This window comes from Pseudomonas sp. 008, from assembly GCF_016861935.1.
Taxonomy (GTDB): Bacteria; Pseudomonadota; Gammaproteobacteria; order Pseudomonadales; family Pseudomonadaceae; genus Aquipseudomonas.
On the sequence record NZ_BOMA01000008.1, the window covers coordinates 1 to 115343 of the forward strand.

A 115343-nucleotide genomic window follows, 5' to 3' on the forward strand; every position below is an offset into this window, starting at 1 on the left:
CTACAGCAGCCTCTGTTGCTGTCAAGCGGTTATTTTCAGAAGTTTTCAAAGTTTCCCGTAAGAAACATCAGCAACTTCAACCACTTGCGCTTCCGATCTCTCGTTAGCGGGAGGCGAATTCTACAGCGTTAGTCGCTGCTGTCAACACCTCTTTTTCTCCGCTTTCGATCGAGAAGATCGAACCGTCAAGAAGGCGACAATACCCCGCCTTACCAACTCCTTCTGGCTTCGATGAACTGAAGCGTAACCGCTGTCGAAAACTTCGTAACTCGTTGCTTACCAAGGAGTTTTCCGTTTCGACTGCGCCGGAAGTGGGGCGAATTATAGACGTCCAGAATCTGCCGTCAACCCCTGATTTCAGCTTTATTCGGATTTGAGCGTAATACGCGCAAATGCCTTCTTCCCAGCCTGGCAAACGTGGGTCGCGCCCAGCGCGCATATAAAGGTGCGATCGACAACTTCACCATCTATACGCACACCACCGGAACCTAAAAGATCACGTGCCACGGCAGAGTTCTTCACCAGGCCCGCCTTATTAAGGACAGCAGCGATCGGCATATCTTCGGTAGCGATCAATTCGATCTCTGGCAAATCATCCGGCAGCTCGCCGTCTTTCATACGGTTGCCCGCCGCACGGTGAGCATTGGCCGCAGCCTCTTCACCATGGAAACGCGCAACGATCTCTTCGGCCAACTTAATCTTGATGTCACGCGGATTCGCACCCGCCTCGACGTCAGCCCGCAAAGCATCGATCTCTTCCATGGAGCGGAAGCTGAGCAGTTCGAAGTAGCGCCACATCAGCACATCAGGAATAGAGACCAGCTTGCCGTACATGACACCCGGCGCCTCCTGGATACCGACATAGTTGCCCAACGACTTGGACATCTTCTTCACGCCATCCAGCCCTTCGAGCAACGGCATGGTCAGAATGCATTGAGCCTCCTGACCATAACCACGCTGCAGTTCACGCCCCATCAGCAGATTGAACTTCTGATCGGTACCGCCCAGCTCGACGTCCGCGCGCAAAGCGACCGAGTCGTAACCCTGAACCAGCGGATAGAGGAATTCGTGAATGGCGATTGGCTGATTGGTCGTGTAGCGCTTGTCAAAGTCATCGCGCTCGAGCATGCGTGCCACGGTGTATTGCGAAGTCAGACGTATGAAGTCAGCCGGCCCCATCTGATCCATCCAGGTGGAGTTGAACGCCACTTCGGTTTTGGCCGGATCAAGAATCTTGAAGACCTGAGTCTTGTAGGTCTCGGCATTCTCGAGAACCTGTTCACGAGTGAGCGGTGGACGTGTCGCGCTCTTGCCACTCGGATCACCGATCATCCCGGTGAAGTCACCAATAAGGAAGATCACCTGATGGCCCAGATCCTGGAACTGGCGCAGCTTATTAATAAGCACGGTGTGACCCAGGTGCAAATCCGGCGCGGTCGGATCGAAGCCTGCCTTAATACGTAGCGGCTGGCCACGTTTGAGCTTTTCGATCAGCTCGGACTCGACCAACAGTTCTTCTGCACCACGCTTGATCAGCGCTAGCTGCTCTTCAACCGACTTCATAACAGACCTGCAAGACTCGAATTCAAAGGGGACCAACCATACAAGATCGGGCGTCAAATACAAAGTTTTGCCCGGCGCACGGACGCCAATCCACGGACAGAGCGTCCGCAGGCTTGCTTCAGAGATGATTTGGTTATATTTTATACAGTTATTTCGTCTTCATCATGTCATTCATCTTTTCCAATTCATTTTTTCAAAGTCAAAATTACTTATGACCAAAGAATCGTCTAAAGCGCCACCGCTTTACCCGAAGACCCACCTGCTCGCAGCAAGCGGTATCGCCGCCCTTCTGAGCCTGGCGCTTCTGGTATTTCCTTCCAGTGATGTTGAAGCCAAAAAGACGACCCTGAGTCTTGAACTGGAAAGCCCTGTAGAACAACTGACACAAGATCAAGACGCCGCCGGCGGCGTCCAAGCCACAAATGAGCCGGCAGCCTCCCCTTTCGCGCAGATCGAAAACAGCGCCGAAAACACTCAGGAAGCCGCCCAGGCCGCCCCCGCGCCAGTCGTCGAAGAAAAGAAGGCGCCAGGCCACAGGGAAGTGATCGTTGCCAAAGGCGACACTCTCTCGACATTGTTTGAGAAAGTCGGCCTTCCGGCCACTTCGGTGCATGAAGTGCTGGCCAGCGACAAGCAGGCCAAGCAGTTCAGCCAGCTCAAACATGGCCAGAAGCTTGAGTTCGAACTAGGCCCGAACGGCCAACTGACCAATTTGCACAGCAAAGTCAGCGACACGGAAAGCATCAGCCTGACCAAGAACGATAAGGGTTATACATTCAACCGCATTACCGCCAAGCCCACTGTTCGCACCGCCTACGTACATGGCGTGATCAACAGTTCGCTGTCGCAATCCGCAGCCCGTGCCGGTTTGTCCCATAGCCTGACCATGGATATGGCCAGCGTGTTTGGCTATGACGTCGACTTCGCCCAGGATATTCGCCAAGGTGACGAGTTCGATGTGATCTATGAACAGAAAGTCGTCAACGGTAAAGCCGTCGGTAACGGTCCCATTCTTTCCGCGCGCTTCACCAACCGTGGCAAGACTTACACCGCTGTGCGCTACACCAACAAACAAGGCAACAGCAGCTACTACACGGCTGACGGCAACAGCATGCGCAAGGCGTTCATCCGTACTCCGGTAGACTTCGCCCGCATCAGCTCGAAATTCTCCATGGGCCGCAAGCACCCGATCCTGAACAAGATCCGCGCCCACAAGGGTGTCGATTACGCAGCACCGCGCGGCACACCGATCAAGGCTGCCGGCGACGGCCAGGTATTGTTGGCCGGTCGCCGCGGCGGTTACGGCAATACCGTGATTATCCAGCACGGCAGTACTTACCGTACGCTGTACGGCCACATGCAGGGCTTCGCCAAAGGCATCAAGACTGGCGGCAGCGTCAAGCAAGGTCAGGTGATCGGCTACATCGGCACCACCGGCCTCTCCACCGGCCCGCACCTGCACTACGAGTTCCAGGTCAATGGTGTGCACGTCGACCCGCTGGGTCAGAAGGTAGCGATGGCCGATCCGATCTCCAAAGCTGAACGCTCACGCTTCCTTGCGCAAAGCCAACCGCTGATGGCGCGCATGGACCAAGAGAAAGCCACCCTGTTGGCTTCGAGCAAACGCTAAGCCATGGCGCTCTATATAGGTGTGATGTCCGGGACCAGCCTTGATGGCCTGGACATTGCGCTGATCGAGCAAGCCCCGGCGATCAAGCTGATCGCCACGCATTACATCCCCATGCCCGAATCCCTGCGCGCCGAGCTGCTTGGCTTGTGCGCCAGCGGTCCGGACGAGATTGCCCGCTCCGCCATTGCCCAGCAAAACTGGGTGAAACTGGCCTCACAGGGCATTCACACCCTCCTCGACCAACAAAACCTCAAGCCCGGCGACATTCGCGCGATTGGCAGCCACGGCCAGACCATTCGCCACGAACCGGCACGCGGGTTCACAGTGCAGATCGGCAACCCTGCGCTGCTCACCGAGCTGACCGGCATTACCGTGGTCAGCGACTTCCGCAGCCGCGACGTAGCCGCTGGCGGACAAGGCGCCCCATTGGTTCCAGCCTTTCACGAAGCCTTGTTTGAACAGCAGCCCGGTAACCGCGCGGTGCTGAACGTCGGCGGGTTCAGCAACCTCAGCCTGATCGAACCCGGCAAGCCTGTCGCGGGTTTTGACTGCGGTCCGGGGAACGTCCTGCTGGATGCCTGGATTCACCGGCAACGCGGCGACAACTTCGATCGCGATGGCCAATGGGCCGCCAGCGGCAAGGTTGAACCGGCTCTGTTGAATGAGCTGCTCAGTGATCCGTTCTTTGTAACTCAAGGCCCGAAGAGCACTGGCCGCGAAGTGTTCAATCTGCCATGGCTGATGCAGCATCTGTCACAGCTGCCAACCTTCGCAGCCGAAAACGTACAGGCCACACTGCTTGAGTTGACCGCCCTGACCATCGTCGAGTCATTGCAAAGCGCTCAATCGGATACCCAGGAGCTGCTGGTCTGCGGCGGCGGAGCACACAACGCCACGTTGATGAAACGGTTGGCCAGCCTGTTGCCGAACGCGAAAGTCAGCAGCACTGCCGCTTATGGTGTAGACCCGGACTGGGTTGAAGCCATGGCCTTTGCCTGGCTGGCTCATTGCTGCCTGGAAGGTATCGCGACCAACCGCCCAAGCGTCACCGGCGCCCGTGGCCTGCGAATTCTCGGCGCCATCTACCCCGCCTGAACCTTAACTCCAGACAGCAAAACGCCGCAGAGTCCTGAGACCCTGCGGCGCTTGTTGATGCGGTGAGTTGCGATCAGATCGAGAACGAAGAGCCGCAGCCACACGTGGTGGTGGCGTTCGGGTTTTTGATCACGAAACGCGAACCTTCCAGACCTTCCTGGTAATCCACCTCGGCACCTGCCAGGTACTGGAAGCTCATCGGATCGACCACCAGGCTGACGCCTTCGCGCTCGACAATGGTGTCGTCATCGGCCACTTCTTCATCGAAGGTGAAGCCGTACTGAAACCCTGAACAACCGCCGCCCGTAACGAATACGCGCAGCTTCAAGCGATCATTCCCCTCTTCATCGACCAGGCTCTTCACCTTGTGCGCAGCACCGTGGGTGAATTGCAAAGCCGTGGGGGTGAAGGATTCGACGCTCATGCTGACTATCTCCCGGCGTTACGCCGCCATAATGCGTGATGACGCGCATTATCCGCTTCTCCCAGAAAATCGGTCAACTATTGTTACGGTATATCAATCAACCCAATTGTCAGACCAGAATGCAAAAAGGCCCGTTCAACGGGCCTTTTTGCTGCGCGGGATAAAGCCTTACGGCAGCATGCCCGCATGGGAAAGGCCCAGGCGCTCATCCAGACCGAAGAGGATATTCAGGTTCTGCACAGCCTGACCCGACGCGCCTTTGACCAGATTGTCGATGACCGACAACACCACCACCAGATCACCATCCTGCGGACGATGCACGGCGATACGGCAAACGTTGGCACCTCGCACGCTGCGGGTTTCCGGATGGCTGCCGGCTGGCATTACGTCGACGAACGGTTCGTTGGCATAACGCTTTTCGAACAGAGCCTGCAGATCCACCGAGCGGTCCACGACAGTCGCGTAGAGCGTCGAATGAATACCGCGAATCATCGGCGTCAGGTGCGGAACGAACGTCAGGCCAACGTCCTTGCCCGCGGCACGACGCAGCCCCTGACGGATTTCCGGTAAGTGACGGTGACCTTTTACGGCGTAGGCCTTCATGCTTTCCGACGTCTCGGAGTACAGCGAACCTACGGAAGCGCCACGACCGGCACCACTGACACCGGATTTGCAGTCCGCAATCAAGCGTGTGGTATCGGCCAGACCGGCTTCGAGCAATGGCAGGAAACCCAATTGCGTCGCGGTCGGGTAGCAACCCGGTACAGCAATCAGGCGTGCCTGCTTGATCTGCTCGCGATTGACTTCCGGCAAGCCGTAGACCGCCTCATCCAGCAGTTCCGGCGCACCGTGCGGCTGGCCGTACCACTTGGCCCATTCATCGGCGTCTTGCAAACGGAAGTCTGCCGACAGGTCGATAACCTTGGTGCCGGCAGCCAGCAATTCACCCGCCAGGGCATGGGCGACACCGTGCGGCGTGGCGAAGAACACTACATCGCAAGCCCCGAGGGTCTTGATGTCCGGAACGCTGAACGCCAGGCCGTCGTAATGGCCTCGCAGGTTCGGGTACATGTCGGCCACGGCCAGGCCGGCCTCGGATCGGGAAGTGATCACCACCACTTCTGCCTGCGGATGCTGTGCCAACAGACGCAGCAGTTCGACACCGGTGTAACCCGTGCCGCCGACGATACCGACCTTGACCATAAACCTGCCCTCAACGAACCCACTGGAAAGCCGTCGATAATAGGGGCCGCGCGGCCCTGCGACAACCGTCAAGGTGACGTGCGGGCGCTCTACCCCCTACTATCTTCACTACCGTGAACCTGGGAATAACCAAAAATGCTTTATCTGTGGCTCAAAGCGCTTCACATCATCAGCATGGTCTGCTGGTTTGCCGGCCTGTTTTACCTGCCGCGCCTGTTCGTCTATCACGCGCAAAGCGAAGACACCGTCAGCAAGGAACGCTTCAGCATCATGGAGCGCAAGCTGTACCGGGGTATCATGGGGCCAGCGATGATCGCCACCCTGGTCTTCGGTATCTGGCTGATCAGCCTCAACCCGAGCGCCTATTTCGGCCAGGGCGCGTGGATGCACGCCAAGCTGACCCTGGTGGTGATCCTGATCGGCTACCACCACATGTGCGGCGCACAGGTAAAACGTTTTGCCCGTGACGAAAACACCCGCAGCCATGTCTTTTATCGCTGGTTCAATGAAGTGCCGGTTCTGATATTGCTGGCTATCGTAATTCTGGTCGTCGTCCGGCCGTTTTAAATCCAACAGGCACACTCACCCGGGGTACTACCAATGTCGCTGCCCGCTCTGCTCGAACAACGCTTGCGACTGCCGGTAGTGGCGGCGCCGATGTTCCTGATCTCCAACCCCGAGCTGGTGCTCGCCTGCTGCCGTAATGGCGTGGTGGGCAGTTTCCCTGCGCTGAATCAGCGTGAAAGCAGCGGTTTCAAGGCCTGGCTGGAAGAAATCAAAGCAGGGTTGGCGACACTGGAAAACCCTGCCCCTTACGCGGTGAACCTGATCGTCCACCACAGCAATCCGCGATTGCAGGCGGACCTGGCGATCTGCATCGAACACAAAGTACCGATCGTGATCACCAGCCTCGGCGCCGTGAAGGAAGTAGTCGATGCCGTGCACAGCTACGGTGGCCTGGTGTTTCACGACGTGACGACCCGTCGCCACGCAGAAAAAGCCGCCGAAGCCGGTGTCGACGGTTTGATTGCCGTTGCCGCGGGGGCCGGTGGTCACGCCGGGACCTGGAGCCCGTTCTCGCTTATCGCCGAGATCCGCCAGTTTTTCGACAAGACCCTGCTGCTGGCTGGCTGCCTGAACCATGGCCACGAGATTCTTGCTGCGCAATTGCTCGGTGCGGATCTGGCCTACTTCGGTACGCGATTTATCGGCACCACCGAAAGTCATGCGCCTGACGCCTACAAGGAGATGCTCCTGACTGCCAGAGCCGCGGACATCGTCCATACTCCAGCGGTGTCTGGGGTTCCGGCAAGCTTCATGCGTCAGAGCCTGGAGGCCGCCGGGTTCGACATGGCGGCGCTGCAAAGCAAGGGCGAGGTGGACTTCGGCTCCAAGCTCAAACCCTTGAACGATGAAGCCAAAGCCTGGAAAACCGTGTGGTCTGCGGGCCAGGGTGTCGGGGAAATCGAGGATCTGCCGAGTGTCGATCAACTGGTCGAACGTCTCGGCACCGAATACCGTAAGGCGCTGGAACTGGCGGCAGCACTGCCCAAGCGCTGGCCGCGCTGACAGGAAAGCTTGGCCAGCCCAACCCGGCCGGCCTTAAACTCCCCCTTGTTACACTTTCCATTACAACTCTCGCGACAAGGATGCCTCGGCCATGAGCGAAAACCGTTTCAAGATCGTCTTCGATGGTGCTTTGCTGCCCGGTGTTGATGCCACCACCGCCAAGCTCAATCTCGCCGAGCTGTTCAAAAGCGACGTCGCAGCTATTGAACGCCTGTTCAGTGGCCGGATGGTTGCGCTCAAACGCGACCTGTCACATGCCGATGCGCAAACTTATCTTCAGGCGCTGACGAAAACCGGCATCGATGCCCGAATCGAAGCCGAACCCTCGATCGAGCTGAACCTGTCCGACGTTCACACCAACCCATCGCCATCGGCAGAGCCTGAGTCCCCCTACGCTCCACCGCGCGCCACCGTCGGCGAAGCGCTGCCGGAGTTCGCCACACTCAAGGCATTCAGTTTCAGTGGCCGCATCGGCCGACTGCGCTTTCTGGCCTGGACAATGGCTCTGACGCTGGTGACGTTGGGCATTGGCTCGGTGTTGGCCATTTTCGGCTTCGGCCTCATCAGCACCAACTCGACTGCCGGCCTGATTGTCGCGGGTCTGCTGGCCGTTATTCTGATCGTGATACTCGCGTTCATCAGCATTCAGTTCAGTGTGCAGCGCCTACACGATATCGGCTGGTCTGGCTGGCTCTGGCTGTTGAACCTTGTGCCGTTCGTGGGGGGCGCTTTCCCGTTCGTGATAATGATCGTGCCGGGTAACAGCACTGCCAATCGATATGGCGCACCGCCGCCGCCCAACAGCAACGCAGTCAGGGTACTGGCTTCATTGTGGCTGGTGTTTATTGCGATCATGTTCGTTGGCGGGCTGACCGGAGGTCTCACGGCAATTCAGGATGAGTATGAAAGCGCCACTGATAGCGCCTATCAAAGTAGCTCTGTGACCACCGATGAAGTCGAAGCTGCGCCCGTCGAAGTCGACTCGGCAGCAGATTCAACCGACGATGCAGCCGAAGCGGCCCAGCCCCCTGTAGACTCTGCAAAAGAATGAACAGCGCTCCCCGCCCGTGACACCTGCGTCGCTGGCGCGGAGCTGTTGCGATGGAGAACTGCATGACCCGTTACGCTCTGATCACTGGCGCTTCCAGCGGCATCGGCCTGGCGATGGCCGAAGCGCTGGCCCGGCGCGGCCGCAGCCTGTTACTGGTGGCCCGACAGCGTGATCAGCTGGAAAGTATTGCGATTGAACTGACTCAACGTTTCGGCGTGGAAGTGTTGTTTCGTGCCTGTGACCTGGGAGAACCGTTGCGCCTGTCCGGATTTCTACTGGAACTGGAGGAAGGTGAGCGGCAAATCGATCTGCTGGTCAACTGCGCCGGCATCGGTACCTGTGGCCCATTCCTGGCCCAGGACTGGATGACCGAGCAGGATCTGATCGAAGTGAACATCCTGGCCCTCACTCGCCTGTGTCACGCCATCGGTAACAGCATGGCCTTGCAGGGCGGCGGGCAGATTCTGAACGTCGCCTCGGTTGCGGCGTTCCATCCCGGCCCCTGGATGAGCACTTATTACGCCAGCAAGGCTTATGTGCTGAATTTTTCCGAAGGCTTGCGCGTCGAACTGAAAAAATGCGCGGTCAAGGTGTCAGTGCTCTGCCCCGGCCCGACACGCACGGCGTTTTTTCGGACCGCGCAACTGAACACCGATAAGCTGGGCGAGAGCAAACTGCTGATGAGCCCAGAGGAAGTCGCGCTCTATACCGTGCGCGCCCTGGAGAAAAATCGCGCCATTATCATCCCCGGTCGCCTGAATCGCTGGTTCGCCTTCCTGCCACGGCTCGGCTCGCGCTGGCTGACCCGGACAATCGCGGGCATGGTCAATAAGGCGTACTGCCCGCGCTGACCAGCCTTCAAGGTAAAAAACTGGGCTCAGGCGGGGCCCATGCGTACACTCAAGCCAGCCAAACAACGGAGAAAACAGCTGTGGATACTCTGTTCACCAAGATCATCAACCGGGAAATCCCGGCGAAGATCATTTACGAGGACGACCAGGTACTGGCCTTCCACGACATCGCGCCACAGGCCCCGGTGCATTTCCTGGTGGTCCCGAAGAAACCGGTGCGCACCCTTAACGACCTCACCGAGGACGATAAGGCTCTGGCCGGGCATATTCTGTTCACCGCGCAGCGTCTGGCTCTGGAACTGGGCTGTGAAGAAGGTTTCCGGGTGGTCATGAACTGCAATGAATTGGGCGGGCAGACCGTTTATCACATTCATATGCACGTGCTGGGTCAGCGCCAGATGCACTGGCCTCCGGGCTGATTGCAAGCAGTACCGGTTTATGTGGCGAGGGCGCTTGCTCCCTCACCACAGATGACCCAGCGCAAACCCTCCCCGGCCGATTGGGTTAAACTGGCCGCCGAGATTCTTCCCGGAGGTCAGCATGACTACCCAACGTCACTACTCGCCAATTGACCGTCTTCTGCTGCAAGCCGATGCCGCGATGCGTACTTTGCTGCCCTTCAGTGGTCAGCCCTACCGTCCGTCGCCTGCCATCGTGCAGCCGGATGCGCAAATGAGCGACGAGGACACCCGGCACGTCGCCGGCTTGATGCGCATCAACCATACCGGCGAAGTCTGTGCCCAGGCGCTGTATCAAGGTCAAGCCCTGACCGCCAAGTTGCCGCAAGTGCGCGCTGCCATGGAACATGCCGCCGAAGAAGAAATCGATCATCTGGTCTGGTGCGAACAGCGCATCCACCAGTTGGGCAGCCACACCAGCATTCTCAATCCGCTGTTCTATGGAATGTCGTTCGGAATTGGCGCGGTGGCCGGGTTGATTAGCGACAAAGTCAGCCTGGGTTTCGTTGCCGCCACCGAGCATCAGGTTTGCAAACATCTGAACGAACACCTTGAACAACTGCCCGCCGAGGACGAAAAATCCCGGGCGATCCTTGAGCAGATGCGCATTGATGAAGAACATCACGCCGAAAGTGCGCTGGATGCTGGAGGGTTCCGCTTTCCTGCACCGGTGAAGTTCGGGATGAGTCTGCTGGCCAAGGTGATGACCAAGAGTACCTATCGGATCTGATAATTGAGTTGTTTGGTCGGGCCTCTTCGCGGACAACAGCAATAAAAAAGGCGACTACCTTGCGGTAGTCGCCTTTTTTTGTACTCGGAAATCTCAGCTCGGCATGTTGCGCGCGTAGAAGATTTCGAGCATTTCGTGTTTCACACGCTCAGTCACCTGGGCACGCTGCTCAGAAGACAGGTTGCTGGTGGCGTCGCCGAACAGGTAGTTATCCAGTTCGAAGTTCTTCAGCAGCATTTTGGTGTGGAACAGGTTTTCCTGATACACGTTCACGTCGGTCATCTGGTACGCGTCGCGGGTGTCTTCGGAGAGATAGTTCTGGATCGAGTTGATCTCGTGGTCGATGAAGTGTTTCTTGCCTTCAACGTCACGGGTGAAGCCGCGCACGCGGTAATCCACAGTCACGATATCCGAATCGAACTGGTGAATCAGAAAATTGAGCGCCTTGAGCGGTGAAATGACGCCACAGGTCGACACGTCGATGTCCACACGGAACGTCGCGATACCGTCCACCGGATGGATTTCCGGGTAGGTGTGCACCGTGATGTGGCTCTTGTCGAGGTGGGCCAGGATGATTTCGGGCAACGGGCCCGGAGACTCTTCAATCTGACTGTCGGTGGGGGTTACCGGCTCTTCAGAGATCAGAATCGTGACGCTGGCGCCCTGGGGTTCATAGTCCTGACTGGCAATGTTCAGGATATTGGCACCAATGATATCGACAACTTCTGTGAGGATCTGCGTCAGGCGCTTGGCGTTGTACTCTTTATTGATGTACTCGACGTAAGCCTGCTGGTCTTGCGGGGTTTCCGCGTAGCAGATGTCATAGATGTTGAAGCTCAAGGTCTTTGTCAGGTTATTGAACCCGTGGAGCTTGAGTTTGCTTTTCACCGTTAAAAACTCTCTATGTATTGCGGGCTGGCCGCGTGATCAAGCATGCCCGTCAGATGCGAACGACGCACCTGCGTAGGACGGTTAACACCTCTTCGCGATGGCGATTTTGGTTGTCTGTTCAGGCAAGCGACCTGTCGGGTGACCGATCACTGCCCTGAAAAAAGTGGCGCATTATGCAGACGTCAGCTATGGATCACCAGAGTCTGCACCGCTTTTATGATAGTTGAATGTCGATTCAACCGAGCTCGATAATCTCGTAGTCGTGGGTAATCGCCACGCCAGCCGCGCCGAGCATGATCGAGGCCGAGCAGTACTTCTCGGCCGACAGCTCGATGGCGCGCTTGACCTGGGCTTCTTTCAGCCCGCGGCCCTTGACCACGAAGTGCATGTGGATCTTGGTAAACACCTTCGGATCTTCGGTCGCACGCTCGGCTTCGAGGAAGGCTTCGCAGCTTTCGACGGCCTGACGCGACTTCTTGAGGATGCTGACCACATCGAAATTGCTGCAACCGCCAACACCCAGCAGGAGCATTTCCATCGGCCGGACACCCAGGTTACGACCGCCGGCATCGGGCGGACCGTCCATGACCACGACATGACCGCTGCCGGATTCACCGAGGAACATGGCTTCGCCTGCCCATTGGATGCGTGCCTTCATCGCCAAGACTCCACTGTATAAAAAAGGGTCGCCAGCTTAGCACAGGGCCCTTGATTGGCAGCGCTTCGCCTTCCTAGGACATAACCGTATGCGTCGTAGGTAAATTCTCGAATCTTGAAGGAATGTGTCTGTTAAGCTGACGCCAATTCACTGGCGCTTAGCCAGCTTTGTAGCGAACAAAAAAACCCAGGCTTCACCAGCCCCCCTACAAAAAACAAACACACCGTGCAGTCTTTTCGGGATACAACCATGGTTGCTATTACCCCCATATCCAAAATCAAGAACCTCGACAAACTGTTAATGCACTGCCAGCGCCGTCGCTATGCCGCCAAGAGCAACATCATTTGTGCCGGCGACCGCTCGGACACGTTGTTCTTCATCATCAAGGGTTCGGTGACCATCCTGATCGAGGATGACGACGGCCGTGAAATGATCATTGCCTACCTCAACTCCGGCGACTTCTTCGGTGAACTGGGTCTGTTCGAGCAAGCCGGGCTGGAACAGGAGCGCAGCGCCTGGGTTCGCGCCAAAGTCGAATGCGAAGTCGCGGAAATCAGCTACGCGAAATTCCGCGAGTTGTCTCAACAGGATCCAGACATTCTTTACGTGCTCAGCGGACAAATCGCACAACGCCTGCGCAATACCACTCGCAAGGTCGGCGACCTGGCGTTCTTCGACGTAACCGGCCGCGTGGCGCGCTGCCTGCTGGAGCTGTGCAAGCAGCCAGACGCCATGACCCACCCGGATGGCATGCAGATCAAGGTGACCCGCCAGGAGATCGGCCGGATTGTCGGTTGTTCCCGTGAGATGGTCGGACGCGTGCTCAAGGATCTGGAAGAACGCAACCTGGTCGACGTCAAAGGCAAGACCATGGTGGTCTTCGGTACGCGCTAGGCTCTGAAAACGGAAGCCTGGAACACTTAAGCCCCGAGCACTTCTGCCAGCATTTGGCGATACAACGCATCGAGCTGTTCCAGTGCATCAGGAGCGGCAAATTTTTCATGCAGGGCAATGTGGCTTTCTGCGCGAACCCGCTGTTCCAGACCGCAGGCTTCGTTGAAACGATTGACCGCCGCGACCATTGACTCTCGCTCGTTATCGATCAGCATCGCCCCGTGCACCAGCCCGACCGGACGCTGACCGCCCTTGCTCTGCCGCCAGCGCTGAGCGGTACCGACCATCTTGCGACCATCGAGGTTGACGTTGAAACGGCCATCGCAGAACGCGCCCTCAATTTCGCCCAGGGACGACACACCGCCCATCTCGTCAAGCAGCTGGCAAATCGGGTCACAGAGTCGCCGATAGGCGGTTTCGATCCGGTTCTGGTCACCCTCGCTACGCGGTGGCGCGTAGACCAGCGCGATGTTGAGGGTCGATGCCGATTGCGGCACCGGCTCGCCGCCAGTTTCGCGCAGCAGTACCGGCCAACCGGCAGCGGCTGATATCTCACTCGCCGCCTCGAAACCCGGCAAGCGATTCAAGCGGCGCGGCATGACCAATGCCCGATCTGTGGGTTGCCAGAACAGCAAGCCGAACTCCGAATCACCGGTGCACACATGGGCCAACAGGTCCTGTTCGGCGAGCAGGCCGGCTTCGATGGTCAGAGAGGTTGGCTGGGACATGGACGACTCCGTAAGACATGAAGTCTTTGGGGGGCTTGATGACCTACTCGCGGGCAAACCCGCTCCCACAGGGGATCGGGTTGCCTGCGAAAATGTGTTCAGTCGAGCGTAGAGCCGCTCACTGGAACACCGCGCTCAGGAAAGAACAGGCGCTGCAGTTCAGTACCCGGGCTTTCGGCGCGCATGAACGCTTCGCCGACCAGGAACGCATACACGTCGCTGATTTCCATCAGCTCGACATCGGCGCGGTTAAGAATGCCACTCTCGGTGACCACCAGACGATTACGCGGAATACGCGGCAACAAGTCGAGGGTGGTTTCCAGGCTGACCTCGAAGGTGTGCAGGTTGCGGTTGTTCACGCCCACCAGCGGCGTGTCGAGGGTTTTCAAGGCCCGCTCCAGCTCGTCGCCATCGTGGACTTCCACCAGCACATCGAGGCCGACACTTTTGGCCACGGCCGCCAGCTCGGCCATTTTCACGTCATCCAGTGCGGAGACGATCAACAGCACGCAATCAGCGCCCAGGGCGCGGGACTCGATGATCTGGTACGGATCGATCATAAAGTCTTTACGGATCACCGGCAGTTTGCACGCCGCCCGGGCTTGTTGCAGATACGCATCCGCACCCTGGAAATAATCGATGTCGGTGAGCACCGACAGGCAAGTAGCCCCGCCCTTCTCGTAACTCCTGGCAATGTCCGCAGGCACGAAGTTCTCGCGAATCACGCCCTTGCTTGGCGAAGCTTTCTTGATTTCAGCAATCACCGCCGGCTGTTTCTTCTTGGCCTGATCGATCAATGCCTTGGCGAAACCACGGGGTGCATCGGCCGCCTTGGCCAGGTTTTCCAGCTCTGCCAGGCTCACACGAGCGCTACGCTCGGCGACTTCCTGGGCTTTGCGGGCCAGAATTTTTTCCAGAACCGTCGGTACACTCATCCCTCATTCTCCACTTTGAATACCGCGGTAAATGCACCCAACTCCTCAAGTTTTTCCCGAGCGAGGCCTGTGTGCAGCGCATCGTGCGCCAGGGCAACGCCTTCTTTCAAACTGCTGGCATGGTCGGCGGCGTACAGCGCGGCGCCGGCATTGAGCACGATCATCTCGGCGGCTTTCTGACCGTTCTCGGTCTTGCGCTTGCCCAAGGCATCGCGAATCAGTTCCAGGGAAGCCGCCGGGCTTTCCACCGACAGACCGTGCAGGCTCTGGCTCTTCATGCCGAGGTCTTCGGGCTCGACCCAATACTCGGTGATCTGGTCATTCTTCAACTCCGCGACAAAGGTCGGTGCCGCCAGGCTGAACTCGTCCAGGCCATCCTTGGAGTGCACCACCAGCACGTGTTTACTGCCCAAGCGCTGCAAGACTTCGGCCAATGGCCGGCACAACGCCTGACTGAACACACCCACCACCTGGTGTTTCACACCGGCCGGATTCGTAAGCGGGCCGAGCATGTTGAACAAGGTGCGCAAGCCCAGCTCGCGGCGCGGACCGGCGGCGTGCTTCATGGCGCTGTGATGAGTCTGGGCAAACATGAAACCGATACCGACGTTGTCGATGCAGCGTGCAACCTGAACCGGGGTCAGGTTCAGGTAGATACCGGCTGCTTCCAGCAAATCGGCGCTGCCGCTTTTGCCCGACACTGCACGGTTACCGTGCTTGGCCACGGTGCAACCAGCCGCTGCGACCACGAATGAGGAAGCAGTCGAGACGTTGAAGATATTGGCCCCGTCGCCGCCGGTGCCGACCACATCGACCACGCCGTCGAGGGTGTTGAGTTCGACCTTGTCCGCCAACTCGCGCATCGCCGTCACGGCGCCGACGATCTCGTCGATGCTTTCGCTCTTCATGCGCATGGCCATCATGAACGCACCAATCTGTGCGTCCGTGCATTGCCCGGTCATGATTTCGCGCATGACATCACGCATTTCATCGGTACTGAGGTCGAGGTGGCCGACGATACGGCTCAGGGCTGTCTTGATATCCATGGAAAGTCCTTAGCGCGTGCCGCCAGTTTGTTTGAGGAAGTTGGCGAACAGCTCGTGCCCCTGTTCGGTGAGGATAGACTCGGGGTGGAATTGCACACCCTCGATGTTCAGCGTCTTGTGACGCAGGCCCATGATCTCATCCACCGAGCCGTCTTCGAGCTGGGTCCAGGCAGTCAGCTCCAGGCAATCGGGCAGGGTTTCGCGCTTGACGATCAGCGAATGGTAGCGGGTGACCGTCAACGGGCGATTCAGACCTTCGAATACGCCCTTGTCCTCGTGAAATACCGGGCTGGTCTTTCCGTGCATGACCTGACGGGCACGGACCACATCGCCGCCAAACGCCTGGCCGATGGATTGGTGACCCAGGCAAACGCCGAGAATCGGCAGCTTGCCGGCGAAGTATTTGATCGCTTCGATGGAAATACCGGCTTCGGTCGGGGTGCAAGGACCGGGAGACACGACGATGCGCTCAGGCTTGAGGGCTTCGATTTCGGCAATGGTGAGTTCATCGTTGCGCACGACTTTGACCTCGGAGCCTAGCTCGCCGAGGTATTGCACAACGTTGTAAGTAAAAGAGTCGTAATTATCGATCATCAGCAACATGGCGTTAAGAACCTCTTGAATTCACTGACTTTTAATACGGCCTTCGAATGATTTACCCGCAGTGCGCTGCGCTTTGACGGGTGCTGGAGTGGCGCCAGCAAAGCGGCATTTCGTACAGGTAAAGAAGGCAAAGCGGTACAGGTCCGGCCAGGCCGGCAGAAAAGATTCAGGCGCGCCAACGCCAACGGGCGTGTGCCTTGATGACTTGATCCAGGAGTTTGCTGACGATCAACACGGGAAAGGTCTCATTCATACGTCTGGGCACAGTAACGTAGCTGGGCAGAGCGTGCAATATGGCCGGAGCGACAGCTCGCGAAACAATCGAAGGGTTAGCGACAGATGGCAAAAGGCTGGAAGTTCTTTGGCGGTGTCGAGAGCGGCCGAAGCACAAGATCAAAAGATTAAAAGGGGAATGACAGGCATAAAAAACGCGGCGCCCTCGCAGGCGCCGCGTTTTCTATGTGGATCAGTTTTCCGGGGTTTGTTCGGCCAGGGCCACGGCGCGGAACATCGCGCGACGCTTGTTCAGGGTCTCTTCCCATTCCAGCGCCGGTACCGAGTCGGCGACGATGCCGCCACCGGCCTGCACATGCAGTTCACCGTTCTTGATCACGGCGGTGCGAATCGCAATCGCGGTGTCCATGTTGCCGTTCCAGGCGAAGTAACCGACCGCGCCGCCATAGACGCCCCGCTTGACCGGTTCCAGCTCGTCGATGATTTCCATCGCGCGAATCTTCGGTGCGCCGGACAAGGTGCCGGCCGGCAGGATCGCCCGCAGTGCGTCCATCGCTGTCAGCCCGGCCTTCAATTGGCCGGTGACGTTAGACACGATGTGCATCACGTTGGAATAACGCTCGATGACCATCTTCTCGGTGAGCTTCACCGAGCCGATTTCCGAGACGCGCCCAGTATCGTTGCGGCCCAGATCGATCAGCATCAAGTGCTCGGCGATTTCCTTGTCGTCCGACAGCAGGTCTTTTTCCAGCGCCAGGTCCGCCTCTTCGTTGGCCCCGCGTGGGCGAGTGCCAGCAATCGGGCGCACGGTGATCAGGTTGTCTTCGACCCGCACCAGCACTTCCGGCGAACTGCCGACGACGTGGAAGTCGCCGAAGTTGAAGAAGTACATATACGGCGTCGGGTTGAAGCAACGCAGCGCCCGGTAAAGATCGATAGGCGCAGCCTTGAAGTCGATCGACATGCGCTGGGACGGCACGACCTGCATGCAGTCACCGGCCAGGATGTATTCCTTGATGGTGTCGACGGCTTTCTCGTAATCGTCCTGGGTGAAACTCGAACGAAACACTGGATCGGTCGATTGCTGCTTGCTGAAATCCAGGCCACGGCGCGGCGTGATTGGCTGACGGAGTTGTTCCAGCAGCGCTTGCAGACGCGCCTGACCTTGTTCGAAGGCATCTTCCTGCGACGGATCGGCCAGGACAATCGCATGCATCTTGCCGGCGAGGTTGTCGAACACCACCACCGCATCGGACACCATCAGCAGAATGTCCGGCACGCCCAGTGGATCCGGATTCGGGCATTTGCCCAGACGCTTCTCCACATAACGCACACAGTCGTAACCGAAGTAACCCACCAGACCGCCGTTGAAACGCGGCAGACCGGCGATGGTCGGCACGTTATAGCGCGCCTTGAAGGCTTCGACGAAGGCCAGTGGGTCTTCAACGTCATGGCTTTCGATCTCGACACCGTCGTGGGTCACGCTGACGTGGTGGTCGTGAACCCGCAATACGGTGCGGCACGGAAGGCCGATGATCGAGTAGCGGCCCCACTTCTCGCCGCCCTGCACCGACTCCAGCAGATAGGAGTTCGGCTCGTCGGCCAGTTTCAGGTAGATCGACAGCGGCGTGTCGAAGTCGGCCAGGGTTTCGCAGGCAAGCGGGATGCGGTTGTAGCCGGCAGCGGCCAAACGCAGGAATTCTTCGCGGATCATGGAGTAGCCTCGTGGCTTGAGGGTCTAACGGTCAGGTATGCAAACGCGCCGGATAGCCGGCCAGGAACAAGTCAGGCGCGCCAACGCCAGCGGGCCAGGGCCTTGATGACTTTCATCCAGAGTTTGCGAGTGACCACCACGATGGCGTTTCCAGCAGGGGGTTGAACAGCGTCGGGCAACGTTATCTCAGCGGCCGGATCCAGGCAACCGGGAATTAGTTTGCGCAGATCATCGATCACCAGCGCCGGCGACTCTTCGGCAATCGGCCGGCCATGGTTATAGCCGTAACTGAGCCCCACGCATTTGACCCCCGCCGCTTTCGCCGCCAGCACATCGCTACGCGAGTCGCCGACGAACAATGATTGCGACGCCGGAATGTTGGCCATTTTCATCACAAAAAACAGCGCAGCCGGATCAGGTTTCTGTTGTGGCAGGGTGTCGCCACCGATGATCCATTTGAAGTAACGGCCGATCTTCATCTGATCCAGCAACGGCGCGACGAAGCGCTCCGGCTTGTTGGTGATCAGCGCCATCGCCACGCCCTGCTTGTGCAGCCATTTCAGGGTGTCGCGCACACCGGGATAGACCACGGTCAGCTCATGCCCCTCACCGTAGGCTTCCATGAAAATCTGCAGTGCACCTTCGGCTTCGCCGTCATCGACCGACGAATGATCGATGCCGCCGGCCAGTGCACGGCGCACCAGCACCGGCGCGCCGTTGCCGACCCACTCACGCACCGGTTCGATGCCGACCGGGTCACGCCCGAGTTTGAGCAGCATGTTATCCACAGCCGCTGCGAGGTCAGGGACCGAATCGACCAGCGTGCCATCCAGATCGAACATCACCAGCCGCGGCAGACGCCCCGGGAACAGCTGCTCAAAACCGCTCATGGGCGAGCCAGCGCCAGTTCGGAGCGCATTTTTTCAATCACTTCCTGGTAGTTCGGCGCATTGAAGATCGCCGAGCCGGCCACGAAAGTGTCGGCACCGGCAGCGGCGATTTCGCGAATGTTGTTCACGTTCACCCCGCCGTCGATTTCCAGGCGAATGTCACGCCCGGAAGCATCGATCAGCGCCCGAGCCTCACGCAGCTTGTCGAGGGTGGCTGGAATGAACTTCTGCCCGCCGAAGCCCGGGTTGACGCTCATCAGCAGGATCATGTCGACCTTGTCCATCACGTACTTGAGCACGTCCAGCGGGGTCGCCGGGTTGAACACCAGGCCCGCCTTGCAGCCGCCTTCGCGGATCAGTTGCAGGGAACGGTCGACGTGCAGCGTGGCTTCCGGGTGGAAGGTGATGTAGGTCGCACCGGCTTCGATGAAGTCACCGACGATGCGGTCCACCGGGCTGACCATCAGGTGCGCGTCGATCGGCGCGGTCACGCCGTACTTGCGCAGCGCGGAGCAGACCATCGGGCCGATGGTCAGATTCGGCACGTAGTGGTTGTCCATGACATCGAAGTGCACGAAGTCGGCGCCGGCGGCCAGGACGTTGTCCACTTCCTCGCCCAGGCGGGCGAAGTCGGCGGAGAGAATCGACGGAGCAATAACGAAGGGCTGCATGACGCACCTTTTCTGAGCAGAATCACGATGGCGCGCATTGTATACCTCATGCTTTGACGCGCGCACCGTGCTGCGATGATTGGGGCAAGTCCTAATAGGCCGCTCGGTAAATCTTCTCGATATCGGTGGCGCTCAACTTGCGCGGATTGTTGCGCATCAGTCGTTCGGTGCCGGCGGCTTCCACGGCCATGGCCGGGATCGCCTCCTCGGGTACCCCGAAACTGCGCAGACCTCGCGGGATCTCCACGGCGGCGCACAGCTCGGTCATCGCCTCCACGGCTTTGTCCGCCGCCTCACTGGCGCTCAGATGAGCGGTCTTCACCCCCATGGCTTCGGCAATATCCTGCATGCGTTCCACGCAGGCCATCTTGTTCCAGGTCATGACATACGGCAGCAGCAAGGCGTTGCTGACACCATGGGCAATGTTGAAACGCCCACCCAGCGGATACGCCAACGCATGCACCGCACCGACCCCGGCATTGCCGAACGCCATGCCGGCCATCAGGCTGGCGGTGGCCATGTCTTCGCGGGCTTGCAGGTGGGCTGGATTGGCGTAGGCCTTGGGCAGCGCCTTGGTAATCAGCTTGATCGCGCCAATGGCCAAGGCATCGGTGATGGGCGAGGCGTTGAGCGACAGGTAGGACTCGATGGCGTGCACCAGCGCATCGACGCCACTGGCGGCGGTGACACTGCGCGGGCAGGTCAGGGTCATTTGCGGGCTGACCAGCGCCACGTCCGGCAACAGGTAATCGCTGATGATGCCCATCTTCAGCTGCGCGACCTTGTCGGAGAGGATGGCCACGTTGGTCACTTCCGAACCGGTGCCGGCGGTGGTCGGGATGGCGATCAGCGGCGGGCCTTTGCGTGGCACCTGATCGATGCCGAACAAATCCTCCAGCGCGCCGTGATAACCGGCATAGGCGGCAACACTCTTGGCGATGTCGATGGCACTGCCGCCGCCGAGGCCGATCAGCCCGTCATGCCCACCCTCACGGTAAACCCGCATGCAATCTTCGACGATAGCGATTTCCGGGTCCGGCAACACCCGGTCGAAAATCTCATAACTGCGCTCGCCCAGCTGCGCCAGCGCCAGCTCCACCGTGCCGGACTTGACCAGCGCGGCATCGGTGACGATCAGCGGGTTGTCGATGTCCAGACGTGTGAGCTCGGCCGCCAGTTGCTCGATGGCACCTGCGCCGGTGATCAGTTTGTGAGCGATTTTGAAAGAGGAAAGACTCATGTGCGCAGCCTCTTATAGATAGGGGAGCTGGGCACAATAGTAGCTGGGGATTGGGGTTTGTCTGCTATTAAGTTGGTGAATGATCGAGGTGCTTCTGTGATCGTTCCCACACTCGCGCGGGAACGATCACAGTTGGCGTCAGGCTTGGGCGGTGCGCAGTTTTTCGCTGCGCCCACGCAGCCATTCCAGGGTCAGCAACAGGATCACCGAGAATGCGATCAGCAGCGTCGCGGCAGCGGCGATCGTCGGGCTGAGGTTTTCGCGGATGCCGCTGAACATCTGCCGAGGCAAGGTCGCTTGTTCGGGACCGGCGAGGAACAGCGTCACCACCACTTCATCGAACGAGGTAGCGAAGGCAAACAGCGCACCGGAAATCACCCCCGGCGCAATCAACGGCAAGGTCACCCGGCGGAACGTCGTCAGCGGCGAAGCGCCCAGGCTGGCCGCGGCCCGCACCAGGTTCTGGTTGAAACCCTGCAAGGTCGCCGATACCGTGATGATCACGAACGGCACGCCCAGCACGGCGTGCACCACGATCAACGAGGTATAGCTGTTGCCGAACCCCAGTGGCGCGAAGGTCAGGTAACTGGCCACACCAATGATCACCACCGGCACCACCATCGGTGAAATCACCAGCGCCATCACCAGCGCCTTGCCCGGGAAGTCGCCACGGGTCAGGCCGATCGCCGCCAGCGTACCGAAGATCATCGCCAGCACGGTCGCTGCCGGAGCCACGATCATGCTGTTCTTCAACGAACGCATCCATTCCGCCGAGGCAAAAAAGTCCTGATACCAGTGCAGCGAGAAGCCTTGCAGCGGGTAGACCAGAAAACTCCCTGAGTTGAACGACAGCGGAATGATCACCAACACCGGCAAGATCAGGAACAACAAAATCAAGCCGCAGAGAATCCGCAAGCTGTAGAACCACACCCGTTCGATGGGCGACATATAAGGACTCAGCATTTCACTCTCCCCTTAGCTCAGGCGCAGGCGACTGGCGCCCACCAGCCAGCTGTAAATCAGATAAAGCACCACGGTCGCCAGCAGCAACAGTCCACCGAGCGCGGTCGCCATGCCCCAGTTGATGCTGGTGTTGGTGTAGAAGGCGACGAAGTAACTGACCATCTGATCGTTCGGGCTGCCCAGCAACGCCGGGGTGATGTAGTAGCCGATGGCGAGGATGAACACCAACAGGCAACCGGCGCCAACACCGGCATAGGTCTGCGGGAAGTACACCCGCCAGAAACTGGCGAACGGGTGGCAGCCCAGGGAAATCGCCGCACGCATGTAAGTCGGCGAGATACCTTTCATCACGCTGTAGATCGGCAGAATCATGAACGGCAGCAGGATGTGCACCATCGAGATGTAGACCCCGGTGCGGTTGAACACCAGCTCCAGCGGCTTATCGATGACGCCCATGGCCATCAGGCCGCTGTTGATCAAGCCGCCCGATTGCAGCAACACGATCCATGCGGCGACCCGCACCAGAATCGAGGTCCAGAACGGCAACAGCACCAGAATCATCAGCAGGTTGCTTTGCCGCGAGGGCAGGTTCGCCAGCAGGTAGGCCAGCGGATAAGCAAGCACCAGGCAAATCATGGTGATGATCAGGCCCATCCAGAACGTACGGGCAAAGATGTCGAGGTAGATCGCCTGATCGGGAGTGGCCCGGGCCAGTTCGCCGAGGTCGTCGATACGGTGATCGACGGCGGCCAGCAGGTAATAAGGCGTCACACCACTGGTGTTGCGGCGCACCACCTGCCAATAGGCCGGATCGCCCCAGCGCTCGTCGAGACCTTCCAGCGCGGCTTTATAAGAAGCGGGCTCCGTGGCGAACGGCAAGGCGCGTGCGGTTTTGGTCAGCAGGCTGCGGTAGCCGGCCAACTCCATGTTCAAGCGCTTGGACAAGTCGCCCAAGGTCTGATTCTTGCGAGCTTCGGCGAGGTCTTCGCTGGCGGCCTTGTACACAGGCTCTGCCGGCAGGCCTCGGCCATCCCAACTGGCAATGGCTGCCACGGTGCGTGGCATCACGCCGACCACTTCCGGGTTACCGACGCTTTTGTAGAGCAGCGCCACGATCGGCACCAGGAACACCAGCAACAGAAACAGCACCAACGGCGCGATCAAGGCTTGTGCTTTCCAGCGGTTGATTCGCTCGGCGTGCTTTAGCCGCTGCTTCAAGGTGGGGTCGGTGCCCGCGTTCACGGGAACGGCGATAGCCATGGCGTACTCCAGAAATCTTTGATCAATCGATAAGGGGGAGCGAAATTGTGGCGAGGGGGCTTGCCCCCGTTCGGCTGCGAAGCAGCCGTGAAACCATTGCATCCGGTGTACCTGATACATCGCGGTTGCAGGTTTTAGGGCCGCTTCGCGACCCAACGGGGGCAAGCCCCCTCACCACAACGGCTCGCCCTCACAAGAGGGCTAGCCCTCTGGTTACTTCGCTGCCCAGGAATTGAAGCGCTGTTCCAGTTGCTCGCCGTTATCAGCCCAGAAGCTGACGTCGATCTGCACCTGGTTGGCGATGTTTTCCGGGGTGGTCGGCATGTCTTTCAGGACATCCTTGGACAGCAATGGCACTGCCTGGGTGTTGGCCGGGCCGTAGGCGATGTTTTCCGAGTAGGTCTTCTGCTGTTGCGGCTGTACCGAGAAGGCGATGAATTTCTTCGCAGCTTCGGCACGGGTCTTGTCCAGACCTTTTGGAATGGCCCATGCGTCGAAGTCGTAGATGCCGCCGTTCCACACCACTTTCAGGTTGCTTTCTTTTTGTACCGCGGCGATCCGGCCGTTGTAGGCCGAGCTCATGACCACGTCACCGGAGGCGAGGTATTGCGGCGGTTGTGCGCCGGCTTCCCACCACTGGATGCTTGGCTTGAGCTCATCGAGTTTCTTGAACGCGCGGTCCTGGCCATCTTTGCCGGCCAGCACTTTGTAAACGTCTTTCGGCGCAACGCCGTCAGCCATCAGTGCGAATTCCAGGGTGTACTTGGCGCCTTTGCGCAGGCCGCGCTTGCCCGGGAATTTCTTGGTGTCCCAGAAATCAGCCCAACTGGTCGGAGCGGTTTTCAACTTGTCGGCGTTGTAGGCCAGCACGGTCGACCACACGAAGAAGCCCACGCCGCACGGCTGGATAGCGCCCTTGACGTAGTCTTCAGACTTGCCGAACAGCTTCGGATCAAGCTGCTCGAACATGTCTTCGTCGCAACCACGGGACAGTTCCGGCGATTCAACTTCCACCAGGTCCCAGGACACGCTCTTGGTGTCGACCATGGCTTTGACCTTGGCCATTTCGCCGTTGTATTCGCCAGCGACGATTTTGCCGTGGCCCGCCGCTTCCCATGGTGCGTAGAAGGCTTTGACCTGCGCCGCCTTGTTCGCCCCGCCAAAGGACACCACGGTCAGGTCCGGGCCAGCCGCCATCGCGTGCGCCGCGCCGATCATGCCGACGACCAGGGCGGTGAATTTCAGGGATCTCAACATTTATTGTTCTCTCCACGTGCAGGGTTGGTGTTGGTGAAGCAGGGGGCGATCAATGCGCCTCTAGAAGTGGGTCGAGCGCGCGAACGTGTTCGACCTGCCAGCCAAGCGGTACCACGTCGCCGACAGCCAGCGCAGGATCGAGCTCGGCAATCGGTTGTTTCACGAAAAAGTCGGTCTTGCCGCAGACTTCCAGGCGAACCCGGACGTGGTCGCCCAGATAGATGAATTCCGCCACCCTTCCCGAGAAGCGGTTGACACAGGACTCGCTCGAGCCATTGAGGCTCACGCGCTCCGGACGAATCGACAGTGTGACGGGCTCGCCGGTCTTGCCGACGTTGACCGCCAGTGCTTCAACCTTTTCACCACGACCGAGCTCGACCACGCAGCGATCACCGGTATGGCTGTGCAAGCGGCCGTTGAGGCGGTTGTTCTCGCCGATGAAGTTGGCGACGAAAGTATTTTTCGGCTCTTCGTAGAGCGTGCGCGGTGGCGCGATCTGCTGGATCTCGCCCTGGTGGAACACGGCGACGCGGTCGGACATGGTCAGGGCTTCGCCCTGGTCGTGGGTCACGTAGACCACGGTCACGCCGAGGCGCTGGTGCAGGTGTTTGATTTCCATCTGCATGTGTTCGCGCAGTTGTTTGTCCAGTGCGCCGAGCGGTTCATCCATCAACACCAATTGCGGTTCGAACACCAGGGCGCGAGCCAGGGCCACACGCTGCTGCTGGCCGCCGGACAGTTGCGCCGGATATCGCTGGGCGAAAGTATCGAGCTGAACCATGCTCAGCACACGCTTGACCCGGTCACTGACGTCGCTCTTGTTCAAGCCGCGCACGGTCAGCGGGAACGCCAGGTTCTCGGACACGGTCATGTGCGGAAACAACGCGTAGTTCTGGAACACCATGCCGATGTCGCGCTTGTGCGGTGGCACGTTGTTGATGGAACGCCCGGCCAGTTGAATCTCCCCGGCGGTCGGCGTTTCGAAGCCGGCGAGCATCATCAGACTGGTGGTCTTGCCGGAACCGGACGGCCCGAGCAAGGTCAGGAATTCGCCTTTGCGAATTTCCAGGTTGAGGTCTTTGACAATCAGGTTCTCGCCGTCGTAGCTCTTTTGCACTCCACGAAAGCTGACCAGAATATCGCTGGCCCCTGCGCTTGAATCAACCTGGCTCATACCCACACCTTTGTTATTGATGACTGCTGTGGACTAAGCCTAGTGGACGCTGGGAGCCGCGCAAATCGGGGCGCAGGAGAGAATCGCCTCAGCCGGATGGAAGGTTGGGGGTAGGGATTGCCCTACAAGGATGGCGGGGATGGATATGTCGATTCTTGATGGCGACAGACGGTGAGCTGCAAGCCACAGGAACCGGTAAAAGCGGCTTTGCGGGCATGTCGTAATTGGACATGCACGCTCGCACAGGTATTTGCAGTGAATCAGCGGGTCGTGTGGATCACAGGAGTTTGTGTTCCATCGCGTACTTCACCAGTTCAGCCAGGGAGGTGATGTTGAGTTTCTGCATCAGCCGCGCCTTGTGGGTACTAATGGTTTTACTGCTCAAGGCCAACTGCTGGGCAATGTCGTTGACGTTGGCGCCCTGGGCCAGGCGTTCGAATACCGAGAATTCACGCTCCGACAGCAACGAGTGCAACGGCCGCGCATCGGTCAGGCCAACCTCGAAAACCATGCGGTCGGCCAGGTCCGGATCGATGTAGCGCCCGCCCGCCGCGACCTTGCGAATCGCCGTCAGCAACAATGCCGGATCGCTGTCCTTGGTCGCGTAACCCGCAGCGCCGACCTTCAACGCCCGAGCGGCCATCTGCGCTTCGTCGTGCATCGACAGCACCAGAATCGCCGGCGGATTGCTCATGGCGCGAATCCGCGGGATCGCTTCCAGGCCGTTGACCCCAGGCATGGAGATGTCCAGCAACACCACTTCGCAGGGAACATGGCGCAAGGTATCGAGCAACTGCTCGCCATTGCTCGCCTCCCCGACCACCAGCAAGTCCTTGGCCAGGCCGATCAATTGCTTGATGCCTTCGCGAACGATGGTGTGGTCTTCGGCTACCAATACACGGATCACGTTCTTCTCCATTCTTCTTATGTCAGAACCAAGATCTATCGCGGGCTTGCCTGCAAAGGCGCCAGCTCAAACAACACAAAACCATCAGGCTTCATCCAGCGGCACTCGCACCGTCAGGGTCGTGCCCTCCCCCGGCTCACTCTCAAGCGACAATTGCCCGCCCATGATCAACACCCGCTCACGCATGCCGACCACGCCGAAGGATGTCGGCCTGCCAGGCGCGGCGACAAATCCTACGCCATCATCGCTGACGGTCAGACAAAGTTCATCGCCCTCAAGGGCCAGCGTCAGTTCAACAGTATGCGCCTGGGCGTGGCGCATGACATTGGTCAGCGCTTCCTGAAGGATCCGGAACAGCCCGATGGCCTTGGCATCGCTGAGCACCGGCAAGTTATCCGGCACTTGTACCAGACACGGAATATGCGTGCGCGCCTCGAACCGTCGGGCCTGCCACTCGATGGCCGAGGCGATCCCGGCATCGAGAATCGGTGGCCGCAGCGCCGTGGCCACATCACGCACCAGTTGAAACAGCTGCGCGATCAAACGTTTCATGCTGTTCAAGCGCTCGTGCAGGCCAGGGTCGAGCTGCGCATAAGCCAGTTCGCACATGGACGTTTCCAGCTTCAACACAGTCAACATCTGCCCCAGCTCGTCGTGAACTTCCCGGGCAATCCGCGCCTTCTCCTCTTCCCGCACGCTCTCCAGGTGCGCAGACAACTCGCGCAACTGCTCACGGGAGCTGGCCAGCTCCAGCTCGATGCGCTTGCTCTCGGTGATGTCCCAGACGATCCCGTCCCAGACATAGGCGCCGTCTTCCAGTCGGCGGGTAATGGCCTTGATCTCGGCCCAGCGCTGTTCGCCCTGACGGGTCAGAATCCGTCCCTGCCACGACCAGTCGCTGTCGGTGTCCAGTGCATGGTCCTGAGTCTGGTGATAACTGGCCTTGTCATCCGGATGCACCAGGCTGCGCAGGCCCTTGTCCCGTTGGGCCAGGGTGGCCGGCGAGTACCCCACCAGGCTCTCGCTGCCTTCACTGATGTAGGCAAAGTCGATCTGCCCGGTCACCGGTGCGCGCTCCAGACGAAAGACCAGTCCGGGGACGTTGGCGGCGATCCCCTGCAGCCGCGCTTCGCTTTCCTGCAAGGCGGCCAGGGCGCGACGACGCTCGGTGACATCATTGAGGTAAACCACCAGGTATTCGCCCTCGCGAAAACGCAAGAAGCTCAACGAGACATCCGTCGGCAGAATACTGCCATCGGCCCGCACGCAATTGGTTTCGAAACTTAGCGGTCCTTCCTCACTGGCCCGGGCGCGCTTCCACAGGCTCAGCCAGCGGTCCATGTGCAAACCGGGCTCGAAATCGATCAATGGTCGATCGATGATCCCGCCCGCCGGATAGCCGAGCATGCTTTCGGCGGCGCGGTTGGCGTAGCGCACATGGCTGTCCCAGTTGACCCAAAGGATGCCGACGGTGCTTTGATCAATGGAGAACTGCGTGAGGCGCAAGGCTTCTTCGCTGGCCTCGCGCAGGGCAATGTCTTCGCGCGCCGCCAGCAAACGTTGCTCCAGACTGTGTTGCTGACGACGCTGCCAGTACACAATGACCATGCTGCTCAGCAATAACACCAGCAACAGCAGACAGAGGTTTTTCCAGAAAACCGGTGAATCGGACAGCCGCGGGTACTTGGGTTGCAGCCATTGATCGTGCAGTCGCTCGAGGTCTTTGGCCGGAATCGCGCGCAGCGCGTTTTCGACGATGCCGGCCAACTCCGGCCAGTCCCGACGCGTGGCCACTCGCAACAGTTGCGGGAAACCGATGTCGCCCACCACGGCCAGCCCGGCAAACTCAGGCTCGGCTGACAGACGCCCGAATTGCGCTTCATCGACCACCGCGTAACCGGCCTGCTGACTCAACAACAGTTGCAGTGCCTGGCGCTCCAGAGGCACGCCCTGCAGGTTCAAATGCGGATAGGTACTACGCAAGAAGTCGGCGGTGACGCTGGGCATGCGCACGGCGACGCGGGTCTGACTGTCGAGTTTTTCCAGCTCCACCACACCGGTGCTCTTCTGGTCGCTGACCACCAGTTGCGGCACCCGCATGTACGGATCGGAAAATTGCCAGAATCGTAAACCGGCGGGGGTTTGGGTCAGCCCCGGCGCAATATCGATATCGCCTTCGCGCGCGGCGGCTTCCAGTTGCGCAAGATCAGGATAATTACGCCAGCTCAGCTCGACCTTGAGCGACTTGGCCAGCCATTTCATCAACTCGATGTTCACCCCGGACAGGCGCTGCAAGCGGCGATCGTATTGGGCATAGGGCGCTTGCAACACCACCCCGACCCGCAACTCTTCATGCTGCGCCAGCCATTGCTGTTGCGCCGAAGACAATGACACGACATGCGCCGGTGGCGCGGGAGCCGCCCAGCCCATCAAGGGAAACCACAAACAGCCGATAACCCACAGGCAGCGAAAATGCATCATCGAAGTCTCACACACTGACAAATACTGACCAACCCATTAGGCTGCCGGAATAACTTCTGGCCTGGAATATCCGATGCCCCCTGTCTACCGCCTGGCACTGCCAGCATTGTGCCTGTCGTTGATCCTGCCGTGCGCCTTTTCCGTCGAGGCGGCCGACCCGGCACCTGCCACTGCGGAAAAACCCACCGAAGAAAAACCGGTCGAACGCCAGCTGCTGCTTGAGCGTAGCCAGGAAGAATCGACGGCACTTGAGCGACAAATTCCTGCGCAGGAACAGCAACAACTGCAAGCCGGTACCGACAGTTTTCTCGCCCTGTGGAAGCCGGCCAATACCGCCGACCCCAAAGGCGCGGTGATTATCATCCCGGGTGCCGGCGAAACCGTTGACTGGCCGCAAGCGATCAGCCCGTTGCGCCGCCAATTGCCGGACGCCGAGTGGAGCAGCCTGAGTATCACCTTGCCGGACCTGCAAAGCGAAGCCATTGCGCCACGTATCGTCGAAGTGGCGCCAGCGCCCAAAGCGCCTGATACCGGCAACAAAGACTCGACCACCGCGGCGCCCATCGAACAGGCCGCCGGCGGCGAAGCGGAGGTGGCCGACAAGGCTATCGCCGAAACCACCGAAGAACACGCCAAAGCCGACGCCGAGCGAATTTTCGCCCGCATCGACGCGGCCATCGCTTATGCCGAACAGCAAAGCGCTCGCAAAGTCGTCGTGCTGGGGCATGGCACCGGCGCTTACTGGGCCGCGCGCTATCTGAGCGAGAAGCAGCCATCGCAAGTCGAGAAGTTCGTGATGGTCGCCGCCCAGACGCCTGTTACGGCGAAGCCTGAGCTTGCCGAGTTGACGCCGACGATCAAGCTGCCGACTGCCGACATCTTCTATATGGACAAACCACTGGATCGCAACGCGGCACTGGAACGCTTGCAGGCCAATAAACGTTTGAAGACATCGGCGTTCAGCCAGGTCTCGCTCAAGGCACTGCCGGGCAATGCCAAGGCTGAGCAAGAGCAGTTGGTTCGCCGGGTGCGGGGATGGTTGAATCCGCAGCCTGCGGCGGACTGATGGATCGCGTCGCCCCATTCGCGGGCGACACAACTCTGCCCTGCTATCGAAAGTCCCGCCGTTCACGAATCAACGTGTAGGCGTTGTGCAATTCACGAGTCTTGTCCGTCGCCTCACGAACCTGCAACGCCGTCGCACCGCTGCCGGCAATCTTGTCCGGATGATGGCGACTGAGCAGGCGTCGATAGGCGCGTTTGATCTGTGCTGGCTCGCTGGTCGCCGACACTCCCAATAGCCGCAAGGCGTCCTGATACGTAATCGCGCTGCTGACCAATGGTCGCTTCGGCTCGTAGTCACTCGCCAGTGCCTGTACCTGTTGCGGCGTCCAGCCCAACCATTTGCCCCACTGGGCAATCAGTTCGCGCTCGCTGCTACCGGCGCGGCCATCGGCCCAGACCATCCGCCAACAGGCACGCAACACGCCTTCCGCGGCATGGGGCTGAGCACTCAAGCGTCGCAGATAGCCACGCAACCGATCACGCCCCGACTTGCCGCGGTTGAACGCCGCTATCGCCCGACGTTGCGCCGACTCGGTCATCTCCAGCGCACGCATTTCCTGTCGCGCCTGCTGAATGTGGCCATCCACTACCCGCCCATCACTCTTGGCCAATCGGCCCAGCAACACGAACAGCAGTTCATCGTTGCGCAGCACCGAGCGGCCACCGAACTTTTCCCATAAATGTGCCCAGCTCTGCAGGTGCAAGCGCCGATCCAGCGCCTGTCCCAATAAAGCACCGAGCATGGCCCCCGGAATGCTGGCTATGGCAAAGCCCGCTCCGGCTCCAATCAGAGTCCCTGGCCACAACATGTCAGCGTCTCGCTTCTATCAAGGTTTCTACTTCAGCCAGGCGCTCGTGAGTGCCGACATCTACCCAATGTCCATTCAGGCGCTCGCCCGTCACTTGTCCATCGGCCATGGCTTTGCGCAACAATGGCGCAAGCTTGAAGGCCCCGGCCGAGCAACCGTCAAACAACTGCGGGTGCAGCACGGCGATGCCGCTGTAGGTCAGGGTTGGGGTATCCGGCTGACCGTCCTGCACATGGCCATCGACCAGAGTGAAGTCCCCGCTCGGGTGATGCACCGGGTTGTCCGCCAGGATCAAATGGGCGAGCCCGACGATGGGCTGGTGCAACACGCTGAAGTCGTAGTCGGTCCAGATGTCGCCGTTGACCACCACAAAAGCCTCATCACCCAACAAAGGCAACGCGCGGAAAATACCGCCACCGGTTTCCAGCGGTTCACCTTCCGGCGAATATTGAATGCTCACGCCATATTTCGAGCCATCGCCCAGATAATCTTCGATCTGCTGACCGAGCCAGGCATGGTTGATCACGATCTCGGTAAACCCGGCAGCCGCCAGCGCGTGCAGGTGATACTCGATCAAAGGCGCTCCGCCGGCACGAACCAGTGGTTTTGGCGTGGTCAGGGTCAGCGGACGCATGCGCTCGCCTTTACCCGCCGCCAGAATCATTGCCTTCATGCCTTCACTCCAGCACGCAGACTGGCCAGCAACACATCCAGCTCAGCCAGTTCAGGACGACGGGCAATGACCGCGTCTATATAAGCAAAGAAACGCGGCACATCGCCGAGATAGCGTGGCTTGCCGTCGCGATGGCAAATTCGGGCGAAGATGCCGATGACTTTCAAGTGACGCTGCACGCCCATCAGGTCGCTGGCGCGCAGAAAGTCTTCAAAGTCCGGCTGAACCGGGATGTCGAGCGCACCGGCTTGCTGCCAGTAATCCTCCAGCCAGCCGCGTACGCGTTCTTCAGGCCAGCTGAGGAAGGCGTCCTTGAACAGGCAGGTCACGTCATAAGTCACCGGCCCGTAGACCGCGTCCTGGAAATCCAGCACGCCGGGATTCGGCTCGCTGATCATCAGGTTGCGCGGCATGTAGTCGCGATGCACCAGGACTTTAGGCTGAGCCAGAGCGCTGTCGATCAGCAGGTCGCTGACCTGCTGCCAGAGCACCTGCTGCGCAGCATCGAACTCGATACCCAGTTCGCGCTTCACGTACCACTCGGGGAACAGTTCGAGCTCGCGACGCAGCAGCGCGACGTCATAACTCGGCAGCGGCGCCACCATCGGCAATTGCTGGAAAGCCAACAACGCTTGCAGGGCATCCTTGAACAAATCGTCGGCATTTTCGCCGTCGATCACGTCCAGATAAGTCTTGTTGCCCAAGTCATTGAGCAAAAGGAAACCGCGCTCCAGGTCCTCGGCATAAATTTTCGGCACGTTTATGCCGGATTTCGCCAGCAGAAAAGCGATATCCACAAAGGGTTTGCAGTTTTCCTGGGGCGGTGGCGCGTCCATCACGACGAAACTTCTGCCTGCGCCTTCCCAGCGGAAATAGCGCCGAAAACTCGCGTCGCTACTGGCCGCGGTCAACGTGGCCGGGGGTACGTTGCCCCAACCTTGTTCTGCAAAGAGGATAGCCAACTGTTCATCGAGCCAAACTTTCAGGTGTTGCAAGCGTACATCTTGGTCAGGCATTGCAAGGGTCTCCGACGGCGCTAGCCGTCAAGCGGGTCATGCTTTATTATCCAGCATCTTTTTCAGACCATCGAGAGGCGTGCGGCCCACACCGCGGGCAGATGGCACGCAGGAAGCCCGGACTAATAAGATGGCATTGAAATCCCCCGCGTTTCGTAAAAAATTTCCGTTGTTGGTTACCGGCAGTCTGCTGGCCCTGCAACCCCTGGCCACGTCGTTCGTGGTCGCCGCGGAACAGTATGACTGCTCAGTCTCTGCTTCGGGTGCCTGGGACTGTGCGCCAAAGGCACCGGCCGCTGCATTGCCGCCGCGCCCCGTGCATGAAGGCAGCGCAGTTTCCGCCACTGGAGAAACCCCGGCAGGCACCGCCTCCAGCGAAGACACCGGCGCCAAGCCTGTGCTGGTTACCGAGTCCAAGGGCCGCGGCCTGAAGTCGCGTAGTGAAGACTACAGCCACCTCGACTGGGTTCCGCGCGAGAAGCTCACCGCAGCGCAATTGGCCGAAACCGGTCCTTACTGCTCTGGTTCCTATATCGAACCGATTCGTCCTGGCATGAATGACAAGACGAATAAAAGTGACGCTCCAACCTTTATCGGCGCCAAGGCCTCCCGCTATAAGCAGGAAGAGCAGGTCGCGACCCTGGCCGGTGACGTGGTCATGCGTCAGGGCAGCATGCAGGTCGAAGCCGACGAAGCGAACCTGTATCAGGCCGAGAGCCGTGGTGAACTGGCCGGCAACGTGCGCATTCGCGACAATGGCGCACTGATCGTGGGCGACCACGCCGACGTGCAGCTCGACACCGGTGAAGCCAAGGTCGACAACGCCGAATACGTGATGCACAAGTCGCGTATCCGCGGTAACGCGCTGTACGCCAAACGTGCCGAGAACGCGATCATCCGTCTCAAGGACGGTACGTACACCACGTGCGAACCGAACAGCAATGCCTGGCAGCTCAAGGGCAACAACATCACCTTGAACCCGGCCACCGGTTTCGGTACCGCGACCAACGTGACGCTGCGGGTCAAGGACATTCCGGTTCTGTACACGCCGTACATCTATTTCCCGATCGATGACCGTCGCCAGTCCGGCTTCCTGCCGCCGACCATCGGCACCGGCAGCGATACCGGCTTCATGCTGGTCACTCCGTACTACTTCAACCTGGCACCGAACTACGATGCCACGTTGTACCCGCGTTACATGGCCAAGCATGGCCTGTTGATGGAAGGCGAATTCCGCTACCTGACCAAGTCCAGCGAAGGCCAGTTCGGCGCCGCGTACCTCAACGACGAAGATACCGATCGCAGCAAGCAGACCGACTACGAAAAAAACCGCTACATGTACAACTGGCAGCACAAGGGTGGCCTCGACTCCCGCGTCTTTACGCAAGTCGACTACACCAAGATCAGCGATCCGTATTACTTCCAGGATCTGCAGACTGACCAGATTGGCGTGAAAAGCGCTGACTACATGAACCAGCAGGGCTCTGTCACCTATCGTGGCGACAGCTACACCGCTCGTTTGAACGCCCAGGCCTATCAGCTGGCGACCGTTTCGAACATCACTCCGTATGACCGTTTGCCGCAGATCACCTTCAATGGTCAGCTGCCATATCATCCGGAAGGTTTGAACTTCGATTACGAGACGGAAATCGTCCGGTTCGACCGCGATTTGAAGAATGGCAACTTCATAAACGAAGATGGCACCGTCGAACCGCGTCTTGATAACAACGTTCAAGGTCTGGCACGTGCCAACGGCGACCGCTTGAATCTCAAACCGGCTGTCAGCCTGCCGTTGAACTGGACCTATGGCTTCCTGAAGCCATCGCTCAAGTATCAATACACCCAGTACCAACTGGATCTGGACGGTACCGGCAAAAGCCAAATCGTAGCCCAGGATCAAGCCGCAGCTGCCGCCGGGACGGAAAACCTCTATGGTCATTTCGGCAGTAACCAGAATCGTGGCGTGCCTATCGCCAGTATCGACAGCGGCCTGTATTTCGATCGTGACACCCAATGGTTCGGCAAGAATTATCGCCAGACCCTCGAACCGCGCCTGTTCTACCTCTATGTACCTGAGGAAGACCAGAAGGATATTCCGGTATTCGACACCAGCGAATACACCTTCAACTACGCCTCGCTGTTCCGTGACAACCGCTTCTCCGGCTCCGACCGTGTCGGCGACGAGAACAAACTGTCCCTGGGCGTGACCAGCCGCTGGATCGAAGACAATGGTTTCGAGCGTCAACGTATCAGCGTCGGCCAAGCCATGTACTTCAAGGACCGCGAAGTCCAGTTGCCAGGTATCGACGCAAAAACCCGCGCCGATGCTCAAGCCAATGTTTCACCGTACGCGCTGGAATACGAATACCGCTGGAACCGTGACTGGCGCACCACCGCCGACTACAACTGGGACCCGGACAGCCGCAGCCCTCGCTCGGGCAGCGCGATGTTCCACTACCAGCCAGAAGACAACCCGAACAAGGTCATCAACGCCGGTTATCGCTATCGCAATGACCAGGTCCGTTATGACCAGAACACCGGTAAATGGACGGTGGGCGGCGGTGACTACGGCACCCCGGGCACACCTGGCTACGTGAAGGACTACTACAAGATCAAACAGCACGACTTCTCGGTGATCTGGCCGATCGTGCCGCAGTGGAACGCCATCAGCCGCTGGCAGTATGACTACAACCGCAACCGTACCCTGGAAGCCTTTGGTGGTTTCGAGTACGACAACTGCTGCTGGAAACTACGCCTGATCAACCGTTACTGGGTCAGCTATGACGAGTTAAGTCAGAACGCCCCGGAAAACGAAAAAGGCGACCACGGCGTCTTCCTACAAATTGTTCTGAAGGGACTCGGCGGCCTCACCGGCGCCAAAGTAGAGAGTTTCCTCGACAAAGGCATCCAAGGTTATCGTGAACGTGAAGACCAAGCTTTCTGATTGTCTGCGCCCGCTGATGCTGGGCGCGCTGTTCCTGGGTACCGCGGCCAACGCCGCGGTACAGTCCATCGATAAAGTGGTGGCCATCGTCGACAATGACGTGGTCATGCAGAGCCAACTGGACCGGCGCGTTCACGAAGTTCAGCAAACCATCGCCAAACGCGGTGCTGCCGTACCGCCTACCGGCGTACTGGATCAGCAAGTGCTCGAGCGTCTGATCGTCGAAAACCTGCAATTGCAGATCGGCGAGCGTTCCGGCATCCGCATTACCGATGAAGAGCTGAACCAGGCTGTCGGCACCATTGCCCAGCGCAATAACATGTCGATCGAACAATTCCGCGCCGCTTTAGCTCGCGACGGCCTGTCTTATGACGATGCCCGCGACCAGATCCGCCGCGAAATGATCATCAGCCGCGTGCGTCAGCGCCGTGTGGCGGAGCGCATCCAGGTGTCCGAGCAGGAAGTGAAGAACTTCCTGGCATCCGATCTGGGCAAAATGCAGCTGTCCGAAGAGTTCCGCCTGGCCAACATTCTGATTCCTACGCCGGAAAGCGCCAACTCCGACGCGATTCAGAATGCCGCCAAACAAGCCGACGCGGTTTACCAGCAACTCAAGCAAGGCGCTGACTTCGGTCAGTTGGCAATCGCCAAATCCGCCAGCGAAACCGCACTGGAAGGCGGCGACATGGGCTGGCGTAAAGCCGCTCAACTGCCACCTCCGTTCGATCGCTTGCTCGGCACCATGGCCGTTGGCGACGTGACCCAGCCAATGCGCACCCCGGGCGGCTTCATTATCCTGAAGATCCTCGACAAGCGTGGCGGCGAATCCCAGGTGCGTGACGAGGTACACGTGCGGCACATCCTGGTCAAACCGAGCCCGATCCGCGACGAAGAAAAAACCAAGGCCCTGGCTCAATCGCTCTACAGCCGTATTCAAGCGGGCGAAGACTTTGGCGAACTGGCGAAAAGCTTCTCGGAGGACCCGGGTTCCGCCCTCAACGGTGGCGACCTGAACTGGATCGACCCGAACGCGCTGGTGCCTGAATTCCGCGAAGTGATGGCCAAGACCCCGCAAGGTCAGCTGTCCAAGCCGTTCAAGACCCAATATGGCTGGCACGTACTGGAAGTCCTTGGCCGCCGCGCCACCGACAGCACCGCCCAGGCCCGTGAGCAGCAAGCGATGACCGTACTGCGTAACCGCAAATACGACGAAGAGCTGCAAACCTGGCTGCGTCAGATCCGTGACGAAGCGTACGTAGAAATCAAACTCCCTGGTGCAGACCAGGCAGCGCAGTGAAACCCAAGCGTTTCGCGCTGACCCCCGGCGAACCAGCCGGCATAGGTCCCGACCTGTGCCTGCTGCTCGCCTCGCAAGCCCAGCCACATCCCCTGATTGCCATTACCAGCCGCGACCTGCTCCTTGAGCGGGCCGCGCAGCTGGGCGTGGTTGTCGATCTGCTGCCGGTAACGCCGGACAGCTGGCCGGATGCTCCTGCTCCCGCCAACAGCCTGTATGTGTGGGATACGCCCCTCAACGCCAAGGTCACCGCCGGGCAACTGGACAAGGCCAATGCGGCTTTCGTTCTGGAAACCCTGACCCGTGCTGGCCAGGGCTGTCTGGATGGGCATTTCGCCGGCATGATCACCGCCCCGGTGCACAAGGGTGTGATCAATGAATCAGGGATCGCCTTTTCCGGGCACACGGAGTTTCTCGCTGACCTGACCCACACCGCGCAAGTGGTGATGATGCTCGCCACCCGCGGCTTGCGTGTAGCGCTGGTCACCACTCACCTGCCCCTTCGCGAAATTGCCGACGCGATTACGCCTGAGCGGCTGGAGCGGGTCACACGGATCCTGCACACCGACCTGAAAGAAAAGTTCGGCATCGCCCAGCCACGCATCCTGGTTTGCGGGCTCAACCCCCACGCCGGTGAAGGCGGTCATCTGGGCCATGAAGAAATCGACATCATCGAACCTACATTAGAGCGCCTGCGCGGCGAGGGCATGGACCTTCGCGGCCCCCTGCCCGCCGACACTCTGTTTACCCCCAAATATCTGGAGCACTGCGACGCGGTGCTGGCGATGTACCACGACCAGGGCTTGCCTGTGCTGAAATACAAAGGCTTCGGCGCGGCAGTCAACGTGACCCTCGGCTTGCCGATCATCCGCACATCGGTCGACCACGGCACCGCCCTGGACCTGGCCGGCAGCGGCAACATCGACACCGGCAGCCTGCAAGTCGCCCTGGAAACCGCCTACCAGATGGCCGAGACCCGTTTATGACCGAGCATTACCAACACCGGGCGCGCAAGCGCTTCGGCCAGAACTTCCTGCACGATGCTGGCGTTATCGACCGTATCCTGCGCTCCATTCACGCCAAACCTGAAGACCGCCTGCTGGAAATCGGTCCGGGCCAGGGTGCATTGACCGCCGGCCTGCTCAACAGCGGCGCTCAACTGGACGTCGTAGAGCTGGACAAGGACCTGATCCCGATTCTCAATCAGCAGTTCGCCGGCAAGAGCAACTTCAACCTGCATCAGGGTGACGCGCTGAAGTTCGACTTCAACAGCCTGAACGCTGCGCCAAACAGCCTGCGAGTGGTCGGTAACCTGCCGTATAACATCTCTACGCCGCTGATTTTCCACCTGCTGCACAACGCACACCTGATTCGCGACATGCACTTCATGCTGCAAAAGGAAGTGGTCGAGCGCCTGGCGGCGGGTCCTGGCGGCGGCGATTGGGGTCGGCTGTCGATCATGGTTCAGTACCATTGCCGGGTCGAGCATCTGTTCAACGTCGGCCCGGGTGCGTTCAATCCTCCGCCGAAAGTCGACTCCGCGATCGTGCGCCTGGTGCCCCACGCGGTACTGCCGCACCCGGCCAAGGATCATCGCCTGCTGGAGCGCGTCGTACGTGAAGCTTTCAACCAGCGCCGCAAGACCCTGCGCAACACACTGAAACTATTGCTGAGCAACGCCGAAATCGAAGCCGCCGGCGTCGATGGCAGCTTGCGCCCCGAGCAGCTCGACCTGGCCGCCTTCGTACGCCTGGCCGACAAGCTCAGCGAACAAGTCCTACAAAAGCCTGCCACCGACTGACAGGCGATGAGCGCTATCGGGTAGGACGCCACTCTGGTTTACTACCCGATACTTGGCCTAGACTGAGTTCTATCAGCTACGCCCCGCGTTCCGCTTCGTTTCTAAGGCCTTTTGCATGTCCGATCCTCGTTATCAGGTCGACGTCAGCGTCGTCACCCGCTATCTGGCAGAACAATCGCAACCCGAGCAAAACCGCTTTGCCTTCGCCTACACCATCACCGTGCAAAACAATGGCCTGCTACCCGCCAGACTGCTTTCACGGCATTGGGTCATCACCGACGGTGACGGCCATGTCGAGGAGGTTCGCGGTGCGGGCGTCGTCGGCCAGCAGCCGTTGATCGAGGTTGGCCAGAGCCACACTTACAGCAGCGGCACCGTCATGACCTCCAAGGTCGGCACGATGCAGGGCACCTACCAGATGCTCGCCGAAGACGGTAAGCACTTCGACGCCATCATCGCGCCGTTCCGTCTGGCGGTCCCTGGGGCGTTGCACTGATGGCGACGTATGCCGTCGGTGATGTGCAAGGTTGCCTTGAACCGCTCAAATGCCTGCTCGAGCAAGTGGCCTTCGACCCTGCCCGAGATCGCCTGTGGCTGGTGGGTGATCTCGTCAACCGTGGCCCACAGTCGCTGGAAACCCTGCGCTTCCTCTATGGCATCCGCGAGTCGCTGGTATGCGTACTCGGCAACCATGACCTGCACTTGCTGGCCGTCGGGCAAAACATCGAGCGCCTGAAGAAAGCCGATACCTTGCGTGAGATCCTCGAAGCACCCGATCGCGCGGACCTGCTGGAGTGGGTTCGCCAGCAAAAGCTCATGCACTACGATGAACAACGTGATATCGCCCTGGTCCATGCCGGTATCCCGCCGCAATGGTCGCTGCGCAAAGCCTTGAAGTGCGCCGCCGAAGTCGAAGAAGCCCTGCACGATGACAACCGCTTCGCGCCTTACCTTGACGGCATGTACGGCAACGAGCCGGTGAAATGGAATAGCGATCTCAAAGGCGCCGCCCGCCTGCGAGTCATCACCAACTATTTCACCCGGATGCGTTTTTGCACCAGCGACGGCAAACTCGACCTCAAGGGCAAGGAAGGCATCGACACCGCACCGCCGGGCTATGCGCCGTGGTTCGCGCACAAGGAGCGTAAAACCAAAGGCCTGAAGATCATCTTCGGCCATTGGGCGGCGCTCGAAGGCCAGTGCAACGAACCGGGGCTGTTTGCACTCGACAGCGGTTGCGTCTGGGGTGGCGCCATGACCCTGATGAATGTCGACACCTTCGAGCGCCTGCAATGCAAATGCGACGCCCATGGCCACCTTCGACCGGCAGTCGCCACCTCTATTCCCGAACAAACGTCAGCCAGCGCCCCGCGCTAGACTGCGCTTTCAGCCGAGCCACAGGAGCCCGCCATGAGCGAATTCAAACGTATCCCCCCAGAACAGGCCCAGGCCCTGCGCGAACAAGGCGCGGTGGTGGTCGATGTCCGCGACCCGGCAACATTTGCCGCGCTGCACATCACCGGCTCGAAGCATCTGGATAACCACTCTCTGCATGCTTTCATCCAGGGCGCCGATCTGGATGCGCCGACGGTAGTGGTCTGCTATCACGGAAATTCCAGCCAGGGCGCAGCTGCTTATCTGATCAGCCAGGGCTTTTCCGACGTCTACAGCATGGACGGCGGTTTTGAGCTGTGGCGTACGACCTATCCTTCGGAAACGGCGCAAGGCACTTCCGAATAATTATTTTGTAATGCGCAAGCCCCGGCCCCCGTGGGCTCGCGCGATTACAGACGAACGGTCTGCCACAACTAATTACGTATCTTGCCTTTACCTCCCAAATTCCCAACTATCCTTAAGCGCAGGCCATCCAAAACAGGGGAGAGCCGGTACACCGGCGCACGGGTCATCGGGAGTAGCTTTCGGAGTAGTCAGCTCCGGAAGAGTTCTGGGGGGTAAACAGCAACTGCCTGTTCGGTTGCTGCCAGCATCGACTGAGTGATCCGGCGTCGGCTCCACGTATCGAGCGAGGTGACGTCATGAGTATCTTTAGCCACTTCCAACAACGCTTCGAGTCCACGCGCCAGGAAGAACTCTCGCTGCAAGAGTATCTGGAACTGTGCAAAAAGGACCGCAGCGCCTACGTTTCCGCGGCCGAGCGTCTCTTGCTGGCCATCGGCGAACCGGAACTGCTCGACACCTCAACCAACTCGAGGCTGTCGCGCATATTTTCCAACAAGGTGATCCGCCGCTATCCGGCCTTTGAAGACTTCCACGGGATGGAAGAATGCATCGACCAGATCGTGTCGTATTTCCGCCATGCCGCTCAGGGTCTGGAAGAAAAGAAACAGATCCTCTACCTGCTGGGCCCAGTCGGTGGCGGTAAGTCATCTTTGGCCGAAAAGCTCAAACAGCTGATCGAGAAAGTGCCCTTTTACGCAATCAAGGGCTCGCCGGTTTTCGAGTCGCCCCTGGGTCTGTTCAACGCCACTGAAGATGGCGCGATCCTCGAGGAAGACTTCGGCATTCCCCGGCGCTACCTCAACACCATCATGTCGCCGTGGGCCACCAAGCGCCTGGCCGAATTCGGCGGCGACATCAGCCAGTTCCGCGTGGTGAAACTCTATCCGTCGATCCTCAACCAGATTGCAGTTGCGAAAACCGAGCCGGGCGATGAAAACAACCAGGACATCTCGGCACTGGTGGGCAAGGTCGATATTCGCAAACTGGAAGAGTTCCCGCAGAACGACGCCGATGCCTACAGCTATTCGGGCGCGCTGTGCCGGGCCAACCAGGGCCTGATGGAATTCGTCGAAATGTTCAAGGCACCGATCAAGGTGCTGCACCCATTGCTGACGGCCACTCAGGAAGGCAACTACAACAGCACCGAAGGCTTGGGGGCAATTCCGTTCACCGGGATTCTGCTGGCCCACTCCAACGAATCGGAATGGCACACCTTCCGCAACAACAAGAACAACGAAGCCTTCATCGACCGGATCTATATCGTCAAAGTGCCGTACTGCCTGCGCGTCAGCGACGAGGTGAAGATCTACGACAAGCTGTTGTTCAACAGTTCGCTGGCCAAGGCCCATTGCGCGCCCGACACGCTGAAAATGCTAGCTCAGTTCACCGTGCTCTCGCGCCTTAAAGAGCCGGAAAACTCCAACATCTACTCCAAGATGCGCGTGTATGACGGCGAAAACCTCAAGGACACCGATCCGAAGGCCAAGTCGATCCAGGAATACCGCGATGCAGCAGGTGTCGACGAAGGCATGAACGGTCTGTCGACCCGCTTCGCCTTCAAGATCCTGTCGAAGGTCTTCAACTTCGATCCGCACGAAATCGCCGCCAACCCGGTGCATCTGCTCTACGTGCTGGAACAGCAGATCGAACAGGAACAATTCCAGGCCGAGACACGCGAACGCTATCTGCGCTTCCTGAAAGAGTACCTGGCGCCGCGTTACATCGAGTTCATCGGCAAGGAGATCCAGACTGCCTACCTCGAGTCTTACAGCGAGTACGGCCAGAACATCTTCGATCGCTACGTGCTGTACGCCGACTTCTGGATTCAGGATCAGGAATACCGCGACCCGGAAACCGGCGAGATCCTCAACCGCGTAGCCCTGAACGAGGAACTGGAGAAAATCGAGAAACCGGCCGGCATCAGCAATCCGAAGGATTTCCGCAACGAAATCGTCAACTTCGTACTGCGCGCCCGTGCCAACAACAACGGCAAGAACCCAACCTGGCTCAGCTACGAAAAACTGCGGGTGGTCATCGAGAAGAAAATGTTCTCCAACACCGAGGACCTTCTGCCGGTCATCAGCTTCAACGCCAAGGCCAGCAAAGAGGACCAGCAGAAGCACAACGACTTCGTCACACGGATGGTCGAGCGGGGCTACACCGACAAACAGGTACGACTGCTGTCCGAGTGGTACTTGCGGGTCAGAAAATCACAGTAACCCGCTGCCGGCCAGACCGGTTGTCGTTAGCCAGAGGCCTGTGTACGCTTTTTCTGTTACACAGACCTCTGGGAGGTGTTCGAAAGTCGGTAACGAGGGTTCAGGCAGCATCCAGAAGCGCTTGGGGGAGCGTGAACATCCCTCGGCACAGGTCGATGCTGCGTAACCGCTCGCCCCTTTCAGGACAGCTTCTAAGGAGCAGTCATGAGCTATGTGATCGACCGACGTCTCAATGGCAAGAACAAGAGCACGGTAAACCGTCAGCGGTTTCTGCGGCGCTACCGTGATCACATCAAAAAGGCCGTCGAAGAGGCGGTAGGCCGGCGTTCCATTACCGATATGGAACACGGCGAGCAAATCAGCATTCCCGGCCGCGACATCGACGAGCCGGTGCTTCACCATGGCCGGGGCGGCAAGCAGACCATCGTGCACCCGGGCAACAAGGAGTTCACCAGCGGCGAGCACATTGCCCGTCCGCCCGGAGGTGGCGGCGGCAGAGGCCCCGGCAAGGCCGGTAACTCGGGTGAAGGGATGGACGAGTTCGTCTTCCAGATCACCCAGGAAGAATTCCTCGAATTCATGTTCGAGGACCTTGAACTGCCTAACCTGGTCAAACGTCACCTGACCGGCACCGACACCTTCAAGACCGTACGCGCGGGCATCAGCAACGAGGGCAACCCGTCACGGATCAACATCATCCGTACGCTGCGTTCGGCCCATGCCCGGCGAATCGCCCTGTCCGGCAGCAGCCGGGCAAAACTGCGCGAAGTCAAAGAGGAGCTCGCCCGGCTTAGACGGGAGGAGCCGGACAACTTCGGCGACATCCAGGAACTCGAAGCGGAAATCGAGAAACTCAGTGCGCGCATTCACCGAGTGCCATTTCTCGACACCTTTGACCTCAAGTACAACCTGTTGATCAAACAGCCGAACCCGAGCTCCAAAGCAGTGATGTTCTGCCTGATGGACGTGTCCGGCTCCATGACCCAGGCGACCAAAGACATCGCCAAGCGCTTCTTCATCCTGCTGTACCTGTTCCTCAAGCGGAACTACGACAAAATCGACGTCGTGTTCATCCGCCACCACACCAGTGCCCGCGAAGTGGATGAGGAGGAGTTTTTCTACTCCCGGGAAACCGGCGGCACCATCGTCTCCAGCGCCCTTAAACTGATGCAGGAGATCATGGCCGAGCGTTATCCGAGCAATGAGTGGAATATCTATGCCGCCCAGGCGTCCGACGGCGATAACTGGAACGACGACTCGCCGATCTGCCGCGACATTCTGATCAATCAGATCATGCCGTTCGTGCAGTACTACACTTATGTAGAGATTACCCCGCGCGAACACCAGGCCCTGTGGTTCGAGTACGAACGCATCGCCGAAGCCTTCTCTGACACTTTTGCCCAGCAGCAACTGGTCTCGGCCGGGGACATCTATCCGGTCTTCCGTGAACTCTTCCAGCGCAGGTTAGTGACATGACCGCCAAAGAGCAAAAGCGCCAACCCATTTCCACCGGCTCTGAATGGACGTTCGAGCTGATCCAGGCCTACGACCGCGAAATCAGTCGTCTCGCGGCCCGCTATGCGCTCGATACCTACCCCAACCAGATCGAAGTGATCACTGCCGAACAGATGATGGACGCCTACGCCTCAGTGGGCATGCCCCTGGGTTATCACCATTGGTCCTATGGCAAACACTTCCTAAGTACCGAAAAATCCTACAGCCGCGGCCAGATGGGGCTGGCCTACGAGATTGTGATCAACTCGGACCCTTGCATCGCCTATCTGATGGAAGAAAACACCATCTGCATGCAGGCCCTGGTGGTGGCTCACGCCTGCTATGGCCATAACAGCTTCTTCAAGGGTAATTACCTGTTTCGCACCTGGACCGACGCCAGCTCGATCATCGATTACCTGGTGTTCGCCAAGCAGTACATCATGCAGTGCGAAGAACGCCACGGTATCGACGCGGTAGAGGACTTGCTCGATTCCTGCCATGCGCTGATGAATTACGGGGTCGACCGTTACAAACGCCCTTATCCGATTTCCGCCGAAGAAGAACGCCGTCGGCAGAAGGATCGGGAAGAACATCTGCAAAAGCAGATCAACGATTTGTGGCGGACCATTCCAAAAGGCGCGGACAAATTCAGCGACAAGGACAACGCACGCTTCCCCGCCGAGCCTCAGGAAAACATCCTGTATTTCATCGAAAAACACGCCCCGCTGCTGGAGCCATGGCAACGTGAAATCGTGCGGATCGTGCGCAAGATCGCCCAGTATTTTTATCCACAGCGCCAGACACAGGTAATGAACGAAGGCTGGGCCACCTTCTGGCACTACACCTTGATGAACGACTTGTATGACGAAGGCCTGGTCACCGATGGCTTCATGATGGAGTTCCTGACGTCCCATACCAGCGTGGTGTTCCAGCCGGGCTTCGACAGCCCCTACTACAGCGGAATCAACCCCTACACCCTCGGTTTTGCCATGTATCGCGATATCCGGCGGATATGCGAACAGCCTACCGAAGAGGACTACCGCTGGTTCCCGGAAATCGCCGGCACAGACTGGTTGTCCAGCATCAAATTCGCCATGAGCAGCTTCAAGGACGAGAGCTTCATCCTGCAGTACCTGTCACCCAAGGTGATCCGCGACCTGAAGCTGTTCAGCATCCTCGATGACGACCAGAAGGATGATCTGCTGGTTCCGGCGATCCACGACGAAGAGGGCTATCGAACCATCCGCGAAACCCTGGCGGCGCAATACAACCTCGGCAATCGCGAACCCAACATCCAGATCTACAGCATCGACCGGCGCGGGGACCGCTCGCTGACCTTGCGTCACCAGCAGCACGACCGCAAGCCGCTCGGCGATTCCACCGAGGAAGTGCTCAAGCACCTGCACCGGCTCTGGGGCTTCGACATTCACCTGGAAACCCTGCAAGGGGATCAGGTGGTGAAAACCCACCATGTTCCACCCAGAAGCGAACACGGCGAGGGGGACTACGGCCGGTTAGACTTGGCTGTCATTCATCTTTGATCCTGTTTCGGCCTCCGGAAGTTCGACGCAAAGGTTATTCTGTCGGGCTAACGGAGGTTTTTTATGCAGATTTATAAAGTCGGTGGTGCGGTACGCGATCGCCTGCTGGGCAGGCCTGTCACCGATATCGACTGGGTCGTGGTAGGCGCTACCACCGAAGAAATGCTCGCCAAGGGCTTTCGCCCGGTGGGTGCGGATTTTCCAGTGTTTCTTCACCCCAAAAGCGGTGAGGAATACGCCCTCGCCCGCACTGAGCGCAAAAGCGGACGCGGTTACGGCGGCTTCACCTTTCACGCCAGCCCCGAAGTCACGCTCGAAGAAGACCTGATTCGTCGTGACCTGACGATCAACGCCATGGCCGAAGACGATCAGCAGAACCTGACCGACCCCTACCATGGCCAGCGGGATCTCGAGGCTCGCCTGCTTCGTCATGTTTCCCCCGCGTTCGCCGAAGATCCGCTCCGCGTTCTGCGCGTTGCCCGCTTCGCCGCACGTTATGCAGGGCTGGGTTTCACCGTCGCCCCCGAGACACTGGCGCTGATGCGGCAACTCAGCGAATCGGGTGAACTGGAGGCACTGACCGCGGAACGCAGCTGGAAAGAAATCGCCCGCGCGCTGATGGAAGACCAACCCCAGGTGTTCATCCAGGTGCTGCGCGAGTGCGGTGCGCTCAAAGTGCTGATGCCGGAAGTCGATGCGCTGTTCGGTGTACCGCAACCCGAGGCCCACCACCCGGAAATCGACACAGGCGTGCATACCCTGAGCGTGCTGGAGCAAGCGGCACAGCACAAACAACCGCTGACCGTGCGCTGGGCCTGCCTGCTGCATGACTTGGGCAAAGGACTGACGCCCGAGGAGGAATGGCCTCGCCACATCGCCCACGAGCACAAAGGCCTGAAGCTGATCAAAGCGGTCAACGTGCGCTTCAAGGCACCGAAGGATTGTCAGGAATTGGCACTGCTGGTGGGCGAGTATCACACCCATGGCCATCGGGCTCTGGAGCTGAAACCGTCGACCTTGCTGGAGTTGCTGCAGAGCTTCGACGTCTATCGTCGACCTCAGCGCTTTGAGGAGTTTATTGCGGCGTGCGAGATGGACGCTCGAGGGCGCAAAGGCCTGGAACAGCAAAGTTATCCACAGGCGGATTATTTGCGCGGGGCGGCGACTGCAGCGCGAAGCGTGGCGGTTCAGCCGTTGCTGGAGAAGGGATTCAAGGGGCCGGAATTGGGCGAAGCGATCAAGCGCGAGCGGCTCAAGGCGCTGAAGGCTTACAAAGACGCGGCGTCAGCCTGAAAAGCTTCGCGGGCAAGCCTCGCTCCTACAGGTTGGTGCCGTTCATACAATCGACGTCAAACTTGTAGGAGCGAGGCTTGCCCGCGAAGGCGTCAGCAAGATCACAGCAGATTCAAGGGGGTCAACTGCTGGCCACGCCACTCAAAAGCCACCGGCGCCAACACCTGATCGATCCGCGCCTCGCTCCACAAGGTCGCAAAGCTTTTGCCTACACCCGGATGCACTCTGTCCGGCGCAATCAGCGACAACGGCCACAGCACGAAGGCGTTTTTCAGAATCTCAGCCCGCGGCAAGACCAACCCATCGAAATTGCCCACCAGATCGCCAAACAGCAGCACATCGATATCCAGCGGCAAGCCCTTGCGGTCCGGCGCGTAACGGCCGTTATCCGCTTCGATGAATTTCAGCCGTCGATCCAGCTCCATCAACGGTAGATCGGTATAGGCCGAGACCACAAAGTTGAAAAACGGCCCGCTCTTGATCCCCACCGGCTGGCTTTCGAACACCGCCGAGCAGCGCATATCCACCAGGAAACCCGCCAGGGCGTCCAGACCAGCCTGCAAATGGGATTCGCGCTCGATGTTGCTACCGAGCCCGAGGTACACCTGAGTCAGCGACATCCGCGCTCGATCTCCACACCAACGCCCTTGGCCGCCGGAACGGCACCTGGCTTGGTCAGCCTGAGGTGCATCCAGGTGATCTTGAATTCACTCATCAGCACTTGGGTCAGACGCTCGGCAAAGGTCTCGACCAGCTGGAACTGCGCCTGCTCGGCAAAAGCCTGGATGCGTGACGAAACGCTCGCGTAGTCAAGCGCCAGGGTCAGGTCATCACCAGCAGCGGCCGGACGATTGTCCCAGGCGAAACTCAGATCAAGTCGCAGACACTGTCGGATGCCTCGTTCCCAGTCGTAGGCACCAATCACGGTGTCGACTTCCAGGCCCTCGATAAACACTCTGTCCAAGCACTTCTCTCCGCTGCACGACAAGGGCGCAATGCGCCGTTAGAATCAGGGCGTCCTCGCCCGGAATAGTTAGCATGTTTTGGTCACTGGCGATTTTCGCCTACCTGCTCGGCTCTCTGTCCTTCGCCATTTTGCTCAGCCGCCTGACCGGTAACCCCGATCCGCGAATGAGTGGCTCGGGCAATGCCGGTGCCACCAATATGTTTCGTCTGGCCGGCAAAAAACTCGCCATCCTGACCTTGCTCGGCGACCTCTGCAAAGGCCTGCTGCCCGTGCTGGTCGCAGGTGCAATGGGCCTTTCACTGCAGGAACAGGCCTGGATCGGCGTCTTCGCCGTCATCGGTCACCTGTTTCCACTGTACTTCCGCTTTCGCGGCGGCAAGGGTGTCGCCACCGCGGCCGGCATGCTGCTGGGGCTCTATCCACCCGCTGCGCTGCTGGCGGTCTGTGCCTGGCTGTTGACGTTCTACCTGACCCGCACCAGCTCACTCGCCGCCCTGATTGCCACCCCCCTGACCCTGCCGCTGCTCGCCTGGCAAGAACCGGCGGCACTGCTGCCCATGAGCGCGCTCACGGGGCTGATCGTCTGGCGTCATCGCGGCAATCTACGCGACCTGTTTGCCGGGCGCGAACGGCATTTTTAAATACCGCACGTGAACGCCACTCATCACAGCGCCGACAACTGCTCCATCGGCCAACGCGCCTGCACGCTGATTGCCAGGCTTTCGTGCTGGCCGGCCCGCAAGCGCTGGCAGCCAGCAAACGCAATCATCGCACCGTTGTCGGTGCAGAACTCCGGACGGGCATAAAACACGTCGCCCTTCATGTCGCCGAGCATTTTTTCCAGTGAAGTGCGCAGCGCCTTGTTGGCGCTGACGCCGCCAGCGATCACCAGACGCTTCATGCCGGCCTGTTTCAGGGCACGCTTGCACTTGATGGTCAAAGTCTCCACCACGGCCTGCTGGAACGCCAGCGAGATGTCGCAACGGGCTTGCTCGCCGTCGTCCCCGGCGCTGACGCATTGCTGCCAGGTGTTCAAGGCGAAGGTTTTCAAACCGCTGAAGCTAAACGCCAGGCCCGGACGATCACACATCGGACGCGGAAAGACGAAACGTCCGTCAACGCCTTGCGCCGCCAGACGAGCGATCTCCGGACCACCCGGATAATTGAGGCCCATCATTTTTGCAGTTTTGTCGAACGCTTCGCCGGCGGCATCGTCGAGGGTCTCGCCCAAGAGCGTGTACTGACCGATCCCGTCGACCTGAACCAGCTGCGTATGACCGCCCGAGACCAACAAAGCGACGAACGGGAACTCCGGTGGCTGCGGTTCCAGCATCGGCGCCAGCAAGTGACCTTCCATGTGGTGCACGCCCAGCGCCGGGATACCCCAGGCAAAAGCCAGCGCCTGCGCGCAGGAAGCCCCTACCAGCAGGGCTCCGACCAGGCCGGGGCCGGCGGTATAAGCGATGGCGTCGATCTCGGTCGGCACGCAGTCGGCCTCCGCCAGCACCTGACGGATCAAGGGCAGCATGCGTTTGACGTGATCGCGCGAAGCCAGCTCCGGCACAACGCCGCCATAAGCGCGATGCAGGTCGATCTGACTGAACAGCGCATCGGCCAACAACCCGCGTTCACTGTCGTAAAGTGCGACACCGGTTTCGTCGCAAGAGGTTTCTAATCCCAGTACTAGCATGGGTTTGCGCCTTGTAGAGGCTGAATTCGAAGGCGCGCATAATAGTCGTCGCGTGATGCCCCGACCAGCGGTTTTCGATCAGAGGCTTTGCATTCCGAGCGATGAGGGGTTAACATCCGCAACCCTTAAAAACCGACGTCTTCAAGTGCTCTTTTGCCGCGAGGATGTTGACCCCGGTAATGAATGAAGGTAGCTCTGGATGCCAGCCGTCAAAGTTAAAGAGAACGAACCCTTCGACGTAGCTCTGCGTCGTTTCAAGCGCTCCTGCGAAAAAGCCGGTGTACTGGCTGAAGTTCGTAGCCGCGAATTTTACGAGAAGCCTACTTCTGAGCGTAAGCGCAAAGCAGCAGCCGCTGTTAAGCGTCACGCCAAGAAAGTACAGCGCGAACAGCGCCGCGCCGTTCGTCTGTACTAATACACAGACGATCGTAGCAAGCTTCTGCCAAGCCCGGCCCTCAGCCGGGCTAATGGCATTTGCGGACAACGCTTGATGCTTCACCGTCAAAGCCGCAGACGCGACCGAGACAAACCTGCTTCACAGCGTCAGACCTGGCTCTTTTGCCAGCGGTGCACGTCTTTTCTGACGAGCCTTTCAAGGCTACTGACGAGCACACCCACTGATTCCTCTCACGACGATCAGCCCAAGGCACCTTCTTGCGTGCCCGCTTATTGAGCTATCCGAGGCCATTGATTGGCCGTCGCCGGACTCAGCGAAACACTTTCGAATAGTCGAATGCTGATTGGTACTAACGTCAGTGGATTTTCGGCAGATACACTTCCCGACAGCGATTACGCAGACGACACCGGTCGAGCCGCACACCCTGCGCGCCTCAAACAATGACCTGCGTTCGGCCGCACTTCGTTTCGGGTCCATTTCAGCGCAGATGACGAGAACGCCATGGCCGGGCTAATTCCCCAGAGCTTCATTGACGACCTTCTGAACCGCACCGACATCGTCGATGTGGTCAGCTCGCGCCTGCAAATGAAAAAGGCCGGCAAGAACTACACCGCCTGCTGCCCGTTTCACAAAGAGAAAACCCCCTCCTTCAGCGTCAGCCCCGACAAACAGTTCTATTACTGCTTCGGTTGCGGCGCTGGCGGTAACGCCCTCGGCTTCATCATGGACCACGACAACCTGGACTTCCCCCAGGCAGTCGAAGAACTGGCCAAAGCCGCCGGCATGGAAATCCCCCGCGAAGAAAGCGGCCGACCGCACAAACCGCGACAGCCCACCGATTCGCCTCTGTATCCGCTGCTCACCGCTGCCGCCGATTTTTACCGCCAGGCCCTGAAAGGCCATCCGGCGCGCAAAGCGGCTGTGGATTACTTGAAAGGTCGTGGATTGACCGGCGAAATTGCTCGGGATTTCGGCCTCGGTTTCGCTCCGCCCGGCTGGGACAATCTGTTCAAGCATCTGAGCAGCGACACCCTGCAGCAAAAGGCCATGATCGATGCCGGCCTGCTGGTGGAGAACGCCGAAACCGGCAAGCGCTATGACCGCTTCCGCGATCGCGTGATGTTCCCGATCCGCGACAGTCGCGGGCGCATCATCGCCTTCGGCGGCCGGGTACTGGGCGATGACAAGCCGAAATACCTGAACTCACCGGAAACCCCGGTTTTCCATAAGGGCCAGGAACTCTATGGCCTGTACGAAGCGCGCAAAAACAACCGCAACCTCGACGAAATCATCGTCGTCGAAGGCTACATGGACGTCATCGCCCTCGCCCAGCAAGGCCTGCGCAATGCTGTGGCGACCCTGGGCACCGCCACCAGCGAAGAGCACTTGAAGCGACTGTTTCGCGTCGTGCCCAACGTGTTGTTCTGCTTTGACGGCGACCAGGCCGGCCGCAACGCTGCCTGGCGTGCACTGGAAGCGACGTTGCCGAGCCTGCAGGACGGACGGCGCGCACGCTTTCTATTCCTGCCCGAAGGCGAAGACCCGGACACTCTGGTCCGCTCCGAAGGCACTGACGCCTTCCGCGCGCGGATCAATCAGCATGCACAGCCATTGGCCGATTATTTTTTCCAACAGCTGACCGAGGAATCGGACCCGCGCTCGCTTGAAGGCAAGGCCCACATGGCTACCCTCGCCGCGCCACTGATCGACAAGGTTCCGGGCGCCAACCTACGCATTCTGATGCGCCAGCGCCTGACCGAAATTACCGGGCTCAGCGGCGAAGCCGTGAGTCAACTGGTGCAAAGCGCACCTCAGGAAGCACCACCGGCTTACGACCCGGGTATTGATTACGACGCCATGCCCGATTACAGCGACTACCATCAGCCGCAGGCACAAGAGATGTATGTGCCGCAGCAGGAGTGGACGCCGAAAAAACCCGGTGCGGGCGGCAAGAAATGGGACAAGAAACCGTGGGACAAGAACGGCAAACGTGGCGGCGATCGCGATCAACCACGCGCGCCACGAGTACCGGCTGCTGTAGAGCCACCCACCCTGGCCGCCTTGCGCACGTTGCTGCATCACCCGCAACTGGCCGAAAAAGTCGAGGATGCCGGGCACTTTGCGGCCGAAGACCACACTAACACGCAACTGCTGGTCGCCCTGCTCGAAGCCGTACAGAAGAATCCCAAGCTAAACTCATTTCAACTGATTGCGCGTTGGCACGGCACTGAACAGGGCCGACTGCTGAAAGCGCTGGCAGAAAAGGAATGGCTGATTGATGGAGATAACCTTGAACAACAGTTTTTCGACACCATTACTAGCTTGTCAGCCCGCCAACGCGAGCGAAATCTGGAACAACTTCTTCGAAAAGCGCGTCAAAGTGAGTTGAGTGCCGAAGAGAAAAATCAACTGCGCGACCTTTTAAGCCGCAATGTTTGCGCATCAAACCCGACCTCAACTGGCGCGTGAGGTCATAGCTCAGGTATAATCCTCGGCTTGTTTTTTGCCCGCCAAGACCTTCAGTGGATAGGGTGTTATGTCCGGAAAAGCGCAACAGCAGTCTCGTATCAAAGAGTTGATCACACTTGGTCGTGAGCAGGGCTACCTGACTTACGCGGAGGTCAACGACCACCTGCCGGAGGATATTTCAGATCCGGAACAGGTGGAAGACATCATCCGCATGATCAATGACATGGGGATCAACGTATTCGAGGTTGCGCCAGATAAGGATTCCCTTATGCTGGCCGACGCCGATACCGACGAAGCCGCGGCCGAAGAGGCAGCTGCAGCGTTGGCAGCGGTCGAGACCGACATTGGTCGCACCACCGACCCAGTGCGCATGTACATGCGTGAAATGGGTACGGTAGAGCTCCTCACACGTGAAGGCGAAATCGAAATCGCCAAGCGTATTGAAGAGGGCATCCGCGAAGTGATGGGCGCAATCGCGCACTTCCCTGGCACGGTTGACCATATTCTCTCCGAGTACACTCGCGTCACCACCGAAGGTGGCCGCCTGTCCGACGTCCTGAGCGGTTATATCGACCCGGACGACGGCATTGCGCCGCCTGCAGCCGAAGTGCCACCGCCTGTCGACCCGAAAGCCGTGAAAGCGGACGACGACACCGACGACGATGACGCCGAAGCAAGCGATGACGAAGAAGAAGCCGAAAGCGGTCCGGATCCGGTCATCGCCGCACAGCGTTTTGGCGCTGTCGCCGATCAGATGGAAATCACCCGCAAGGCGCTGAAAAAGCACGGTCGCTACAACAAGGCTGCGATTGCCGAGCTGTTGGCCCTGGCTGAGCTGTTCATGCCGATCAAACTGGTGCCGAAGCAATTCGAAGGCCTGGTCGAGCGTGTTCGCAGCGCCCTGGATCGTCTGCGTCAGCAAGAGCGCGCGATCATGCAATTGTGCGTTCGTGATGCCCGCATGCCGCGTGCCGACTTCCTGCGCCAGTTCCCGGGCAATGAAGTCGACGAAAGCTGGAGCGATGCACTGGCCAAAGGCAAAAGCAAATACGCTGAAGCCATTGGTCGCCTGCAACCGGACATCATTCGTTGCCAGCAGAAGCTGACCGCGCTGGAAACCGAAACCGGTTTGACGATCGCCGAGATCAAGGACATCAACCGTCGCATGTCGATAGGTGAGGCCAAGGCCCGCCGCGCGAAGAAAGAGATGGTCGAAGCGAACTTGCGTCTGGTGATCTCCATCGCCAAGAAGTACACCAACCGTGGCCTGCAGTTCCTCGATCTGATCCAGGAAGGCAACATTGGCTTGATGAAAGCGGTAGACAAGTTCGAATACCGCCGCGGCTACAAATTCTCGACTTATGCCACCTGGTGGATCCGTCAGGCGATCACTCGCTCGATCGCCGACCAGGCCCGCACCATCCGTATTCCGGTGCACATGATCGAGACGATCAACAAGCTCAACCGTATTTCCCGGCAGATGTTGCAGGAAATGGGTCGCGAACCGACCCCGGAAGAGCTGGGCGAACGCATGGAAATGCCTGAGGACAAGATCCGCAAGGTATTGAAGATCGCTAAAGAGCCGATCTCCATGGAAACCCCGATCGGTGATGACGAAGACTCCCATCTGGGTGACTTCATCGAAGACTCGACCATGCAGTCGCCAATCGATGTCGCCACCGTTGAGAGCCTTAAAGAAGCGACTCGCGAAGTCCTGTCCGGCCTCACTGCCCGTGAAGCCAAGGTTTTGCGCATGCGTTTCGGTATCGACATGAATACCGACCACACCCTCGAGGAGGTTGGTAAGCAGTTCGACGTGACCCGTGAACGGATTCGTCAGATCGAAGCCAAGGCGCTGCGCAAGCTGCGCCACCCGACGAGAAGCGAGCATTTGCGCTCCTTCCTCGACGAGTGATCACAGAACCCCCGGCCCAGGCCGGGGGTTTTGCTTTATGCAGATTAAATGCCCCGCACGTCCCACCCGCCGAATAGCCCGTCTACACTCGAAGCATTCCCCCAAAGCCATAACGAGACCGTTATGCCCAGATGGTCGACCGTGCTTTTTTTGCTGTCGCTGATGACCTGGACCGCAACGGCTGGCGCGCTGACTCTGACCGACGAAGAACGTAGCTGGCTGGCGGCTCACCCGGAATTGCGCCTGGGCGTCGATGCCTCCTGGCCGCCGTTTGAGTTTCGCGACGATCATGGGCGTTATCAGGGCCTGGCAGCGGACTATATCAACGTCATCCGGCAACGGCTGGCCATCAAACTCACGCCCATCGAACCGGTCAGCTGGACCGAAGTGCTGCAGCAGGCCAAACAAGGCAAGCTAGACATCTTGCCGGGCATCATGTCGACCCCCGAGCGCCAGACCTATCTGTCGTTCACCCGCCCCTACCTCGATTTTCCGATTGTCATTCTGGCCCACGTCGGAGGCCCCCAACCGCGCAAACTCAAAGATCTGTACGGACTGAAGATCGCCGTGGTGGAAAACTACGCCCCCCATGAACTGTTGCGCACCCAACATCCCGACCTGAATCTGGTGGCGATGCCCAATGTCAGTTCGGCATTGCAAGCGCTGGCTACTGACGAAGTGGACGCGGTCGTGGGCGATCTCGCCTCCAGTGTCTGGAGCCTGCGCCAGCTCAAGCTCGAAGGGCTCTACGTCAGCGGTGAGACGCCCTACCGCTATCAATTGGCGATGGCCGTCCCCCCGAACAATAAGCTGCTGGTCAGTATCCTGGACAAAGTCCTGGCAGACATGAGCCCGAGTGAAATCAGCGCCATCCAGGAACATTGGGTCGGTAACGTCTTGGATCATCGGACCTTCTGGTCCGACGTGCTGATTTACGGCCTGCCAGGACTATTGGCACTGATGATCGTGCTGGCCGTGGTGATCCGTATCAATCGCCGACTGAGTTCGGAAATTGCCCGCAGGGTCGACCTGGAACAGGAGCTGCGCAGCAGCGAATACCATTACCGTGGGCTGGTGGAGAGTCTTTCAGCCATCGCCTGGGAAGCGCAGATCAGCGATTACACCTACAGTTACGTGTCGCCCCACGCCCAGGACCTCCTCGGTTATCCCCTGTCCCATTGGCTGATTCCGGGCTTCTGGCGCAACATCATCCACCCCGCGGACCTCACCCGCGCCCAAGCCTTCTGCGACCGTGAAGTGGCGGCCGGGCGCGATCACAGCGTCGATTACCGGGTCATCACCGCTGACGGCCGCTGCCTGTGGGTCCGCGATATCGTCAGCCTGATCGAACACGGCCGTGAACCAGTCCTGCGCGGGCTGATGATCGACATCAGCGAAGCCAAGCGCACCGAGGAGGCACTGCGCCTGTCGGAACAGAAGTTCGCCTCGGTGTTCCAGCAATGCCCAGATATTCTGGTGATCGCACGGCTTTCCGATGGCTGCCTGCTGGAAGTCAACGAAGCGTTCGAGGAACAAATCGGCCTCAAGGCCGAAGACGTCATAGGCCAGACGGCCACCGACCTGAATATCTGGGGCGTTCCTGGCGTGGGACCGGGTTTGCTGCAGCGATTGCAGGCCGGCAGTATCCGCAACCTGGAGATGCCCTTTCGCCGCAACAATGGCCAGGTGTTTACCGGCCTGATCTCCGCCGAGCCTTTCGACCTCGACACGACCCCGGCCCTGGTGGTGGTCGTACGAGACATCAGTCAGCTCAAGGAAACCCAGCAACAGCTGCAAACCTCCGAAGAGAAATTCGCCAAGGCCTTCCACGCCTCCCCCGACGGCTTGCTGCTGTCCCGGCAGAGCGATGGCTTGCTGCTGGAGGTCAACGAAGGTTTCAGCCGTATTACCGGTTTCAACAGCGCAATGTCTGTGGATCGATCGGCCCTGGACCTGGGGATCTGGGTCAATCTCAACGAGCGCAAACAGATGCTCGAATTGCTGCACCGGGACGGGTTCGTCCGCGACTTCAGCTGCCACATCCGCCGCAAGGACGGGCAGATCCGGCTCTGCGAGGTTTCAAGCCGACCGTTGCCCATCGGCGATGAAGACTGCATGTTGACCATCGCCCGGGACATCACCGAGCGGCACCTGATGCAGGAGAAACTGCAGCAGGCCGCCACCGTGTTCGAAAGCACCGCCGAGGGTGTCTTGATCACGGATACCCAACAGCACATCAGCGCGGTCAATCGGGCCTTTACCGAAATCACCGGTTACAGCGAGACCGAAGCACTGGGCCACACCCCTCGCCTGCTCGCCTCGGGCCTGCACGACAGCGCCTTCTATGCGGCGATGTGGCATCAACTGACCGCCGAAGGTCATTGGCAGGGCGAGATTTCCAACCGGCGCAAGAATGGTGAGCTCTACCCAAGCTGGCTGACCATCAGCGCCGTGCGCAACCGGGACAAACTCATCACCCACTTTGTCGCGGTATTCGCGGACATTTCCAGCCTCAAGCACGCACAAGCCAAACTCGACTACCAGGCGCACCACGATCCGTTGACCGGCCTGCCAAATCGCACACTGTTCGAAAGCCGCCTGCTGACCGCGCTGAACAACCAGCAGGAAAACGGTGGCCAAGGCGCCGTGCTATTCTTGGACCTGGACCGTTTCAAACACATCAACGACAGCCTCGGCCACCCGGTCGGCGACCTGCTGCTCAAAGGCATCGCCGTGCGCCTCAAGGAGCAGTTGCGCGATATCGATACCGTGGCGCGGCTGGGTGGTGACGAATTCATCATCCTGCTCCCCGGCCTGCAACAGGCCAGCGATGCCGACAACATTGCCACCAAGCTGCTCAATTGCTTCAGCGCGCCTTTCCAGGCCGGTGAGCATGAGTTTTTCATAAGCGCCAGCATCGGCACCAGCCTGTATCCCAAGGACGGCTGCGACGTTGCCACGCTGGTCAAGAACGCCGACGCCGCAATGTATCGCTCCAAGGCCAAGGGCCGTAACCGGGTTGAAAGCTACACCCGCGACCTCACCGCCCAGGCCAGCGAACGCGTGGCACTGGAGCATGAACTGCGACGCGCCATCGAGCGCAATGAGCTGTTTTTGTACTACCAGCCCAAAATCAGCCTCAAGGATCACCGGCTGGTCGGCGCCGAAGCGCTGATTCGCTGGCATCACCCGACCTTCGGCGATGTGCCCCCCGAGCACTTCATTCCCCTGGCCGAAGAAAACGGCATGATCCTGCAAATCGGTGATTGGGTATTGGAGACCGCCTGCCAGCAGATGTACGAGTGGAATCAGGTCTATGAGTGCCTCGGCCCACTCTCGGTCAACCTCGCGGGCGCTCAATTACGCCAGCCGAACCTGCTCGGCCGGATCGAGCAATTGCTCAAGGACAACCGCCTCAAACCCGATTTTCTGCAACTGGAAATTACCGAAAACTTCATCATGAGCCAGGCCGAGGAAGCACTAGCGGTCCTGCACCAACTCAAACGCCTGGGCGTGCAACTGGCAATCGACGACTTCGGCACCGGCTATTCGTCCCTGAGCTACCTCAAACGCCTGCCGCTGGACATCCTCAAAATCGACCAATCCTTCGTCCGCGGCTTGCCGGACGACCCGCACGACGCGGCGATTGTCCGCGCAATCATTGCCCTGGGCCGCAGCATGCAATTCACCGTCATCGCCGAAGGCGTCGAAACCCATGCCCAGCAACAATTCCTCACCACCGAAGGCTGCGAACAGATCCAGGGCTACATCGTCAGCCTGCCACTTTCCCCCGACGAATTCGCCGCGACGTTTCTTCGTATAGCCGTTTCAGACTTTTCGGATAGCACAGCCGAGAAACCATCGCTATAATCCGCGGCCTACTGAGGGCCTATAGCTCAGTTGGTTAGAGCAGAGGACTCATAATCCTTTGGTCCACGGTTCAAGTCCGTGTGGGCCCACCAACTCCAAAGCCGCGCATTGCGCGGCTTTCGCGTTTCTGGCTGGTCCACCACAGATACAGTCCCAGGGTCCAAGGGTACAATTTAGGTACAGTGCTGGTTCGCCAGCCGCCAAGGCGCTTCAAGGAGGTGCCTTGGCCTACAGGTCATCCTCTGGATTGCGCAACAGCCGCAACTCACCGCGTGCAACCTCATCCGGCACCGCGAAGGAGTACCGTCCCAGCATAGTGCCCAGCTCCAACGCAGCTGACATCTCCCGAGCACGATCATACTGATCGTAAGCCGAATCCAGGTCGAAGCTATTGTTCTCTTGCTTCAGGTCCCACAGCACACTTTCGGACGCCGAATGAGCCGTCGCTGTTGCCGCTGACCGAAAACGGACCTTGCGGGGGTGCGGTAGCTGGCGATGAGACCCGTGCAGACGTCAAATTCCCTGGGGGCCTCACATCAAAGACGGTTTGCATCTTAGTCACCGCTTGTAGAAAATCATCGTCTTTTTGCACGAATGGATACGCGCATGAAGTTCGAGAAGACCACGCAGTACAGGTCCGAGGAAGGGATCGTCTTCAATCTTTCTCAAATCACCCTCATGGAAAGCGACCGAGGTCGCCTGCGCGAGCTGCACTTTGGCGAAGCAAAACGCGCCCATTACCAAGTCAACAGCATAGTCGTCGATATGTACGACCGAATGCAGGCTCGAAACCTGCCATGCCTGCTGACAGTCTGCATTTCCAATCCCCTCACCCGGCAGCAGGCCGATGCTATCAGCACTATGCGCGGCAACGTCGCCAAGGGAATTGCTGCGGCCTCAGGTGGCGTTGCCGGGAAGGTAGGTGCGTTGGGCGGGCCGCTCATTGGCTGGGCTTCAGGTGCAGTCGTGACGACAGGTGTCAACTGGTACCTCAAAGGGGCCCTGCCGAACCTGCATGCAGGTGACGTGCTGGTCAGCATCGAGGGAGAGGTCCATGGCGGGATTGGCCCACAGCGCTCTGTCGTGACGCTGGTCATCAAGGTCTGAGGAACTGCACATGCCCTACATCATGCAAACTATCGTCCTTCTGGTGCTGGGCGCGATCCTCGTTCAGTTTCTGAAACCGTACCCGTTGCGCAAGTGGCTGGGTTTGACGCTGCTGGCAACGGGCTTGGTCAGCATCTTCAAGGTTGGTGAGCAGCAGGTGCTGGGCTTTGACCTGGAACTGCTAGCACTGCTGGCCGTGCCGCTGGGCGTGGTGCTTTTCCTGACGCGGCGGCGGTTCACGGAGGGGGACTGAAGCCCTGGCACGATTTCTCGGTGCCGTCTCTGACCCAAAATCATATGGGACAACAGTCGATCAACAGCGCGTTGATCGATGATCTTAGCGTTGGACCTTGCCGGCGGATTGGGGGTTACTTTGAACATACTGGTAACTCCTAACGTTGGTTAGATGCCGCCAAAATCACTGCTAAATGATCGGTGGCGGCTGTAACGCAGGCCAGGTGCAGTCGGATATGTGTAATGCCACATTGACCAGCCTTGCCAACTCTGCGGGCGCGGCCTAATTCTGATCCTAGACAGCACGGATCTAGCGCACATGAAAGGTCACCTGGGCCAGCGCGGCGCCGAGCCCGAACGGCAGTAGTATCGCTCGGGTCGCGGTGGGGGCCGGGCTACGCATGTCTTCAGCCAAAGCAGCCACGTCTCGGTGCAACTGTTCAATGCTGGCTTGAGTCGTGGGAGGTAAGGACATACAGCGTCTTCCTGTCGGGATCAGATCGCGCCTTGTGCGCGGCTCCGAGGCGGGTCGTGCGTCATTTTTCCTGCCTGTCGTCTAGGTTATATTTTGCGCGGACGGCGGGTTATCGGATGACGTCCGCCAAGGTTGTAGGCAAACTCCGAGAATTGCGTAATGGGCGCATTTGGGCACTTTGCCGCCTTGTTGGGCTTTTTTTCGACGGGATACTCTCCGGACGTCGCTGCCAATCAGCTTACGTCCAAACACCCAATGAAGGGATCGCCTGCACCGGCTGCAACCGCTCAAGCACTTCCCCCGTCAACACAACCTCATACGTATCCGCCGGCCGCCCCCACTGCTCCACAATGACCATGCGCTCTACCAGAAGCCCTGCCAGTCCAGTAATCGTCTCGGCCAATTCCTCTACGATTTCTTGAGTGCGCAACCACAAGCGATCATTAATTTCTGTCAGCTCAGCAATGATGCGATCAGACGACGCTGGATCCGTATCGGGATAGGCGATGTTTCGAAGCAAGTACCGCAACTCTCTTATTTTTGCGTGATCCTGTTCCGCTCCAAACTCTCCGTTCAGGATGGCTGCCGCTTTCGACTTATGGACGCGTTTCTCGGGCGAGTGCTTTGCAGGCAAGGTCTGCGCCATGGCGCCGGCGCAGAGGACCATTATGCGGGCTTCCAAATGTTCCTTCATGGCTTCGAGCGACGAAATGGACCGCGTCAAGGTAATGGAGGCCCCGCCATGATGCGTCAGGCCCATGGTCACTTTCAGGGTCACATCACCCGTTTCAAAACCCAGGGCTCGGGCTACGACGTAATGCCCCATTTCGTGATTGGCAATCTGCAATGCATAGTCGCGCAGAGCCGCAGGCATACCCTTCATTTCATCCCCTCGCTTCGCAGCTCCTGGTTACGCATTCGACTACGAGTGACAATTTGTGTCCATCCAATTAACCCGTTGAGGGCATGGACTGCCTGTAATATGCCAGCCCATTGCTCTGTACCGCTGGAGATGCCCCTTTGCCTGACACTCGCCCGCCCGTTCTCGACGAAATCGACCGCCAATTGATCGCCGCCTTGCAGATCAATGCCCGTGAAAGTGTGGCCATGCTTGCCCGACAACTGGGCATCGCCCGGACCACCGTTACTTCGCGCCTGGCCCGGTTGGAAAAGGCCAAGGTGATCACCGGTTACGGTGTGCGACTGGGTCAGCGTGTGGTGGATGGCGGATTGCAGGCTTACGTCGGGATTACGGTGCAACCGAGGTCTGGCAAGGAAGTGCTGCGACGACTTAGCGCCATGGCTCAGGTGCAGCAGCTGTGTGCGGTGAGTGGCGAGTTTGATTATGTGGCGTGGTTGCGCACCGATTCGCCGGAGCAGCTGGATCAGTTGCTGGATCAGATTGGCAGTGTGGATGGGGTGGAGAAGACGACGACTTCGATCATCCTGAGCAGCAAGATTGATCGGGGGCAGCCGGTTTGAGGCCTTCGGTGTCTGGTCGGGACTCTTCGCGGGCAAGTCGGATCGCTGCACTGCTCACACCTACAATATGTAGTGATACATCGTCATATTGATAAAACAATTAGCAAAACGACGACACATTGCGTCTTATTAACGTGTTCTACGCTCTCTAGAATGGCTGCCATCTTTTCCTATACTCAGACGCGCATCCTGCGTCGGGTCGCCAGCAAGGTCAGCCATGAACAAGAACAATCGCCATCCTGCAGACGGTAAAAAACCAGTCACTATTTTCGGCCCGGATTTTCCTTTCGCCTTCGACGACTGGATCGAGCACCCAGCCGGCCTGGGGAGCATTCCAGCGCACAATCACGGCGCCGAAGTGGCGATCGTCGGGGCTGGCATTGCCGGTCTGGTGGCCGCCTATGAACTGATGAAACTGGGCCTCAAACCGGTCGTCTACGAAGCCTCGAAAATGGGCGGTCGTCTACGCTCCCAAGCGTTCAATGGTGCCGAAGGCATCATCGCCGAGCTCGGCGGCATGCGCTTCCCGGTGTCGTCCACTGCGTTTTACCACTACGTCGACAAGCTCGGCCTCGAGACCAAGCCCTTCCCGAACCCGCTGACCCCCGCGTCTGGCAGCACAGTGATCGATCTGGAAGGCAAAACCCATTACGCACAGAAACTGGCGGATCTTCCCGCACTGTTCCAGGAAGTCGCTGACGCCTGGGCCGATGCCCTGGAAGACGGTTCGCGCTTCGGCGAGATCCAGCAGGCGATCCGCGATCGCGACGTGCCGCGCCTCAAGGAATTGTGGAACACCCTCGTGCCGTTGTGGGACGACCGCACGTTCTACGATTTCGTCGCCACCTCCAAAGCCTTCGCCAAGCTATCGTTCCATCACCGCGAAGTGTTCGGCCAGGTCGGTTTCGGCACCGGTGGCTGGGACTCGGACTTCCCCAACTCGATGCTGGAAATCTTCCGCGTAGTGATGACCAACTGCGACGATCACCAGCACCTGGTGGTCGGCGGCGTGGAACAAGTGCCGCAAGGCATCTGGCGCCATGTGCCGGAGCGTTGCGTGCACTGGCCTGAAGGCACCAGCCTCAGCTCGCTGCACAACGGCGCACCGCGTACCGGCGTGAAGAAAATTGCCCACGCGGCAGGCGGCCGTTTTGCGGTCACCGACAACTGGGGCGACACCCGCGAATACGCAGCGGTGCTGACCACTTGCCAGAGCTGGCTGCTGACCACCCAGATCGAATGCGACGAGAGCCTGTTCTCGCAAAAGATGTGGATGGCCCTGGACCGTACCCGCTACATGCAGTCGTCGAAAACTTTCGTGATGGTCGACCGCCCGTTCTGGAAGGACAAAGACCCGGAAACCGGCCGCGACCTGATGAGCATGACCCTCACTGATCGCCTGACCCGTGGCACGTACTTGTTCGATAACGGCGACGACAAGCCTGGGGTGATTTGCCTGTCGTACTCATGGATGAGCGACGCCCTGAAAATGCTTCCACAGCCAGTGGAAAAGCGCGTGAAGCTGGCGCTAGATGCGTTGAAGAAGATCTACCCGAAAGTCGACATCGCCGCGCGGATCATCGGCGATCCGATCACCGTGTCGTGGGAAGCCGACCCGCATTTCCTCGGGGCCTTCAAGGGCGCCCTGCCCGGTCACTACCGCTACAACCAGCGCATGTACGCGCACTTCATGCAGGACGACATGCCGCCCGAGCAACGCGGGATTTTCATCGCCGGCGATGACGTTTCATGGACACCGGCGTGGGTTGAAGGCGCGGTGCAGACCTCGCTCAACGCGGTGTGGGGCATCATGAAACACTTCGGCGGTGAAACTCACGCTGAAAACCCGGGTCCAGGAGATGTGTTCAACGAGATCGGTCCGATCGCCCTGCCCGAGTAAGAGGAATCCGAAATGCGCGTAGCCCTTTACCAATGTCCACCGCTGCCCCTGGATGTCGCAGGCAACCTGCAACGCCTGCATCAACTGGCGCTGGAGGCCAAGGGCGCGGATTTGCTGGTGGTGCCGGAGATGTTCCTGACCGGCTACAACATCGGCATAGACGCCGTCAGCGTGCTGGCGGAGGTGCACAACGGTGAATCGGCGCAGCAAATCGCGCGCATCGCCAAGGCAGCCGGGATCGCCATTCTGTATGGCTACCCCGAGCGTACCGAGGACGGGCAGATCTACAACGCCGTGCAGTTGATCGACGCCAATGGCGAGCGGCTGTGCAACTACCGCAAGACTCATCTGTTCGGTGACCTCGATCACTCGATGTTCAGCCCTGGGCCGGATGAGTTTCCGTTGGTTGAACTCAATGGCTGGAAGCTTGGCTTTTTGATCTGCTACGACCTGGAGTTCCCGGAAAACGCCCGGCGCCTGGCGTTAGCCGGTGCCGAGCTGATCCTGGTGCCGACGGCGAACATGATTCCCTACGATTTCATCGCCGACGTCACCGTCCGCGCCCGGGCCTTCGAAAACCAGTGTTATGTGGCTTACGCCAACTACTGTGGGAGCGAGGGCGAGATCCAGTATTGCGGCCAGAGCAGCATCGCCGCGCCGGATGGCAGCCGTATCGCCCAGGCCGGTCTTGATGAAGCACTGATTGTTGGTGAGCTGGATCGCCAGCTGATGGTTGATTCCCGCGCTGCCAATCGCTACTTCCTCGATCGCCGTCCCGAGCTTTACGGCGCGCTGAACAAGCGCTGATCCACTTAGGGGGCGTTCTCAATCAGTTTCCCCGGCGCAGTGTGGAAACTCATTGAGAACGCCCCCTAATCCGCTAGCATTAGCGCTTCTCTGTTCTGGAAGTGCTCATGCCTGCGCTGAATCACCCCCACCTTCACACTGAAACCCTGGCCAACGGTCTGCGGGTGACGCTGCGTCATGCTCCCGGTTTGAAGCGCTGCGCCGCGGCGTTGCGGGTCGCTGCCGGCAGTCACGACGTGCCACCGGCCTGGCCGGGGCTGGCGCACTTTCTTGAGCATTTGCTGTTCCTGGGTACGGAGCGCTTTCCTGCAGAGCAAGGGCTGATGGCCTACGTACAAGGTCATGGCGGGCAGGTAAACGCGCGAACCAGCGAACGGACGACGGACTTCTTTTTCGAACTGCCGCCCCAGGCGTTCAGCGCTGGGCTGGAGCGTCTGTCAGACATGCTCGCCCATCCGCGTATGAATCCGGATGATCAGCGGCGCGAACGGGAAGTGCTACACGCTGAATTTGTCGCCTGGTCGCGGGATGCCACAGCCCAACAGCAATTCGCGCTGTTCGATGGGCTCTCGGCGGCTCACCCGTTGCGGGCGTTTCATGCTGGCAACCGTTACAGCCTGCCGATTCCACAGCCCGAGTTTCAGCAAGCGTTGAAGGACTTTTATCAGCAGTTTTATCAGACCGGGCAGATGACGCTGAGCCTGGCCGGCCCGCAGAGCCTCGAAGCATTGAAAGGGGCGGCGCAGGCGTTTGCCCTTGCCATTCCCGCCGGTGAAAAAGTCCCCCAGGCAAAGCCCAGCCTGTTGATGGATTCATCGGCCAATAGTTATCAACAGGCTGGAGAACGTCGACTGGATCTGCTGTTCACCTTCGAAGGGCTGCCCGACTCATCGCCCGAAGCGCTGGCATTCCTGTGCCATTGGCTGACCGCCGCAAAACCCGGCGGCCTGTTGGCGCAGCTGCGAGACAGCGGGCTGGCAGACAACCTGAAAGCCGCGCCGCTCTACTGCTACGCCGGGCAAGCCTTGCTGCACATCGAATTCACGCAGCCCGCAAACGCCACGCAATCGGGCAGCGTGATCCGCGAACGGCTTCTGGATTGGCTGGGCTTTTTTGCCTCCCGTCAGGATTGGGCCCAATTGCGCGAAGAATACGCAGCCCTGCAGCAGCGCCAACAACAAGTCAGCAGCGCCTTGCAACTGGTCCAACGGGACAGCGAGCAACTTGAACCAGGGTTGTCCGAACAGGGCGTTGTCGCCCTCAAGGCAATCCTGCAACAAATCGGCGCTGAGGATAACTTCACCGGCCAGTGGCAACTGCCGACCCCCAACCCGTTTTTGCGTACCGATACTCCAGCCCCGAATGCCGGCTTGATTCGCGGCCAGACCAGCGCCCACCGTGGCCTGCGGACCTTTGCCCAGGATCGCTCGCGCAGTCGCCGCGAACGTTCGCCGATGCAGTTCAGTCAGGCGTTGCCGGACAACACGGATGAAGGCGCGGTGTATCTGCGCTGGCGCCTGGAGTCCGCGCCTCACAACGGCCTACAGTCGCATCTGGAAAACAACCTGCTGCCGTTGCGCGAAGAGGCACGTCAGGCCGGTGTCGACGTTTCCTTCAGCGCATCGGGCAATGAATGGCTGCTGAAACTGACGGGCCTGCAGGAGCCGATGCCAACAGTCCTCGAACATGTGCTGAAAGCGCTGACAAAACCTGATGCGCGTTTCTTACAGGAAGCACCGACGGCCACCCCATTGATGCCGATTCGACAGCTGCTCAAGGCGTTGCCCGATCTATGCACTGAGCACACCGCAGCCTCGGATGACTTGCAGCAACTCTGGTCGAGTGCGCGCTGGGATGGCCTGGCGACCGGATTGTCGGCCCAGACGCAAGCGGCGATGGGGTTGGCCTTGAGTCGTGTGCAGGGAACGCCAGACCATCAATCGACATCACCTCTATCGATCGGCTCACAGCATCTCTGGAGCGCCGTCGATACCGGCTCCAGCGAACACGCGCTGTTACTCTTTTGTCCGACGGCAACCCATGACATCGCCGACGAAGCTGCCTGGCGCTTGCTCACACACCTGTGCCAGACACCGTTCTATCAACGTTTGCGGGTGGAGCTGCAACTCGGTTACGCGGTGTTCAGCGGCCTGCGCCAGATCAACGGTCAGACCGGGCTGTTGTTCGGCGTGCAATCGCCGAGCGTCGCGCCTCTGGACTTGTTGCAACACATCGAACAATTCCTCGGCGAGCTCGAAAGGATGATCGAAAGCATCGATGAGCTGACCTTCATCGCCCAACGCCAAGCCTTGGCCGATCAATTCGACAGCACCGCCCTGCCCAACACCCAGGCCGCCGAACTGCTCTGGCAAGGCAAACTGGCCGGCCACTCGTCGGATTATCTGGGCCTTCTACCTCAAGCGATTCTGATGATCGACCGCAAAGCCTTGCTGGCCGCGGCACAGCGACTGAATAGGGCCGAAGGTGGCTGGCGCTGTCTGGCCAGCGGACCTTGCCCGACTACGCGCTGGCAAGTGGCAAAATGATCATTACCGGCGCTGCAATTAGCTTTCTCAAAGATTCGCAGCCAATCGTTCTGTAATTTTGAGTAACATAGCCACCTAACTATCTGAACATCTCCGACTGGAGGTGGACTATATGTATAGGCCTCAACTGTCCCATCCACCTGAAGGAGCGCTCCTATGTCCTGGTCCAAACCTGCTTACACCGACCTGCGTATCGGCTTCGAAGTCACCATGTACTTCGCAAGCCGCTAAGCTCTGCCGTTTGGTAGAGAATGCAGTGCTACGCCTCGGCTTGCCGGGGCGTTTTTATTTTCAGTTTTCAATGATGGAGCGGCCATGTTTGTCCAGATTCTAGGTTCCGCCGCCGGCGGCGGTTTCCCCCAGTGGAACTGCAACTGCGCGAACTGCGCAGGTTTTCGCGACGGCAGCCTGCGGGCCGAAGCGCGTACCCAGTCGTCCATCGCGATTTCCGATGATGGCGTGAACTGGGTGCTGTGCAATGCTTCGCCGGACATCCGCGCCCAGCTCCAGAGTTTCGCGCCGATGCAGCCGGGACGCGCGCTGCGTGATACCGGCATCAGCGCAATCATCCTGATGGACAGCCAGATCGACCACACCACCGGCCTGCTCAGCCTGCGCGAAGGTTGCCCGCATCAGGTCTGGTGCACTGACATGGTCCATGAAGACCTGAGTACCGGGTTCCCGTTGTTCACCATGCTGACCCACTGGAACGGCGGGTTGAACTGGAACCGTATCGAACTCGATCAGAGCTTCACCGTCCCGGCCTGCCCGAATCTGCGTTTCACCCCACTGCCCCTGCGTAGCGCCGCCCCACCCTACTCGCCGCACCGCTTCGACCCGCATCCGGGCGACAACATCGGCCTGATCGTCGAAGACCTGAGCACCGGCGGTAAACTGTTCTACGCACCGGGCCTGGGCAAGGTCGATGCTCCACTGCTGAAGATCATGGCCAGCAGCGATTGCCTGTTGGTGGACGGTACGATGTGGGACGACGACGAGATGCAGCGCCGTGGTGTCGGCACGCGCACGGGTCGGGAAATGGGCCACCTGGCGCAGAACGGCCCCGGCGGCATGCTCGAAGTGCTGGAACAACTGCCCAAGCAGCGCAAAGTGCTTATCCACATCAACAACACCAACCCGATTCTCGATGAGGATTCGCCAGAGCGTGCGGAGCTGGCCCGTCGTGAAGTTGAAGTGGCTTATGACGGCATGAGTATTGTGCTGTAGCGGATGGCCTCTTCGCGGGCCAACCACGCTCCCACAAGGATAGCGCTATCCCCGTGGGAGCAGGCCTGCCCGCGAAGGCGTCAGACCAGACACCAAAGAATCCACCGGTTGTTCCCGGAGAACCGCAATGACTGATACCCCAATGTCCCCCGCCGAATTCGAAGCGGCCCTGCGCGCCAAGGGCGCCTATTACCACATCTATCACCCGTATCACGTGGCGATGTATGAAGGCCGGGCGACGCGCGAGCAGATCCAGGGCTGGGTCGCCAACCGCTTTTACTATCAGGTGAACATCCCGCTCAAGGACGCCGCGATCCTGGCCAACTGCCCGGACCGCGAAATCCGTCGCGAGTGGATTCAGCGCCTGCTGGACCATGACGGCGCCCCCGGTGAAGACGGCGGTATCGAAGCCTGGTTGCGTCTTGGGCAAGCGGTCGGCCTCGACCCGGATCAGTTGCGCTCCCAGGAACTGGTGCTGCCCGGCGTGCGTTTCGCCGTGGATGCCTATGTCAACTTCGCCCGCCGGGCCCGTTGGCAGGAAGCCGCCAGCAGCTCATTGACCGAGTTGTTCGCGCCGCAGATCCACCAATCGCGCCTCGACAGTTGGCCGCAGCATTACCCGTGGATCGACCCGGCCGGTTACGAATATTTCCGTACGCGCCTGGGCCAGGCTCGCCGAGATGTGGAGCACGGTCTGGCAATCACGTTGCAGCACTACACCACGCGGGAAGGCCAGGAGCGCATGCTGGAAATTCTCCAGTTCAAACTGGACATTCTTTGGAGCATGCTCGACGCCATGAGCATGGCCTACGAACTGAACCGCCCGCCGTACCACAGCGTGACCGAACAGCGGGTCTGGCATAAAGGAATCACCTTATGAGTTTTGATCGCAGCAAAACCCCGACCTGGCGTCCCGGCTACCGTTTCCAGTACGAACCGGCGCAAAAAGGCCATGTGTTGCTCTACCCCGAAGGCATGATCAAACTCAACGATAGCGCCGCGCTGATCGGCGGCTTGATCGATGGCCAGCGGGATGTCGCGGCAATCATCGCCGAGCTCGACAAACAGTTCCCCGGCGTGCCCGAGCTCGGTGACGACATCGAGCAATTCATGGAGGTCGCCCGTGCTCAGCACTGGATCGAACTTGCCTGATTCCATGTCAGGCAAGTTACCGCCCAAGCCCGACATCGGCCTGCCGCTGTGGCTGCTGGCCGAATTGACCTACCGCTGCCCGCTGCAATGCCCGTATTGCTCCAATCCACTGGATTTCGCCGAGCAAGGCCGGGAGTTGACCACCGAGCAGTGGATCAAAGTCTTTCGCGAAGCCCGGGAAATGGGCGCGGCGCAGTTGGGCTTTTCCGGCGGTGAGCCCTTGGTACGCCAGGACCTCGCCGAGTTGATCGCTGAGGCGCGCAAACTGGGGTTCTACACCAACCTGATCACCTCCGGCATCGGCCTCACCGAGCAGAAAATCAGCGACTTCAAAAAGGCCGGCCTGGACCACATCCAGATCAGTTTTCAAGCCAGCGACGAGCAGGTGAACAATCTGCTGGCCGGCTCGAAAAAGGCCTTCGCGCAAAAACTCGAAATGGCCCGTGCGGTGAAAGCACACGGCTATCCGATGGTGCTGAACTTCGTCACCCATCGGCACAACATCGACAAGATCGACCGGATCATCGAGCTGTGCATTGCCCTTGAGGCAGACTTCGTCGAACTCGCGACGTGCCAGTTCTACGGCTGGGCGCAGCTCAATCGGGTCGGCCTGTTGCCGACCAAAGAGCAACTGGTTCGCGCCGAACGCATCACCAACGAATACCGCGCCAAACTGGAAGCCGAAGGGCATCCGTGCAAGCTGATTTTCGTGACGCCGGACTATTACGAAGAACGTCCGAAAGCCTGCATGAACGGCTGGGGCAGTATTTTTCTGACGGTCACACCAGACGGAACCGCCCTGCCCTGTCATGGCGCCCGACAGCTGCCGGTGCAGTTTCCCAACGTGCGCGACCACAGCATGCAGCACATCTGGTACGACTCGTTCGGCTTCAACCGCTTTCGCGGTTACGACTGGATGCCCGAGCCGTGCCGCTCCTGCGACGAGAAAGAAAAGGACTTCGGCGGCTGCCGTTGCCAGGCGTTCATGCTCACGGGTGACGCGAGCAATGCCGACCCGGTGTGCAGCAAGTCGAAACATCACGGCGTGATCCTCAAGGCCCGCGAAGAAGCCGAGCACGCGACCCAGACCATCGAACAACTGGCCTTTCGCAATGAACGAAACTCACGCCTCATCGCCAAAAGCTGAACCCTTGAGCGCCGCCAGGGCCGTCGCGGCCGGCATCGACTTCGCCGAGTTGCAGGTCGGGCCACATGGCCTGTTCTGGAACGAGTACCGCCCCGAAGATGCTGCCTGCCGAGTCTGGCAGTGGCGCGACGGTCAGGCCCATTGCCTGACGCCACCCACGTTCAGTGCGCGCAGCCGAGTGTACGAATATGGCGGTGGCGCGTTTTGTCTGACCGATGACGGGCTGGTGTTCGTCAACGAGGCCGATCAGCAGCTGTATCGGCAATCACTGAGCGATGAGACACCTGAGGTGCTGACTTCAAGTGAATGCCGTTACGGCGATCTGCAGTTCGCCAACGGGCAAGTGCTGGCGGTGGAAGAGAACCGCGATCGGCATCGCCTGGTGGCGATCGATCTGGCAGATGGCCGACGCCATCTGCTGGCCGAGGGTGCCGATTTCTACGCGGCACCGACCCTGAGCCCCGATGGCCGGCGACTGGCCTGGATCGAGTGGAATCGCCCGGATCAGCCCTGGACCGCGACTCGCCTGATGGTTGCCGAACGCCAGAGCAATCACACCTTTGCGTCGCCGCGCTGTGTGGCCGGCGACGGTCCTCAGGAGTCACTGCAACAACCGAGATTCGATGACAGCGGCCGTCTGTATTGTCTGACCGATCGCGGCGGTTTCTGGCAGCCGTGGGTGGAGTCGGCCGACGGTCTGAGCCCACTCCCGAGCGCTGCTGCCGACCATGGACCGGCGCCCTGGCAATTGGGTGGTTGCACCTGGTTACCGTTGAGCGAAGACACTTATCTGGCGAGTTGGACCGAAGAGGGTTTTGGGCGACTGGGGCTTTGTCATGGCGATGGCTCCCGTGAGGATTTCACGGGCGACTACAGCCGCTTCCGCCATCTCGCACAGGATGACCAGTTCATCTACTGCATCGCCGCTTCACCAGTCAGTTCGGCGTCGGTGATTGCCATTGACCGCAAGACCCGGCAGATAAAGACCCTCGCCGGTGGCGTTGTCCCCCTGCCGGCCGATCAGATCAGCCGCCCGCAAACCCTGCGTTATCCGAGCGGTTCGGGCGAGGCCCACGGGTTCTTCTACCCGGCAATGAACGACGGTACGAAACCGCCCTTGGTGGTGTTCATTCACGGCGGACCGACTTCAGCCTGTTATCCGATGTTCGACCCGCGAATCCAGTATTGGGCACAACGGGGCTTCGCCGTGGCCGACCTTAATTACCGGGGTAGCAGTGGTTACGGCCGCGCTTATCGCCAGGCGCTGCATTTGAGCTGGGGCGACGTGGACGTGGAAGATGCCTGCGCAGTAGTCGGCTACCTGGCCGGGCGCGGACTGATCGACGGCGATAAAGCGTTTATCCGTGGTGGCAGCGCCGGCGGGTACACCGCATTGTGCGCATTGGCCTTTCACAAGATCTTTCGTGCGGGCGCCAGCCTGTATGGCGTCAGCGATCCCGTTGCGCTGGGCCGCGTCACCCACAAGTTCGAAGGCGATTATCTGGACTGGTTGATCGGTGACCCGGTAGAGGACGCTGAACGCTACGCCGCGCGCACGCCGCTGCTGCACGCGCACAACATCAGCGTTCCGATGATCTTCTTTCAGGGTGAACTGGACGCCGTGGTGGTGCCGCAACAGACCCGCGACATGGTCAAGGCATTACAGGACAACGGCATTCTGGTCGAAGCGCATTACTACGCCGACGAACGCCATGGCTTTCGCAAGGCCGGCAACCAGGCCCATGCGCTGGAACAGGAATGGTTGTTTTATCGGCGGGTGATGGAGTTGGCGGACTGAAATCGTAGTGCCCCATTCGCGGGCAACCATTGATCCTGCTATCGCTCAAGCACTGAAATGCCTTCGGCAAAACGCAGAGACAAAAAAACGCCCCACGCGAAAAGAATCAAACGTGGGGCGCTGCGTTATACCGCGAGACGGTTCGGAAATTCGTGTAGGGCGGGTCTGATCAGACCGCAATACCTTTTCGACACTGCAGTTGCGCGGTGCGTACGCGGGAGAAGGCGCGGGCCAGGCGCAGGAGCATTTCGTCGATATTGGCCTTGCTGACCGTAAGGGCCGGGGTAAAGCGCAGGCAATCGGGTTGTGGGGCATTGAGCAGTAAGCCTTCGTACAACGCAGCCTTGACTACGGCGTCGGCCGAATCGTCGGACAGATCGAGCCCCCAGAGCAGCCCTTGCCCGCGCAATTCGCCGTGACCATAGCGATGGGCCAGACGACTCAGACCTTCGCCCAGATGCTGAGCGGTTTCCCGCATATGATCGAGAAAGCCCTTGTCTTGCACGCTGTCGAGCACGACAAGCCCGGCGGCACTCATCAACGCATTGCCATGATGAGTGCCGCTCATTTCGCCGATTTCGAAACAACAGGCCTTGCCTCGCGCCAACAATGCCGCCAATGGCACGCCACCGCCGAGCCCTTTGCCGAGCACCACGATATCTGCCCGTACGCCGTAGGACTGTTCGGCAAGCAATGTGCCGCAGCGACCGACGCCGGTTTGCACTTCGTCAAATATCAGCAGAATGCCAAGCTCACGACACAAGCGCTCGACGCCCTTGAGGTAGTGCTCGGTAGCGGGAATCACCCCGGCCTCGCTCTGGATCGGTTCGAGCATGATCGCGACCGTCTGGGCATCCACGGCCGCATGCAAGGCGGGCAGGTCATTGAACGGGACATGACTGAAGCCCGGCAACTGTGGATCGAATCGATTGGTCAGATTCGAACTGTCCGACGCAGAAATCGTCCCGAGACTACGGCCATGACAACCTTTGCTGGCCACAATGATCCGCGAAGCGCCGCCACGATGTTGCTGGCCCCATTTGCGCGCCAGTTTGATCGCCGCTTCACAGGCTTCGCTGCCACTGTTGAGCAGGTACGCCTGGTCACTGCCGGTACTGGCGCAGAGCCGGTCGGCGAGGTTGAGCATGCCGCGGTTGTGCAGTCCGAAACCCGGATTGATCAGCGACTGAGCCTGTTCCGAAATCGCTTTGACCAGTGCTGAAGGGCTATGTCCGAGGCTATTGGCGCCGCCACCCTGTGAGAAATCCAGGTAAGCGCGGTCATCGCTGTCCCACAACCAGGAGCCTTGGCCACGCACGAAAATCTGTTTCGGTCGTTCGACACTGGGCATCAGGCACTCGCTGGAAAAGTTGTCGCTTCTGGCCGGCAGGGAAGTGTCCATCGCCAGGTCATCAAGGCTCGGTGGCTTGCGTCGCAGGTTGAACAGATTCATCGGATAAAACCTCGTCCGAGGTTTTTTGCCTTGCCTATGTAAACACCATCGCTGTAAACGGTATTCATCGTGCTTTATGGCCCTGTAAGCCTTGTGAATGCGGTTAGACTAGGCGTAGGCAAGGCACTGAGCCATTTCGATTTCTCAGCATTTTCGATAAGTATTGCTTATGGATTTCAAACAACTGCGTTATTTCGTCGCGGTCTACGAAGAGGGCCACGTCGGTCGGGCCGCCGAGCGGCTGTCTATCTCCCAGCCAGCGTTGTCCCAGCAGATCCGCCAACTCGAACAGAACCTCGATGTGAGCCTGTTCGAACGCAGCAGCAAACGTCTGCTGCCAACCCTGGCGGCCCACACGTTGTACAACCATGCCCTGCCCTTGCTCGATGGCTTGCAACGCGCGCGCGAAGCCTTGGGCAATTTCAAGGGCAAGGCGCTGCGAACCTTGGCCATTGGCGTGCTGCAGACCGTCCACTCCAGCCTGGTGCCGCAAATGCTCGAACGCGTGCGCAAGGCACAGCCGCATCTGGTGGTGCAGATCTATGAACTGACCGGCCTGGAAATCGAGCGGCGACTACTCAATGGTTCGCTGGACATCGGGATCAGTTACCTGCCGCCCCGTCAGCCGGGTTTGCACGGCGTACCGTTGTACGAAGATGAGCTGACCCTTGTCATCCCGGCGGACCATCCGTTGCGCGAATTCAAGAAGGTCTCCATGAGCCAGGCCGCCGAGTTGCCCATGTTGCTGTTGGGTGAAGAGTTTCAGGTGCGGCAGATCTGGCAGGCACAACTGGCCAGTCTTGGGCGCCGGCCGCAGGTGCAGGCCGAGCTGAACAACATGGCGGGGATTCTCGACAGCCTGCCGCACACGCGGCTGGCGACTGTGCTGCCCGGACGCTCGCAAAAGACCCATGGCGACCAAGAGTTGCTGTGGAAACCACTGAGTGAGCCGCGGGTGCCGCTGAAGGTGGGGTTGGTGTGTCGGGATGTGCAGCGGCAACAGGCTTCGCTGGCGTTGTTGCGGACATTGCTGGAAGAGGTGATGGATGAACACTTGCGTAGCCCGACGGCCCTGGATGGGTTGAGCTGAACTTTTTTGCAGGCAAAAGAAAACCCCGCCGAAGCGGGGCTTTGCAGACTGTTTCCCTGACATCCATTTCACTCCGCCGTCCTGGCAGAATCCTACGTGTCCGTGTTGTTGCTTTGCGCTTCCTGCGCGACGTCCATGTGAAGTAGATTAGCTCTGGATCCAATCTGCGCATATGGGAAAACAGCAGCACGCCATGTAAGAGAATGCTTACATGACGTTACAGGGTCAGAATTGTCCTGCGTCCAACAGGAACAGCGACTCACTCCCCGCCTTTACCGACGCGCTCAACGAGTGAATACGCGGCAGCAGACGGGCGAAATAGAACCGCGCCGTACCGAGCTTGCTCGCGTAGAAATCGTCCTGCGCTTCCTTGCCGAAGGCTGCCTTGGCCATCAGTGCCCACATGTAGGCATAGGCGGTGTAACCGAATGCTTGTAGATACTCGACCGAAGCAGCGCCGATTTCGTTCGGGTTGTTTTTAGCCCGGTCCAGCAGCCATGCGGTCAGATCGTCGAGGGTGCCCACTGCATCGTTCAGCGGTTTGGTGAACTCCGCCAAATCAGCACTGGCCGTCGCGGTGAAATGACGAATCTCGTCAGCGAACAGTTTGTAGAACGCCCCGCCGCTGCCGACGATCTTGCGCCCGACAAGGTCCAGCGCCTGAATACCATTGGTGCCTTCGTAGATCTGCGTGATGCGCACGTCACGAACCAGTTGCTCCTGGCCCCACTCACGGATGTAGCCGTGGCCGCCAAAAATCTGCTGGCCATGAACTGTGGTTTCCAGCCCCAAATCGGTCAGGAATGCCTTGGCAACAGGCGTCAATAGTGCGACCAGGTCTTCTGCGCGCTTGCGGGTGGTGGCGTCTTCGCTGAACTTGGCGGTGTCCAGTTGCATCGCCACGTAAGTGGAAAATGCACGGCCGCCTTCGTTCGAGGCTTTCATGGTCAGCAGCATGCGACGCACGTCCGGGTGGACGATGATCGGGTCAGCCACTTTGTCCTTGTTCTGCGCGCCGGTCGGCGAACGGCTCTGCAGGCGGTCGCGAGCGTATTCAATAGCGTTCTGGTAGGAACGTTCACCCGAGGCCAGGCCCTGGATGCCGACGCCCAGACGCTCGTAGTTCATCATGGTGAACATCGCCGCCAGGCCTTTGTTCGGCTCGCCGACCAGGTAACCCACGGCTTCGTCGAAGTTCATCACGCAGGTTGCGGACGCCTGGATACCCATCTTGTGTTCGATCGAACCGCAGGTCGCCGGGTTGCGCGCACCGAGGCTGCCGTCGGCATTGACCGTGAACTTCGGCACCAGGAACAGCGAAATACCTTTCGGCCCTGCTGGCGCGTCCGGCAGCTTGGCCAGTACCAAGTGGATGATGTTCTCGGTCAGGTCGTGTTCGCCGCCGGTGATGAAGATCTTGGTACCACTGACCTTGTAGGAACCGTCAGCCTGAGGTTCGGCCTTGGTGCGGATAATCCCCAGGTCAGTACCAGCGTGCGGCTCGGTCAGGCACATCGAACCGGCCCAGACCCCGGCGTACATGTTCGGCAGGTACGCGGCTTTCAGCTCTTCGCTGGCGTGGGCGTTGATCGACAGGCAGGCGCCGGCGGTCAGCATCGGGTACAGACCGAACGACAGGCTGGCGGAGTTGACCATTTCTTCGACCTGCGCCGAAACGGCCTTGGGCATGCCCATGCCGCCGTAGGTCGGATCGCCACCGACACCGACCCAACCGCCTTCAGCGTAGGTCTGATACGCCTGTGGGAAACCGGCAGGGGTGGTGACGGCACCGTCGGCCCAGTGGCAACCTTCTTCGTCAGCCGCACGGCTCAGGGGCGCGATGCTTTTGCTGGTGACCTTGCCGGCTTCTTCCAGAATGGCTTCGACGGTTTCAGCATCGACGGTCTCGGCGAGCGCAGGCAGTTCGGCCCAGAGTTTGGCGACCTCGAAAACTTCATTGAGGACGAAGCGCATATCGCGCAGGGGCGCTTTGTAGTCAGCCATGGCAAACCTCGCAAGATCTAAACAGGTGGTTCGTAGGAATAGTGATTTCGTTGTGTCCGAGTGTACCTCAACAACTTTTACGACACATAGGGTCAGCCCATGACCGATTTGTTATTTTTAGTCACTGAGCTGTTCTTCATAAAGAAGCCCGCAGCAAGGCGGGCTTCTTTATGGCTGATTTGAATGATTAAAGTGCAAACAACTCCGCCGGCAACTTCATCAAACAGTCGCTACCCGCCTCGATGGCCGCCCGATGAGCAGCCGTACGCGGCAGTAAACGCTTGAAGTAAAACTCGTTGGTCGCCAGTTTGCCCTGGCAGTAATCGGCATCCCCAGTGCCTGCATCCAACTGCGCCTGAGCCACCAGCGCCATGCGTAGCCACAGGTAGCCGAGGATGATGTAGCCGCTGTACATCAGGTAATCCACCGAGGCGGCACCCACTTCATCCGGATTTTTCATCGCCGCCATGCCGATCCTGGTGGTCAATTCGCCCCACTGCTGATTCAAATCGTTGAGTTGCGCCACATAGCTGCCGAGTTGCGGATGCTCAGCGTTTGCCGCACAAAACTTATGGACGATTTTGGTGAAACCACGCAGCAGTTTTCCCTGACTGCCAAGGACTTTGCGCCCCAGCAGATCCAGCGCCTGAATGCCGTTGGTGCCTTCGTAGATCGGCGCGATCCGGCAGTCGCGAACCAACTGCTCCATGCCCCACTCACGAATGAAACCGTGGCCGCCAAACACCTGCATGCCAAGGTTGGTCACCTCCAGCCCGGTGTCGGTCATGAAGGCTTTGCAGATTGGTGTGAGGAACGCCAGCAAATCCTCGGCGTCCTGACGCGCCGTTTCATCCGGGCTCATATGCGCAGCGTCCAGCAACTGTGCGGTGAAGTAAGTCAGCGCCCGGTTGCCTTCGTTGAAGGCCTTCATGGTCAACAACATCCTGCGCACATCGGGATGCACGATGATCGGGTCGGCGGGTTTTTCCGGCGCTTTCGGGCCGGTCAGCGAGCGCATTTGCAGACGGTCGTTGGCGTATTTGACCGCGCCCTGGAAGCTCGCCTCCCCCAGACACAAACCTTGCATGCCGGTGCCGAGCCGCGCGTGGTTCATCATGGTGAACATGCAGTTCAGGCCCTTGTTCGGCTCACCGATCAAGAAGCCCTTGGCATCGTCGAAATTCAGCACGCAGGTGGCCGAGGCCTTGATGCCCATTTTGTGTTCGATCGAGCCGCAGGAAACGCCGTTGCGCTCGCCCGCCTCGCCCTCGGCATTGGGTAGGAATTTGGGCACGATAAACAGCGAAATACCTTTGGTCCCCGCTGGCGCGTCCGGCAGTTTGGCCAGCACCAGATGAATGATGTTGTCACTCATGTCGTGTTCGCCGGCGGATATGAATATCTTGCTGCCGGAGATCGCGTAACTGCCGTCGGCCTGAGGCACGGCGCGGGTCTTGATGATGCCCAGATCGGTGCCGCAATGAGCTTCGGTCAGGCACATGGTGCCGGTCCATTGGCCTGCGGTGAGTTTGCTCAGGTAGGTCTGTTTCTGTTCTTCAGTGCCATGGGCATGGATGGCCGACATCGCACCGTGGGTCAGGCCGGGGTACATGCCCCAGGACGTGTTACTGGAACCGACCATTTCGCTGATGACCAGCCCCAAGGAACTTGGCAGGCCCTGGCCACCGTAAGCCGGGTCCGCCGCCAGACCATGCCAGCCGCCTTCCACGTATTGTGCGAATGCTTGCTTGAAACCTGTAGGCGTTGTGACTACACCGTTGTCGAAATGGCAGCCTTCTTCGTCGCCGCTGCGGTTCAGCGGTGCGAGAACGTTCTCACAGAATTTCGCGCCTTCTTCGAGGATCGCATTGACCATGTCCGGGCTGGCATCGGTGGCCCCCAGCGCGGCGTAATTGCGGTGAAAATCGAAGACGTGATCGATCAGAAAGCGCATGTCGCGCAGGGGAGCTTTGTACTCGGGCATGGTCATTTCTCCGGCAGCAGATGGCTCAAACCTACTGCCGTGCATCACACCTCACAATCACAGTCCAGACGCTGAATGCGCCATCATCACTCAACCCGCGGCGGCGTCCATGCGCACTGCGCCACGGCGGTTCTGACCGAAGGCCATCACACAGTTTCGCCCCGCGCCCTTGGCGCTGTAGAGCGCCTGGTCGGCGGATTTGAGCACTTCTTCAGGGGTGCGTTGTTCCAGCCGTTCGGCGACGCCGATGCTGACGGTGACCGAAACACTCGAGGCGCCCGAACCTGCACGACGCTGGCGCCCCTGCTGGTCATCCTGGGGACGGCTGTCCTGATTGCGCAGCTGGATGTTGTAAGTGGCGATGGATTCGCGGATGACCTCCAGATGCGGCATGCACTCTTCGAGGGTCTTGCCTGCGAACACCAAGGCAAATTCCTCACCGCCGTAGCGATATGCCCTACCACCACCACTGATTTTCGACAGCTTGCTGGCGACCAGACGCAACACTTGGTCGCCGACATCGTGGCCGTGGGTGTCGTTGAATTTCTTGAAGTGGTCGACGTCGCTCATGGCCAGCACGTAATTGCGCCCCAGCCGTTGCATGCGCTCGTTCAGGGCGCGACGCCCCGGCAGGCCGGTGAGTTCGTCGCGGAAAGCCATCTGATAGGCCTCATGGGCAACTGCGGCGGCAATCATCAACATCACCTGGCTGCACATGATGTTGAGGGTGAAGGGCAGGATGAAGGTTTTCGGCAACATCCAGAACAATCCCAACAGCCCCACCAATTGCGCAGCGTGCAAAGGTCTTGGGTTGCGCCAGTATTGCCAGGCCAATAACAGGAACGAGGCGATGAACACGGGATAAGACAATTGGATCAGGCTCATCCACGCACCATGCAACGCCGGCCAGCGGATCTCCGACAGCCACATCAGCAGCGCCTGTGGGTAACTTTGCTCCAGCCCCAGCGCCACACTGCCGAACGCCAGCAACACAGCGAAACGCGCCACCATGTCCTGGAACAGGTGAGTACGCTCTTGCCAGGCAGCGAACAAGCCAAACAGCAACGGCAACAACAGACAGCACAGATGGAACACCACCGCGGCGTCTTCACGAACCTTGCCGTTGTCGCGGTAATAGTCGGTCTGGGTGTCGAGCAGGAAGTAGGCGATGTACACCGTGACCATCAGAAACAGTTCACGCTGACGTCGATAAACCGCGCAATACGCACCGCCGAGCAACAGCACCAGAGTGGGCAGCACGTTGAACAGCGAAGTGAAGAAGACGTTGAGATCCTTGACGTAGGCAGCCGCAAGCCCCGCGAGCAACAACAGCAGCGATGGCAAAAAATGGCTGAAACGTACAGCGGAAGAACGCGGCAAGGGTAAAGCTCCGACCCGGCAAACAAAGATGGCATTGTGCCTGCATTTGGAGCAGCTAAGCACGTGCAATGTGACACGTGTCACATCGCAGCCTCTTTAACGGCAGCAAAGTCGTTCTTCTTAGCGTTTTAGTCAGGAATATTTAAAGACGTGATCGTTTGCGTCAGGCATAAAAAAGCCGCTGTTTCCGAAGAAGCAGCGGCTTTGTGAAGAGACTGCGTAGGGCTTAGTAACCCAGTGCGAAGTCTTCTTCTTTCATGTCCATCAGGTTGTTGGCGCCCGACAGCATGGTTGCAACGTGAGTGCGGGTACGCGGCAGGATGCGCTGGAAGTAGAAGCGCGCAGTCTGCAGCTTGGCGGTGTAGAACGCCTCTTCGGTGGTACCGGCAGCCAGTTTCTCGGCCGCCAGACGCGCCATGTCAGCCCAGAAGTAGGCCAGGCAGGCGTAACCGGAGTACATCAGGTAGTCCACGGATGCTGCGCCGACTTCTTCGCGATCTTTCATGGCCGCCATACCGACCTTCATGGTCAGCTCGCCCCATTCTTTGTTCAGCGCAGCCAATGGCTCGACGAACTCTTTGACCGCGTCATTGCCTTCGTTGCTCTGGCAGAACTTGTGGACGATCTTGGTGAAGCCCTTGAGCGCTTCGCCTTGAGTCATCAGCACTTTACGGCCTAGCAGGTCGAGTGCCTGAATGCCGGTGGTGCCTTCGTACAGCATCGAAATACGGCTGTCGCGAACGTTCTGCTCCATGCCCCACTCGGCGATGAAGCCGTGGCCACCGTAGATCTGCACGCCGTGGTTGGCGGATTCGAAACCGACTTCAGTCATGAAGGCTTTGGCGATCGGCGTCATGAAGGCCAGCAATGCGTCGGCTTTCTTCTTCTCTTCTTCATCGACGCCGTATTTGACGATGTCGACTTGCTTGGCGGTGAAGTAAACCATCGCACGGTTGCCTTCGGCGAACGCCTTCATGGTCAACAGCATACGGCGTACGTCAGGGTGAACGATGATCGGGTCAGCGGCTTTGTCCGGCGCTTTCGGGCCAGTCAGGGAGCGCATTTGCAGGCGATCGCGAGCGTATTTCAGGCCGCCCTGGAAACCGATCTCGGCGTGTGCCAGACCTTGCAGCGCGGTACCCAGACGTGCGGTGTTCATAAAGGTGAACATGCAGTTCAGGCCTTTGTTCGCCGGGCCGATCAGGTAACCGGTGGCCGCGTCGAAGTTCATCACGCAGGTGGCGTTGCCGTGGATGCCCATCTTGTGTTCCAGGGAACCGCAGCTCACAGCGTTGCGCGCGCCGATCGAGCCATCTGCGTTCGGCAGGAATTTCGGCACGATGAACAGCGAGATGCCTTTGGTGCCGGCAGGTGCGTCCGGCAGACGTGCCAGAACGATGTGGACGATGTTGTCGGCCATATCGTGCTCACCGGCCGAGATGAAGATCTTGGTGCCGGACACTTTGTAGGAGCCGTCGGCCTGAGGTTCAGCCTTGGTGCGCAACATGCCCAGGTCAGTGCCGCAGTGCGGTTCGGTCAGGCACATGGTGCCGGTCCATTCGCCGGAAACCAGTTTGGTCAGGTAAGCCTCTTGCTGCTCAGGCGTGCCGTGTTCGGAAATGGTGTTCATCGCGCCATGGGACAGGCCTGGGTACATGCCCCACGACCAGTTGGCCTCGCCAACCATTTCGCTGACAGCCAGGCCCAGAGACTCTGGCAAGCCCTGGCCGCCGTGCTCTACGTCGTGAGCCAGGCTTGGCCAGCCGCCTTCGACGAATTGCTTGTAGGCTTCTTTGAAGCCAGTCGGAGTTTTAACGCCGGACTCGCTCCAGGTGCAGCCTTCGATGTCACCCACGCGGTTCAGCGGAGCCAGCACCTGCTCACAAAACTTGGCGCCTTCTTCGAGAATGGCGTCAACCATGTCCGGAGTTGCGTCCTGGCAAGCCGGAAGGCTCTGATAGTGCGCTTCGTAGCCGAGCAGTTCGTCACGAACGAAGCGAATATCACGCAAGGGGGCCTTGTAGTCAGGCATAGCGATAAACCTCTGCTGATGTAACCGGGAATGAACGACCGTGGTGATTTGTTGTAACGGTCAAACAGTTGTTTGAAACATACGTTTACGCCCAAATCTTGTCAAGCGCCGATCTTTTGCCGTTCATCTTCGATCTATGAAAATCTTGGGCGCGCAGTGGCGCAACGTCGTTGATTGAGCAACACGTCATGTAGGAGAGATTAGTTGAGGGAGAAGGACTTACGCAGAAAAACGCCGCGAACAGGCGCGGCGCTGGGGTAGTGAATTCAATGAGGAATCAGGCGAAGGTATCGATCAACGTACCGAGCATTTCATCGGAGGCCTTGGCGACTTTGACACCAAGTTCCACCTGAAACTTGCCTTGAGACATCTCGACCACATTGCTGGCCAGATCCGATTGCTGGCTGCGGTCTACCGAGCGTAGACGATCGACCTGAACCTCGGAGGACTGACTGGTGACCGAACGCTCGATGGTGTTGTTGGCGATCTGCCCCGAAGCCTGATCGACACGGTTCTGCCCTGTCTGAATAGTGCTCAGACCGGCATAAAAAGCGGTGTTTCCTGAGATTTCCATGGGAGAACTCGTCCTACAAAGGATCAACAGCGGCCATTGAACCAGACACGCCGCTAAAAGGCCCGACAAAAACACTAATGGCACAGTGCCTTATCATAGGTAAAACCCACGCCAGAAACGTCAGTCCAGCAGATCCAGCTGTAGATGTTCGGCCACCGCTTCGGCCGTCACCGACTTGAGTTTCGGCACCCGCCCCAAGCACGGCGCGGGAATGCGCTCGGCCAGCGTCGCCAGGTTCTCTTCAAGACGCGAGGTCTTCGGATCGATAATGTTCGCCACCCACCCCGCCAACTGCAAACCATCGCGAGCAATTGCCTCGGCCGTCAGCAGCGCATGGTTGATGCAGCCCAGGCGCACGCCGACCACCAGGATCACCGGCAGATCCAGCGCCATGGCCAGATCTGACAGATTGTCTTGATCCGCCAACGGCACTCGCCAGCCGCCAGCGCCTTCGATCAAGGTGAAGTCCGCCCGCATATCGAGAATCTGCCGCATCGGTGCCAGCAGCGATTGCACGGTCAACGCCACGCCGGCCTCCCGCGCCGCCAGATGCGGTGCGATCGCCGGCTCGAACGCGACCGGATTGACCTGATCGTAGGTCAACGGTATCGAGCATTCGGCCAGCAGTGCCAGCGCATCGGCGTTGCGTAGCCCCTTGGGCGTGAGCTCACACCCGGAGGCTACCGGCTTACCCGCCGCGGTGCTCAACCCCGCCAATCGCGCGGCATGCAGCAAACCTGCGGCGACGGTGGTCTTGCCGACATCGGTGTCAGTACCGGTGATGAAATAGGCTGCGCTCATAAGGGTTTCTCCAGCACGGCGTAAACCACTTGATAAGTCGCCGGCAGTCCCTGTGCCTGACGAAACTGCTCGTAAGCCTCGATCAAGCCGAGGATTCGCGCCCTGCCGGTCAAACCGCCCGGCCGACCGGGGTTCAGGTTATGCGCCCCGAGAGCCTTGAGCTCATGGGTCAGGCTGCGGACATCGGGGTAATGCAACACATGTGGATGTGTTTCAAGGCTGATGACCTTCAAGCCACTGCCCGCGCAAAGCTGCTGGTAAACACCGAACTCGCGGAAGCGGTTGACGTGCACCATGCCATCCACCTGACGCCAGCTGTCGCGCAATTCGTACAGAGTCCCTACACACAGACTAGCAAACGCGAAAATACCGCCCGGTTTCAGCACCCGATTCGCTTCGTTGAGCACCGAGGCGAAATCCGCGCACCATTGCACCGCCAGGCTGGAGAAGACCAGGTCGCAGGTCGAATCCTGCAACGGCAAGCGTTCGGCATCACCGGCGATGAAATGGTTGGCGCCGCCCAAGGGACGGGCGTGATTGAGCATCCCCTCTGCGATATCAAGGGCCAGCCCGTTGCCGGCAGGAAAACGCTCACCGAGCGCACGGCTGAAATACCCGGTGCCACACCCCATGTCCAGCCATCGACCCGGGACAAAATCCTCCGGTAAGCGACGCAACAATTCATTGCCAACGTCGCGCTGCAATTCGGCCACGCTGTCGTAGCTCGCTGCCGCTCGGGAAAAGGACGCCGCTACCTGGCGTTTATCGGGCAAGCCGCCGGGCAGGTTGGGAAGGGACAAATCAGTCATCACCGGACTCATGCAAAAAGGCCTGAATCGCCCCCGCCACACCATGGGGGTCTTCCAGAAGAAACGCGTGGCTGGCCTGTTCAATCAGACCGATTTCGACATCCGGCAGCAGCGCCAGCAAATCCCCCGCCGCTTCGGCCGGGACCAATCCGTCGAGGCCACCGAACAAGTGCAATTGCGGACCACGAAACGCCTGCAACGCTTGCCGGGTATCCAGCTGTGCAAGCAACTCCAGGCCGCTCATCAGCACCGATGGAGACGAAAGCGGTGCGCCAGCGAGCAACAGCCGCGATAGCCCGCGCGGGTCTGCGGCACCTTGGGTGCACAGCAGCGAGAAACGTTTCAACGTTATGCCTGGGTCGACTTTGCAACCGGCCAGAAACGCGTCGAAGGTCTCGCCGGGCATCCCGCTCGACCACTGCTCATGGGCGACAAAAGAAGGATTACTCGCCAGGGTCACCAAACCGCAGCAACGGTCACCACGCTTCGCCGCCAATTCGGACGCCAGCATGCCGCCCAATGACCAGCCACCGAGCCAGGCATCCTGGGGCAGCGTCGAATCCAGTTCATCGAGCCATTCTTCAAGGTCGCTCGATTCCAGTTCCGGCAGTGGTTCGATTTCGACGCGCAGATGCTCATCCAAGCCTTGCAAGGCAGCCGCCAAGGGTTCCAGCGGCGAAATCCCGAGACCCCAGCCCGGCAGCAGAATCAGACGATCACGCATGGCTTGGCTCCGGTCCCAGTTGTTGAAAACAATCGGCCAGTCCATTTAACAATAGCTGCACCTGCGCCTCGCTGTGAGCGGCGGTCAGGGTTACGCGCAAGCGGGCGCTGCCGGCAGGCACGGTCGGTGGACGGATCGCGGTCACCATCAAGCCACGCTCACGCAGCATCTGCGACAGCCGGACCGCGCGCCCGGCATCGCCAATCATGATCGGCTGAATCGGCGTGAAGCTGTCCATCAACTCCAGGCCAATCTGCTCGGCGCCTTGGCGGAACTGGCGAATCAGCGCCTGCAAATGCTCACGTCGCCAGTGTTCGCTGCGCAACAATTCCAGGCTTTTAAGCGTCGCGCAGGCCAGTGCCGGCGGCTGGCTGGTGGTGTAGATGTAGGGGCGAGCGAACTGGATCAGGCTCTCGATCAACTCCTCACTGCCAGCCACAAAAGCACCGGCCGTACCGAACGCCTTGCCGAGGGTGCCAACCAACACCGGCACGTCCTCCTGACTCAGGCCGAAATGCTCGACGACCCCACCGCCATTGGCGCCCAGCGGACCAAAGCCGTGAGCGTCATCGACCATCAACCAGGCGCCTTTGGCCTTGGCTTCCCGCGCCAGCGCCGGCAGATCGGCGATGTCGCCGTCCATGCTGAACACGCCGTCGGTGACCACCAGCGTATTGCCGGTGGCCTTCTCAAGGCGTTTTGCCAGACTGGCCGCGTCGTTATGCAGATAGCGGTTGAAACGCGCACCGGACAGCAAACCGGCATCCAGCAACGACGCGTGATTGAGCCGGTCTTCCAGCACCGTATCGCCCTGCCCGACCAATGCGGTGACCGCACCGAGGTTGGCCATGTAGCCGGTGGTGAACAGCAATGCGCGCGGACGTCCGGTGAATTCGGCAAGGGCTTCTTCCAGCGCGTGATGCGGGCCGCTGTGGCCAATCACCAGATGTGAAGCACCACCGCCCACGCCCCAACGCGACGCGCCGGCGCGCCAGGCTTCGATCACTTGCGGGTGATTGGCCAGGCCCAGGTAATCGTTGTTACAGAACGCCAGCAATGGCTGACCATCAACCACCACTTCCGGGCCTTGAGGGCTTTCAAGCAGTGGGCGCTGGCGATAAAGGTTTTCGGCACGACGGGCAGCAAGGCGTGCGGCGAGATCGAAAGACATGCAGGCCTCGAAGATCAGAGTGTAGGAGCCTGCTTGCTGGCGATAGCATCACCACGGTCATTCAGACAGACCGTGGTGATGCTATCGCCAGCAAGCAGGCTCCTACAGGGTTTTGCGTGGGTTAAACAGCAGCGTTATAGAACTGCTCGCTGCTCTTCTGCTCCACCAGTGCCTGTTCGATGGCGGCCTGATGCACTTCGTCGGCGTGCTCTTCGCGGGCTTCCGGCAGGATGCCCAGACGCGAGAACAGTTGCATGTCCTTGTCTGCCTGCGGGTTGGCGGTGGTCAGCAGTTTTTCGCCGTAGAAAATCGAGTTGGCGCCGGCAAAGAACGCCAGGGCCTGCATCTGCTCGTTCATCGCTTCGCGACCGGCGGACAGGCGGACATGGGATTTCGGCATAAGGATGCGTGCAACGGCGAGCATGCGGATGAAGTCGAACGGATCGACGTCGTCGGCATTTTCCAGCGGCGTGCCGGCGACTTTCACCAACATGTTGATCGGCACCGACTCTGGATGCTCTGGCAGGTTGGCCAGCTGGATCAGCAGGTTGGCGCGGTCGTCGAGGGACTCGCCCATGCCGAGAATGCCGCCGGAGCAGATCTTCATCCCCGAATCACGCACGTAGGCCAGGGTTTGCAGGCGCTCGCTGTAAGTGCGGGTGGTGATGATGCTGCCGTAGAACTCCGGCGAGGTGTCGAGGTTGTGGTTGTAGTAGTCCAGGCCGGCTTCGGCCAGGGCGACGGTCTGGTCCTGATCGAGACGACCAAGGGTCATGCAGGTTTCCAGGCCCATGGCTTTCACGCCTTTGACCATCTCCAGCACGTAAGGCATGTCTTTGGCCGACGGGTGTTTCCACGCCGCGCCCATGCAGAAACGGGTCGAACCGATGGCCTTGGCGCGAGCGGCCTCTTCGAGGACCTTCTGCACTTCCATCAGTTTTTCTTTTTCCAGGCCAGTGTTGTAGTGACCCGACTGCGGACAATATTTGCAATCTTCAGGGCAGGCGCCGGTCTTGATCGACAGCAGGGTGGAAACCTGGACGCGATTGGCGTCGAAATGCGCGCGGTGCACCGTCTGCGCCTGGAACAACAGGTCATTGAATGGCTGAACGAAGAGTGCTTTGACTTCAGCCAAAGACCAGTCGTGACGCAGGGTGGCAGTGGTGCTGGCGCTCATGGGCGATTCCTTGGTTATGCTTGGCAAGCGACTGGGGAATGGAATACCCACAGACGCGACACGGATGTTCGGCATATTTAAGGAAGACTCATGCACTGTCAACCACGATACGAAGGACCGGTTTACATCTGGTTAAAAAACAAACAATCCTGTTTACTCTGCTCAGAGGTCGCGGACGACACCATACCGATCTGCATGGCCTGCGAAACCGAGCTGCCCTGGCTGGGCGACCAATGCCATACCTGCGCCCTGCCCTTGCCCGCCACGGGCCTGACGTGCGGCCAATGCCTGAAACAACCGCCAGCCTTCGAGCGAGTCGCCGCGCCCTGGACTTACAGCTTTCCCGTCGACAGTTTGATCACCCGCTTCAAGCACAGCGCAAAATGGCCGTTTGGCCGCCTGCTCGCCGAACTTCTTGCTCAGTTCCTGCAACATCGCTTCGATGAAGATCTGGATCGGCCCGACGCGCTGATACCGGTACCGCTGGCCCCCAAGCGGCTGCGCCAGCGGGGGTTCAACCAGGCGGCAATGCTCGCCCGCTGGCTCAGCGCCGGCCTCGACATTCCTTGCGATGAAACGCTATTGGTGAGGACTCAGGACACCAGCGCGCAACAAGACCTTAATGCCGACGCACGTAAAAAGAACCTGCGCCACGCCTTCGCCCTGGCGCCCGAGGCTTCGGTCAAAGGTCGCCACTTCGCCCTGGTGGACGATGTGCTGACCACCGGCGCCACTGCACAGGCCCTGGCCCGGCTGTTGATGGCGGCGGGGGCGACGCGGGTCGACGTCTACTGCCTGGCCCGTACCCCCAAACCTGGCGATGGGGCCTGACTTGACTCCCGCACGCCAAGTCGCCAACGTCCCATCCATCGCCACAGCCCAAAGCGCCTTGCCATGTCCTTGCCTACGTTGTTGTCCCAGCACATTGTCCGTCGTCCGCAACGCATTGCGTTGCTGCAACACATCGCCGAACAGGGCTCGATCACCCGCGCCGCAAAAAGCGCCGGCCTGAGTTACAAGGCCGCGTGGGACGCCATCGACGAGCTGAACAACCTCGCGCAGAAACCACTGGTGGAGCGCAGCGTTGGTGGCAAGGGCGGCGGTGGCGCCAAATTGTCCAGCGAAGGCGAGCGCGTGTTGCGCCTGTATCAAAAGCTGCAAGCGTTGCAGGCTCAGGTTCTGGAAGCCGCCGAAGAGGCCAGCGACCTGGACTTGCTCGGTCGGCTGATGCTCAGAACCAGCGCGCGCAATCAATTGCACGGCAAGGTCGTGGCGATCGATGCACAGGGGCGCAACGACCGGATCCGCCTTGAACTGGCCGAAGGCTTGCTCATCGACGCGCAGATCACTCACGACAGCACCCTGCGCCTGGAGCTGGAAACGGGTACCGAAGTGGTCGCACTGATCAAGGCCGGTTGGCTGGAACTGCTTGGCATCGATCAAGCTGCAACACATGGCAACAATTGCCTGAAGGGCACGATCGAAGAAATCCTCGACGCCGAAGACAGCCCCAGCGAAGTGCGCATCGGCCTGCCCAATGGCCAGACACTTTGCGCCCTGGCCGAGCCGCTGCACCTGAAAAACCTCGGGCTTGCCGCCGGTAAACCGGTGCAGGTGCAGTTCGCGCCATCGAACATCCTGCTGGGTACACCGCTCTAGCCTGTAGACACTGCAACAAAAGCTTCATCAACCGCCCTTAAGGTGACTGCAAAAACCCGCAGGGAGCCTGATGTGAGCCTATTAGAAGACAACCAACCCACCGACCTCGAAAAAATGGTCGGCCTCAGCCGTCGTGGCTTCATCAGCGCCGGCGCCCTCTGCGGTGCGGCGATGTTCCTCGGTGGCAACCTGCTGAGTCGCAGTGTGCTGGCCGCCAGCGTCAGCGCCGGCTCCAGCAAACTGTTGGGCTTCGACAGCATCGCCGCCGCCACGACCGACACCATCACCCTGCCACCGGGCTACAAATCCTCGGTGCTGATCAGCTGGGGCCAGCCACTGCAAAAGAATGGCCCGGCATTCGACCCGAGCGGCAACGGCACGGCCCAGGCGCAGGAAGTCCAGTTCGGCGACAACAACGACGGCATGAGCCTGTTCGAATTCCCCGGTGACAAAGACCGGGCGCTGATGGCGATCAACAACGAATACACCAATTACCGCTACCTCTACCCCCACGGCGGCATGCCGCAATCGGCGGAAGATGTGCGCAAGGCCCTGGCCTGCGAAGGCGTGTCAGTGATCGAAGTGCAGCGCAAGAACGGCCAGTGGCAATTCGTCCAGGGCTCGCGCTACAACCGGCGCATTCACGGTAATGCGCCCATCAAACTGAGCGGCCCCGCAGCGGGTCACGACCTGCTGAAAACCAGTGCCGACAAACACGGCAAGAAAGTCCTCGGCACCTTCCAGAATTGCGCCAACGGCAAAACGCCGTGGGGCACTTATCTGACCTGCGAAGAGAACTTCACCGACTGCTTCGGCAGCAGCAATGCCGAGCAAAAATTCGACGCCGCGCAGAAACGCTACGGCGCAGTGGCAACCAGCAAAGACATCAACTGGCATCAACACGATCCGCGCTTCGACCTGGCGAAAAATCCCAACGAACTCAACCGCCACGGCTGGGTGGTGGAAATCGACCCGTTCGATCCGCAATCGACGCCGGTCAAACGCACCGCGCTGGGCCGCTTCAAACATGAAAACGCTGCCCTGGCTGAAACCAACGACGGTCGTGCCGTGGTGTACATGGGCGACGACGAACGTGGCGAGTTCATCTATAAATTCGTCAGCCGCGACAAGATCAACCACAAAAACCCCAAGGCCAACCGCGATCTGCTGGACCACGGCACCTTGTACGTGGCGCGTTTCGATGCGGGCGACGGCAACGCCGATCATCCGAAAGGCCAGGGTCAGTGGATCGAACTGACCCACGGCAAGAACGGCATCGACGCCAGCAGCGGCTTTGCCGATCAGGCCGAAGTGCTGATTCATGCGCGCCTCGCCGCCAGCGTGGTGAGCGCCACGCGCATGGACCGCCCGGAATGGATCGTCGTCAGCCCCAAGGACGGCCAGGTTTATTGCACCCTGACCAACAACGCCAAACGCGGCGAAGAAGGCCAACCGGTGGGCGGCCCGAACCCACGCGAGAAGAACGTCTACGGGCAGATCCTGCGCTGGCGCACCGACCGCGACGATCACGGTTCGAATAGCTTTGCCTGGGACCTGTTTGTGGTCGCCGGCAACCCGGGCGTCCACGCCGGCACGCCGAAGGCCGGCTCGTCAAACATCACCCCGCAGAACATGTTCAACAGCCCGGACGGCCTGGGCTTCGACAAGGCCGGACGCTTGTGGATTCTGACCGACGGCGACACGAGCAACGCGAGCGACTTCGCGGGCATGGGCAATAACCAGATGCTGTGCGCCGACCCGGCAACCGGTGAGATCCGCCGTTTCATGGTCGGGCCAGTGGGCTGTGAGGTGACGGGGATCAGCTTCTCGCCGGATCAGAAGACCTTGTTTGTCGGGATTCAGCATCCGGGGGAAAACGGCGGGTCGACATTCCCTGAACACCTGCCCAATGGCAAGCCGCGGTCTTCGGTGATGGCGATTACCCGCGAGGATGGCGGGATCGTCGGCGCCTGACAGGGCCTCTTCGCGGCAAGTCTCGCGCCTACTGTAGGAGCAAGGCTTGCCCGCGAAAGCGTCAGCCCAAACCACACTTACCTCAAGCCCACCCCCTAAAGAGGCCCCGTCTGCGCTACCATGCTTGGCCGGACGCGGCAGCCTGCCGCGCGCAGGAGTCAGCATGGCCCACCCGTTTGAAACCCTCACTCCAGACCTCGTGCTCGATGCCGTCGAAAGCATCGGCTTTCTCAGCGACGCGCGCATTCTGGCGCTCAACAGCTACGAGAACCGTGTCTATCAGGTCGGCATCGAAGACTCCGAGCCGCTGATCGCCAAGTTTTACCGTCCGCTGCGCTGGACCAACGAAGCGATTCTCGAAGAACACCAATTCACCTTCGAACTCGCCGAGTGCGATATACCGGTGGTCGCGCCGCTGATCCACAACGATGAAAGCCTGCACGAACATGCCGGATTCCGTTTCACCCTGTTCCCGCGCCGGGGTGGTCGCGCACCGGAGCCGGGCAACCTTGATCAGCTGTATCGCCTGGGCCAACTGCTGGGTCGTCTGCATGCGGTCGGCGCTACAAAACCGTTCGAACACCGTGAAGTGCTTGGGGTGAAAAACTTCGGTCACGACTCACTGGCCACCTTGCTCGAAGGCAATTTCGTACCGCGCAGTCTGCTGCCGGCCTACGAGTCCGTCGCCCGCGACTTGCTCAAGCGCGTGGAAGAGGTCTACCAGGCCACGCCACACCAGAACATCCGCATACATGGCGATTGCCACCCCGGCAACATGATGTGCCGCGATGAAATGTTCCACATCGTCGACCTCGACGACTGCCGCATGGGCCCGGCGGTGCAGGATATCTGGATGATGCTGGCGGGTGACCGCCAGGAATGTCTGGGGCAATTGTCGGAACTGATGGACGGCTACAGCGAATTCCACGACTTCGACCCGCGGGAACTGGCACTGATCGAACCGCTGCGCGCCTTGCGGTTGATGCACTACAGCGCCTGGCTCGCCCGTCGCTGGGACGACCCGGCCTTCCCTCGCAGCTTTCCGTGGTTCGGCACCGAACGCTATTGGGGCGATCAAGTGCTGGCGTTGCGTGAGCAATTGGCGGCGCTGAATGAAGAGCCGTTGAAACTCTTTTGACGCCGCGCCCCTTGCAGGAATGAGGCTTGCCCGCGAAAAGATCGATGCGGGCTAGCCGGCAAACGGCGTTAAAGTTCTTCGCGAGCAAGCCTCGCGCCTACAAAAGTCATGACACATCTATACAATCCCCTCTTTGTTAGCTGCCTAAGCAAGGATTCTCATGCAAGCCGCCAACCTGCGTCGCGGGTACATCCTGGGCCTGAGTGCCTACATCATCTGGGGACTTTTCCCGCTCTACTTCAAAGCCATCGCCAGCGTGCCCGCCGTGGAGATCATCATCCACCGAGTGCTTTGGTCTGCGTTGTTCGGCGCCTTGCTGCTGCTCGTCTGGAAGCATCCCGGCTGGTGGCGTGAGCTGCGTGAGAATCCACGGCGGCTGGCGATCCTGGCCCTGAGCGGCACGCTGATCGCGGCCAACTGGCTGACTTACGTCTGGTCGGTGAACAACGGACGCATGCTTGAGGCCAGCCTCGGTTACTACATCAACCCGTTGGTAAACGTGCTGCTGGGGATGCTGATCCTCGGCGAACGGCTAAGGCGCATGCAGTGGATTGCGGTGGGGCTGGCGGCGGTCGGTGTCGCGCAGCAAGTGTGGCAAGTCGGCAGTCTGCCGTGGGTGTCGCTGGTGCTGGCATTGACCTTCGGCTTCTACGGCCTGATCCGCAAACAGGCGCCGGTCAAGGCGCTGCCGGGGCTGGTGGTGGAAACCTGGATGCTGGTGCCGATTGCTGTCGCCTGGCTGCTGTTCAACCCGACGGCGACCAGCGCGCAAGCCGCATTCTGGACCAGCTCCGAAGCCTGGTGGCTGGTAGCCGCCGGTCCGGTGACGTTGGTGCCGCTGGTGTGTTTCAACGCCGCCGCACGGCACTTGCCCTACACCACCCTCGGATTTCTCCAGTACCTGGCGCCGACGCTGGTGCTGTTGCAAGCCGTCCTGCTGTTTGGCGAACACTTGTCATCCAGCACGCTGGTGGCGTTTATCTTCATCTGGGCAGGTCTGGCGGTTTACAGCGTCGACGCGTGGATAAGTCTGCGCCGCCGTAGCTGATCAGAAAACGTACAAACCTCTACAGGCCACGTATCCCGTGGCCTGCATCCATCCTTCCCAAGGTTATCCACAGCGTGATCCCCGGCGTTTGTGCGCAAGTCACTGAAACTGCTGGTTTTTTGATCAGATCCTGAAGAGCCCCGGCCGGCGTGGGCTGGCGGGGTGTCTCTACAGGTTATCCACAGGCAGGTGCACGTATAACTTGGATAACCTGCTCAAGGTTCGCTGCGCAGCACCAATTCGACCATCAGGTCGTCCGCCAGGGTTTCCAGGCGCGATTGCAGCACCTCCAGCGACAAGGTCAAGGGCACCGCAAGAATTGCTTCGGCATGGAACAACGGCTCGCTGCTCATCGGCGCCGGACGCACTTCGGTCACCAGCCGCTCCAGGCTCACCCCTTGCTCACTCAACAGACGCGTAATGTCCCGCACAATGCCCGGACGATCATTGCCCACCAGTTCCATGGCAATCGGCTTCCAGGTGCAGGATTGTTCGATGCTGCTTTCGGCGATCATCACACGGATGCCCTGGGTCGACAGTCCCTGTAGGGCGTCTACCAGTTCATCGTAGGCTTCGGCCGGTACGCCCACCCGAAGAATCCCGGCGAACTGCCCGGCCATGCGCGACATGCGGCTCTCCAGCCAGTTGCCGCCATGCTCGGCAATGCATTGGGCAATGCGCTCGACCTGCCCGGGCTTGTCCGGGGCGAATACCGTGAGTACGAGATGGTCCATGGCACAGCCCTCTTGTCATGACTTTTGTTATGGAAAGGCAAGTATAGGCAAGGCGCTGGTTGTGGCGAGGGGGCTTGCCCCCGTTGGGTCGCGAAGCGGCCACTTGAGTTTCTCCAGCGTATTCGCATCAGGCGATCTACGACTGCTTCGCAGCCGAACGGGGGCAAGCCCCCTAGCCACAAAAGCCCCATCTCCATAGCAGGGCATCGAATATTATGTGTACAAGTTTTTATATTTAACTGGAACAATCCAATAGTTTTTTGAGAACATCCCGTTCCCCGACATGACTGCAATGCGTCATGGGGTCGCAGAACGACGTAATTAGTCTAATTTTCACAACCGCAATTCATCATGTAGTATGCCGCAGCGCGCACTACATAACGTTGGATCGATGTCTGCCGCAGGCACACTCGCAACCCTGAAAGCCCCGTCAGCAAGGCCGCAATGCCGTTGATCGGAACGAACCCAGCCGCCAGCAATGGCATGTACTGGTAGAAGGGTTTGTGGTTTAAATGGCCAGAGGCTTCATTGTTAAATTGAAGAGCTGAAAAGCGAAATAGCTGAGCAGAGTGAGGCAAGCAATGACTGAACACGTTCAAGTCGGTGGCCTGCAGGTCGCCAAAGTCCTGTTCGACTTCGTGAACAACGAAGCCATTCCCGGTACCGGCCTCACCGCCGACACGTTCTGGGCCGGTGCTGACAAGGTCATCCATGACCTGGCACCGAAGAACAAAGCCCTACTCGCCAAACGCGATGATTTCCAGGCTCGCATTGATGCCTGGCACCAGGCTCGTGCAGGTGTTGCGCACGATGCGGTGGCCTACAAAGCCTTCCTGCAAGACATCGGTTATCTGCTGCCAGAAGCGGCCGATTTCCAGGCAACGACACAAAACGTCGATGACGAAATCGCCCGCATGGCCGGCCCACAGTTGGTGGTGCCGGTAATGAACGCCCGTTTCGCGCTCAACGCCTCGAACGCCCGCTGGGGTTCGCTGTATGACGCGCTCTACGGCACCGACGCCATCAGCGAAGCGGATGGTGCGGAAAAGGGCAAAGGCTACAACAAGGTACGTGGCGACAAGGTTATTGCCTTCGCCCGCGCTTTCCTCGACGAAGCCGCGCCATTGGCTGCCGGTTCCCACGTCGACTCCACCGGCTACAAGATCGTTGACGGCAAACTGGTTGTCGCCCTCAAGGGTGGTAGCAACACCGGCTTGCGCAACGATGCTCAACTGATCGGTTTCCACGGCGATGAAGCGGCTCCGACCGCGATCCTGCTGAAGAACAACGGCCTGCACTTCGAAATCCAGATCGACGCCAGCACCCCGGTCGGCCAGACCGACGCTGCCGGCGTCAAAGACATCCTGATGGAAGCCGCGCTGACCACCATCATGGACTGCGAAGACTCGGTCGCCGCAGTCGATGCCGATGACAAAGTGGTGATCTACCGCAACTGGCTCGGCCTGATGAAGGGCGACCTGTCGGAAGAAGTCTCCAAGGGCGGTCAGACCTTTACCCGCACCATGAACGCCGACCGCACCTACACCGCTCTCGATGGCAGCGAACTGAGCCTGCACGGTCGCTCGCTGTTGTTTGTGCGCAACGTCGGTCACCTGATGACCATTGACGCGATCCTCGACAAAGACGGCAACGAAGTGCCGGAAGGCATTCTCGACGGTCTGGTGACTTGCCTCGCGGCGATCCACAGCCTCAATGGCAACAGCTCGCGCAAGAACAGCCGTACCGGATCGGTCTACATCGTGAAGCCGAAGATGCACGGCCCGGAAGAAGCCGCGTTCACCAACGAGCTGTTCGGTCGCATCGAAGACGTCCTCGGCCTGCCGCGCAATACGCTGAAAGTCGGGATCATGGACGAGGAGCGCCGTACCACGGTCAACCTCAAGGCCTGCATCAAGGCTGCCAGCGAGCGCGTAGTGTTCATCAACACCGGTTTCCTCGACCGCACGGGCGATGAAATCCACACCTCCATGGAAGCCGGCCCGATGGTGCGCAAGGCCGACATGAAGGCCGAGAAGTGGATCAGTGCCTACGAGAACTGGAACGTCGATATTGGCTTGAGCACCGGCCTGCAAGGTCGTGCCCAAATCGGTAAAGGCATGTGGGCCATGCCGGACCTGATGGCAGCGATGCTGGAACAGAAAATCGCTCACCCATTGGCCGGTGCCAACACCGCCTGGGTTCCATCGCCGACCGCTGCTGCGCTGCACGCGCTGCATTACCACAAGGTCGACGTGTTCGCCCGTCAGGCCGAACTGGCCAAACGTGCGCGTGCTTCGGTGGACGACATCCTGACTATCCCGCTGGCTGTGAATCCGAGCTGGACTGCGGAACAGATCAAGAACGAACTGGACAACAACGCCCAGGGCATTCTCGGTTACGTGGTGCGCTGGATCGACCAGGGCGTAGGTTGCTCGAAAGTGCCGGACATCAACGACGTCGGCCTGATGGAAGACCGTGCGACGCTGCGTATTTCCAGCCAGCACATCGCCAACTGGCTGCGCCACGGCATCGTTACCGAAGCGCAAGTGATGGAAAGCCTCAAGCGCATGGCGCCGGTGGTTGACCGTCAAAACGCCAACGACCCGCTGTACCGCCCGCTGGCACCCAACTTCGACAGCAACATCGCCTTCCAGGCGGCGGTCGAGTTGGTGGTCGAAGGCACTAAACAGCCGAACGGCTACACCGAGCCGGTTCTGCACCGTCGTCGTCGCGAGTTCAAAGCTGCCAATGGCCTTTGAGTAAACGCTGAAGCCGGACGTAAAAAAGCCCTGATCGAGAGATCAGGGCTTTTTCATTTACGCTGTCTAGTCCTGAAATAGGTTCACACCTGTTTCAGGACTAGACATGCAATTCCTGTGGTGAGGGGGCTTGCCCCCGTTGGGTTGCGAAGCAGCCCCATACATTCTTTCGTACACCGCATCGGCAGAATCTACGACTGCTGCGCAGCCGAACGGGGGCAAGCCCCCTCGCCACAAAAGCTGCCAACCTGGAAGTCCGCGCTACAGATCCATCCCCAGCTCATGCTTGACCAATTCAAGCAATTTTTCGCTATCGATGGGCTTGAGCAAAAAGTCCACGACGTGCAAATGCATGGCTTCGATCGCATCCTTCACGTCGGCGTCGCCGGAAACGATGATGATCGGCAATGCCGCACGTGCCGACTCACGCACTTGGCGGATCAGTTCCAGGCCATCGACGTGCCCCATCCGCAGGTCGGTAATCACCAGACCGATCGATGGCTTCTCTTCCAGCATTTTGAGCGCAGTTTCGCCACTGGCCGCCGTCATGCAGTGAATGCCATCGAGCCCCAGAATTTCCGACAGCAATTCGCGGGCATCCTTATCGTCATCGACGATCAGCACCCGCTGCGGCGGCAAGTCTGGTTCCAGCATGACGGCGCTGAGCGCTTCGCGCTCGGCATCACTCAAAATATCGTGGTCGGACATGGCGTTCTCAACGTTTTCAATGCGATCCCTGACACAGGGTGTCAGACATCGCTCAGCAGACTTCAATGTGCACTTCGTCGGAATCTTTTCCAATAGACAATGTAGGAGGTTTTTCCCACCGTTGTGTCAGACATTTCCCATATTCCGGCCGCTGCACTGCCTACCTAGACTTACGTCCAATGGGCACCCTGCCCGCAGGGGTCGACCATGCCTGGAACGATCTGAAACAACGATCCGACACAACAATCAGAAAAAGACTGCGGTAATGGTTATGAGTAAAGCGGACGCCTTCACCCAGGCAGGGAAAACCGCGGTGTTGCAGAACATCCAGGGCACTTTGCAATTCCTGCAGCGCTTCCCACCCTTCAATCAGATGGAAAACGCTCATCTGGCCTATCTGGTGGAGCAATGCCAGCTGCGTTTTTATGCCCCCGGCGAGAGCATCATCAAACCCGCCGATGGCCCGATTGAGCATTTCTACATCGTCAAACAAGGCCGGGTCGTGGGGGAGCGCCCGCACACGGCCAAGGGCGGCACCGAAACCACTTTCGAAATCACCACCGGCGAGTGCTTTCCCCTTGCCGCGCTGCTGGGCGAACGTGCGACCCGCACCGAACATCTGGCGGCCGAAGATACCTTTTGCCTACAGCTGAATAAGCTCGCGTTCATCAAACTGTTCGCACTGTCCAACCCGTTCCGCGACTTTGCCCTACGTGGTGTCAGCAGCTTGCTGGACCAGGTCAATCAGCAAGTCCAGCAAAAAGCCGTGGAAACCCTCGGCACCCAGTATTCGCTCAATACCCGGCTGGGCGAATTGGCCATGCGTCACCCGGTAACCTGCAGCCCGATCACACCCCTGCGTGAAGCGGTGACACTGATGCACGATCAGCAAGTCGGCAGCATTGTGGTGGTCGATGAGCAAAAGGCGCCGCTGGGCATTTTCACTCTGCGCGACTTGCGACACGTGGTGGCCAACGGCACCAGTGATTTCAATGAATCCATCGAGCGGCACATGACCCCGGCACCGTTTTACCTGACGCCGGACCACAGTGCCTTCGACGCAGCGATCGCCATGACCGAACGACACATCGCCCACGTCTGCCTGGTCAAGGACCAGCGCCTGTGCGGCGTGGTTTCGGAGCGTGACCTGTTTTCCCTGCAAAGGGTCGATCTGGTGCACCTGGCGCGGACCATTCGCAGTGCCCAACGGGTAGAGAACCTGGTGGCGATCCGCGGCGAGATTGGCCAATTGGTCGAGCGGATGCTGGCCCACGGCGCGTCCTCGACGCAGATCACCCATATCATCACCCTGCTCAACGACCATACCGTGTGCCGGGTGATCGAACTGGCCATCGCGGAGAAAGGTGATCCCGGTGTGCCGTTCAGTTGGCTTTGCTTCGGCAGCGAAGGCCGCCGCGAGCAGACGCTGCACACCGATCAGGACAACGGCATTCTGTTCGAAGCTCGCGATGCGGCCCACGCCGCCGAGATTCGCGGCAAGTTGCTGCCCATCGCCCAGCAGGTCAATCAGAGCCTGGCGCTGTGCGGCTTTACCTTGTGCAAAGGCAACATCATGGCCGGCAACCCCGAGCTGTGTTTGTCCCGGATCGAGTGGGCACGACGCTTTGCGGCGTTTATCCGCGAGGCGACACCGGAAAACCTGTTGGGGTCGAGTATCTATTTCGATCTGCGCGTGGTCTGGGGCGATGAGCGAGGCTGTGAGCAACTGCGCCGGGGCATTCTCGATCAGGTCGGCGACAACCGGTTGTTCCAGCGCATGATGGCCGAGAACGCCCTGCGCAACCGTCCGCCCGTAGGGCGTTTCCGCGAATTCGTGCTGGCGCGCAAGAATGGCGAGAAAGCCACCCTCGACCTGAAACTTCAGGGCCTGACTCCATTCGTCGACGGCGCGCGAGTGCTGGCCCTGGCCCACGGCATCGATGCCAACAACACCCTGGAGCGCTTTCGCCAATTGGTGGAAAAAGAGGTCATCGATCAGCTGGACGGCGCGGCCTATGAAGAGGCGTACCACTTCATCCAGCAAACCCGCATGCAGCAACATCAGCTACAGACCCGGGAGAACTTGCCCTACTCCAACCGAGTCGATCCCGACAGCCTCAATCATCTGGACCGACGCATCCTGCGTGAATCCCTGCGCCAGGCCCAGCGCCTGCAAAGCAGCCTGACCCTGCGGTATCAGTTATGAGCCTGTTTTCATGGCTGCGCCCGGCCAGTCCCGTTTTACCCGGCGAACTGCAACACCGTCTGGAGCGCTTGCCGGCCGTGACCCAGCTGAGCGACTGCAGCCTGCGCGAGCAACGCTGGGTGGTGCTCGACCTGGAAACCACTGGACTGAATCTGAACAAGGATCGGCTGCTGTCCATCGGAGCCGTGGTGATCGAGGATGGGGCGATCGACTTCAGCCAGCAGTTCGAGCGCACGCTGCAATGCACCGAACTCAAACTCGGCCCCAGCGTGTTGATTCATGGGCTGGGTCCGAGCGCCATTGCCGCCGGCAGCGACCCCGCGCAGGCCCTGCTCGAATTCATGGAATTTGTCGGCGACAGCCCGGTGTTGGCGTTTCATGCGCCGTTCGATCAGCACATGCTCGGGCGCGCACTGAAAGAACATCTGGGTTACAAGCTGCAGCATCCGTTTCTGGACGTGGCAGACATCGCCCCGCTGCTTTGTCCCCAGGCACACTTTCGCGAGGCCGGGCTGGATGAGTGGATCGACTGGTTCAAGCTGGAGGTCTTCGAACGGCATAACGCCAGTGCCGATGCCTTGGCAACGGCGGAGCTGATGCTGATTTTGTTCAGCCGGGCGCGGCAGCAACAGATTCATAGCCCGTTGAACCTGCAGCAGCGGCTGAGTCAGTGGAAGCGGCGGCGGCAAGCGCCTTCTTTCTGAATCTGCGGTGGCTGTGCTGATGCCTTCGCGGGCAAGCCTCGCTCCTACAGGCTTTGTGTCGCTTGCGACATCGGCGAACGGTACAAAACCTGTGGAAACGAGCTTGAGCTCAGGCACTAAAGCGCTATGCTCCCGACTCTGCCCATGATCGAGATGCCGACATGTCCGCCCCCAGCATGACCTTGTTCCACAACCCCGCCTCGCCCTTTGTTCGCAAAGTCATGGTGCTGTTGCACGAGACCGGTCAAACGAACCGCGTGGCGCTGCAAGCCTGCCAGCTCACGCCGGTCAGCCCGGATCAGGCTCTCAACAAAGACAACCCGCTGGGCAAGATTCCGGCGCTGCGCCTGGCCGACGGCAATGTGTTGTACGACAGCCGGGTGATCCTCGATTACCTCGATCACCAGCACGTCGGCAATCCGCTGATTCCTCGTGAAGGCTCGGCGCGCTGGCGGCGCTTGACCCTGGCTTCTCTGGCAGACGGGATCATGGATGCCGCCGTGATGATTCGCTATGAAGTGGCCCTGCGCTCACCGGAGAAACATTGGGACGCATGGCTCGACGGTCAGCGCGACAAGATTCGTCGCGCCCTGGCGCTGTTGGAGGCCGATGCGATTGCCGAGCTGACCAGCCATTTCGATGTGGCAGCGATCAGTGTGGCCTGTGCCTTGGGTTATCTGGATTTGCGCCATCCGGATCTGGAATGGCGCAAGGAAAATCCAAAGTTGGCCGAGTGGTATTTCGAAGTGAGTCAGCGGCCTTCGATGATCGCGACGATGCCCAAGGCTTAAATCTTCGCTGGCTGTACCGGCCTATTCGCGGGCAAGTCGGATCGCCGCACCGCTCGCTCCTACAAGTTGAAGTGATCCGTAGGAGCGAGGCTTGCCCGCGAACGAACCACTGGAGATCTGTTGTGGGAACGAGCCTGCTCGCGTTGGCGCCACACCGGACCCAACGGAAACAACCCGGCAATCCGCGTCGCCAACACCTCACCCACACGCTGATCCTCGCGCAACCCCAACCACCGGCTCATTCCACGGCACCTATATCAAAGTCCAAGGGCTTCGCGGCTTTCTGCCCGATCCGGTACCAGTCCAGCTTGCGGGTCAGCACCATGAACACGCCCAGCAGCCCGAACAACAGCAGCGAGCCCATCAACAGCGCGTAATCCTCGGCGCTCAACAAGCCGTAAAGCAGCCCGTATAACGCCGCCAACCCCGCCGAAAAGCTCAAACCGTGACGCACGCTGCGCAGCACATGACAGACATAAAAACCGATCAACGCCACACAGCTACTCGCCGACAGCAGATACGCCAGGGCAAAGCCGATGTGTTCGGACAGCGACAACAGCAACAGGTAGAAGAACGCCAGCGCTACACCCACCAAGGCGTACTGCACCGGGTGCACCGCCAGGCTTTTCAGCACTTCGAACAGGAAGAAACCGGCGAAGGTCAGGACGATGAACAGCAATGCGTATTTGATTGCCCGGTCGCTTTTCAGGTACTGGTCCACCGGGTCGATGAAACTCACGCCGAAACTACGACCGCTGAACGCCTCGCAATGACCGCCCGACACGCAACTGTTCAACGCTTCTTGCAGGTTGGTGGAGAAAAACGAGGTCTGCCAGTTGGCAGTGAAGCCCTGATCGGTGATTTCCCGCTGGGCCGGCAGGTAATTGCCGATGAAGCTGGGGTGAGGCCAATTGGCCGCCAGTGAAACCTTGCTGGTCTTGCCCACCGGCAGAACTTGTAACTGGCCGGTGCCTTGCAGACGCAAGTCGAAACCGAAGGCCAGCTCCGTGGCCTGTTGGGTGTCCAGTACCGGCAACGTCACATGCACACCCTCGCCCAGCCAGCCCACCTGGCTACCCGGTACAAAATCCAGCTTCTGGCCATTGAGTTCGAGTTTCAGCGCATTTTCGATGCCGCGGATGTCGCTGATGCCAACAGCCAGGAACGGCTGATCGAAGCGGTAATCGGCGAAGTCTTCCTTGATGCCCAGTTGTGCCGGAACCGAAAAACTCCCGCTGATGCGGTTATCGACATGGAACAGTCGCGCCTCGTAGATGCCCCGGGAGCGCAGCTCTGTCTGGACCTGGCCGTCGAGTTCGAAACGCTCCGGCAAGAAATACAAACGTCCACGCTCCTCGCCGACATCCTGATAACGCTGGTTGGTTTTTTCGTTGGTTTTCCAGGTGCGCACCGTTTTGCGATAGGGCACCACCATCAGCGGGCCGCTCAATTGCTGGCTGTAACTGGAACTGCGGGCGATGTCTTCGAGCACACCGTCACGCAGTTGCTGGCGCTCCTGGATCACGCCGTTGATCATCAGCAACGGGATCAGCAGCAACAGAATCAGCAGGGCAATTGCCCCGAGTTTTAGGGTCAGGCTTCGGTTCATGGGACTCTCCCTGTTTGGATGGGGAAAGTCTGGATTGGGTATGTGGGGGTTTTGTGGGAAGAATGTGGAGAGTGTGTGGAATTTGCGCTCGGCGCAGGAGCTGCCGAAGGCTGCGATCTTCAGCGGCTTGAAGGCAACCGCAAACGCACTTGAACACCGCCGTCGACGTTGCCGATACTCATCACACCACCATGCAACTTGACCACTTCCTCAACGAAGTTGAGCCCCAAACCGGTGCTCTTGCGTCCACTGTCCGGACGCGGCAGTGAGTAGAAGCGCTCGCTCAAGCGTGGCAACGCATAGTCGGGAATCGCTTCGGCCTGGTTGAACAGCCTGAACTCGATCTGCTCACCGACTCGCTCGGCACACAATCGCAGCACGCCATACGCCTGGGTGAAGTCCAAGGCATTCTCCAGCAGATTGCCCAGCGCCTGGCGCAATAGGAACGGCTCGCCAAGCAGATTCAGATCCGCTGCAATTTGCCGTTCCACACGCAATTGCTTGCCTTCGATTCGTGCAGCCTGCGCGTTCAACAGTTCTTCCACCAAACCCGCCAACGGCACCGCCACCCGCTCCTCCAACCCTTGGCGTTGCTCAACCTGCGCCAGGTTCAACAGTCGCTCGATTAACTGTTGCATGCGCGCACTTTCGCTGTCGATGTTACTGACGAAGCGCTGCTGCTGGGCCGGCGGCATTTCGCCTTGCAGCAGCTCCGCTGCGCCACGAATCGCCGCCAGCGGGCTTTTCAATTCATGGGTCAGGGTGTGCACATAACGCTCGACGTAGGCTTTGCCTTCGAGCTGGGTGCGCATGTGCTCCAGTGCCGTGGCTAGTTGCTCCAGCTCGCCGCCGCGGTAATGCGGCACCTCCACCCGGCGGCCTTCACTGACGGCCTGGGCATAGGCCGTCAACCGCCGCAGCGCCGCGCTCAGCCACCAGGACAACAGCGCACCGAACAACAAACCGAGGCCAATCAATCCGGCGCCATACGTCAGCAATCGCCGTTCGGTGCGATCGACGTAAGGCTGCAGTGAGCTGTTGGGTTTGGCCACGGTCACCACGCCGATGATCTGGCCATTGTCGCGAATCGGTGCCCCAACGTGCATCACCGACGAGTTCGAATCATCGGGGTTGCTGCGCGTCGAACGCGCGCCGTACTCGCCACGCAGGGTCAGGTAGACGTCGTTCCAGCGCGAGTAGTCCTGGCCCACCGCAATCCCGCTGGAGTCCAGCACCACAATGCCCTTGGCATCGGTGACGTAAATGCGGTGGTTGACCTGATTCTTCGACAGGCCCCAGATTTTCGCCTTCGGTTGCCGCTCGCCATAAGCCTTGAGCAACTCGGGCCAGCGGTTCTGGCTGAGGGTGCCGGCCTTGAAGTCGTCGCGCAGGATCTCGGCCATCAGGTTGGCGGTGTCCACCAGGGTTTCTTCGGTGGACTGGCGCACACCGGGGCGGATTTCTTCCATCACCGTGTTGAGCACGAAGTAGCCGGTCAGGCCGATGAACAGCACGTAAACCAGAAAAATCCGGATCCCCAGTGACATCAGCTGTGCCCCGGGCTGTAGCTGTAGCCGAGGCCGCGATGAGTCTGGATCGGCTCGGCGTCGGCCTTCACCAGGCGCAACTTGGCGCGCACGCTCTTGATGTGGCTGTCGATGCTGCGCTCGTAACCGGCATCGGCGGCCACGCCCAACGCATCGAGCAATTGCTCGCGACTGAAGACTCGCTCAGGTTGTTCCAGCAGGCATTGCAGCAAACGAAACTCATGGCGAGTCAGGCTCAGCGGCTGGTTGCGATAGCTGATCTGCACCCGTTCGCCGTCGATGCGAAACAGCGCTGACGCCACCTCCGCCACCGGTCGTGGCGCCATGCGCTTGAGAATCGCCCGGACCCGCGCCGCCACTTCCCGGGGGCTGAACGGCTTGACCACGTAGTCGTCGGCGCCGATTTCCAGGCCCACCACGCGGTCGATCTCGGCGTCACGGGCACTGAGGAAAATCACCGGCACGTCACTGAAACGCCGCAATTGCTTGCAGGTCTCGAAACCGCTGATATCCGGCAGGCCGATATCGAGAATGATCAGGTCGGCCGGCGTCGCGCGCTGATGATCGAGCGCCGCCGCGCCAAGGCTCAACCAGTTGGTGGTGAAGCCCTCGCCCTGCAAGGCGAAAATCAGGGTGTCGGCAATCGCCGCTTCGTCTTCGACAATCAGGATATGAGGCATGGCGTCCGAGCCCGCTAGTTAAGTGGGCGAACGGTGCCCCAAGGCTGATTCGCCGTCAATCAGCAGTCGGGTTTGTCGGCTGTAAAGCGACGCGCCGGGTTCACTGCCGCGCCAAACTCGCGCAGGGCTTTGGCGCCGATCAGCAACGGGTAGTTGAAGCTGCTGCGGTCGGTGAGGTTGACCTCGACGGTGCGCTTGACGTTGCCCAGGCACAGTTCCAGATCGACCACCGGACGCTTGGTCACTTCGCTCACAGCCTTATCTTCATCTTCTTCATCGGCACGGTTCTTGATCTTGCTGATCCGCGCGACCTTGTGTTCATAGACCTTGTTGCTCGCGCCTTTGGTGGCGAGACGGAAACGTACCCACTCGTCGCCGTCGCGGGTGAAGGTTTCGATGTCTTTGGCCGACAGCGACGCGGTCAGGGCGCCGGTGTCCATTTTGGCCTTGAGGACTTCACCGCCGATTTCCGGCAGCGCGATGTATTCGTAACGCCCGTACAGGGTCGGCTCGGCGGCCAGGACCGGCAGGGCCACGAGGGTAAGCAGTGCAAGGAGAGATTTCACGTAAGGGCTTCCTTGAGGGATGTGGACGCATGGCCGAATTCTAGACCGCAAAAAACAACGATAGTTGGACCACGTCCCACTTTTGTGGCCCTCGCCACAATGGCAATAGCGATACGCTGAGAGCATACCGTTGCCAAGGTGAAACATTCGTCACCACCGATTTGGCCTGCCAACCGAAGCTGCTTATCATGGCGCGCCCACACGCTTTCAAGAGTTATCTATGCGCCGCCTGCTCACCGGCTGTTTCGTTACCCTGCTGCTATTGCTCAACACGCTGGTCCTGTTCGGGCCTTTGATGGTGTTCGCGCTGCTCAAACTGCTCCTGCCCGGGCGCTTTCGCGATTACGCCTCGTGGGCGGTGATGTGGATTGCCGAAACCTGGGCCGAGATCGACAAGCTGATCTTCCGCCTGTGCATTCCTACTCAATGGGACATTCGCGGCGGCGATGAGCTGCGCGGCGACACCTCGTATCTGGTGATCAGTAACCATCAGTCCTGGGTCGATATCCCGGCGCTGATCCAGGCACTGAACCGGCGCACGCCGTTCTTCAAGTTCTTCCTCAAGAAAGAACTGATCTGGGTGCCGTTCCTGGGCCTGGCGTGGTGGGCGTTGGACTATCCGTTCATGAAGCGCTACAGCAAGGCGTTCCTGGAGAAGCACCCGGAGCTGGCCGGCAAGGACCTGGAGATCACCAAACAAGCTTGCGAGTTGTACAAGCGCCAGCCGGTGACCGTGGTCAACTACCTGGAAGGCACCCGCTACACCGCGGCGAAAAGCGCCCAGCAGCAGTCACCGTTCACCCACCTGCTCAAGCCCAAGGCGGGCGGCGTGGCGTTCGTGCTGGCGGCGATGGGCGAACAGTTGGACGCCATTCTCGATGTGACGGTGGTGTATCCGCAGCAGAAGATTCCGGGGTTCTGGGATTTGCTCAGCGGCAACGTGCCCAAGGTGATCATCGACATCCACACCCGCGAATTGGACCCGGCACTGTGGCAAGGCGATTACGAAAACGATCCAGAGTTTCGCGAAACAATCCAGAACTGGGTCAACCAGCTCTGGATTGAGAAGGATCGGCGCATCCAGGCACTACGCGCCGAGGGCTGACTCAGCTACCGGCGCCGGTACCCCAGATCCCGCCGAGGTTTTGCAACAGCGAACCGGCAACGCCTTGCTGACCGAGGTATTGCAGGATCACCGGGGCAAACACGCCGACCATCCCGGTGTCCATGCCCAGGGCGCTGAAGGCGTTGTTCAGGTCCTTGGTGTCCTTGACGTTACCCAGCAAGCCATTGAGCAACGCATTATTGTCCGAGCCCGCGCCGAGTAGCCCGCCCAAGCCAGTCAGACCACTGATCGCGCTGTTACCGGCGATCTGAGCGAGGCCTGGCACGGTTTTGCTCAGTTCGGAGAAGTCCTGGCCGCTGAGCTGATTCCTCGCCAGCCCCAGCATCGCACCGGCACCGCCGATGGCCTGCTCCGGGGTAATGTCGAGCTGCGAACCCAGGGTATTGAGCAAACCGGCCGCCTTGGGCGCCGCCGCCACGATGCCATCGACATCATCGGCCTCGACACCCTCGACATCCTCGTCGTCCTGCATCGATGACACCGCCTTGACCGCATCGCTGAGGCTTAACTGTGCAAAGGCCGGGCTGGCGGCCAGCGTCGTCAACGAAGCGACAACCATGAGCGATGCCAGTGCAAAACCGCGTGAAACGTTCATCCAGACATCCTCTTGTGCCATGAAAAACCGCTCGGTAACGGGAGCGGCAAAACTGCCGATTGGACCGGGTATCCGGTGGCATGTTCCCTCGTCTAGGTGGGCATTTTTACCCGTGGCATCTATGAGTCGTGAAAAACCGATGCGTCTTATTCGCTAGAGCTGCCGAGTACGTATTCCTTTATTCCAAAGCAAACTGATGAACTATCAGATCTGACAGTTGGCACCTGTCCGCGATGCGCTTACCTTGGAATTCGTAACCTTCAAGGAAATACAGGTTGATGGTTTTAAAACTCTGAAAGAGGGTCAGCGGGTGTCTTTCATTGCAAAGCAAGGACAAAAGGGAATGCAGGCGGAGGAGGTCAAAGTCATCTGAAGCAAGTCTCTTTTGGTTCCTAAACGTTTTAAACGGTCTGCGCTACCTGATTGGGCGTGGGCCATTTCCAATGGGGATGCAGCGATGGAGAAGCAACCGATAAAATTCGCCAATTCGGTCATTGACGACATGACTGCTTCGCAGTCGGAGTTGGCGGAACATATTAGTTCACTAACCCCGAACGATCCGGTGATAAAGGCCGGGCAAACGGTAGCGTATGACATCGTGCAAAGCGACACTGGTCGAAATTACGCAATTAATCTTGACGTGATCGATAATGGTGAAATGACTTAGAGACTGTTTAGTCTCTTGATTTTTTATTATTTCGCATTCAAACAACCAAGCCACAACCAATACCAAATTAGTATAAAAAACTATCAGTTCTGACAGTAGGCATGAAAAATCACGTCCATTAGCATTGGCACTCCAACTACGTAACGGAGTACAACCCATGCAGTTTTCGACCTCAAAAAACAAAGCCTTGAAAGGACTGTCGCTCAGTGCTTTTACATTGATGGCTATGATGGCGAGTAGTTACACACTCGCCCAAAGTTGCCCTGAACTCAGTTCTGTAAAAGCTGAAAACGTTAACGGTATTGTTCAATACAGCGTCGACGAATGGAGGGGTACCAATGCAGATACAGGCGCTGAACCAGAGAATGTCAACTATGCGGCGGTCAAAGGTGTCAAATTCGCGGGTGTGATGCTGGCCCAACGTAAGGCTGGCTCGCACGGTGAAGATCCTGCGGATACGCCAGGTAGCATCATCAGCTTCGTAAAATGCGATTACACAGGTGAAGGAACAAACCACCGCGTAAGACTTTCGCATAGAACGTCAACAATGGCGATCGCCGACGCAGGCAGCTGGGCTGACGAGAAAAAAACAACAAGCGGCGATAATACAAACAGCGCAGGTACCATTAACAAAGAATGCAAGGCAACGTCTGTAACGTCTTGCACATTCACCCTGCCCTGATTGCTGCTATCTGATTGGTAAGGCTAAAAAAACGGCGCCTCAAGAGGCGCCGTATTGTTTTACGCGATGCCTTACGCCGCACTAAACAACTTGTGCGGATCGATCACAAACTTCTTCGGCACGCCCGCATCGAACTCGCCGTAACCCCGTGGCGCGTCATCCAGGCTGATGACTTCCACGCCGACGATGTCGGCAATCTTGATGCGGTCCCACATGATCGCCTGCATCAGTTGACGGTTGTACTTCATCACTGGCGTCTGGCCGGTGTGGAAGCTGTGGGATTTGGCCCAGCCCAGGCCGAAGCGGATGCTCAGGCTGCCCATTTTCGCGGCAGCGTCCACTGCACCCGGATCTTCGGTGACGTACAGGCCAGGAATACCGATTTTGCCAGCGACGCGAACCACGCCCATCAGCGAGTTGAGTACGGTGGCCGGAGCCTCGTGCTTCACGCCGGCATGGCCGTGACCGCGAGCTTCGAAGCCTACGGCATCGACGGCGCAGTCCACTTCTGGTTCGCCCAACAGTGCAGCGATTTGTTCGTGCAGTGGGGTGTCTGTCGACAGGTCGGCGATTTCGAAACCCTGAGCCTTGGCATGGGCCAGGCGGATCGGGTTGACGTCACCGATGATCACCACCGCAGCACCCAGCAGGCGAGCGGAAGCGGCAGCTGCCAGGCCAACCGGGCCGGCACCGGCGACGTACACGGTGCTGCCAGGGCCAACACCGGCAGTCACTGCGCCGTGGTAACCGGTAGGCAGGATGTCGGAGAGACAGGTCAGGTCACGGATTTTTTCCATGGCCCGGTCACGATCTGGAAGTTTCAGCAGGTTGAAGTCGGCATACGGCACAAACGCGTATTCGGCCTGGCCACCGGTCCAGTCACCCATGTCGACATAACCATAGGCCCCGCCCGGACGCGCCGGGTTAACGCTCAGGCAGACGCCAGTATGTTGCTCTTTGCACGAACGGCAACGGCCACAGGCAACGTTGAAAGGTACCGACACCAAGTCGCCGATCTGCAGGTTCTCGACACCGCTGCCCTTCTCGATCACTTCACCGGTGATCTCGTGGCCCAGCACCAGACCGGTCTGAGCGGTGGTGCGACCGCGCACCATGTGCTGATCGGAACCACAGATGTTGGTGGAAACTACGCGCAGGATGACACCGTGTTCGATCTTCCTGCCACGCGGGTCCTGCATTTTGGGATAGTCGATTTTCTGTACTTCGACCTTGCCAGCGCCGAGATACACCACACCACGATTACCAGACATGCTTTCACCTCGCTGTTGTTTTTATGTAGCGGTCGCGTCGCCAGGAAGCGGCGGCGCGTTGATTGCTCGGTAAATCAAAAGATCGCAGACTTCGGCAGCGTCTACAGAGACAGGCGATCTTTTCAGGCAGTAAAAACGCTAGAGAACAACTGTCCTGTTAGCGTTAAGGAACACGCGTCTTTCAATGTGATAACCCACGGCCCGCGCCAACGTCAGCCCTTCGATATCCCGCCCCTTGGCGATCAAGTCTTCGGGATAGTGGCTGTGATCAACGGCTTCCACGCCTTGGGCGATGATCGGACCTTCATCCAGATCGTTGTTGATGTAATGCGCCGTGGCGCCGACCAGTTTCACGCCTTTGTTGTAGGCTTGGTGATACGGCTTGGCGCCCTTGAAGCCCGGCAGCAGCGAGTGGTGAATGTTGATCGCCTTGCCATCGAGTTTGCGGCACAGCTCTGGCGACAGAACCTGCATGTAGCGGGCAAGGATCACCAGCTCGGCGCCGGCCTCTTCGATCACCTGCCAGACCTGGCGCTCTTGCGATGGTTTGTCGTTGGGGTCCAGCGGAAAGTGGTAGTACGGAATCTGGTGCCAGTCGGCCAACGGCTTGAGGTCCGGGTGGTTGGAGACCACGGCGACCACGTCCATCGACAACTGGCCGATGCGCTGGCGGTAGAGCAAGTCGTTGAGGCAGTGATCGGCCTTGGAGACCATGATCACCACTTTTGGCCGGTAGTTCGGTGGTGTCAGCTCGAAGACCATCCCGAAGGCGGCACCACGCTCCGCCAGGCCTGCGCGGAAGGCTTGTTCGTCGAAAGCGTCGGGTTGCCGAAACTCCACGCGGATGAAGAAACGGCCTGAGAGCCGGTCATCAAAGGAGTGGTGCTCGGTGACGTAGCAGCCCTGCTCGAACAGAAAGCGGGTCACCGCATCCACGGTGCCGAGGACGCTTGGGCAGTCGGCGGTCAGAATCCATGTGTCTGGGGCGCGGCTCATAGTGCGGTGACTCCTGCTGCTACATCTGTGATCAGAGAGAACTCTGTGGCGAGGGGGCTTGCCCCCGTTCGGCTGCGAAGCAGTCGTAAAACCAATCAATACGGTTTAACTGATGGACTTTGGGGCCGCTTCGCAGCCCAACGGGGGCAAGCCCCCTCGCCACAAAAAAACCCTCGCCACAGGTGGGAACGATCAATCTCAAGCTTGGACGCTAAGCCCGTACTCAGCAGCCGCATCCTGCAACCACAACCACCAGTAATCCGAGAAGCTGCGGCGAATCAGCAGTTCCCAGGTGTCTTCGGCGGTATGGCGGATCATCAGTTGCGACTTGGCGAACACCGTGCCAACAGCCTTGCCCACCGGGAAGTTGTTGGGGTGCACGTCGTAGCTGGTGGACTTCATCAGCACCTGACGCACGTTCGGGCCGCTGAGTTCGAGGATCTGCTGGCCACCGCTGACGTTGACGATCTGGATGTGCAGGTCGCCCAGCGCTTCACGGAGTTTTTTCTCGGTGGCGAATTCTTCACCGGTCGGCACGATCAGCAGCCATTCATCCGGCCCCATCCATTGCAGGCTGGTTTCGCCTTTGATGATCACGGTCAGCGCACCTGGCAATTCGATGCCGAGGGCCTTATGCACCCCGGCGGCGAACGCGGCGTCGTGGCCATCGCCACGGATGGTCAGGTGACCGAGGAGTTTTTTCTCACGCACGATCACGCCGGCGTTCTTGCGACCCTTGCCCACCAGGCTGGCGAGGTCGGCATGATGCAGCGACGACTCGGCCTTGGCCCCAGTGGTTGGGCGTTGTTGGTAAACATTGGCTGCGGTCATAAAGCACCTGTCCTGAATTCTTTGTCGCCCCCCGCGCCTGGCGCGGGGGGCGATCGATTACACGTTCTGGCGATCGCCTTTCGGATCGAAGAACACCGAAGAAACGATTTCCGCCTCGATCACGCTGCCGTCGGCCAGCGGTGCGAACACCCGCTCACCCATGCGCTTCAAGCCGCCTTTCACCACGCCCATGGCAAACGAATAGCCCAGGGAGTTGTGCAAGTAACTGGAAGTCACGTGACCCACCATGGTCATCGGAATCGCTTGCTTGGTGTTGAACACCAGTTGCGCACCTTCCGGCAGCCATTTGGTCGGATCGATCGGCTTCAGGCCAACCAGCTGTTTGCGCTGATCACGCACACAGTCTTCGCGGTTCATGCCACGCCAGCCGATCCACGAGAACGGTTTGGTGCGACCGACACACCAGCCCATGTTCAGGTCGTCCGGGGTCATCGAGCTGTCAGTATCCTGACCGACGATGATGAAGCCCTTCTCGGCCCGCAGTACGTGCATGGTTTCAGTGCCATATGGCGTCAGGTTGTACTTCTTGCCAGCATCGACAATTTTTTCCAGCACGCCCATCGCATAGTCGGCCTGCACGTTGACTTCGTACGACAGCTCACCGGTAAACGAAATCCGGAAAATCCGCGCCGGCACGCCACCGACCAGGGCTTCTTTCCAGGTCATGAACGGGAAGGCTTCGTTGCTCAGGTCGGCGTCGGTGACTTCGCTGAGCAGCTTGCGGCTGTTCGGCCCGGACAGGGTCATGGTTGCCCAGTGATCCGTCACGGAAGTGAAGTACACCTTCAGGTCTGGCCATTCGGTCTGGTGGTAGATTTCCAGCCATTGCAGCACGCGCGCAGCGCCGCCGGTGGTGGTGGTCATCACGAAATGGTTGTCGGCCAGGCATGCAGTCACGCCGTCGTCGAACACCATGCCGTCTTCTTTACACATCAGGCCGTAGCGCGCCTTACCCACGTCGAGCTTGGTCCAGGCGTTGGTGTAGATACGGTTGAGGAACTCGCGGGAGTCCGGGCCCTGGATGTCGATCTTGCCCAGGGTCGAAGCGTCCAGCAGGCCGACGCTGTCGCGCACGGCTTTGCATTCGCGTTTTACGGCGGCATGCAGGTCTTCACCGTTTTTCGGGAAGTACCAAGGACGTTTCCACTGACCGACGTCTTCGAACTCGGCGCCATTCTTCACGTGCCAGTGATGCAGCGCGGTGAAGCGAACCGGCTCGAAGATGTGCCCACAGTGACGACCGGCCACGGCGCCGAAAGTCACCGGCGTGTAGTTCGGACGGAACATGGTGGTGCCCATCTGCGGGATGGTCACGTTCAGCGAACGGGCGGCAATGGCCAGGCCGTTGACGTTGCCGAGCTTGCCCTGATCGGTGCCGAAGCCCAGTGCGGTGTAGCGCTTGACGTGCTCGACCGACTCGAAGCCTTCACGGGTCGCCAGTTCGATGGCGGCCGCGGTGACGTCGTTCTGCAGGTCGACGAATTGCTTCGGCGCACGGGCAGTGGCTTTTTCGTGAGGCACCTGGAACAGCGCCAGCGTCGGCTCTTCGAGTCGGCTCAGGGCTTTGGGCAGTACGCCTTCGACCTTGCCGAAACCGGCTTCGCTGGCAGCGCGAGCACCGCCTTCAAAACCATCGGCCAACGAATCGCCGAGGCTGTAGACGCCGTTGATGCCACCGACGCACACGCGTTTCTGCGGTGCTTCGCCCGGTACGAAACCGAGGATGTCTTCACGCCAGATCGGCTTGCCACCCAGGTGCGAAGCCAGGTGAACCACTGGGCTGTAACCGCCGGAACTGGCGACCAGGTCGCAATCAAGCCATTCGCCCGGGCTGGTCACGGTGTGTGCTTTTACATCAATCGCGGCAACGCGAGCAGCGGTCACGTGCTTGCTGCCTCGGGCCTCGATCACGGCGCTGCCGGTCAGGATGCGAATGCCTTTGGCGCGCGCTTCTTCCACCAGCGCACCGCGAGGGTTGCTGCGGGCGTCGGCGATGGCCACCACTTGCAGGCTGGCGTCGAGCCAGTCCAGGGCAACGCGGTAGGCGTGGTCGTTGTTGGTCGACAGCACCAGCTTCTTGCCCGGTGCCACGCCATAGCGACGTACATAAGTCGACACAGCGCCGGCGAGCATGTTGCCCGGCACGTCGTTATTGCCGTAAACCAGTGGACGCTCGTGAGCGCCGGTCGCCAACACCACGCGCTTGGCGCGAACCCGGTGGATGCGCTGACGCACCTGGCCGATCGGGGCGCGGTCGCCGAGGTGATCGGTGAGGCGCTCGTGAATGGTCAGAAAGTTATGGTCGTGGTAACCGTTGACCGTGGCGCGCGGCAACAGCAGCACGTCAGGGGTGTTTTTCAGCTCGGCGATGACGCTGGCAACCCACTCGGTAGCTGGTTTGCCATCGAGGCTTTCGCGGGAGTCGAGCAGGCTGCCGCCGAACTCTTCCTGCTCATCGGCCAGGATCACACGGGCGCCGCTGCGGGCAGCCGCCAGTGCAGCCGCCAGACCCGCAGGGCCAGCGCCGACGATCAGCACGTCGCAGTGCTGGTTCATGTAGTCGTAGGTGTCCGGATCGTTCTCGGTAGGCGAACGGCCAAGACCAGCTGCCTTACGAATGTACTTCTCGTAAGTCATCCAGAACGATTGCGGGTACATGAAGGTTTTGTAGTAGAAGCCCGGTGGCATCAGCTTGCCGCCGACCTTGCCGAGAATCCCCATCATGTCGTTGTTCACGCTTGGCCAGCCGTTGGTGCTGGTGGCGACCAGGCCTTGATACAGCGCTTGTTGCGTGGCGCGTACGTTCGGGATCTGCGTGGCTTCGGTCGCACCGATCTGCAGCACGGCGTTCGGCTCTTCGGCACCGGCGGCGAAGATGCCGCGTGGGCGCGAGTACTTGAAGCTGCGGCCGACGATGTCGACACCGTTGGCCAGCAAGGCTGCGGCCAGGGAGTCGCCTTCAAAGCCTTTGTAGACCTGGCCGTTGAAGGTGAAGCTCAGCACTTTGTTGCGGTCGATGCGTCCGCCGTTGGACAGGCGATTGATCTGGCTCATACCTTCTCTCCCAGAGCCGTGGCGGCCGCTTTCGGGCTGTCGGTCTTGTCGGTGAACTGCGGCTTGGTGCCGATCTTGTAGGTTTCGAGAATCTCGTAGGTCACGGTGTCACGGGTCACGTTGAAATACTGACGGCAACCGGCGACGTGATCCCACAGTTCGTGGTGCAGACCGCGAGGGTTATCGCGGAAGAACATGTAGTCGCCCCACTCCTCGTCGGTGCAGCTGTTCGGATCCAGTGGACGCGGGATGTGCGCCTGGCCGGATGCATGGAATTCCTCTTCGGAGCGCAGTTCGCCACAGTGAGGACAGAAGATATGCAACATAGGGATTTCTCCTGTTAGTGGGCGACTGCTGCAGCGCCGTGTTCGTCGATCAACGCACCGCTATGGAAGCGGTCGATGGAGAAAGGTGCAGCCAATGGGTGCATTTCACCCTTGGCCAGGCTTGCGGCAAACACGTTGCCCGAGCCAGGTGTAGCCTTGAAGCCACCGGTGCCCCAACCGCAGTTGAAGAACATGTTCGGTACCGGAGTCTTCGAGATGATCGGGCACGCATCCGGCGTGGTGTCGACGATGCCGCC

103 protein-coding genes, 1 tRNA gene and 1 pseudogene (1 of these 105 running past the window's edge) are annotated in these 115343 nt (G+C 59.5%); 53 read left to right on the forward strand and 52 right to left on the reverse strand.

The annotated features are described in order from the left end of the window. Positions 1 to 363 precede the first annotated feature (363 nt). The gene (gene tyrS / locus JUI81_RS17330) at positions 364 to 1563 is read right to left on the reverse strand and encodes a tyrosine--tRNA ligase (RefSeq protein WP_204124725.1); all 1200 of its coding nucleotides are present in this window, start codon (positions 1561 to 1563) and stop codon (positions 364 to 366) included. A 211-nt stretch (positions 1564 to 1774) separates the two neighbouring features. Between tyrS and JUI81_RS17335 the strand changes: the two genes are divergently transcribed. Together JUI81_RS17335 and JUI81_RS17340 are read left to right on the forward strand one after the other, a co-directional pair. Next, positions 1775 to 3193: a peptidoglycan DD-metalloendopeptidase family protein gene (locus JUI81_RS17335; protein ID WP_204124726.1), complete on the forward strand. Its 1419-nt coding sequence runs from the start codon at positions 1775 to 1777 to the stop codon at positions 3191 to 3193. Positions 3194 to 3196: 3 nt separating this feature from the next. Beyond that, complete coding sequence (locus tag JUI81_RS17340) at positions 3197 to 4288, forward strand: anhydro-N-acetylmuramic acid kinase (RefSeq protein WP_204124727.1); 1092 nt, start codon at positions 3197 to 3199, stop codon at positions 4286 to 4288. A gap of 73 nt (positions 4289 to 4361) precedes the next feature. Here the strand turns inward: JUI81_RS17340 and erpA are convergent, their stop codons facing one another. Then, positions 4362 to 4712 carry an iron-sulfur cluster insertion protein ErpA gene (erpA, locus tag JUI81_RS17345; protein WP_007906865.1) on the reverse strand — a complete coding sequence of 117 codons (351 nt, stop codon included), beginning with the start codon at positions 4710 to 4712 and terminating at the stop codon, positions 4362 to 4364. Between the two features lie 168 nt (positions 4713 to 4880). Beyond that, positions 4881 to 5915 (reverse strand): N-acetyl-gamma-glutamyl-phosphate reductase, encoded by a 1035-nt coding sequence (gene argC, locus JUI81_RS17350; protein WP_019580754.1) that lies wholly within the window; start codon positions 5913 to 5915, stop codon positions 4881 to 4883. A gap of 135 nt (positions 5916 to 6050) precedes the next feature. Between argC and hemJ the strand changes: the two genes are divergently transcribed. The 6 genes from hemJ (at position 6051) to coq7 (ending at position 10574) form a co-directional block, all read left to right on the forward strand. Further along, a complete protein-coding gene (gene hemJ, locus JUI81_RS17355; protein ID WP_204124728.1) occupies positions 6051 to 6482 on the forward strand; it encodes a protoporphyrinogen oxidase HemJ in 432 nt (143 codons plus the stop codon). Between the two features lie 33 nt (positions 6483 to 6515). Then, complete coding sequence (locus JUI81_RS17360) at positions 6516 to 7484, forward strand: nitronate monooxygenase family protein (RefSeq protein ID WP_204124729.1); 969 nt, start codon at positions 6516 to 6518, stop codon at positions 7482 to 7484. Between the two features lie 91 nt (positions 7485 to 7575). Further along, positions 7576 to 8535: a DUF805 domain-containing protein gene (locus JUI81_RS17365; RefSeq protein ID WP_204124730.1), complete on the forward strand. Its 960-nt coding sequence runs from the start codon at positions 7576 to 7578 to the stop codon at positions 8533 to 8535. 62 nt (positions 8536 to 8597) lie between these two features. Further along, positions 8598 to 9386: an SDR family oxidoreductase gene (locus JUI81_RS17370; protein ID WP_018928876.1), complete on the forward strand. Its 789-nt coding sequence runs from the start codon at positions 8598 to 8600 to the stop codon at positions 9384 to 9386. Between the two features lie 80 nt (positions 9387 to 9466). Beyond that, on the forward strand, positions 9467 to 9805 hold the full coding sequence (locus JUI81_RS17375; protein WP_007906873.1) for a histidine triad nucleotide-binding protein: 339 nt from the start codon (positions 9467 to 9469) through the stop codon (positions 9803 to 9805). A 121-nt stretch (positions 9806 to 9926) separates the two neighbouring features. Then, positions 9927 to 10574 carry a 2-polyprenyl-3-methyl-6-methoxy-1,4-benzoquinone monooxygenase gene (coq7, locus tag JUI81_RS17380; protein ID WP_019580750.1) on the forward strand — a complete coding sequence of 216 codons (648 nt, stop codon included), beginning with the start codon at positions 9927 to 9929 and terminating at the stop codon, positions 10572 to 10574. A gap of 93 nt (positions 10575 to 10667) precedes the next feature. Here coq7 and speD read toward each other — a convergent pair whose 3' ends face one another. Together speD and JUI81_RS17390 are read right to left on the reverse strand one after the other, a co-directional pair. After that, entirely contained in the window at positions 10668 to 11462 is a 795-nt protein-coding gene (speD, locus tag JUI81_RS17385; protein ID WP_018928874.1) for an adenosylmethionine decarboxylase, read from the reverse strand. A gap of 238 nt (positions 11463 to 11700) precedes the next feature. Then, positions 11701 to 12123 (reverse strand): OsmC family protein, encoded by a 423-nt coding sequence (locus JUI81_RS17390; RefSeq protein WP_007941657.1) that lies wholly within the window; start codon positions 12121 to 12123, stop codon positions 11701 to 11703. Between the two features lie 249 nt (positions 12124 to 12372). Here JUI81_RS17390 and crp point away from each other — a divergent pair, with 249 nt between their 5' ends. Further along, a complete protein-coding gene (gene crp, locus JUI81_RS17395) occupies positions 12373 to 13017 on the forward strand; it encodes a cAMP-activated global transcriptional regulator CRP (RefSeq protein WP_018928873.1) in 645 nt (214 codons plus the stop codon). A gap of 26 nt (positions 13018 to 13043) precedes the next feature. On the opposite strand, the gene JUI81_RS17400 is transcribed toward crp, so the two are convergent. From JUI81_RS17400 to JUI81_RS17465, 14 genes are all read right to left on the reverse strand, one after another. Further along, positions 13044 to 13745, reverse strand: a complete 702-nt coding sequence (locus tag JUI81_RS17400) for a lipoate--protein ligase family protein (protein ID WP_204124731.1) — start codon at positions 13743 to 13745, stop codon at positions 13044 to 13046. A 98-nt stretch (positions 13746 to 13843) separates the two neighbouring features. Then, positions 13844 to 14680 carry an indole-3-glycerol phosphate synthase TrpC gene (gene trpC, locus JUI81_RS17405; RefSeq protein WP_019580748.1) on the reverse strand — a complete coding sequence of 279 codons (837 nt, stop codon included), beginning with the start codon at positions 14678 to 14680 and terminating at the stop codon, positions 13844 to 13846. Next, positions 14677 to 15726, reverse strand: a complete 1050-nt coding sequence (trpD, locus tag JUI81_RS17410; protein ID WP_018928870.1) for an anthranilate phosphoribosyltransferase — start codon at positions 15724 to 15726, stop codon at positions 14677 to 14679. Before trpD ends, trpC begins: the two co-directional genes overlap by 4 nt. 9 nt (positions 15727 to 15735) lie before the next feature. Beyond that, a complete protein-coding gene (locus JUI81_RS17415) occupies positions 15736 to 16329 on the reverse strand; it encodes an aminodeoxychorismate/anthranilate synthase component II (RefSeq protein WP_018928869.1) in 594 nt (197 codons plus the stop codon). A 466-nt stretch (positions 16330 to 16795) separates the two neighbouring features. Continuing rightward, positions 16796 to 18277, reverse strand: coding sequence for an anthranilate synthase component I (trpE, locus tag JUI81_RS17420; RefSeq protein WP_204124732.1), 1482 nt, complete (start codon positions 18275 to 18277; stop codon positions 16796 to 16798). Between the two features lie 71 nt (positions 18278 to 18348). Then, a complete protein-coding gene (locus JUI81_RS17425) occupies positions 18349 to 19167 on the reverse strand; it encodes a phosphoglycolate phosphatase (RefSeq protein ID WP_028940282.1) in 819 nt (272 codons plus the stop codon). After that, a complete protein-coding gene (gene rpe, locus JUI81_RS17430) occupies positions 19164 to 19838 on the reverse strand; it encodes a ribulose-phosphate 3-epimerase (RefSeq protein ID WP_007941649.1) in 675 nt (224 codons plus the stop codon). The genes JUI81_RS17425 and rpe overlap by 4 nt, the downstream gene beginning before the upstream one ends. Before the next feature lie 91 nt (positions 19839 to 19929). Beyond that, on the reverse strand, positions 19930 to 21078 hold the full coding sequence (locus JUI81_RS17435) for an iron-containing alcohol dehydrogenase (protein ID WP_019580746.1): 1149 nt from the start codon (positions 21076 to 21078) through the stop codon (positions 19930 to 19932). Positions 21079 to 21216: 138 nt separating this feature from the next. Next, positions 21217 to 22041, reverse strand: a complete 825-nt coding sequence (locus JUI81_RS17440) for an ABC transporter permease (RefSeq protein ID WP_018928864.1) — start codon at positions 22039 to 22041, stop codon at positions 21217 to 21219. Positions 22042 to 22053: 12 nt separating this feature from the next. Further along, complete coding sequence (locus JUI81_RS17445) at positions 22054 to 23301, reverse strand: ABC transporter permease (RefSeq protein ID WP_204124733.1); 1248 nt, start codon at positions 23299 to 23301, stop codon at positions 22054 to 22056. Positions 23302 to 23514: 213 nt separating this feature from the next. After that, entirely contained in the window at positions 23515 to 24558 is a 1044-nt protein-coding gene (locus tag JUI81_RS17450) for an ABC transporter substrate-binding protein (protein WP_018928862.1), read from the reverse strand. Between the two features lie 49 nt (positions 24559 to 24607). Further along, positions 24608 to 25732 carry an ABC transporter ATP-binding protein gene (locus JUI81_RS17455; RefSeq protein ID WP_018928861.1) on the reverse strand — a complete coding sequence of 375 codons (1125 nt, stop codon included), beginning with the start codon at positions 25730 to 25732 and terminating at the stop codon, positions 24608 to 24610. A gap of 277 nt (positions 25733 to 26009) precedes the next feature. Next, complete coding sequence (locus JUI81_RS17460) at positions 26010 to 26651, reverse strand: response regulator transcription factor (RefSeq protein ID WP_172901164.1); 642 nt, start codon at positions 26649 to 26651, stop codon at positions 26010 to 26012. A gap of 72 nt (positions 26652 to 26723) precedes the next feature. Further along, a complete protein-coding gene (locus tag JUI81_RS17465) occupies positions 26724 to 29120 on the reverse strand; it encodes a PAS domain S-box protein (protein WP_019580743.1) in 2397 nt (798 codons plus the stop codon). Between the two features lie 73 nt (positions 29121 to 29193). On the opposite strand from JUI81_RS17465, the gene JUI81_RS17470 reads away from it, so the two are divergent. Next, the gene (locus JUI81_RS17470; RefSeq protein ID WP_204124734.1) at positions 29194 to 30186 is read left to right on the forward strand and encodes an alpha/beta hydrolase family protein; all 993 of its coding nucleotides are present in this window, start codon (positions 29194 to 29196) and stop codon (positions 30184 to 30186) included. 43 nt (positions 30187 to 30229) lie between these two features. Here the strand turns inward: JUI81_RS17470 and JUI81_RS17475 are convergent, their stop codons facing one another. Genes JUI81_RS17475 through JUI81_RS17485 form a run of 3 tightly spaced genes read right to left on the reverse strand, consistent with a single transcriptional unit; the run spans position 30230 to position 32683 of the window. Beyond that, entirely contained in the window at positions 30230 to 30994 is a 765-nt protein-coding gene (locus JUI81_RS17475; protein ID WP_064620755.1) for a TerB family tellurite resistance protein, read from the reverse strand. A gap of 1 nt (position 30995) precedes the next feature. After that, entirely contained in the window at positions 30996 to 31667 is a 672-nt protein-coding gene (gene murU / locus JUI81_RS17480; protein WP_204124735.1) for an N-acetylmuramate alpha-1-phosphate uridylyltransferase MurU, read from the reverse strand. Then, entirely contained in the window at positions 31664 to 32683 is a 1020-nt protein-coding gene (locus JUI81_RS17485) for an aminoglycoside phosphotransferase family protein (protein ID WP_204124736.1), read from the reverse strand. The genes murU and JUI81_RS17485 overlap by 4 nt, the downstream gene beginning before the upstream one ends. 130 nt (positions 32684 to 32813) lie before the next feature. Here JUI81_RS17485 and JUI81_RS17490 point away from each other — a divergent pair, with 130 nt between their 5' ends. The 11 genes from JUI81_RS17490 (at position 32814) to JUI81_RS17540 (ending at position 47012) form a co-directional block, all read left to right on the forward strand. After that, positions 32814 to 35627, forward strand: coding sequence for an LPS-assembly protein LptD (locus JUI81_RS17490; RefSeq protein WP_204124737.1), 2814 nt, complete (start codon positions 32814 to 32816; stop codon positions 35625 to 35627). Then, positions 35608 to 36924 carry a peptidylprolyl isomerase SurA gene (surA, locus tag JUI81_RS17495; RefSeq protein ID WP_019580737.1) on the forward strand — a complete coding sequence of 439 codons (1317 nt, stop codon included), beginning with the start codon at positions 35608 to 35610 and terminating at the stop codon, positions 36922 to 36924. The genes JUI81_RS17490 and surA overlap by 20 nt, the downstream gene beginning before the upstream one ends. Then, a complete protein-coding gene (gene pdxA, locus JUI81_RS17500; RefSeq protein ID WP_019580736.1) occupies positions 36921 to 37910 on the forward strand; it encodes a 4-hydroxythreonine-4-phosphate dehydrogenase PdxA in 990 nt (329 codons plus the stop codon). Before surA ends, pdxA begins: the two co-directional genes overlap by 4 nt. Further along, the gene (gene rsmA / locus JUI81_RS17505) at positions 37907 to 38725 is read left to right on the forward strand and encodes a 16S rRNA (adenine(1518)-N(6)/adenine(1519)-N(6))-dimethyltransferase RsmA (RefSeq protein WP_019580735.1); all 819 of its coding nucleotides are present in this window, start codon (positions 37907 to 37909) and stop codon (positions 38723 to 38725) included. Before pdxA ends, rsmA begins: the two co-directional genes overlap by 4 nt. A gap of 115 nt (positions 38726 to 38840) precedes the next feature. Beyond that, positions 38841 to 39221, forward strand: coding sequence for a Co2+/Mg2+ efflux protein ApaG (gene apaG, locus JUI81_RS17510; protein WP_019580734.1), 381 nt, complete (start codon positions 38841 to 38843; stop codon positions 39219 to 39221). After that, positions 39221 to 40102 carry a symmetrical bis(5'-nucleosyl)-tetraphosphatase gene (locus JUI81_RS17515; protein ID WP_019580733.1) on the forward strand — a complete coding sequence of 294 codons (882 nt, stop codon included), beginning with the start codon at positions 39221 to 39223 and terminating at the stop codon, positions 40100 to 40102. Before apaG ends, JUI81_RS17515 begins: the two co-directional genes overlap by 1 nt. 33 nt (positions 40103 to 40135) lie before the next feature. Beyond that, positions 40136 to 40465 (forward strand): thiosulfate sulfurtransferase GlpE, encoded by a 330-nt coding sequence (gene glpE, locus JUI81_RS17520; RefSeq protein WP_018928848.1) that lies wholly within the window; start codon positions 40136 to 40138, stop codon positions 40463 to 40465. 296 nt (positions 40466 to 40761) lie between these two features. Beyond that, complete coding sequence (locus tag JUI81_RS17525) at positions 40762 to 42684, forward strand: PrkA family serine protein kinase (RefSeq protein WP_007904259.1); 1923 nt, start codon at positions 40762 to 40764, stop codon at positions 42682 to 42684. Between the two features lie 204 nt (positions 42685 to 42888). Continuing rightward, a complete protein-coding gene (locus JUI81_RS17530; RefSeq protein WP_018928847.1) occupies positions 42889 to 44160 on the forward strand; it encodes a YeaH/YhbH family protein in 1272 nt (423 codons plus the stop codon). Continuing rightward, positions 44157 to 45719: a SpoVR family protein gene (locus tag JUI81_RS17535; RefSeq protein WP_018928846.1), complete on the forward strand. Its 1563-nt coding sequence runs from the start codon at positions 44157 to 44159 to the stop codon at positions 45717 to 45719. The genes JUI81_RS17530 and JUI81_RS17535 overlap by 4 nt, the downstream gene beginning before the upstream one ends. Positions 45720 to 45782: 63 nt before the next feature. After that, positions 45783 to 47012, forward strand: coding sequence for a multifunctional CCA addition/repair protein (locus JUI81_RS17540; RefSeq protein WP_204124738.1), 1230 nt, complete (start codon positions 45783 to 45785; stop codon positions 47010 to 47012). A gap of 101 nt (positions 47013 to 47113) precedes the next feature. On the opposite strand, the gene folK is transcribed toward JUI81_RS17540, so the two are convergent. Continuing rightward, complete coding sequence (folK, locus tag JUI81_RS17545; protein WP_204124739.1) at positions 47114 to 47632, reverse strand: 2-amino-4-hydroxy-6-hydroxymethyldihydropteridine diphosphokinase; 519 nt, start codon at positions 47630 to 47632, stop codon at positions 47114 to 47116. Further along, positions 47623 to 47976 carry a dihydroneopterin aldolase gene (gene folB / locus JUI81_RS17550; RefSeq protein ID WP_019580730.1) on the reverse strand — a complete coding sequence of 118 codons (354 nt, stop codon included), beginning with the start codon at positions 47974 to 47976 and terminating at the stop codon, positions 47623 to 47625. Before folB ends, folK begins: the two co-directional genes overlap by 10 nt. Before the next feature lie 74 nt (positions 47977 to 48050). Here folB and plsY point away from each other — a divergent pair, with 74 nt between their 5' ends. After that, positions 48051 to 48620 carry a glycerol-3-phosphate 1-O-acyltransferase PlsY gene (gene plsY / locus JUI81_RS17555; RefSeq protein ID WP_018928842.1) on the forward strand — a complete coding sequence of 190 codons (570 nt, stop codon included), beginning with the start codon at positions 48051 to 48053 and terminating at the stop codon, positions 48618 to 48620. Positions 48621 to 48643: 23 nt separating this feature from the next. Here the strand turns inward: plsY and tsaD are convergent, their stop codons facing one another. Continuing rightward, positions 48644 to 49669, reverse strand: coding sequence for a tRNA (adenosine(37)-N6)-threonylcarbamoyltransferase complex transferase subunit TsaD (gene tsaD / locus JUI81_RS17560; RefSeq protein WP_204124740.1), 1026 nt, complete (start codon positions 49667 to 49669; stop codon positions 48644 to 48646). Between the two features lie 199 nt (positions 49670 to 49868). Between tsaD and rpsU the strand changes: the two genes are divergently transcribed. The 7 genes from rpsU to JUI81_RS17595 all read left to right on the forward strand — a co-directional run bounded on the left by rpsU (position 49869) and on the right by JUI81_RS17595 (position 59680). Further along, positions 49869 to 50084, forward strand: coding sequence for a 30S ribosomal protein S21 (rpsU, locus tag JUI81_RS17565; RefSeq protein ID WP_002551877.1), 216 nt, complete (start codon positions 49869 to 49871; stop codon positions 50082 to 50084). Positions 50085 to 50567: 483 nt separating this feature from the next. Next, positions 50568 to 52535, forward strand: coding sequence for a DNA primase (gene dnaG, locus JUI81_RS17570; RefSeq protein WP_204124741.1), 1968 nt, complete (start codon positions 50568 to 50570; stop codon positions 52533 to 52535). 67 nt (positions 52536 to 52602) lie between these two features. After that, on the forward strand, positions 52603 to 54450 hold the full coding sequence (gene rpoD, locus JUI81_RS17575) for an RNA polymerase sigma factor RpoD (protein WP_007936542.1): 1848 nt from the start codon (positions 52603 to 52605) through the stop codon (positions 54448 to 54450). A 123-nt stretch (positions 54451 to 54573) separates the two neighbouring features. After that, complete coding sequence (locus tag JUI81_RS17580; RefSeq protein WP_028940274.1) at positions 54574 to 58320, forward strand: bifunctional diguanylate cyclase/phosphodiesterase; 3747 nt, start codon at positions 54574 to 54576, stop codon at positions 58318 to 58320. A 15-nt stretch (positions 58321 to 58335) separates the two neighbouring features. After that, a tRNA-Ile gene (locus JUI81_RS17585) sits at positions 58336 to 58412 on the forward strand. 514 nt (positions 58413 to 58926) lie between these two features. Next, positions 58927 to 59427: a hypothetical protein gene (locus JUI81_RS17590; protein ID WP_019580724.1), complete on the forward strand. Its 501-nt coding sequence runs from the start codon at positions 58927 to 58929 to the stop codon at positions 59425 to 59427. 10 nt (positions 59428 to 59437) lie between these two features. Beyond that, on the forward strand, positions 59438 to 59680 hold the full coding sequence (locus JUI81_RS17595) for a hypothetical protein (RefSeq protein ID WP_018928836.1): 243 nt from the start codon (positions 59438 to 59440) through the stop codon (positions 59678 to 59680). Between the two features lie 291 nt (positions 59681 to 59971). Here the strand turns inward: JUI81_RS17595 and JUI81_RS17600 are convergent, their stop codons facing one another. Together JUI81_RS17600 and JUI81_RS17605 are read right to left on the reverse strand one after the other, a co-directional pair. Beyond that, complete coding sequence (locus JUI81_RS17600) at positions 59972 to 60136, reverse strand: hypothetical protein (RefSeq protein ID WP_168206189.1); 165 nt, start codon at positions 60134 to 60136, stop codon at positions 59972 to 59974. Between the two features lie 238 nt (positions 60137 to 60374). After that, on the reverse strand, positions 60375 to 61019 hold the full coding sequence (locus JUI81_RS17605; protein WP_204124742.1) for a peptidase M41: 645 nt from the start codon (positions 61017 to 61019) through the stop codon (positions 60375 to 60377). Positions 61020 to 61156: 137 nt separating this feature from the next. On the opposite strand from JUI81_RS17605, the gene JUI81_RS17610 reads away from it, so the two are divergent. The 10 genes from JUI81_RS17610 (at position 61157) to JUI81_RS17655 (ending at position 72195) form a co-directional block, all read left to right on the forward strand. Continuing rightward, positions 61157 to 61618 (forward strand): Lrp/AsnC family transcriptional regulator, encoded by a 462-nt coding sequence (locus JUI81_RS17610; protein ID WP_007980298.1) that lies wholly within the window; start codon positions 61157 to 61159, stop codon positions 61616 to 61618. A gap of 217 nt (positions 61619 to 61835) precedes the next feature. Continuing rightward, positions 61836 to 63518 (forward strand): NAD(P)/FAD-dependent oxidoreductase, encoded by a 1683-nt coding sequence (locus JUI81_RS17615; protein WP_018928833.1) that lies wholly within the window; start codon positions 61836 to 61838, stop codon positions 63516 to 63518. 12 nt (positions 63519 to 63530) lie between these two features. Further along, the gene (locus JUI81_RS17620) at positions 63531 to 64325 is read left to right on the forward strand and encodes a carbon-nitrogen hydrolase family protein (RefSeq protein ID WP_204124743.1); all 795 of its coding nucleotides are present in this window, start codon (positions 63531 to 63533) and stop codon (positions 64323 to 64325) included. Positions 64326 to 64432: 107 nt separating this feature from the next. Then, positions 64433 to 66871, forward strand: a complete 2439-nt coding sequence (pqqF, locus tag JUI81_RS17625) for a pyrroloquinoline quinone biosynthesis protein PqqF (RefSeq protein ID WP_204124744.1) — start codon at positions 64433 to 64435, stop codon at positions 66869 to 66871. A gap of 156 nt (positions 66872 to 67027) precedes the next feature. Beyond that, on the forward strand, positions 67028 to 67102 hold the full coding sequence (pqqA, locus tag JUI81_RS17630) for a pyrroloquinoline quinone precursor peptide PqqA (protein ID WP_009045898.1): 75 nt from the start codon (positions 67028 to 67030) through the stop codon (positions 67100 to 67102). An 84-nt stretch (positions 67103 to 67186) separates the two neighbouring features. Next, entirely contained in the window at positions 67187 to 68098 is a 912-nt protein-coding gene (pqqB, locus tag JUI81_RS17635) for a pyrroloquinoline quinone biosynthesis protein PqqB (protein WP_018928830.1), read from the forward strand. A 127-nt stretch (positions 68099 to 68225) separates the two neighbouring features. Beyond that, positions 68226 to 68978: a pyrroloquinoline-quinone synthase PqqC gene (pqqC, locus tag JUI81_RS17640; protein ID WP_007936521.1), complete on the forward strand. Its 753-nt coding sequence runs from the start codon at positions 68226 to 68228 to the stop codon at positions 68976 to 68978. Further along, complete coding sequence (gene pqqD, locus JUI81_RS17645) at positions 68975 to 69250, forward strand: pyrroloquinoline quinone biosynthesis peptide chaperone PqqD (protein ID WP_019580716.1); 276 nt, start codon at positions 68975 to 68977, stop codon at positions 69248 to 69250. The genes pqqC and pqqD overlap by 4 nt, the downstream gene beginning before the upstream one ends. Positions 69251 to 69254: 4 nt before the next feature. Then, complete coding sequence (gene pqqE, locus JUI81_RS17650; RefSeq protein WP_204124808.1) at positions 69255 to 70397, forward strand: pyrroloquinoline quinone biosynthesis protein PqqE; 1143 nt, start codon at positions 69255 to 69257, stop codon at positions 70395 to 70397. Further along, complete coding sequence (locus tag JUI81_RS17655) at positions 70363 to 72195, forward strand: S9 family peptidase (protein WP_204124745.1); 1833 nt, start codon at positions 70363 to 70365, stop codon at positions 72193 to 72195. The genes pqqE and JUI81_RS17655 overlap by 35 nt, the downstream gene beginning before the upstream one ends. Positions 72196 to 72364: 169 nt before the next feature. Here the strand turns inward: JUI81_RS17655 and JUI81_RS17660 are convergent, their stop codons facing one another. Next, positions 72365 to 73648 (reverse strand): aspartate aminotransferase family protein, encoded by a 1284-nt coding sequence (locus JUI81_RS17660; protein ID WP_019580713.1) that lies wholly within the window; start codon positions 73646 to 73648, stop codon positions 72365 to 72367. A gap of 169 nt (positions 73649 to 73817) precedes the next feature. Between JUI81_RS17660 and JUI81_RS17665 the strand changes: the two genes are divergently transcribed. After that, the gene (locus JUI81_RS17665) at positions 73818 to 74738 is read left to right on the forward strand and encodes a LysR family transcriptional regulator (protein WP_028940266.1); all 921 of its coding nucleotides are present in this window, start codon (positions 73818 to 73820) and stop codon (positions 74736 to 74738) included. Positions 74739 to 74963: 225 nt separating this feature from the next. On the opposite strand, the gene JUI81_RS17670 is transcribed toward JUI81_RS17665, so the two are convergent. The 10 genes from JUI81_RS17670 to bioB all read right to left on the reverse strand — a co-directional run bounded on the left by JUI81_RS17670 (position 74964) and on the right by bioB (position 87394). Beyond that, entirely contained in the window at positions 74964 to 76742 is a 1779-nt protein-coding gene (locus JUI81_RS17670; protein ID WP_204124746.1) for an acyl-CoA dehydrogenase C-terminal domain-containing protein, read from the reverse strand. A gap of 187 nt (positions 76743 to 76929) precedes the next feature. Beyond that, positions 76930 to 78726: an acyl-CoA dehydrogenase C-terminal domain-containing protein gene (locus JUI81_RS17675; protein WP_204124747.1), complete on the reverse strand. Its 1797-nt coding sequence runs from the start codon at positions 78724 to 78726 to the stop codon at positions 76930 to 76932. Positions 78727 to 78816: 90 nt separating this feature from the next. Further along, a complete protein-coding gene (locus tag JUI81_RS17680; RefSeq protein WP_018928822.1) occupies positions 78817 to 80106 on the reverse strand; it encodes a GGDEF domain-containing protein in 1290 nt (429 codons plus the stop codon). Between the two features lie 226 nt (positions 80107 to 80332). Further along, complete coding sequence (locus tag JUI81_RS17685; RefSeq protein WP_019580708.1) at positions 80333 to 82138, reverse strand: phenylacyl-CoA dehydrogenase; 1806 nt, start codon at positions 82136 to 82138, stop codon at positions 80333 to 80335. Positions 82139 to 82415: 277 nt separating this feature from the next. After that, positions 82416 to 82712, reverse strand: coding sequence for a hypothetical protein (locus JUI81_RS17690; protein WP_007936482.1), 297 nt, complete (start codon positions 82710 to 82712; stop codon positions 82416 to 82418). Between the two features lie 120 nt (positions 82713 to 82832). Beyond that, positions 82833 to 83513, reverse strand: a complete 681-nt coding sequence (bioD, locus tag JUI81_RS17695) for a dethiobiotin synthase (RefSeq protein WP_204124748.1) — start codon at positions 83511 to 83513, stop codon at positions 82833 to 82835. After that, positions 83510 to 84322 carry a malonyl-ACP O-methyltransferase BioC gene (gene bioC / locus JUI81_RS17700; protein ID WP_028940262.1) on the reverse strand — a complete coding sequence of 271 codons (813 nt, stop codon included), beginning with the start codon at positions 84320 to 84322 and terminating at the stop codon, positions 83510 to 83512. The genes bioD and bioC overlap by 4 nt, the downstream gene beginning before the upstream one ends. After that, positions 84315 to 85046, reverse strand: a complete 732-nt coding sequence (locus tag JUI81_RS17705) for an alpha/beta fold hydrolase (protein WP_019580705.1) — start codon at positions 85044 to 85046, stop codon at positions 84315 to 84317. The genes bioC and JUI81_RS17705 overlap by 8 nt, the downstream gene beginning before the upstream one ends. Beyond that, positions 85039 to 86217, reverse strand: a complete 1179-nt coding sequence (bioF, locus tag JUI81_RS17710) for an 8-amino-7-oxononanoate synthase (protein ID WP_204124749.1) — start codon at positions 86215 to 86217, stop codon at positions 85039 to 85041. The genes JUI81_RS17705 and bioF overlap by 8 nt, the downstream gene beginning before the upstream one ends. A 121-nt stretch (positions 86218 to 86338) precedes the next feature. After that, a complete protein-coding gene (gene bioB / locus JUI81_RS17715) occupies positions 86339 to 87394 on the reverse strand; it encodes a biotin synthase BioB (RefSeq protein ID WP_008008198.1) in 1056 nt (351 codons plus the stop codon). Positions 87395 to 87484: 90 nt separating this feature from the next. On the opposite strand from bioB, the gene JUI81_RS17720 reads away from it, so the two are divergent. The 5 genes from JUI81_RS17720 (at position 87485) to rarD (ending at position 93213) form a co-directional block, all read left to right on the forward strand. Further along, complete coding sequence (locus tag JUI81_RS17720) at positions 87485 to 88225, forward strand: ComF family protein (protein ID WP_028940260.1); 741 nt, start codon at positions 87485 to 87487, stop codon at positions 88223 to 88225. 63 nt (positions 88226 to 88288) lie between these two features. Then, on the forward strand, positions 88289 to 89053 hold the full coding sequence (locus tag JUI81_RS17725) for a TOBE domain-containing protein (RefSeq protein WP_018928815.1): 765 nt from the start codon (positions 88289 to 88291) through the stop codon (positions 89051 to 89053). Between the two features lie 72 nt (positions 89054 to 89125). Then, on the forward strand, positions 89126 to 91027 hold the full coding sequence (locus JUI81_RS17730) for a PhoX family phosphatase (RefSeq protein WP_204124750.1): 1902 nt from the start codon (positions 89126 to 89128) through the stop codon (positions 91025 to 91027). Between the two features lie 163 nt (positions 91028 to 91190). After that, a complete protein-coding gene (locus tag JUI81_RS17735; protein ID WP_018928813.1) occupies positions 91191 to 92165 on the forward strand; it encodes a serine/threonine protein kinase in 975 nt (324 codons plus the stop codon). Positions 92166 to 92325: 160 nt separating this feature from the next. Beyond that, a complete protein-coding gene (rarD, locus tag JUI81_RS17740) occupies positions 92326 to 93213 on the forward strand; it encodes an EamA family transporter RarD (RefSeq protein WP_018928812.1) in 888 nt (295 codons plus the stop codon). Between the two features lie 215 nt (positions 93214 to 93428). On the opposite strand, the gene JUI81_RS17745 is transcribed toward rarD, so the two are convergent. Next, positions 93429 to 93947: a glycine cleavage system protein R gene (locus JUI81_RS17745; protein ID WP_007936467.1), complete on the reverse strand. Its 519-nt coding sequence runs from the start codon at positions 93945 to 93947 to the stop codon at positions 93429 to 93431. A 581-nt stretch (positions 93948 to 94528) separates the two neighbouring features. Between JUI81_RS17745 and JUI81_RS17750 the strand changes: the two genes are divergently transcribed. After that, on the forward strand, positions 94529 to 96706 hold the full coding sequence (locus tag JUI81_RS17750) for a malate synthase G (RefSeq protein WP_019580700.1): 2178 nt from the start codon (positions 94529 to 94531) through the stop codon (positions 96704 to 96706). 261 nt (positions 96707 to 96967) lie between these two features. Here the strand turns inward: JUI81_RS17750 and JUI81_RS17755 are convergent, their stop codons facing one another. Then, on the reverse strand, positions 96968 to 97414 hold the full coding sequence (locus JUI81_RS17755; protein ID WP_018928810.1) for a response regulator: 447 nt from the start codon (positions 97412 to 97414) through the stop codon (positions 96968 to 96970). 265 nt (positions 97415 to 97679) lie between these two features. Between JUI81_RS17755 and JUI81_RS17760 the strand changes: the two genes are divergently transcribed. The 3 genes from JUI81_RS17760 (at position 97680) to JUI81_RS17770 (ending at position 101115) form a co-directional block, all read left to right on the forward strand. After that, on the forward strand, positions 97680 to 99620 hold the full coding sequence (locus tag JUI81_RS17760) for a putative nucleotidyltransferase substrate binding domain-containing protein (RefSeq protein ID WP_096479451.1): 1941 nt from the start codon (positions 97680 to 97682) through the stop codon (positions 99618 to 99620). Then, entirely contained in the window at positions 99617 to 100324 is a 708-nt protein-coding gene (locus JUI81_RS17765; protein WP_019580698.1) for a PolC-type DNA polymerase III, read from the forward strand. Before JUI81_RS17760 ends, JUI81_RS17765 begins: the two co-directional genes overlap by 4 nt. A 161-nt stretch (positions 100325 to 100485) precedes the next feature. Next, complete coding sequence (locus JUI81_RS17770; protein WP_018928807.1) at positions 100486 to 101115, forward strand: glutathione S-transferase; 630 nt, start codon at positions 100486 to 100488, stop codon at positions 101113 to 101115. 59 nt (positions 101116 to 101174) lie between these two features. Here the strand turns inward: JUI81_RS17770 and JUI81_RS17775 are convergent, their stop codons facing one another. The 5 genes from JUI81_RS17775 to JUI81_RS17795 all read right to left on the reverse strand — a co-directional run bounded on the left by JUI81_RS17775 (position 101175) and on the right by JUI81_RS17795 (position 105517). Then, positions 101175 to 101357 carry a hypothetical protein gene (locus JUI81_RS17775; protein ID WP_081791021.1) on the reverse strand — a complete coding sequence of 61 codons (183 nt, stop codon included), beginning with the start codon at positions 101355 to 101357 and terminating at the stop codon, positions 101175 to 101177. Next, positions 101354 to 102724, reverse strand: a complete 1371-nt coding sequence (creD, locus tag JUI81_RS17780; protein ID WP_204124751.1) for a cell envelope integrity protein CreD — start codon at positions 102722 to 102724, stop codon at positions 101354 to 101356. Before creD ends, JUI81_RS17775 begins: the two co-directional genes overlap by 4 nt. A gap of 119 nt (positions 102725 to 102843) precedes the next feature. Further along, a complete protein-coding gene (creC, locus tag JUI81_RS17785; protein ID WP_204124752.1) occupies positions 102844 to 104271 on the reverse strand; it encodes a two-component system sensor histidine kinase CreC in 1428 nt (475 codons plus the stop codon). Beyond that, positions 104271 to 104951 carry a two-component system response regulator CreB gene (gene creB / locus JUI81_RS17790; protein ID WP_204124753.1) on the reverse strand — a complete coding sequence of 227 codons (681 nt, stop codon included), beginning with the start codon at positions 104949 to 104951 and terminating at the stop codon, positions 104271 to 104273. The genes creC and creB overlap by 1 nt, the downstream gene beginning before the upstream one ends. A 59-nt stretch (positions 104952 to 105010) precedes the next feature. Next, the gene (locus JUI81_RS17795; RefSeq protein ID WP_204124754.1) at positions 105011 to 105517 is read right to left on the reverse strand and encodes an ATP-dependent zinc protease; all 507 of its coding nucleotides are present in this window, start codon (positions 105515 to 105517) and stop codon (positions 105011 to 105013) included. Between the two features lie 220 nt (positions 105518 to 105737). Here JUI81_RS17795 and JUI81_RS17800 point away from each other — a divergent pair, with 220 nt between their 5' ends. Continuing rightward, positions 105738 to 106622 (forward strand): acyltransferase, encoded by an 885-nt coding sequence (locus JUI81_RS17800; RefSeq protein ID WP_204124755.1) that lies wholly within the window; start codon positions 105738 to 105740, stop codon positions 106620 to 106622. A 1-nt stretch (position 106623) separates the two neighbouring features. Here JUI81_RS17800 and JUI81_RS17805 read toward each other — a convergent pair whose 3' ends face one another. Continuing rightward, positions 106624 to 107238 (reverse strand): DUF2780 domain-containing protein, encoded by a 615-nt coding sequence (locus JUI81_RS17805; RefSeq protein ID WP_019580692.1) that lies wholly within the window; start codon positions 107236 to 107238, stop codon positions 106624 to 106626. 250 nt (positions 107239 to 107488) lie between these two features. Between JUI81_RS17805 and JUI81_RS17810 the strand changes: the two are divergent. The 3 genes and pseudogenes from JUI81_RS17810 to JUI81_RS17820 all read left to right on the forward strand — a co-directional run. Beyond that, positions 107489 to 107611: pseudogene (locus tag JUI81_RS17810) on the forward strand (cold-shock protein); the annotation flags it as partial. An 84-nt stretch (positions 107612 to 107695) separates the two neighbouring features. Next, a complete protein-coding gene (locus JUI81_RS17815) occupies positions 107696 to 107905 on the forward strand; it encodes a hypothetical protein (protein ID WP_019580690.1) in 210 nt (69 codons plus the stop codon). A 157-nt stretch (positions 107906 to 108062) separates the two neighbouring features. Continuing rightward, positions 108063 to 108587 (forward strand): DUF3757 domain-containing protein, encoded by a 525-nt coding sequence (locus tag JUI81_RS17820; RefSeq protein ID WP_204124756.1) that lies wholly within the window; start codon positions 108063 to 108065, stop codon positions 108585 to 108587. 71 nt (positions 108588 to 108658) lie between these two features. Here JUI81_RS17820 and fdhA read toward each other — a convergent pair whose 3' ends face one another. The 6 genes from fdhA to JUI81_RS17850 form a co-directional block, all read right to left on the reverse strand. Next, complete coding sequence (gene fdhA / locus JUI81_RS17825; RefSeq protein ID WP_019580688.1) at positions 108659 to 109858, reverse strand: formaldehyde dehydrogenase, glutathione-independent; 1200 nt, start codon at positions 109856 to 109858, stop codon at positions 108659 to 108661. Between the two features lie 138 nt (positions 109859 to 109996). Further along, the gene (gene purU, locus JUI81_RS17830; protein ID WP_018928799.1) at positions 109997 to 110854 is read right to left on the reverse strand and encodes a formyltetrahydrofolate deformylase; all 858 of its coding nucleotides are present in this window, start codon (positions 110852 to 110854) and stop codon (positions 109997 to 109999) included. Between the two features lie 198 nt (positions 110855 to 111052). Beyond that, entirely contained in the window at positions 111053 to 111685 is a 633-nt protein-coding gene (locus JUI81_RS17835; RefSeq protein ID WP_204124757.1) for a sarcosine oxidase subunit gamma, read from the reverse strand. Positions 111686 to 111742: 57 nt separating this feature from the next. Then, positions 111743 to 114760 carry a sarcosine oxidase subunit alpha gene (locus tag JUI81_RS17840; RefSeq protein WP_018928797.1) on the reverse strand — a complete coding sequence of 1006 codons (3018 nt, stop codon included), beginning with the start codon at positions 114758 to 114760 and terminating at the stop codon, positions 111743 to 111745. Then, positions 114757 to 115086, reverse strand: a complete 330-nt coding sequence (locus JUI81_RS17845; RefSeq protein ID WP_007907563.1) for a sarcosine oxidase subunit delta — start codon at positions 115084 to 115086, stop codon at positions 114757 to 114759. Before JUI81_RS17845 ends, JUI81_RS17840 begins: the two co-directional genes overlap by 4 nt. A gap of 14 nt (positions 115087 to 115100) precedes the next feature. Beyond that, positions 115101 to 115343: the final stretch of a sarcosine oxidase subunit beta gene (locus JUI81_RS17850; RefSeq protein WP_007936415.1), read on the reverse strand. Its footprint extends 1008 nt past the window's final position; only the last 243 of its 1251 coding nucleotides appear in the window; the start codon falls outside the window, past its right edge; its stop codon occupies positions 115101 to 115103.

Coding starts and splice junctions, on each gene's coding strand:
- tyrS (WP_204124725.1), bottom strand. CDS start 1,563: ATGAAGTCGGTTGAAGAGCAGCTAGCGCTGATCAAGCGTGGTGCAGAA.
- JUI81_RS17335 (WP_204124726.1), top strand. CDS start 1,775: ATGACCAAAGAATCGTCTAAAGCGCCACCGCTTTACCCGAAGACCCAC.
- JUI81_RS17340 (WP_204124727.1), top strand. CDS start 3,197: ATGGCGCTCTATATAGGTGTGATGTCCGGGACCAGCCTTGATGGCCTG.
- erpA (WP_007906865.1), bottom strand. CDS start 4,712: ATGAGCGTCGAATCCTTCACCCCCACGGCTTTGCAATTCACCCACGGT.
- argC (WP_019580754.1), bottom strand. CDS start 5,915: ATGGTCAAGGTCGGTATCGTCGGCGGCACGGGTTACACCGGTGTCGAA.
- hemJ (WP_204124728.1), top strand. CDS start 6,051: ATGCTTTATCTGTGGCTCAAAGCGCTTCACATCATCAGCATGGTCTGC.
- JUI81_RS17360 (WP_204124729.1), top strand. CDS start 6,516: ATGTCGCTGCCCGCTCTGCTCGAACAACGCTTGCGACTGCCGGTAGTG.
- JUI81_RS17365 (WP_204124730.1), top strand. CDS start 7,576: ATGAGCGAAAACCGTTTCAAGATCGTCTTCGATGGTGCTTTGCTGCCC.
- JUI81_RS17370 (WP_018928876.1), top strand. CDS start 8,598: ATGACCCGTTACGCTCTGATCACTGGCGCTTCCAGCGGCATCGGCCTG.
- coq7 (WP_019580750.1), top strand. CDS start 9,927: ATGACTACCCAACGTCACTACTCGCCAATTGACCGTCTTCTGCTGCAA.
- JUI81_RS17390 (WP_007941657.1), bottom strand. CDS start 12,123: ATGAAGGCACGCATCCAATGGGCAGGCGAAGCCATGTTCCTCGGTGAA.
- crp (WP_018928873.1), top strand. CDS start 12,373: ATGGTTGCTATTACCCCCATATCCAAAATCAAGAACCTCGACAAACTG.
- JUI81_RS17400 (WP_204124731.1), bottom strand. CDS start 13,745: ATGTCCCAGCCAACCTCTCTGACCATCGAAGCCGGCCTGCTCGCCGAA.
- trpC (WP_019580748.1), bottom strand. CDS start 14,680: ATGAGTGTACCGACGGTTCTGGAAAAAATTCTGGCCCGCAAAGCCCAG.
- trpD (WP_018928870.1), bottom strand. CDS start 15,726: ATGGATATCAAGACAGCCCTGAGCCGTATCGTCGGCCACCTCGACCTC.
- JUI81_RS17415 (WP_018928869.1), bottom strand. CDS start 16,329: ATGTTGCTGATGATCGATAATTACGACTCTTTTACTTACAACGTTGTG.
- trpE (WP_204124732.1), bottom strand. CDS start 18,277: ATGATCCGCGAAGAATTCCTGCGTTTGGCCGCTGCCGGCTACAACCGC.
- JUI81_RS17425 (WP_028940282.1), bottom strand. CDS start 19,167: ATGAGCGGTTTTGAGCAGCTGTTCCCGGGGCGTCTGCCGCGGCTGGTG.
- rpe (WP_007941649.1), bottom strand. CDS start 19,838: ATGCAGCCCTTCGTTATTGCTCCGTCGATTCTCTCCGCCGACTTCGCC.
- JUI81_RS17435 (WP_019580746.1), bottom strand. CDS start 21,078: ATGAGTCTTTCCTCTTTCAAAATCGCTCACAAACTGATCACCGGCGCA.
- JUI81_RS17440 (WP_018928864.1), bottom strand. CDS start 22,041: ATGCTGAGTCCTTATATGTCGCCCATCGAACGGGTGTGGTTCTACAGC.
- JUI81_RS17445 (WP_204124733.1), bottom strand. CDS start 23,301: ATGGCTATCGCCGTTCCCGTGAACGCGGGCACCGACCCCACCTTGAAG.
- JUI81_RS17450 (WP_018928862.1), bottom strand. CDS start 24,558: ATGTTGAGATCCCTGAAATTCACCGCCCTGGTCGTCGGCATGATCGGC.
- JUI81_RS17455 (WP_018928861.1), bottom strand. CDS start 25,732: ATGAGCCAGGTTGATTCAAGCGCAGGGGCCAGCGATATTCTGGTCAGC.
- JUI81_RS17460 (WP_172901164.1), bottom strand. CDS start 26,651: ATGGAGAAGAACGTGATCCGTGTATTGGTAGCCGAAGACCACACCATC.
- JUI81_RS17465 (WP_019580743.1), bottom strand. CDS start 29,120: ATGATGCATTTTCGCTGCCTGTGGGTTATCGGCTGTTTGTGGTTTCCC.
- JUI81_RS17470 (WP_204124734.1), top strand. CDS start 29,194: ATGCCCCCTGTCTACCGCCTGGCACTGCCAGCATTGTGCCTGTCGTTG.
- JUI81_RS17475 (WP_064620755.1), bottom strand. CDS start 30,994: ATGTTGTGGCCAGGGACTCTGATTGGAGCCGGAGCGGGCTTTGCCATA.
- murU (WP_204124735.1), bottom strand. CDS start 31,667: ATGAAGGCAATGATTCTGGCGGCGGGTAAAGGCGAGCGCATGCGTCCG.
- JUI81_RS17485 (WP_204124736.1), bottom strand. CDS start 32,683: ATGCCTGACCAAGATGTACGCTTGCAACACCTGAAAGTTTGGCTCGAT.
- JUI81_RS17490 (WP_204124737.1), top strand. CDS start 32,814: ATGGCATTGAAATCCCCCGCGTTTCGTAAAAAATTTCCGTTGTTGGTT.
- rsmA (WP_019580735.1), top strand. CDS start 37,907: ATGACCGAGCATTACCAACACCGGGCGCGCAAGCGCTTCGGCCAGAAC.
- apaG (WP_019580734.1), top strand. CDS start 38,841: ATGTCCGATCCTCGTTATCAGGTCGACGTCAGCGTCGTCACCCGCTAT.
- JUI81_RS17515 (WP_019580733.1), top strand. CDS start 39,221: ATGGCGACGTATGCCGTCGGTGATGTGCAAGGTTGCCTTGAACCGCTC.
- glpE (WP_018928848.1), top strand. CDS start 40,136: ATGAGCGAATTCAAACGTATCCCCCCAGAACAGGCCCAGGCCCTGCGC.
- JUI81_RS17525 (WP_007904259.1), top strand. CDS start 40,762: ATGAGTATCTTTAGCCACTTCCAACAACGCTTCGAGTCCACGCGCCAG.
- JUI81_RS17530 (WP_018928847.1), top strand. CDS start 42,889: ATGAGCTATGTGATCGACCGACGTCTCAATGGCAAGAACAAGAGCACG.
- JUI81_RS17535 (WP_018928846.1), top strand. CDS start 44,157: ATGACCGCCAAAGAGCAAAAGCGCCAACCCATTTCCACCGGCTCTGAA.
- JUI81_RS17540 (WP_204124738.1), top strand. CDS start 45,783: ATGCAGATTTATAAAGTCGGTGGTGCGGTACGCGATCGCCTGCTGGGC.
- folK (WP_204124739.1), bottom strand. CDS start 47,632: ATGTCGCTGACTCAGGTGTACCTCGGGCTCGGTAGCAACATCGAGCGC.
- plsY (WP_018928842.1), top strand. CDS start 48,051: ATGTTTTGGTCACTGGCGATTTTCGCCTACCTGCTCGGCTCTCTGTCC.
- tsaD (WP_204124740.1), bottom strand. CDS start 49,669: ATGCTAGTACTGGGATTAGAAACCTCTTGCGACGAAACCGGTGTCGCA.
- rpsU (WP_002551877.1), top strand. CDS start 49,869: ATGCCAGCCGTCAAAGTTAAAGAGAACGAACCCTTCGACGTAGCTCTG.
- dnaG (WP_204124741.1), top strand. CDS start 50,568: ATGGCCGGGCTAATTCCCCAGAGCTTCATTGACGACCTTCTGAACCGC.
- rpoD (WP_007936542.1), top strand. CDS start 52,603: ATGTCCGGAAAAGCGCAACAGCAGTCTCGTATCAAAGAGTTGATCACA.
- JUI81_RS17580 (WP_028940274.1), top strand. CDS start 54,574: ATGCCCAGATGGTCGACCGTGCTTTTTTTGCTGTCGCTGATGACCTGG.
- JUI81_RS17590 (WP_019580724.1), top strand. CDS start 58,927: ATGAAGTTCGAGAAGACCACGCAGTACAGGTCCGAGGAAGGGATCGTC.
- JUI81_RS17595 (WP_018928836.1), top strand. CDS start 59,438: ATGCCCTACATCATGCAAACTATCGTCCTTCTGGTGCTGGGCGCGATC.
- JUI81_RS17600 (WP_168206189.1), bottom strand. CDS start 60,136: ATGTCCTTACCTCCCACGACTCAAGCCAGCATTGAACAGTTGCACCGA.
- JUI81_RS17605 (WP_204124742.1), bottom strand. CDS start 61,019: ATGAAGGGTATGCCTGCGGCTCTGCGCGACTATGCATTGCAGATTGCC.
- JUI81_RS17615 (WP_018928833.1), top strand. CDS start 61,836: ATGAACAAGAACAATCGCCATCCTGCAGACGGTAAAAAACCAGTCACT.
- JUI81_RS17620 (WP_204124743.1), top strand. CDS start 63,531: ATGCGCGTAGCCCTTTACCAATGTCCACCGCTGCCCCTGGATGTCGCA.
- pqqF (WP_204124744.1), top strand. CDS start 64,433: ATGCCTGCGCTGAATCACCCCCACCTTCACACTGAAACCCTGGCCAAC.
- pqqB (WP_018928830.1), top strand. CDS start 67,187: ATGTTTGTCCAGATTCTAGGTTCCGCCGCCGGCGGCGGTTTCCCCCAG.
- pqqC (WP_007936521.1), top strand. CDS start 68,226: ATGACTGATACCCCAATGTCCCCCGCCGAATTCGAAGCGGCCCTGCGC.
- pqqD (WP_019580716.1), top strand. CDS start 68,975: ATGAGTTTTGATCGCAGCAAAACCCCGACCTGGCGTCCCGGCTACCGT.
- pqqE (WP_204124808.1), top strand. CDS start 69,255: ATGTCAGGCAAGTTACCGCCCAAGCCCGACATCGGCCTGCCGCTGTGG.
- JUI81_RS17655 (WP_204124745.1), top strand. CDS start 70,363: ATGAACGAAACTCACGCCTCATCGCCAAAAGCTGAACCCTTGAGCGCC.
- JUI81_RS17660 (WP_019580713.1), bottom strand. CDS start 73,648: ATGAATCTGTTCAACCTGCGACGCAAGCCACCGAGCCTTGATGACCTG.
- JUI81_RS17665 (WP_028940266.1), top strand. CDS start 73,818: ATGGATTTCAAACAACTGCGTTATTTCGTCGCGGTCTACGAAGAGGGC.
- JUI81_RS17670 (WP_204124746.1), bottom strand. CDS start 76,742: ATGGCTGACTACAAAGCGCCCCTGCGCGATATGCGCTTCGTCCTCAAT.
- JUI81_RS17675 (WP_204124747.1), bottom strand. CDS start 78,726: ATGCCCGAGTACAAAGCTCCCCTGCGCGACATGCGCTTTCTGATCGAT.
- JUI81_RS17685 (WP_019580708.1), bottom strand. CDS start 82,138: ATGCCTGACTACAAGGCCCCCTTGCGTGATATTCGCTTCGTTCGTGAC.
- JUI81_RS17690 (WP_007936482.1), bottom strand. CDS start 82,712: ATGGAAATCTCAGGAAACACCGCTTTTTATGCCGGTCTGAGCACTATT.
- bioD (WP_204124748.1), bottom strand. CDS start 83,513: ATGAGCGCAGCCTATTTCATCACCGGTACTGACACCGATGTCGGCAAG.
- bioC (WP_028940262.1), bottom strand. CDS start 84,322: ATGACTGATTTGTCCCTTCCCAACCTGCCCGGCGGCTTGCCCGATAAA.
- JUI81_RS17705 (WP_019580705.1), bottom strand. CDS start 85,046: ATGCGTGATCGTCTGATTCTGCTGCCGGGCTGGGGTCTCGGGATTTCG.
- bioF (WP_204124749.1), bottom strand. CDS start 86,217: ATGTCTTTCGATCTCGCCGCACGCCTTGCTGCCCGTCGTGCCGAAAAC.
- bioB (WP_008008198.1), bottom strand. CDS start 87,394: ATGAGCGCCAGCACCACTGCCACCCTGCGTCACGACTGGTCTTTGGCT.
- JUI81_RS17720 (WP_028940260.1), top strand. CDS start 87,485: ATGCACTGTCAACCACGATACGAAGGACCGGTTTACATCTGGTTAAAA.
- JUI81_RS17725 (WP_018928815.1), top strand. CDS start 88,289: ATGTCCTTGCCTACGTTGTTGTCCCAGCACATTGTCCGTCGTCCGCAA.
- JUI81_RS17735 (WP_018928813.1), top strand. CDS start 91,191: ATGGCCCACCCGTTTGAAACCCTCACTCCAGACCTCGTGCTCGATGCC.
- rarD (WP_018928812.1), top strand. CDS start 92,326: ATGCAAGCCGCCAACCTGCGTCGCGGGTACATCCTGGGCCTGAGTGCC.
- JUI81_RS17745 (WP_007936467.1), bottom strand. CDS start 93,947: ATGGACCATCTCGTACTCACGGTATTCGCCCCGGACAAGCCCGGGCAG.
- JUI81_RS17750 (WP_019580700.1), top strand. CDS start 94,529: ATGACTGAACACGTTCAAGTCGGTGGCCTGCAGGTCGCCAAAGTCCTG.
- JUI81_RS17755 (WP_018928810.1), bottom strand. CDS start 97,414: ATGTCCGACCACGATATTTTGAGTGATGCCGAGCGCGAAGCGCTCAGC.
- JUI81_RS17760 (WP_096479451.1), top strand. CDS start 97,680: ATGGTTATGAGTAAAGCGGACGCCTTCACCCAGGCAGGGAAAACCGCG.
- JUI81_RS17765 (WP_019580698.1), top strand. CDS start 99,617: ATGAGCCTGTTTTCATGGCTGCGCCCGGCCAGTCCCGTTTTACCCGGC.
- JUI81_RS17770 (WP_018928807.1), top strand. CDS start 100,486: ATGTCCGCCCCCAGCATGACCTTGTTCCACAACCCCGCCTCGCCCTTT.
- JUI81_RS17775 (WP_081791021.1), bottom strand. CDS start 101,357: ATGAGCCGGTGGTTGGGGTTGCGCGAGGATCAGCGTGTGGGTGAGGTG.
- creD (WP_204124751.1), bottom strand. CDS start 102,724: ATGAACCGAAGCCTGACCCTAAAACTCGGGGCAATTGCCCTGCTGATT.
- creC (WP_204124752.1), bottom strand. CDS start 104,271: ATGTCACTGGGGATCCGGATTTTTCTGGTTTACGTGCTGTTCATCGGC.
- creB (WP_204124753.1), bottom strand. CDS start 104,951: ATGCCTCATATCCTGATTGTCGAAGACGAAGCGGCGATTGCCGACACC.
- JUI81_RS17800 (WP_204124755.1), top strand. CDS start 105,738: ATGCGCCGCCTGCTCACCGGCTGTTTCGTTACCCTGCTGCTATTGCTC.
- JUI81_RS17805 (WP_019580692.1), bottom strand. CDS start 107,238: ATGAACGTTTCACGCGGTTTTGCACTGGCATCGCTCATGGTTGTCGCT.
- JUI81_RS17815 (WP_019580690.1), top strand. CDS start 107,696: ATGGAGAAGCAACCGATAAAATTCGCCAATTCGGTCATTGACGACATG.
- JUI81_RS17820 (WP_204124756.1), top strand. CDS start 108,063: ATGCAGTTTTCGACCTCAAAAAACAAAGCCTTGAAAGGACTGTCGCTC.
- fdhA (WP_019580688.1), bottom strand. CDS start 109,858: ATGTCTGGTAATCGTGGTGTGGTGTATCTCGGCGCTGGCAAGGTCGAA.
- purU (WP_018928799.1), bottom strand. CDS start 110,854: ATGAGCCGCGCCCCAGACACATGGATTCTGACCGCCGACTGCCCAAGC.
- JUI81_RS17835 (WP_204124757.1), bottom strand. CDS start 111,685: ATGACCGCAGCCAATGTTTACCAACAACGCCCAACCACTGGGGCCAAG.
- JUI81_RS17840 (WP_018928797.1), bottom strand. CDS start 114,760: ATGAGCCAGATCAATCGCCTGTCCAACGGCGGACGCATCGACCGCAAC.
- JUI81_RS17845 (WP_007907563.1), bottom strand. CDS start 115,086: ATGTTGCATATCTTCTGTCCTCACTGTGGCGAACTGCGCTCCGAAGAG.